General features: G+C 47.5%; 96 protein-coding genes, 1 tRNA gene, 1 pseudogene and 1 riboswitch (2 of these 99 cut by a window edge). Of the genes and pseudogenes, 79 read left to right on the top strand and 19 right to left on the bottom strand.

Annotated features, from left to right (window positions below):
* The 5 genes from DW743_RS08910 to DW743_RS08890 form a co-directional block, all read left to right on the top strand.
* Nucleotides 1–1,730, top strand: partial view of an FtsX-like permease family protein gene (locus tag DW743_RS08910; RefSeq protein ID WP_117761380.1) — the 3' portion only. The gene continues 751 nt to the left of window position 1, outside the view; 1,730 of the gene's 2,481 nt are visible here — the last part of the coding sequence; the start codon falls outside the window, past its left edge; it ends in the stop codon at nucleotides 1,728–1,730.
* A gap of 475 nt (nucleotides 1,731–2,205) precedes the next feature.
* A complete protein-coding gene (locus tag DW743_RS08905) occupies nucleotides 2,206–2,640 on the top strand; it encodes a sigma-70 family RNA polymerase sigma factor (RefSeq protein ID WP_117761379.1) in 435 nt (144 codons plus the stop codon).
* A 7-nt stretch (nucleotides 2,641–2,647) separates the two neighbouring features.
* The gene (locus DW743_RS08900; protein ID WP_117761378.1) at nucleotides 2,648–2,881 is read left to right on the top strand and encodes a helix-turn-helix domain-containing protein; all 234 of its coding nucleotides are present in this window, start codon (nucleotides 2,648–2,650) and stop codon (nucleotides 2,879–2,881) included.
* 528 nt (nucleotides 2,882–3,409) lie between these two features.
* Nucleotides 3,410–3,616 (top strand): helix-turn-helix domain-containing protein, encoded by a 207-nt coding sequence (locus DW743_RS08895; RefSeq protein WP_005541444.1) that lies wholly within the window; start codon nucleotides 3,410–3,412, stop codon nucleotides 3,614–3,616.
* Between the two features lie 20 nt (nucleotides 3,617–3,636).
* Nucleotides 3,637–5,031, top strand: coding sequence for a site-specific integrase (locus DW743_RS08890; protein ID WP_172680789.1), 1,395 nt, complete (start codon nucleotides 3,637–3,639; stop codon nucleotides 5,029–5,031).
* A 187-nt stretch (nucleotides 5,032–5,218) separates the two neighbouring features.
* Here DW743_RS08890 and DW743_RS08885 read toward each other — a convergent pair.
* A tRNA-Arg gene (locus DW743_RS08885) sits at nucleotides 5,219–5,295 on the bottom strand.
* 1,008 nt (nucleotides 5,296–6,303) lie between these two features.
* Here DW743_RS08885 and DW743_RS08880 point away from each other — a divergent pair.
* The 5 genes from DW743_RS08880 (at nucleotide 6,304) to DW743_RS08860 (ending at nucleotide 9,558) form a co-directional block, all read left to right on the top strand.
* Nucleotides 6,304–7,023 carry a transporter substrate-binding domain-containing protein gene (locus DW743_RS08880; RefSeq protein WP_117761377.1) on the top strand — a complete coding sequence of 240 codons (720 nt, stop codon included), beginning with the start codon at nucleotides 6,304–6,306 and terminating at the stop codon, nucleotides 7,021–7,023.
* Nucleotides 6,977–7,417, top strand: a complete 441-nt coding sequence (locus DW743_RS08875; RefSeq protein WP_147398267.1) for a hypothetical protein — start codon at nucleotides 6,977–6,979, stop codon at nucleotides 7,415–7,417. Before DW743_RS08880 ends, DW743_RS08875 begins: the two co-directional genes overlap by 47 nt.
* A complete protein-coding gene (locus DW743_RS08870) occupies nucleotides 7,393–7,635 on the top strand; it encodes a response regulator (protein WP_226906357.1) in 243 nt (80 codons plus the stop codon). The genes DW743_RS08875 and DW743_RS08870 overlap by 25 nt, the downstream gene beginning before the upstream one ends.
* A 239-nt stretch (nucleotides 7,636–7,874) precedes the next feature.
* On the top strand, nucleotides 7,875–8,855 hold the full coding sequence (locus DW743_RS08865) for a DUF3878 family protein (RefSeq protein WP_117761375.1): 981 nt from the start codon (nucleotides 7,875–7,877) through the stop codon (nucleotides 8,853–8,855).
* 154 nt (nucleotides 8,856–9,009) lie between these two features.
* Nucleotides 9,010–9,558, top strand: a complete 549-nt coding sequence (locus DW743_RS08860) for a histidine phosphatase family protein (RefSeq protein WP_022461431.1) — start codon at nucleotides 9,010–9,012, stop codon at nucleotides 9,556–9,558.
* Nucleotides 9,559–9,589: 31 nt separating this feature from the next.
* Here DW743_RS08860 and DW743_RS08855 read toward each other — a convergent pair whose 3' ends face one another.
* Nucleotides 9,590–10,504, bottom strand: a complete 915-nt coding sequence (locus DW743_RS08855) for a LysR family transcriptional regulator (RefSeq protein WP_117761374.1) — start codon at nucleotides 10,502–10,504, stop codon at nucleotides 9,590–9,592.
* Nucleotides 10,505–10,787: 283 nt separating this feature from the next.
* On the opposite strand from DW743_RS08855, the gene DW743_RS08850 reads away from it, so the two are divergent.
* The 4 genes from DW743_RS08850 (at nucleotide 10,788) to DW743_RS08835 (ending at nucleotide 14,412) form a co-directional block, all read left to right on the top strand.
* On the top strand, nucleotides 10,788–12,053 hold the full coding sequence (locus DW743_RS08850; protein WP_117761398.1) for an SLC13 family permease: 1,266 nt from the start codon (nucleotides 10,788–10,790) through the stop codon (nucleotides 12,051–12,053).
* 105 nt (nucleotides 12,054–12,158) lie between these two features.
* Nucleotides 12,159–13,064, top strand: a complete 906-nt coding sequence (ttdA, locus tag DW743_RS08845) for a L(+)-tartrate dehydratase subunit alpha (protein WP_022461434.1) — start codon at nucleotides 12,159–12,161, stop codon at nucleotides 13,062–13,064.
* A 15-nt stretch (nucleotides 13,065–13,079) separates the two neighbouring features.
* A complete protein-coding gene (gene ttdB / locus DW743_RS08840) occupies nucleotides 13,080–13,712 on the top strand; it encodes a L(+)-tartrate dehydratase subunit beta (protein ID WP_022461435.1) in 633 nt (210 codons plus the stop codon).
* 25 nt (nucleotides 13,713–13,737) lie between these two features.
* Nucleotides 13,738–14,412, top strand: coding sequence for an FUSC family protein (locus DW743_RS08835; protein WP_022461591.1), 675 nt, complete (start codon nucleotides 13,738–13,740; stop codon nucleotides 14,410–14,412).
* A gap of 65 nt (nucleotides 14,413–14,477) precedes the next feature.
* Here the strand turns inward: DW743_RS08835 and DW743_RS08830 are convergent, their stop codons facing one another.
* Both DW743_RS08830 and DW743_RS08825 read right to left on the bottom strand, forming a co-directional pair.
* Entirely contained in the window at nucleotides 14,478–15,803 is a 1,326-nt protein-coding gene (locus DW743_RS08830) for an MATE family efflux transporter (RefSeq protein WP_226906866.1), read from the bottom strand.
* A gap of 164 nt (nucleotides 15,804–15,967) precedes the next feature.
* Entirely contained in the window at nucleotides 15,968–16,804 is an 837-nt protein-coding gene (locus DW743_RS08825) for an AIM24 family protein (protein ID WP_117761372.1), read from the bottom strand.
* Nucleotides 16,805–16,999: 195 nt separating this feature from the next.
* Here DW743_RS08825 and DW743_RS08820 point away from each other — a divergent pair, with 195 nt between their 5' ends.
* The 17 genes from DW743_RS08820 (at nucleotide 17,000) to DW743_RS08745 (ending at nucleotide 35,165) form a co-directional block, all read left to right on the top strand.
* Entirely contained in the window at nucleotides 17,000–17,569 is a 570-nt protein-coding gene (locus DW743_RS08820) for a GNAT family N-acetyltransferase (protein ID WP_055225861.1), read from the top strand.
* On the top strand, nucleotides 17,566–18,117 hold the full coding sequence (locus tag DW743_RS08815) for a hypothetical protein (RefSeq protein ID WP_022461824.1): 552 nt from the start codon (nucleotides 17,566–17,568) through the stop codon (nucleotides 18,115–18,117). The genes DW743_RS08820 and DW743_RS08815 overlap by 4 nt, the downstream gene beginning before the upstream one ends.
* Nucleotides 18,104–18,709, top strand: a complete 606-nt coding sequence (locus tag DW743_RS08810) for a class I SAM-dependent methyltransferase (protein ID WP_022461823.1) — start codon at nucleotides 18,104–18,106, stop codon at nucleotides 18,707–18,709. Before DW743_RS08815 ends, DW743_RS08810 begins: the two co-directional genes overlap by 14 nt.
* A 72-nt stretch (nucleotides 18,710–18,781) precedes the next feature.
* A complete protein-coding gene (locus tag DW743_RS18115; RefSeq protein WP_070100856.1) occupies nucleotides 18,782–19,198 on the top strand; it encodes a hypothetical protein in 417 nt (138 codons plus the stop codon).
* 41 nt (nucleotides 19,199–19,239) lie between these two features.
* A complete protein-coding gene (locus DW743_RS08800) occupies nucleotides 19,240–19,650 on the top strand; it encodes a peptide deformylase (protein WP_117761371.1) in 411 nt (136 codons plus the stop codon).
* Between the two features lie 43 nt (nucleotides 19,651–19,693).
* Entirely contained in the window at nucleotides 19,694–19,840 is a 147-nt protein-coding gene (locus tag DW743_RS17945) for a hypothetical protein (protein ID WP_156327518.1), read from the top strand.
* Between the two features lie 104 nt (nucleotides 19,841–19,944).
* Nucleotides 19,945–20,119: riboswitch (Lysine riboswitch) on the top strand.
* 185 nt (nucleotides 20,120–20,304) lie between these two features.
* Complete coding sequence (locus DW743_RS08795; RefSeq protein WP_117510525.1) at nucleotides 20,305–21,783, top strand: alanine/glycine:cation symporter family protein; 1,479 nt, start codon at nucleotides 20,305–20,307, stop codon at nucleotides 21,781–21,783.
* A gap of 117 nt (nucleotides 21,784–21,900) precedes the next feature.
* A complete protein-coding gene (locus DW743_RS08790) occupies nucleotides 21,901–23,517 on the top strand; it encodes an amidohydrolase (RefSeq protein ID WP_117761370.1) in 1,617 nt (538 codons plus the stop codon).
* Nucleotides 23,518–23,777: 260 nt separating this feature from the next.
* Nucleotides 23,778–24,416 carry a metal-dependent hydrolase gene (locus DW743_RS08785; protein WP_070103710.1) on the top strand — a complete coding sequence of 213 codons (639 nt, stop codon included), beginning with the start codon at nucleotides 23,778–23,780 and terminating at the stop codon, nucleotides 24,414–24,416.
* A 255-nt stretch (nucleotides 24,417–24,671) separates the two neighbouring features.
* Nucleotides 24,672–25,931 carry an AfsR/SARP family transcriptional regulator gene (locus tag DW743_RS08780; RefSeq protein WP_055266837.1) on the top strand — a complete coding sequence of 420 codons (1,260 nt, stop codon included), beginning with the start codon at nucleotides 24,672–24,674 and terminating at the stop codon, nucleotides 25,929–25,931.
* Nucleotides 25,928–26,278, top strand: a complete 351-nt coding sequence (locus tag DW743_RS08775; protein ID WP_055266839.1) for a helix-turn-helix domain-containing protein — start codon at nucleotides 25,928–25,930, stop codon at nucleotides 26,276–26,278. The genes DW743_RS08780 and DW743_RS08775 overlap by 4 nt, the downstream gene beginning before the upstream one ends.
* Before the next feature lie 167 nt (nucleotides 26,279–26,445).
* Complete coding sequence (locus DW743_RS08770) at nucleotides 26,446–28,164, top strand: phospho-sugar mutase (protein ID WP_055225852.1); 1,719 nt, start codon at nucleotides 26,446–26,448, stop codon at nucleotides 28,162–28,164.
* Between the two features lie 107 nt (nucleotides 28,165–28,271).
* Complete coding sequence (locus tag DW743_RS08765; RefSeq protein WP_117761369.1) at nucleotides 28,272–30,461, top strand: alpha-galactosidase; 2,190 nt, start codon at nucleotides 28,272–28,274, stop codon at nucleotides 30,459–30,461.
* A 12-nt stretch (nucleotides 30,462–30,473) separates the two neighbouring features.
* Entirely contained in the window at nucleotides 30,474–31,475 is a 1,002-nt protein-coding gene (locus tag DW743_RS08760) for a substrate-binding domain-containing protein (RefSeq protein WP_055266843.1), read from the top strand.
* A gap of 305 nt (nucleotides 31,476–31,780) precedes the next feature.
* Complete coding sequence (locus DW743_RS08755) at nucleotides 31,781–32,803, top strand: glycoside hydrolase family 130 protein (protein WP_117510535.1); 1,023 nt, start codon at nucleotides 31,781–31,783, stop codon at nucleotides 32,801–32,803.
* A gap of 18 nt (nucleotides 32,804–32,821) precedes the next feature.
* Nucleotides 32,822–34,000, top strand: a complete 1,179-nt coding sequence (locus DW743_RS08750) for an AGE family epimerase/isomerase (protein ID WP_055221154.1) — start codon at nucleotides 32,822–32,824, stop codon at nucleotides 33,998–34,000.
* Nucleotides 33,990–35,165, top strand: a complete 1,176-nt coding sequence (locus tag DW743_RS08745) for a glycoside hydrolase family 130 protein (RefSeq protein ID WP_022461807.1) — start codon at nucleotides 33,990–33,992, stop codon at nucleotides 35,163–35,165. The genes DW743_RS08750 and DW743_RS08745 overlap by 11 nt, the downstream gene beginning before the upstream one ends.
* A 149-nt stretch (nucleotides 35,166–35,314) precedes the next feature.
* Here DW743_RS08745 and DW743_RS08740 read toward each other — a convergent pair whose 3' ends face one another.
* Nucleotides 35,315–37,372: an ATP-binding protein gene (locus DW743_RS08740; RefSeq protein WP_117761368.1), complete on the bottom strand. Its 2,058-nt coding sequence runs from the start codon at nucleotides 37,370–37,372 to the stop codon at nucleotides 35,315–35,317.
* Nucleotides 37,373–37,655: 283 nt separating this feature from the next.
* Between DW743_RS08740 and DW743_RS08735 the strand changes: the two genes are divergently transcribed.
* The 16 genes and pseudogenes from DW743_RS08735 (at nucleotide 37,656) to DW743_RS08650 (ending at nucleotide 54,939) form a co-directional block, all read left to right on the top strand.
* Entirely contained in the window at nucleotides 37,656–38,606 is a 951-nt protein-coding gene (locus DW743_RS08735; protein ID WP_117761367.1) for a 3'-5' exonuclease, read from the top strand.
* 122 nt (nucleotides 38,607–38,728) lie between these two features.
* The gene (locus tag DW743_RS08730) at nucleotides 38,729–40,354 is read left to right on the top strand and encodes an AAA family ATPase (protein WP_117761366.1); all 1,626 of its coding nucleotides are present in this window, start codon (nucleotides 38,729–38,731) and stop codon (nucleotides 40,352–40,354) included.
* 82 nt (nucleotides 40,355–40,436) lie between these two features.
* Nucleotides 40,437–40,667: a hypothetical protein gene (locus DW743_RS08725; RefSeq protein WP_117510543.1), complete on the top strand. Its 231-nt coding sequence runs from the start codon at nucleotides 40,437–40,439 to the stop codon at nucleotides 40,665–40,667.
* Nucleotides 40,668–40,759: 92 nt separating this feature from the next.
* On the top strand, nucleotides 40,760–41,365 hold the full coding sequence (locus tag DW743_RS08720; protein WP_117761365.1) for a thymidine kinase: 606 nt from the start codon (nucleotides 40,760–40,762) through the stop codon (nucleotides 41,363–41,365).
* Nucleotides 41,366–41,695: 330 nt separating this feature from the next.
* Nucleotides 41,696–42,805 (top strand): bifunctional histidine phosphatase family protein/GNAT family N-acetyltransferase, encoded by a 1,110-nt coding sequence (locus DW743_RS08710; protein WP_117761364.1) that lies wholly within the window; start codon nucleotides 41,696–41,698, stop codon nucleotides 42,803–42,805.
* A gap of 5 nt (nucleotides 42,806–42,810) precedes the next feature.
* The gene (locus DW743_RS08705) at nucleotides 42,811–43,404 is read left to right on the top strand and encodes a GNAT family N-acetyltransferase (RefSeq protein ID WP_243004571.1); all 594 of its coding nucleotides are present in this window, start codon (nucleotides 42,811–42,813) and stop codon (nucleotides 43,402–43,404) included.
* Between the two features lie 658 nt (nucleotides 43,405–44,062).
* Nucleotides 44,063–46,027, top strand: a complete 1,965-nt coding sequence (locus tag DW743_RS08700; RefSeq protein WP_117761362.1) for an ABC-F family ATP-binding cassette domain-containing protein — start codon at nucleotides 44,063–44,065, stop codon at nucleotides 46,025–46,027.
* Nucleotides 46,028–46,487: 460 nt separating this feature from the next.
* Nucleotides 46,488–47,489 carry a calcium/sodium antiporter gene (locus tag DW743_RS08695; protein ID WP_117510557.1) on the top strand — a complete coding sequence of 334 codons (1,002 nt, stop codon included), beginning with the start codon at nucleotides 46,488–46,490 and terminating at the stop codon, nucleotides 47,487–47,489.
* A gap of 12 nt (nucleotides 47,490–47,501) precedes the next feature.
* Nucleotides 47,502–48,191 (top strand): TMEM165/GDT1 family protein, encoded by a 690-nt coding sequence (locus tag DW743_RS08690; RefSeq protein WP_117761361.1) that lies wholly within the window; start codon nucleotides 47,502–47,504, stop codon nucleotides 48,189–48,191.
* A 463-nt stretch (nucleotides 48,192–48,654) separates the two neighbouring features.
* The gene (locus DW743_RS08685) at nucleotides 48,655–50,241 is read left to right on the top strand and encodes an AAA family ATPase (protein WP_117761360.1); all 1,587 of its coding nucleotides are present in this window, start codon (nucleotides 48,655–48,657) and stop codon (nucleotides 50,239–50,241) included.
* Nucleotides 50,242–50,279: 38 nt separating this feature from the next.
* Nucleotides 50,280–50,762 (top strand): prolyl-tRNA synthetase associated domain-containing protein, encoded by a 483-nt coding sequence (locus tag DW743_RS08680; protein ID WP_055268132.1) that lies wholly within the window; start codon nucleotides 50,280–50,282, stop codon nucleotides 50,760–50,762.
* Nucleotides 50,763–50,808: 46 nt separating this feature from the next.
* Nucleotides 50,809–51,162, top strand: a pseudogene (locus DW743_RS08675) (AAA family ATPase); the annotation flags it as partial.
* 145 nt (nucleotides 51,163–51,307) lie between these two features.
* Entirely contained in the window at nucleotides 51,308–52,057 is a 750-nt protein-coding gene (locus DW743_RS08670) for a nucleoside phosphorylase (RefSeq protein ID WP_055225800.1), read from the top strand.
* Nucleotides 52,058–52,137: 80 nt separating this feature from the next.
* On the top strand, nucleotides 52,138–52,677 hold the full coding sequence (locus tag DW743_RS08660) for a kinase (RefSeq protein WP_243004570.1): 540 nt from the start codon (nucleotides 52,138–52,140) through the stop codon (nucleotides 52,675–52,677).
* Between the two features lie 113 nt (nucleotides 52,678–52,790).
* Nucleotides 52,791–54,479, top strand: coding sequence for an AAA family ATPase (locus DW743_RS08655; RefSeq protein ID WP_055225796.1), 1,689 nt, complete (start codon nucleotides 52,791–52,793; stop codon nucleotides 54,477–54,479).
* Between the two features lie 13 nt (nucleotides 54,480–54,492).
* The gene (locus tag DW743_RS08650) at nucleotides 54,493–54,939 is read left to right on the top strand and encodes a GNAT family N-acetyltransferase (RefSeq protein ID WP_055225986.1); all 447 of its coding nucleotides are present in this window, start codon (nucleotides 54,493–54,495) and stop codon (nucleotides 54,937–54,939) included.
* A gap of 107 nt (nucleotides 54,940–55,046) precedes the next feature.
* Here DW743_RS08650 and DW743_RS08645 read toward each other — a convergent pair whose 3' ends face one another.
* Entirely contained in the window at nucleotides 55,047–56,183 is a 1,137-nt protein-coding gene (locus DW743_RS08645; protein ID WP_117761358.1) for a glycerate kinase family protein, read from the bottom strand.
* On the bottom strand, nucleotides 56,183–57,781 hold the full coding sequence (locus DW743_RS08640; RefSeq protein ID WP_117761357.1) for an AAA family ATPase: 1,599 nt from the start codon (nucleotides 57,779–57,781) through the stop codon (nucleotides 56,183–56,185). Before DW743_RS08640 ends, DW743_RS08645 begins: the two co-directional genes overlap by 1 nt.
* A gap of 490 nt (nucleotides 57,782–58,271) precedes the next feature.
* On the opposite strand from DW743_RS08640, the gene ileS reads away from it, so the two are divergent.
* The 4 genes from ileS (at nucleotide 58,272) to rsmA (ending at nucleotide 67,952) form a co-directional block, all read left to right on the top strand.
* The gene (ileS, locus tag DW743_RS08635) at nucleotides 58,272–61,391 is read left to right on the top strand and encodes an isoleucine--tRNA ligase (protein WP_117761356.1); all 3,120 of its coding nucleotides are present in this window, start codon (nucleotides 58,272–58,274) and stop codon (nucleotides 61,389–61,391) included.
* Between the two features lie 108 nt (nucleotides 61,392–61,499).
* Entirely contained in the window at nucleotides 61,500–63,962 is a 2,463-nt protein-coding gene (locus DW743_RS08630) for a glycogen/starch/alpha-glucan phosphorylase (protein WP_055222024.1), read from the top strand.
* Nucleotides 63,963–64,169: 207 nt separating this feature from the next.
* On the top strand, nucleotides 64,170–67,064 hold the full coding sequence (locus DW743_RS08625; protein WP_117761355.1) for a hypothetical protein: 2,895 nt from the start codon (nucleotides 64,170–64,172) through the stop codon (nucleotides 67,062–67,064).
* A gap of 15 nt (nucleotides 67,065–67,079) precedes the next feature.
* A complete protein-coding gene (rsmA, locus tag DW743_RS08620) occupies nucleotides 67,080–67,952 on the top strand; it encodes a 16S rRNA (adenine(1518)-N(6)/adenine(1519)-N(6))-dimethyltransferase RsmA (protein ID WP_022461748.1) in 873 nt (290 codons plus the stop codon).
* 726 nt (nucleotides 67,953–68,678) lie between these two features.
* Here rsmA and DW743_RS08615 read toward each other — a convergent pair.
* Complete coding sequence (locus DW743_RS08615; protein WP_022462912.1) at nucleotides 68,679–69,830, bottom strand: ROK family transcriptional regulator; 1,152 nt, start codon at nucleotides 69,828–69,830, stop codon at nucleotides 68,679–68,681.
* Between the two features lie 513 nt (nucleotides 69,831–70,343).
* Between DW743_RS08615 and DW743_RS08610 the strand changes: the two genes are divergently transcribed.
* The 3 genes from DW743_RS08610 (at nucleotide 70,344) to DW743_RS08600 (ending at nucleotide 72,132) form a co-directional block, all read left to right on the top strand.
* Nucleotides 70,344–70,742, top strand: a complete 399-nt coding sequence (locus DW743_RS08610; RefSeq protein ID WP_022462913.1) for a Fur family transcriptional regulator — start codon at nucleotides 70,344–70,346, stop codon at nucleotides 70,740–70,742.
* A 170-nt stretch (nucleotides 70,743–70,912) separates the two neighbouring features.
* Nucleotides 70,913–71,458, top strand: coding sequence for an NADH peroxidase (locus DW743_RS08605; protein ID WP_022462914.1), 546 nt, complete (start codon nucleotides 70,913–70,915; stop codon nucleotides 71,456–71,458).
* A gap of 140 nt (nucleotides 71,459–71,598) precedes the next feature.
* Nucleotides 71,599–72,132, top strand: coding sequence for a cob(I)yrinic acid a,c-diamide adenosyltransferase (locus DW743_RS08600; RefSeq protein WP_022462915.1), 534 nt, complete (start codon nucleotides 71,599–71,601; stop codon nucleotides 72,130–72,132).
* Between the two features lie 179 nt (nucleotides 72,133–72,311).
* Here the strand turns inward: DW743_RS08600 and DW743_RS08595 are convergent, their stop codons facing one another.
* The 4 genes from DW743_RS08595 to DW743_RS08580 are packed head-to-tail and all read right to left on the bottom strand — an operon-like array spanning nucleotide 72,312 to nucleotide 75,342.
* A complete protein-coding gene (locus DW743_RS08595) occupies nucleotides 72,312–73,664 on the bottom strand; it encodes an MATE family efflux transporter (protein WP_117761354.1) in 1,353 nt (450 codons plus the stop codon).
* An 18-nt stretch (nucleotides 73,665–73,682) separates the two neighbouring features.
* On the bottom strand, nucleotides 73,683–74,081 hold the full coding sequence (locus DW743_RS08590) for a DUF4234 domain-containing protein (protein ID WP_022462917.1): 399 nt from the start codon (nucleotides 74,079–74,081) through the stop codon (nucleotides 73,683–73,685).
* Nucleotides 74,082–74,096: 15 nt separating this feature from the next.
* Nucleotides 74,097–74,561: a DUF2752 domain-containing protein gene (locus DW743_RS08585; protein WP_117761353.1), complete on the bottom strand. Its 465-nt coding sequence runs from the start codon at nucleotides 74,559–74,561 to the stop codon at nucleotides 74,097–74,099.
* Nucleotides 74,527–75,342 (bottom strand): MurR/RpiR family transcriptional regulator, encoded by an 816-nt coding sequence (locus DW743_RS08580; protein WP_022462919.1) that lies wholly within the window; start codon nucleotides 75,340–75,342, stop codon nucleotides 74,527–74,529. The genes DW743_RS08585 and DW743_RS08580 overlap by 35 nt, the downstream gene beginning before the upstream one ends.
* 242 nt (nucleotides 75,343–75,584) lie before the next feature.
* Between DW743_RS08580 and nagA the strand changes: the two genes are divergently transcribed.
* From nagA to DW743_RS08525, 11 genes are all read left to right on the top strand, one after another.
* Nucleotides 75,585–76,694: an N-acetylglucosamine-6-phosphate deacetylase gene (gene nagA, locus DW743_RS08575; protein ID WP_055225779.1), complete on the top strand. Its 1,110-nt coding sequence runs from the start codon at nucleotides 75,585–75,587 to the stop codon at nucleotides 76,692–76,694.
* A gap of 34 nt (nucleotides 76,695–76,728) precedes the next feature.
* The gene (gene nagB / locus DW743_RS08570; protein ID WP_117761352.1) at nucleotides 76,729–77,469 is read left to right on the top strand and encodes a glucosamine-6-phosphate deaminase; all 741 of its coding nucleotides are present in this window, start codon (nucleotides 76,729–76,731) and stop codon (nucleotides 77,467–77,469) included.
* Between the two features lie 462 nt (nucleotides 77,470–77,931).
* The gene (metG, locus tag DW743_RS08565; RefSeq protein WP_117761350.1) at nucleotides 77,932–79,914 is read left to right on the top strand and encodes a methionine--tRNA ligase; all 1,983 of its coding nucleotides are present in this window, start codon (nucleotides 77,932–77,934) and stop codon (nucleotides 79,912–79,914) included.
* A 191-nt stretch (nucleotides 79,915–80,105) separates the two neighbouring features.
* Nucleotides 80,106–80,858 (top strand): hypothetical protein, encoded by a 753-nt coding sequence (locus DW743_RS08560; protein WP_022461185.1) that lies wholly within the window; start codon nucleotides 80,106–80,108, stop codon nucleotides 80,856–80,858.
* A 524-nt stretch (nucleotides 80,859–81,382) separates the two neighbouring features.
* Nucleotides 81,383–82,030 carry a helix-turn-helix domain-containing protein gene (locus tag DW743_RS08555; protein ID WP_022461187.1) on the top strand — a complete coding sequence of 216 codons (648 nt, stop codon included), beginning with the start codon at nucleotides 81,383–81,385 and terminating at the stop codon, nucleotides 82,028–82,030.
* 224 nt (nucleotides 82,031–82,254) lie between these two features.
* Nucleotides 82,255–83,160: a hypothetical protein gene (locus DW743_RS08550; protein WP_022461188.1), complete on the top strand. Its 906-nt coding sequence runs from the start codon at nucleotides 82,255–82,257 to the stop codon at nucleotides 83,158–83,160.
* A gap of 148 nt (nucleotides 83,161–83,308) precedes the next feature.
* Complete coding sequence (locus tag DW743_RS08545) at nucleotides 83,309–83,542, top strand: hypothetical protein (RefSeq protein WP_022461189.1); 234 nt, start codon at nucleotides 83,309–83,311, stop codon at nucleotides 83,540–83,542.
* Nucleotides 83,543–84,115: 573 nt separating this feature from the next.
* On the top strand, nucleotides 84,116–85,903 hold the full coding sequence (locus DW743_RS08540; RefSeq protein ID WP_158568553.1) for a helix-turn-helix domain-containing protein: 1,788 nt from the start codon (nucleotides 84,116–84,118) through the stop codon (nucleotides 85,901–85,903).
* Nucleotides 85,904–86,315: 412 nt separating this feature from the next.
* A complete protein-coding gene (locus DW743_RS08535) occupies nucleotides 86,316–87,056 on the top strand; it encodes a hypothetical protein (RefSeq protein ID WP_022461191.1) in 741 nt (246 codons plus the stop codon).
* A gap of 266 nt (nucleotides 87,057–87,322) precedes the next feature.
* Nucleotides 87,323–88,033 (top strand): hypothetical protein, encoded by a 711-nt coding sequence (locus DW743_RS08530; RefSeq protein ID WP_117761347.1) that lies wholly within the window; start codon nucleotides 87,323–87,325, stop codon nucleotides 88,031–88,033.
* 323 nt (nucleotides 88,034–88,356) lie between these two features.
* Nucleotides 88,357–88,965 (top strand): hypothetical protein, encoded by a 609-nt coding sequence (locus DW743_RS08525; protein ID WP_147326134.1) that lies wholly within the window; start codon nucleotides 88,357–88,359, stop codon nucleotides 88,963–88,965.
* Between the two features lie 90 nt (nucleotides 88,966–89,055).
* Here the strand turns inward: DW743_RS08525 and DW743_RS08520 are convergent, their stop codons facing one another.
* Nucleotides 89,056–89,841: a type III pantothenate kinase gene (locus DW743_RS08520; RefSeq protein WP_117761345.1), complete on the bottom strand. Its 786-nt coding sequence runs from the start codon at nucleotides 89,839–89,841 to the stop codon at nucleotides 89,056–89,058.
* A 166-nt stretch (nucleotides 89,842–90,007) separates the two neighbouring features.
* Between DW743_RS08520 and coaBC the strand changes: the two genes are divergently transcribed.
* The 3 genes from coaBC (at nucleotide 90,008) to DW743_RS08505 (ending at nucleotide 94,268) form a co-directional block, all read left to right on the top strand.
* Nucleotides 90,008–91,204, top strand: coding sequence for a bifunctional phosphopantothenoylcysteine decarboxylase/phosphopantothenate--cysteine ligase CoaBC (gene coaBC, locus DW743_RS08515; protein ID WP_117761343.1), 1,197 nt, complete (start codon nucleotides 90,008–90,010; stop codon nucleotides 91,202–91,204).
* 204 nt (nucleotides 91,205–91,408) lie between these two features.
* Nucleotides 91,409–92,179: a TatD family hydrolase gene (locus tag DW743_RS08510; protein ID WP_022461123.1), complete on the top strand. Its 771-nt coding sequence runs from the start codon at nucleotides 91,409–91,411 to the stop codon at nucleotides 92,177–92,179.
* An 85-nt stretch (nucleotides 92,180–92,264) separates the two neighbouring features.
* The gene (locus DW743_RS08505) at nucleotides 92,265–94,268 is read left to right on the top strand and encodes an NlpC/P60 family protein (protein ID WP_117761341.1); all 2,004 of its coding nucleotides are present in this window, start codon (nucleotides 92,265–92,267) and stop codon (nucleotides 94,266–94,268) included.
* Here the strand turns inward: DW743_RS08505 and DW743_RS08500 are convergent.
* Both DW743_RS08500 and DW743_RS08495 read right to left on the bottom strand, forming a co-directional pair.
* Nucleotides 94,250–95,098 carry an LD-carboxypeptidase gene (locus DW743_RS08500; protein ID WP_147345094.1) on the bottom strand — a complete coding sequence of 283 codons (849 nt, stop codon included), beginning with the start codon at nucleotides 95,096–95,098 and terminating at the stop codon, nucleotides 94,250–94,252. The two genes, DW743_RS08505 and DW743_RS08500, sit on opposite strands and share 19 nt — an antisense overlap.
* Before the next feature lie 132 nt (nucleotides 95,099–95,230).
* Nucleotides 95,231–96,265 (bottom strand): threonine aldolase family protein, encoded by a 1,035-nt coding sequence (locus DW743_RS08495; RefSeq protein ID WP_022461126.1) that lies wholly within the window; start codon nucleotides 96,263–96,265, stop codon nucleotides 95,231–95,233.
* 93 nt (nucleotides 96,266–96,358) lie between these two features.
* Between DW743_RS08495 and DW743_RS08490 the strand changes: the two genes are divergently transcribed.
* From DW743_RS08490 to DW743_RS08470, 5 genes are all read left to right on the top strand, one after another.
* Nucleotides 96,359–96,562, top strand: coding sequence for a hypothetical protein (locus tag DW743_RS08490; RefSeq protein ID WP_055220935.1), 204 nt, complete (start codon nucleotides 96,359–96,361; stop codon nucleotides 96,560–96,562).
* 466 nt (nucleotides 96,563–97,028) lie between these two features.
* A complete protein-coding gene (locus tag DW743_RS08485; RefSeq protein ID WP_117761337.1) occupies nucleotides 97,029–97,610 on the top strand; it encodes a TetR/AcrR family transcriptional regulator in 582 nt (193 codons plus the stop codon).
* A gap of 25 nt (nucleotides 97,611–97,635) precedes the next feature.
* Nucleotides 97,636–98,997 (top strand): alpha-amylase family glycosyl hydrolase, encoded by a 1,362-nt coding sequence (locus DW743_RS08480; RefSeq protein ID WP_117761335.1) that lies wholly within the window; start codon nucleotides 97,636–97,638, stop codon nucleotides 98,995–98,997.
* A 14-nt stretch (nucleotides 98,998–99,011) separates the two neighbouring features.
* A complete protein-coding gene (gene glgB, locus DW743_RS08475) occupies nucleotides 99,012–100,982 on the top strand; it encodes a 1,4-alpha-glucan branching protein GlgB (RefSeq protein ID WP_117761333.1) in 1,971 nt (656 codons plus the stop codon).
* A 113-nt stretch (nucleotides 100,983–101,095) separates the two neighbouring features.
* The gene (locus DW743_RS08470; protein ID WP_179973072.1) at nucleotides 101,096–101,761 is read left to right on the top strand and encodes an MBL fold metallo-hydrolase; all 666 of its coding nucleotides are present in this window, start codon (nucleotides 101,096–101,098) and stop codon (nucleotides 101,759–101,761) included.
* A 22-nt stretch (nucleotides 101,762–101,783) separates the two neighbouring features.
* Here the strand turns inward: DW743_RS08470 and DW743_RS08465 are convergent, their stop codons facing one another.
* Complete coding sequence (locus DW743_RS08465) at nucleotides 101,784–102,245, bottom strand: hypothetical protein (RefSeq protein ID WP_117761331.1); 462 nt, start codon at nucleotides 102,243–102,245, stop codon at nucleotides 101,784–101,786.
* A 374-nt stretch (nucleotides 102,246–102,619) separates the two neighbouring features.
* On the opposite strand from DW743_RS08465, the gene DW743_RS08460 reads away from it, so the two are divergent.
* Nucleotides 102,620–103,123: a GNAT family N-acetyltransferase gene (locus tag DW743_RS08460; protein ID WP_117761329.1), complete on the top strand. Its 504-nt coding sequence runs from the start codon at nucleotides 102,620–102,622 to the stop codon at nucleotides 103,121–103,123.
* Nucleotides 103,124–103,254: 131 nt separating this feature from the next.
* On the opposite strand, the gene DW743_RS08455 is transcribed toward DW743_RS08460, so the two are convergent.
* The 3 genes from DW743_RS08455 to nhaC all read right to left on the bottom strand — a co-directional run bounded on the left by DW743_RS08455 (nucleotide 103,255) and on the right by nhaC (nucleotide 106,829).
* Nucleotides 103,255–104,094: a TraX family protein gene (locus DW743_RS08455; protein WP_055267451.1), complete on the bottom strand. Its 840-nt coding sequence runs from the start codon at nucleotides 104,092–104,094 to the stop codon at nucleotides 103,255–103,257.
* 370 nt (nucleotides 104,095–104,464) lie between these two features.
* Nucleotides 104,465–105,340 carry an MBL fold metallo-hydrolase gene (locus tag DW743_RS08445; protein ID WP_022462625.1) on the bottom strand — a complete coding sequence of 292 codons (876 nt, stop codon included), beginning with the start codon at nucleotides 105,338–105,340 and terminating at the stop codon, nucleotides 104,465–104,467.
* A gap of 73 nt (nucleotides 105,341–105,413) precedes the next feature.
* Nucleotides 105,414–106,829 (bottom strand): Na+/H+ antiporter NhaC, encoded by a 1,416-nt coding sequence (gene nhaC, locus DW743_RS08440; protein ID WP_117761327.1) that lies wholly within the window; start codon nucleotides 106,827–106,829, stop codon nucleotides 105,414–105,416.
* Nucleotides 106,830–107,055: 226 nt separating this feature from the next.
* Between nhaC and DW743_RS08435 the strand changes: the two genes are divergently transcribed.
* From DW743_RS08435 to DW743_RS08415, 5 genes are all read left to right on the top strand, one after another.
* Complete coding sequence (locus tag DW743_RS08435) at nucleotides 107,056–108,243, top strand: GTP-binding protein (protein ID WP_117761325.1); 1,188 nt, start codon at nucleotides 107,056–107,058, stop codon at nucleotides 108,241–108,243.
* 198 nt (nucleotides 108,244–108,441) lie between these two features.
* A complete protein-coding gene (locus DW743_RS08430) occupies nucleotides 108,442–109,401 on the top strand; it encodes a TIGR03943 family putative permease subunit (protein ID WP_117761323.1) in 960 nt (319 codons plus the stop codon).
* A 220-nt stretch (nucleotides 109,402–109,621) separates the two neighbouring features.
* Nucleotides 109,622–110,206, top strand: a complete 585-nt coding sequence (pth, locus tag DW743_RS08425) for an aminoacyl-tRNA hydrolase (protein WP_022462621.1) — start codon at nucleotides 109,622–109,624, stop codon at nucleotides 110,204–110,206.
* Between the two features lie 6 nt (nucleotides 110,207–110,212).
* Entirely contained in the window at nucleotides 110,213–113,737 is a 3,525-nt protein-coding gene (gene mfd, locus DW743_RS08420) for a transcription-repair coupling factor (protein ID WP_117761321.1), read from the top strand.
* 187 nt (nucleotides 113,738–113,924) lie between these two features.
* Nucleotides 113,925–115,343: the 5' portion of a SurA N-terminal domain-containing protein gene (locus DW743_RS08415; protein WP_117761319.1), read on the top strand. It continues 6 nt past the right edge of the window; only the first 1,419 of its 1,425 coding nucleotides appear in the window; it begins with the start codon at nucleotides 113,925–113,927; its stop codon lies beyond the right edge, outside the window.

The raw sequence follows: 115,343 nt of genomic DNA, 5'->3' as shown, positions 1-115,343 counted from the left end.
TCGGTATTTCTTATGATGAGACATCCAACAGTGATGCTGGTGCAGGTTTTTCCTTTATGACGGTGGCGTGTGTTTTGGTAGGCTTGTTGGTTTTGTTTGCAGCCGGACTGGTAATTTATAATATTCTAAAAATTTCCATTACAAAACGAATTAAAGAATATGGAACACTTCGTGCAATCGGCGGAGAGCGTGGACAAATCTATCGTCTTGTTTCCTTGCAGCTCCTGATCCTTTGCGGAATCGGTATTCCGATTGGGCTGGTACTTGGCACATTAGCAGCAAAGGCTACGCTAATTGCTGCTACGGGTGCTCTCAATCCTGATATATTCATGGCAAATAGTGTTTCCGAATTAAACGAAGCAATCAGCGCTGCCAGTACGGTAAAATTCCCCATGCTCCTTGCAAGTATTGCGGTCACACTTTTATTTGCGCTAATGGCTGCCTTTCCAGCTGCTCGGTACGCATCGCGTGTATCCCCGACAGTTGCTATGTCTGGCCAGTCTGTTAAGATCAAACGCCGCAGGAAAAGAAATCACAAAATCTACAATTTTGAAGCCTACTATGCAAGACTCAATTTGAAACGCGGGCGTGGCAGGACGCTTCTTACAATACTGTCTCTTGTTATGAGCATTACCGTCTTTGTTGCTCTGCAGAGCTTTACTGGGCTGCTTGATGCCAGCAGTTCGATTCAGGATATGTATTTCAGCGATTATGCTGTTACAAATGAAACATCAGGTATTCCGGCAGAAGCTATAAGCACATTGGAGGCAAACGACACTGTAAAAGACATTTCCACTGTCAGGCTTTCTGTATTTACGCCGGGTGCTGGTGACGAACTTCCCTTTGAAACAGATTTGTCCGTGCAGAGCCACGAAACTTTTCAGCTTGTCAATATTGACGATGGGCTATTAGAAATCTACGCTCCCAATCTTTCTGATCAGGATAAGCAGGCGCTAAATAATGGAACAGGCTGCCTTGTCAAAAATCCTATTCCCTTTTCTTACGGGGATATGCCTGTGGAGCATACGGAGCTTTCTATTGGTGATACGATCCAGTTGGGCAGCAGGGCGCTTCGTGTGATAGGGATAATTGATACTCCTATTACAATCAACAATGAAGGTTTCACCAACGGTGTGCAACTTATCGTGAACGAAGAAATATATTGCTCGCTGATGCAGGATGATACCTATTCTGAAATCTATTTGACATTGCAGGATGGCGTAGATACGAATTCTTTTGAAAGTATATTGGATGATTGGTGCAGCAAATATCCGGGTGCTCACTGGCTTTCTTACCTTGAAAGCAGCAATGAAATGGCAGAGAGTTTTGAACAAATCAAAATGCTTTGCTGGGTACTGATTATCTTTATTGGCATCATTGGCATATTGAATATCATAAACACCGTTTACAGCAACATCCATACACGTGTCAATGAAATTGGTATGCAGCGGGCTATTGGCATGAGTGCCGCAAGCCTTTATAAAACATTCTTGTGGGAAGGTGCCTATTACGCTATCTTTGCCTCTGTGATTGGCGCAGTGCTGGGCTATGTCTGCTGTATCTTTGTCGGGGCTGCAAAGACGGATGCCTTACAACTGGTTGCCGTTCCCGTTATTGCGATTATAGAGGCTGCTGTGGTTTCTGTTGCTGCCTGTCTGCTGGCAACGGCGATCCCGCTGCACTCTATTGCAAAAATGAACATTGTTGAAACAATTGAGAATATCGAATAACACCTGAGCAAAAGCCGTCCGGCTTTGCAAAGATGACGGCGGCTTGAAAATATTGCATTTCAGGCCGCCGTTTTCCTTTTGAAAAAATGGATTTACGGAGGGTGTGATAAAGTCGCCCTTTTTTAAGGATACGGCGGTGTCCGAGGAGGTATCGCCGTGTCATTTTTGCCTTTTTGCAGTGCCCATGATCTGCACCAGCTAAAAAAAGCGTAGCCCCTCCGTCGGAGTCGTCCGGCTTTGGATATGAACTATACCATGCAAGTAATCTTCTTTATAAAACATTTCTGCGTCCAGCAGGTCCGTTGCGACTTGCTGGGCGCTTTTTGCTGTTTTCCGAGGACAAGCCCGCCTCGAAAAAAATTTTTGATAAATTTTCAAAAAGGAGGCTTTTAGCGGGTAGCGAGCGGCTTTGCGTTCGCCTTGTTAGCGGAAAGGGAGAAACCCACCTCATTCCCCCAGGAAAGGGGGTGAAAAGATGGATATGATCCCCCGCAATGACTATGGCGAGCGGTGCCAGTTCGATGCTTACTGCAAGCTGGTACTGTACCATGAGGCAATCGACTACCTCCGGGAAATGCAGAGGCGCCGTGACAGGGAACTGTCATTCAGCGACCTTCCGCAAATGGAGATAGACAAGCTCTGCGTTGTAGATCATTACCCCAGTGACAGATTTACATTCTCGTCCCACGGGTATGACCTACATATTGAAAACGAGCTTGTGGCTGATGCCTTCGCCGGTTTGTCTGTTCAGGAGCAGAGTATTTTGGTTCTGCATTTTGTTTTGGACCTGCCGGATCAGGAGGTTGGCCGCCTTGTGGGAATGTCCCGCAGCGCCGTGCAGCGGCGACGGGCAAAATCACTCAATGAGCTGCGGATCAAATTGGCTGCACTCATGCCGAAGGGAGGTTAAAGAAACGATGAAGCCTACATACAAGAGCAAGGAGCTTCTTCCTCTTTCGGTGATCGACGCCGCCCGTGATGGGGATTCCCAGGCTGTGGATCAGGTGCTTCGGTACTATGAGGGCTATATCAACAAGCTCTGCACCCGGACACTTTACGATCCTGACGGCCAGCCCCATGTTCGGGTGGACGAATACATGAAGCGCCGATTGGAGATCAAGCTCATTCATTCCATTGTCAGCATGAGTTGACAAGCCCGGTCTGAAAGCGAAAACAGCTTACCCTTTCCCTGTTTCCTCTCTTTCGTGGCCGGAGGCAGCACCTTGACAAAGAAAGCCCGTTGGGAGGCCAACGCCGCAGTATAAGGCAAACGGATACATTCCTGTTTGTGCCGAGCCATACGGCCGGTGCGCCATGACCTCGTTTCAAGTCCGCAGGACGGGACCACTGTAACGGGCGAGCGAACAGCGCCAGACCGCAAAGCAAGCGTGGCAGCTTGTGGGCGATGACACACGGGCAGGGTTAAAGATACTCGCGCATTGAACGCCCACAAAGCATTGTGCGCCGCACCCATCAGCATGGGCCGGGGTGAAACTCCCGTGGAGCTGTGCCAACAGCCGTCCGTAAGCCTACTTTTCTTTTTTGAAAGTTTATGGATAGATCGTAAACTTTTCAATTAGCAGCAGACAAACACGGAGCAGCACGGTAAAATGATGGTGGAAGTTATATTACCCACACATATTCGTGCTGTTCCTTTTCATAACTGAAAGGGGGTTCTCATGTCTCAAACATGGAACGGCACGAAGAAAGAAACCCCTGAAAGAAGGACATATACGGTTGACGATATTGCTCAAATCCTGGGCATTGGAAGAACTTCCGCATATATCCTTGTAAAAGAAGGGCACTTCAAAATCGTGCGAATTGGTAACGCCATACGCATTTCCAAGCGGTCATTTGACGAGTGGCTTGACTCCCTCGACCTGTGATCCAAGAAAGGAAGAACGATATGGCATCTATAATCAAGCGAAAGAAAAACTATTCCGTTGTTTACAACTATGTGGACGAAAACGGAGAAACCAAACAGAAGTGGGAAACCTGGCATACCCACAAAGAGGCCTTGAAGCGCAAGGCGGAAATCGAAAATCAGCAGCACACGGGAACTTTTCTCCCACCAAGCAATCAGACGATCACCGAATTCCTTTATGACTTCGTATCTCTTTACGGAGAAAAGAAATGGGGCGTGTCTATGTATGACAGCCAAACGGCGCTGATTGCGAACTATATCAATCCGATCATCGGTGATATGGAGGTACAGGCGGTTACTCCCCGTGCGGTTGACGGTTATATCCAGACCTTGCAGAAAACCAAGTCGGTGTCTACCAAGACCCGAAAGGCTGTTACCACCTATGTCAGCGACAAGACCATTGAAAAGATCATCAAGCTCCTGCGGTGTGCGTTTAAGCAGGCGGTACGATGGGAAATCATTGCAAGAAATCCCTTTGACAATGTGATCCTCCCGAAAACGGAGTATGCGAAACGAGATATCTGGACGGCGGATATGATCCGCCTTGCCCTGGACAAATGCACGGACAGCAAGCTCTATGTGGCAATGAACCTTTCCTTTGCCTGCTCTCTGCGTATGGGTGAAATCCTGGGGCTGACCTGGGAAAACGTCCATATTTCCGATGAAGATATTGCGGCGGATAATGCCTATGTCTACATCGACAAGGAGCTGACACGGGCTTCCAAACGGGCGATTGAAACGCTGGGTGAGAAGGATATCTATTACATCTTCACTCCGCTCATGCCGAACACCAGCACAAGAATTATCCTGAAAAAGCCGAAAACCGATTCCAGTATCCGTAAGGTGTGGCTGCCGAAAACGCTGGCTTACATCCTGCGGGAATGGAAGAAGTCCCAAGACGAGTTGAAAGGCTTCCTGGGCGACGAGTATCAGGACTTCGATCTGGTGGTGGCACTTCCCAATGGACGGCCCTGCGAGGATCGGATCATCCTCAAAGAGTTTGCAAAGCTCCGTGAGGACGCAGGGCTGCCGAAGGTGGTCTTTCATTCTCTCCGTCATTCCAGTACCACCTACAAGCTGAAACTGAACCACGGTGATCTGAAAGCTACCCAGGGCGATACAGGCCATGCCGAGATCGACATGATAACCAGTATCTATGCTCACATTCTGGACGAGGATAGAAAGGTCAATGCTCAGAAATTCGAGACAGCTTTCTATGCCAAGCCTGATCTTCGCAATGTCCGTCCGCCGGAGGAACCGGCAAAATCGGAGCCTGCGACCCTGGACCTTGAAAGCCTTGTGGAGCAGCTTCAAAAGTCGCCGGAGCTGGCAAGTGCGCTCGCAGCCCTGATAGCGGCGCAAGCCCCGGCAAAGTGATCCGAAAAATCGAATTAGCAAAACGCAGAATTTTCTTAGCAAATTTCTGAAAAGCGTTCGAGTCCAATTAGCAAATATACATCATGCGGCGTATAAAAATCTCCCGGTAACGGAAGTGAAATTACCTGGAGAAGGAGGAACAAAAAAACGCTGCAAACCCCGAAAAAAGGCTTGCAGCGGTGCTTTCTGGCGTCCCAGAGAGGATTTGAACCTCCGACCCCACGCTTAGGAGGCGTGTGCTCTATCCAGCTGAGCTACTGAGACATTTTTAAGATTTATGCAATTTTCATTGCTCGAAGGAATCGAACAATCTGCCGCTTAGGAGGCGAGTGCTCTATCCAGCTGAGCTATGACGACACATGCCGCAAACCCTTGATTTTACTGGGTTTCTGGGATTTTTCCCTTCGGCCATATATAAGATTATCAACTCTTTTTCGAGTTGTCAATCTACAGATTTTTTTGATTTGGTAACATTAGAACGTTCCCCAATTTTGGGAATGCTTTGTTGTCACCATTAGCATTTTTCAGAATAGATTCGAACTGAAAGTTGTTTTTCATTTTTTCCCTTTGGGGAATGCCTCGGCTTTCTCTTAGGAGGCGAGTGCTCTATCCAGCTGAGCTATGACGACACATGCCGCAAACCCTTGATTTTACTGGGTTTCTGGGATTTTTCCCTTCGGCCATATATAAGATTATCAACTCTTTTTCGAGTTGTCAATCTACAGATTTTTTTGATTTGGTAACATTAGAACGTTCCCCAATTTTGGGAATGCTTTGTTGTCACCATTAGCATTTTTCAGAATAGATTCGAACTGAAAGTTGTTTTTCATTTTTTCCCTTTGGGGAATGCCTCGGCTTTCTCTTAGGAGGCGAGTGCTCTATCCAGCTGAGCTATGACGACACATGCCGCAAACCCTTGATTTTACTGGGTTTCTGGGATTTTTCCCTTCGGCCATATATAAGATTATCAACTCTTTTTCGAGTTGTCAATCTACAGATTTTTTTTGATTTGGTAACATTAGAACGTTCCCCAATTTGGGGAATGCCTCGGCTTTCTCTTAGGAGGCGAGTGCTCTATCCAGCTGAGCTATGACGACACATGCCGCAAACCCTTGATTTTACTGGGTTTCTGGGATTTTTCCCTTCGGCCATATATAAGATTATCAACTCTTTTTCGAGTTGTCAATCTACAGATTTTTTTTGATTTGGTAACATTAGAACGTTCCCCAATTTGGGGAATGCCTCGGCTTTCTCTTAGGAGGCGGACGCTATATCCTACTGAGCTACAGAAACAAGAATTATAAATGTTTCAGCCGGGTCAGCAACAAAAATATTATACTATATTTTTGCTGCTTTTTCAAGACGAAACACATACTTGCGATTCCGCAGTTTACTTCAGGAATTTTCCATTGTGAGTACCTGATAAATTCTCTTATAGGCTTTTTCATAGGTCCAGCAGCAGCCTTCGACAGCTATCACATGCAGGACGAAAACGGACTGTGGAGCGGATATGGATATGAGATGATGCAGGGCATTGCCAAATATATGCAGTGTACGTTTTCCTACGTCGGATACGATAAGACGGCGAAGGAATGTGAGGAGATGCTGCAAAATGGAGAAGCAGACATTTATACGGCTGCCAAAAAGATACCGGAGCGCGAGGAGGAGTTTGCATTTTCCCGCCATCCGGCGATCACCGCATTTACGAGCATGAACGTGGAGACACCGAACTGGCGGTCTGATCTGTACAATAAATATTACGGTTCCGTGGAAGTGAATACTGATTACACGGCAGAGGAAAAAGCGCTTCTTTCCCAGCTGAAAGAGAGCGGCGCCGTGATCCGCGGCGTGATGAATCCGGACGGAAATCAATACTCGTGGTATGAAAACGGGGAGGCAAAAGGAATTGCGGCGGCGCGGTGCGTCGGGAAAACTGCAGAGAATAGTGGTAATCGACGATGGTGTGACGGTCAAAGAAATCCTGAACAATGAATGGCCGAATGCAGAAATTGTGTCGGTGAAAGATACGGACGAATGTGTGCAGAGACTGGTCAATGAGAATGTGGACGGTGCACTGCTGATGACCTACACAGCGCAGAAGCTGGCAAGAGATGATACGCAGAACCGCCTCCGCGTGGAAGTTGTGCCAGGTGCATCGATGTCCCTGCGGATGGGCGTACTCTCAGAGGTTGACCGGAGTTTCTACGGTCTGTGGGAAAAAACGCTTTACAACGTATCACGAAAGAGCAGAGCGGAAATTGTGCAGAGCTATGTGGAAGATGTGGGGACACCGACCATCATGGCGTATCTGTTTGACCACCCGCTGTATCTGGTGGCACTGATTGCAGGTGTGCTGCTGTTCTGCTTGCGGAGGATAATGCACTGAATGCAGAGGTTGCGACGGAGCTGCTCGGAAGCCTCGGCCTTGTCGTGGACTGGGCGGAGAATGGTTCCGAGGCCGTGGATCAGTTTGAAGCGTCGGATCCGGGAAGCTATTTTGCGATCTTCATGGATATGCAGATGCCGGTGATGGAGGGCATCGAGGCGACGAAAAAATTCGAAACAGTGTGCGTGAGGACAATGATGTTCCGATTTTTGCGATGACAGCAAATACCTTTGCAACGGATCGCAAGCGGTGCGCGGACGCGGGCATATTCTGAAACCGGTGAACTTAAAAGAAATTCAGACGACGCTGGACGAGAAAGTGCGGACGGCATGCGCCGGATAACGGGACGGATTAATAACAGAAAAATTTGGAGAAGGGGCTCTACTGCTTTGGATTGCAGTGGAGCCTTTTTATAGTGTATCATAGGAAGTAAAAGAAAACAGGGGAGAATCACGGAATGGAAATTGCAGAAAATATCACATGGACCGAGGAACTGGAAAGGCTGGATGTGCTTCTTTCGCAGGGGCAGTTCGAGCTGCTGCTTCCGGGTGAGCGGTACGGGGGAGGAGAAAAGGAGATCTGGCTTGTCTATCTGATGAACGATGCGGCAGAGAGCTTTCTCGTTTTTCATGACGCGGAGCTGACGGGAACGTATCAGAAGGAATACGAGGGAGAAATAGATGCTGCACTGGAAAAAGACGGGGAGCAGTACGTTCTGATCGTGCGGCAGGGAGAGACGGTGTGCACGCTGTTTTTCAGCCGCCTTTCATTGGAAGTGCATCTGTTTGATTACGGAAAAACGGGTCATTTCTGGGTGGACGGATACGAGTATCTGCGGCAGATTGAGTTCCGTATTGCGATCCTGCGGGACAAGCTGGAATACCTCGGCGAGGCGTTCTGCACCGAGGAAGAAATGCGTCTGGCATCGCTGGCCAATTTCCCGCCGCTCAATTTCTGCTGCTACCCGGCCGTGCCGGATCAGTATCTCGTACCGTCATGCCCGTGGTGGGAAGCGACGGAAGAGGCAATTACGGAGATGAAAAAACTGGCATCGGAGGCAGGCGATAAAGTGCTGCTGAGGTATCTTGCACTTTATGAAAAATGGCAGGGAAAACTCCTCGCAAAACAGATCGCAAAACTGCTGCATACGAGCCGCCACGCGAAAGTCGTGGATTTACTGGAAAAAAAACTGGCCCGCGAAGCACAGAATTACCCGAAACGACGCTTCACTGGCGAAGAAGGAACCCAGATCCGAAAAATCCAGGAGCAGGCAATGAAACGGAAAAAGATACTGGAAGCCGAAGGAAAACGCGCATCATTGCTGCGCGAGGAGCCATTCTTTTATGCACGGGATTCGGTGGAATATAAGGCCCATCTGATGATCTGGGGAACGAAAGGGAAAGACCGGGTTGTGGAGGTTGAGACGTTTAAAAATTGAAAATGAATTAAAGAAAAGGTACAAAAAGTGAATAAAATAAGATTCATCTGGTGGAAATGGAGTTTTTAAAAACAGTTCATTGCGGCAGATGCGGGCTTGTGATATTCTGAAAAGAAAGAAACATTTGACGAGGATAAGCAGGAGGAATCATTTCATGGGACATTTTTATTTTGTGCGTCACGGGCAGACGATCTGGAATGTGGAGAATAAGATCTGTGGGGCGACGGATATTGCATTGACGGAATTTGGGCATCAGCAGGCGGTTGAGACCGGGGAGAAAATCCTGAAAGAGGGGATTCAGGCGGATGAGATTCTGTATTCCCCGCTGGTTCGTGCGGCAGACACCGCGAAACATATTTCCGAGATGACCGGCATCCCGGCGCGGCCGGAGCCGCGGCTGACGGAGCAGAATTTTGGAAAATGGGAGTCCACAGCACGCGATGGAGCGGACTTCAAAAAGGCGAAGGAATGCTTCGCAATGAGCCACGAGGGCGGCGAATCGACTCTGCGGCTGGCGCAGAGAATCTATAATCTGCTGGATGAAATTCGGGAAGAATCCGATGAAAAAACGTATATTCTCGTCGCACACAACGGCATTGCGCGTGTCGTGCAGTCGTATTTTCACGATATGACGAATGAAGAATATGCGGCATTTGGTGTGAAAAACTGTGAGATTGTACGATACGATTTTCCAGAGAAATAAAAAAAGATTACAGAAAACGGCGGGGATATATTCAATCCCCGTTCGTTTTTTTGTCCGATGGAATCAACGAATGCATCTGATAATACTTTTTTGTAAAAGAGATCAGCGTCTGCATATCGCTGCTGATGTATCTGCTTTTCTTCCATATCATGCCGATTTTCACTCGAATTGGTGTCTGCATCGGAATGCCGATGATTTCCGGAAATTTATCAGTCATGCTGGAATACAGAAAACAGGCATAGCGGCCCGTCTTTAAAAACTGCAGTGTCGTGTAAATCTGGCTGCTCCGCATGATGATATTCGGTGTATACCCCTCAAGTTCGAACCGCAGCTTCAGGAGCTGATTCTGCACCGAGTCAGCATTAAAGAAAATTAAGGGCTGTTTTGCCATATCCTGAATGGAAACCACTTCTCTGCCTGCCAGGGGGTGGTTTTTTGCTACACAAAATACGACCTGGTCATCCGCAAGAACGGCATGGTGAAATTTATCAATATTATACTGTTCCATATTGACAAGCGCCAGATCCAGTGTGTCATCCTGCACCAGATTACAGGCACGGACCGAACCATACTCCTCAAGAGATACCGCAATTTCGGGATGCTCTTCTGAAAAAGCGAGAAGAAGCTCGGGAAAAAAGACGGTGCTCAGCATCGGCGGAATACCAATGCGGATCGGCGGGCGCACACGGGAGAGATTGGAATAATCCGCCTGCAGCTCATTGCAGTACTGGAGAATATAATTTGCTTTCTGATAAAATTCCTCCCCTTCACGCGTCAGAATTAACTGATTTCCCTTTCTGGAAAAGAGACTGACGCCGAATTCAATTTCAAGATCACGGATAGCAACCGATACGGTCGGCTGCGTCACGTACAATTCCTCGGCTGCTTTTGTAATACTGTGGCACCGGCTTGCCATACAGAAGTAACGAAGCTGATTTAAAGTCATTTTTCCCCTCCAAATGTTCGTTGAGACAACGTTATATTACCATTAAGATACCATAGAGACGTAAATGTTTCTATATTTTTTTTCGGTTTCCCGCAAAACCAGGTAAAAATGCACAAAAAAAGAGCCCCTGTTTTGCGAATATAAAAATTTTTTATGGGGTCATGTATTCCACCAATTTGTTTTTTAACCAGTACACGCCGTATAATACAAGTAACAAAAGAAACGTGTTCGGCCGATGCTTTTCAAGAAAAAGAAAACTGAAAAAACGAAAGGAGATTTGGGAATGTCTCAAACCACAATCACATTGCTGTTTCTGGTATTTGCGATTGTCAGCTTCATTCTGGAGAAAATTCCGCTGGGTCTGACAGCTTCGATCTGTGCGCTTGGATTGACTCTCACCGGAATTCTGGATGTATCAACGACTTTCTCTCAATACGTAAACAGCAACGTTATCCTCTGCATCGGCATGTTTGTTGTCGGCCAGGCACTTTTCGAGACGGGAATGGCAAACAAAATCGGAGGACTTGTAACCCGCTTTGCCAAAACCGAAAAAACACTGATCATCGCCATTATGGTAATTGCCGGCGTGATGTCCGGATTCTTATCCAACACCGGAACCGCTGCCGTACTGATCCCGGTTGTCTGTGGAATCGCAGATGAGTCCGGTTATTCCAGAAGCCACCTGCTGATGCCGCTTGTATTCGCGGCAGCCCTCGGCGGAAACCTCTCTATCATCGGAGCGCCGGGAAATTTGATGGGCGTCAATGCACTGCAGGAGATGGGAATCAAAACCAGCTTTTTCATGTACGCGCCAATCGGAATTCCGATGCTGCTGATAGGAATCCTCTACTTCGTCTGTTTTGGATATAAACTTCTTACGCAGAATCAGAACGAAGCAGCCCAGAACCTGGAAGAGCAGAAAGATTTCAGCAATGTTCCGAAATGGAAACAGATCATTTCACTTGTTGTTCTGATCGTTGTAATTTTCGCTATGATTTTCGAAGAATTAATTGGAATCAGCATTCAGCTTTCCGCCTGTCTTGGCGCACTCTTTTTGGTGCTGACCGGGGTTCTGACAGAAAAAGAAGCGTTGAATTCCATTGACTTAAAAGTAGTTCTCCTCTTTGGAGGCTCTCTTTCCCTGGCAAAAGCACTGGATGTCACAGGGGCAGGAAGTATGATCGCCGATAAAATCGTCGGTCTGCTCGGATCCAATCCAAATCCGATTCTGCTTCTCCTGGTAATTTTCCTGGTAACCTGTGTACTGACCAACTTTATGTCAAATACAGCCACTACGGCACTTATGATTCCGATCGCTGTTTCTCTTGCAAACAGCCTTGGAGCAGACCCGCGGTCCGTTGTGATTGCAACTGTTATCGCCGGTTCCTGCGCGTATGCAACACCAATTGGTATGCCTGCAAACACGATGGTAGTCGGACTCGGAGGCTATAAATTCAAGGATTATGTAAAATCCGGCCTGCCTCTGATCCTCGTATCCTTTGCAATCTGCATGATACTGCTGCCCATCCTGTTTCCTTTTTATCCATGATAAGCATTCCTTCGCATAAACAGGTATCACACACCACAAGGGGCAGAAAATTCCTGCCCCGCACCACAAAGTTCACTCATGAAAATCATTCATAGGAGGTATATTATGACAAACGAAAATGGAGTAAAAGTTTTAACAGACATGGTAGCTGATTTTGTTGCCCACATCGGCAAAAAGCTGCCGGACGATGTAGTTGCAAAGCTGGAGGAGCTGGGCTCCCAGGAAACAGCAGCGCTTCCGAAAGCACTGTATGAGACGATGACCAAAAACCAGAAACTGGCGGTGGAATTAAACCGTCCGAGCTGCCAGGACACCGGCGTGCTTCAGTTCTGGCTGAAATGCGGAACGAATTTTCCGTACATCAATGAACTGGAAGGCCTGCTGAAAGAGGCTGTTGTACAGGCTACCTTTGCAGCACCGCTCCGCCACAACTCGGTAGAGACTTTTGATGAGTACAATACCAAGAAAAACGTAGGAAAAGGAACCCCGACCGTATGGTGGGATATCGTTCCGAACAGTGACAAATGCGAAATCTACGCTTACATGGCAGGCGGCGGATGTACGCTTCCTGGAAAAGCGATGGTTCTGATGCCAGGTGCAGGATATGAAGGAATCACCGATTTCGTACTGGATCAGATGACAAGCTACGGCTTAAATGCGTGTCCTCCGCTTCTTGTCGGCGTTGGAGTTGGAACATCCATCGAAACCGCAGCATTAAATTCAAAGAAAGCGCTGATGCGCCCGATCGGTTCCCACAATGAAAATGCAAATGCAGCAAAAATGGAGCGTCTGCTGGAAGACGGCATCAATGCCATCGGCCTTGGACCGCAGGGAATGGGCGGAAAATATTCCGTTATGGGTGTAAACATTGAAAACACCGCCCGCCATCCATCCACGATCGGCGTTGCCGTAAATGTGGGATGCTGGTCCCACCGCCGCGGCCATATCGTGGTAAATCCTGATCTGACAGTAACTTGTGATACACATTCCACCTGGAAATTTAATGCATAAACGGAGGTACGAATTATGATCGAAATTAGAGGAGATAAAAAAGTTCTGATTACACCGGTAAGCGCAGAAGACCTGAAAGATATCCACATCGGAGATATTGTTTGGCTGGACGGCGATCTCATGACCTGCCGTGACGTTGCACACCGCAGACTCGTTGAGTACGGAAGAGAGCTTCCATATAATATCAAAGACAAGGCAATTTTCCATGCCGGCCCGATCGTACGGAAAATTGAGGGAACAGAAGATGATTACGAGATGGTTTCTGTCGGACCGACTACTTCCATGCGTATGGAGAAATTCGAGTATGAATTTACAAAACTGACCGGCGTACGTGTCATTGTCGGAAAAGGCGGCATGGGTCCGAATACCGAGCGTGCATGTAAAGAATTCGGTGCCATTCACTGTGTCTTCCCGGCAGGCTGCGCGGTTGTTGCCGCGACTGAGGTGGAAAGAATTGCAGAGCATCACTGGGATGAACTGGGAATGCCGGAGACGTTATGGTGCAATAAAGTAAAAGAGTTCGGTCCGCTGATCGTTTCTATTGATGCAGAAGGACGCAACCTGTTTGAAGAGAACAAAGTTGTTTTCAACGAGCGCAAAGAGGCTGCAAAACAGGCAATTTATCCGGAAGTGAAGTTTATCAAATAATAAGAGTTTTTGACAGGAGCAGCCTATGGGACCACAGGAAATGCTGGACCGGGCGGAGGTGAAAAATAAGTGGCAGCTCACGCCGCTGAAGGATTTCAAATCACCCCGTCTGACGGAACGCATGTGGCGGACAGCGGTGGTTGTTCTGCTGACTTCCCTGATTTATGAATATCTGATTCCTGGCGGCCGCAACCCCTGCTTTGCGCTGATCGGCGCAGTGTACGGGGTTGGGAGCCGGTTTGAAGAGGGATTCCACAATGGAATCAATCGCCTGATCGGAACGTTTGTGGGAGGAATCCTGGTCATTCCATTCTACATGCTGTATCAGAAACAGCCGTTTGGAATTCCGGCTTTTCTGTGGCTGGCGGCAGGGCTCTGCCTGGTATTGTGGTGCAATCTGGCACTGCAGGCGGACTCTGCGATCCAGCCGGGAATCGTGGTCTACTTTGTGGTACTTTACACAGTTGGTGAGGAACGAGTTGTTTTCTATACGCTTGCCCGGATTCTGGATACCGGCATCGGCGTACTGATTTCCCTTCTCTGCTATCTTTTACTGCCATCGAAATATGATAAAGAACAGGGGCTCTCGTTCCGGACCATGTGGAAGGCGACAAAACATGCGTTTCAGTCTTATAAGGATAAAAACCGTCTGTTCCGCGAGGATGAACAGAAAAACTTTGGAATGAAAAACAAAAAATAAGCAGGATGCAAAAAAAAGAGATGATCTGCTCTGTGCCGGCAGATCACCTCTTTTTTGTATGGCGTTTATGATATTTTATAATATTTCGATGTATGCTGGCGGTAAAGCAGCAGCAGTCCGCGGATGCAGAGCTCGATAGCCATGGCGATCCACATGCCGCGCAGGCCGAGCGGGGTGATGAGAAGTACCGCGAGACCGAGGCGGATGACCCAGATGCTGCCAAGGTTCAGAAGGCTTGGCACAAACGTATCGCCTGTTCCGCGGAGGGCTCCGGCGGCAACGATGGAAGCGCCGAAAAACGGCTCGGCGAGCAGTTCGATGCGGAGTACCTCGGCGGCAAACGAGCGAACCTGCGGGTCAGGAGTCAGAATGCTAAAGACGAACGGACAGAAGATCATCATCAGACCTCCGGTGATGGCCATCAGGACTGCGCCCATGGCAATACAGATATTTCCGTAGCGTTTCGCCAGCTTGTAATTTCCGGCGCCGTAGCTTCTGCCGACGAGCGTTGTCGCGGCGGAACCGATGCCGTAGCCTGGCATGTAGCAGAGGCCTTCGGCGGTGACGGCGAACGAATTGGCCGCAATCGCAATGGAGCCGAGCGGGGCAATCAGCATGGTGGCAGCAACCATGGCGCTGTTCATCGCGATTTCCTGTACGGCAACCGGCACACCGATTTTGAATGCAGTTTTCAGAATTTTCGCATCGAAAACCGTTTTTTCCTTCCGGCGGAGACGCAGCCGCGGATTGCGGACACAACAGAACCAGGCACCCGTGAGGCTGATGACGGCGCAGGCCAGCATCGTTCCCATACCGGCACCCATGACACCGAAAACCGGAATCAAAAGAGCATTGAAAATGACATCGAGCACGCACATAACGGCATTTAAAATACTGGGTGTCACCATATCACCGCTGCACTGCAGGAAGGACGACATCAGCGAGTTGAGCTGGGAAAACGGAAGCATGATGGCAAACATCATAAAATAGAGCGTGGCATTCTGTCGGATCTCCTGCGCACCGCCGAGCCACCCCGGCAGCGGATGACTGATCAGAAGCCCGATCAGGCACAAAACAGCCGACACAACAAGCGCGGACGCGATGCCATGCCGCACAACATCCCTTGCCTTCTTGTCATGATTTCCCCCGATCTGATGCGCTACCTGAACAGAAAAACCGGCTGAAACCGCATAAATCGTACCGCTGAGGAGCCACGTCGTCGACGAAACCAGTCCGATCGCCGCCGAAGCATTCGCCCCAAGCGCGCCGACCATCGCGGAATCAATGTATTGCATCGCAATCGTAGTAATCTGTGTAAGAATCGCAGGCAGACTTAATCGCCCGACCTGCTGAATCTGCGGTTTCAGTTCAGTCCAGTTTATTCTATTCATCATTTTCTCCAGAACATGTATTTTATCGTATGGTTTTTCTTAAGAATGTAAAGATAAATGCGTATTTTACGCTAACATGTTTTGAAGAAAGTGTCAATCAAAAACGAGGTTTAATTTGACTTTTTTCTATGCGTATTAGGCATAGGGGCGGAGAGGATTCGAATTTAATTTTCCGGCGGAAGGTTGTTCTTCGCAGCGGGGTTCGCCTGGGTCGTGTTGGTTGCAGTCAGCAGGGAATCTGTCGGGGCGACCGGGCTCATGAGGACGCGGCCGGTTCCGCGGTAGACGTTGACGAGGCCTTCGCCGCTGACGGCGGAGCCGACGAGGGTTTTGGTGGAGCGCTCTACGGTGAAATCAAGGTTGGAGGACCAGCAGACGGCGAGGTTTCCATCGATTTTCAGTTCGTCGTTTTCGAGTTCGACTTCGATCAGCTCGCCCTCAGGTACGTTGCTTTCGAGGGCAACGGCGCCTCTGCCGACGAGGCTCAGATTGAAGAAGCCTTCACCGCCGAGGACAGCGGAGGAAATACTCTTGCGGGCGGTCAGTTTGTTTTTGACTCTGCCGTCGCAGGCGAGGAATATGCCGTCCTCAATCGTCATTCCGGAGGAGCCCCATTTCTCGACATCCACAAGAATGATGTATTTGTAGGTCGGTTCCAGCACGAGATATCCGTCGCCAACGTACTCCGGTTTTACGGCAGATTCCTTTGTCATGGCGCCTTTGATGGCCTTTCCGAACAGGTCGCCGATCCCTTTGATTCCGGCGGTCGCCTGTACATGGCCGCCCATCCACTGCATCGCACCGGACTGGATAATCGCGGAGTGCTCCTTGTCCAGTTCAATGACAACCTGGCGGCGGCGCACATTCATTTTGCTCATGTAATACTCCTCCATGGCAGTCATCGGCGAGACGCTGGAATCCTGGAGATATTCCATGACGTGGAAATTTTCGATGGATTTGGTGAATTTCCGGTTTTCGTTTTCGAGATTTAAAATTTTCATAGGCACGTTCCTTTCTTTCATTAAGAAGAAAAATAGTGATCCGTCTTGTTTCTTTTATTATACAGGAAAGAAAGCAAAGAGCACAGAAAAATTTAGAAAAAAAGGAAATCTGGAAATCATGTTGTCCATTTTTCAGCGGAGTGATAAGATAAAGTTCAGAAAACGCAAGCAGTACGGTCAGAGGAGGAGTTTATTATGAGTACAATTACTGTCAGAGATGCAAAAATAGAGGATGCTGCACGGATTCTGGAGATTTATGCGTATTACGTAGAGCACACCGTGATTTCTTTCGAGTGGGATGTGCCGTCGCTGGAAGAATTCGAAAACCGTATGCGGGATATCATGAAGAAATACCCGTATCTCGTGATCGAAAGAGATGGAAAAATCGAGGGTTACGCATATGCCCATCCGTTCGTTGGCCGCGCCGCATACGATTGGTCGAGCGAGCTGACGATTTATCTCGACCACGATGCGCGGAAAGGCGGACTGGGACGGAGATTGTATGAAGAACTGGCCGATCGTCTGAAAAAAATGGGCATTCTGAACCTCTACGCCTGCATCGGCTATCCGCAGGTCGAGGATGAATATCTGACGAAAAACAGCGCCGAGTTCCATGCGCATCTCGGATTCGAACTCGTGGGAACCTTCCACAACTGCGGCTACAAATTCGACCGCTGGTACGATATGGTCTGGATGGAAAAAATCATCGGCGAGCCGCACGCGGGACAGCCGGCAGTAAAGCCGTACAGCGAGGTTAAAGAATGAGTACGATAACGACGTATACAAGAAAACATTTCGATCCCGTACATCCTGATCCGGGGCTGCTCTGTGTGGAGGATTTTGCGCATGCGCTGCCGATGATCTGCCGCGGAAACGGTCATGTGACGACGTTCTGGTCAGTGGGAGAGCACTGCATCTGCTGTGCGAAAGAGGCTGCCGCGCGCGGCTATTCCCGGCGGCTGGTGCTGGCGTGCCTTCTGCATGACGCGAGCGAGTGTTACATGTCGGACGTGCCGCGGCCATTAAAGCAGGAGATGCCGCGGTACCGCGAGATCGAGGACCATCTGCTTTCGGTGATTTATGAGAAATATCTTGGCAGTGATCTGACGGCGGAGGAGCAGCGGATGATGAAACAGATCGACAATGATCTGCTGTGGTACGATCTGACAAATCTGCTGGAGGAACCGCAGGCGGGGGATGCGCCGAAACTTCACATCACGCTGGACTACACGGTGCGGCCGTTTGCTGCGGTGGAACAGGAGTATCTGGAATTATTCGAACAGTATCGGGAGACGGGCGATGAGAGAGGATAAAAACGAAAACCGCTGGGACAAGCTGCTGCAGATCCACACAATGGGGCGGGATGACAGCCGGTCGGATCTGTACCGGTATCCGTATGAGCCGACCCCGTACTGCGTGCTGGAGCGGATGGCAAACACAGGGATGATCCGAAAGGGAAATACGCTGCTCGATTACGGATGCGGAAAGGGCCGCGTAGATTTCTTCTTATCGGCGCAGACCCGGTGCCAGTCCATCGGTGTGGAGTATGATGACCGGATTTATGCGAAGGCAATGGAAAACAAAAAGGCGGCGGCCTCTGGTGCGCGGACGGAGTTTGTGCTGGAGAGCGCCGAAAATTTTCCCGTTCCTGTGGAAGTGGACCGGGTGTATTTTTTTAACCCGTTTTCGCTTGAAATCTTAAGAAAAGCGATGGCAAGACTGCTGGAATCGTACTACGAAAATCCGCGGGAGATCCAGCTGTTTTTCTATTACCCGTCGGATGCTTATATCTCGTATCTGATGACCGTGCCGGAACTGGAATTTCTCGATGAGATCGACTGTATGGATCTGTTTCCGGGCGGGGACAGCCGGGAGCGGGTTGTGATTTTTACGATTCAGGAATAAAAAGTTTTGTAACAGCAAAAACCGTGTGGAATACAAAAAAGCATGAATTATATTTGAAGAAAGGGCGTTTTTATGAAATATCAGGTAATGCGAATTGAGGAAGACCTTGATTTCGGTTGTGAGGAGCGCGGTGCCGACGAGCCTGTCATGGCAGTTGTTGTTTTGAAAGATGAAAACGGAACAGAATCGCGCATCCGCCAGGAGGATCAGATGCTGTATGACTGGAACATCGAGGAGGGCGACACCGTTATTCTGAATGAAAACGGCGAATTGCGAAAAGTACTCTCCGGTGATTGGACGCAGAATTGCAATTCGAAAAATGTAGATACGACAAAATTCGTCAACATGATGCAGGCCGTCAAAGCCGGAAAACAGATTGACTGGATCTGTCCGTTCTGCAGCGGAACAGTAGAACGATTGGAACAGAAAGGCGGAAAAACCGTAATCGGATGCACATCGTGCGATATGCGGATTCAAATAGAAAATTAAACGATTTCGGCCTTTAAGGCCGAAAGAGAAAGGAAACACAAATGGTAAAACCAATTATGAGAGACGTTCTCTTCCTCGGACAGAAATCCATCCCGGCGACAGAGGAAGATCTGCAGGTGGGAAGAGATCTGCAGGACACACTGGCAGCAAACCGCGAGGCATGCGTCGGCATGGCGGCAAATATGATCGGCGTGAAAAAACGCATCATCATCGTAAACGCCGGATTCCGCGACATCATCATGTTCAACCCGGTGATCGTCCGCAAAAGCGGCCCCTACGAAACAGAAGAAGGTTGCCTCTCCCTGCCAGGCGTGCGGAAAACAAAGCGGTACCAGAACATCGAAATCGAATACTACGACTGGGACTGGAAAAAACAACGCCAAAAATTCATCGGCTGGCCAGCCCAGATCTGCCAGCATGAGATGGATCATCTGGAAGGGATACTTATTTAGATCCTACAGCAGACAGGAGGACGGTATGACAGACAGAGAATGAATGGTAAAAGGAATCATTTACAACCCGAATGTGGAAGATCTGGCCAAAGAGCCAGAAGTCACCATCGTTCCAGGCGTCACAATCGGCGAACACGACCGCGAGTATTTTTACCGGGACGAAAAAATCGACTGGGAGAATCTCAAATAAATCGGGACAAATTTCGAAAATATAAAATTTTTGTAAAATAATGTCGAAAAAACGATTGACAAGTGGCGAAAAGAAACATATGATAATACCTGTCAATATACATATTCGGCAATAGAGGCGCGAAGGCTAAGAGTACCTGTCCTGAGACAACGGGGTCTGGGACGGGCAGGGAAAGGAGCATTCGCCGAAACGGGGCAGTTCCCGAAAAACTGTTTGCGTTGGGGTACAGTCGAACAGGCTGTGCACTCTCACCGTACTGGTGGAGGAGCTATTGCTTCATGAACGTAGATTTAATGGAGCAGTGGTGAAGACCGCTGTTCTTTTTATTGTACTGCAGTTGGAACCGTGACAAAAGGTTCCGGGGGTGGAAATCTGTTTGGTTGGAGAACGAAAGACGAAACGGGTGTTACAGGATACGTCTGAAGAAAACTGTTGCCGGAAAAGAAAAAAGGGAGGATTTTGACATGATAGCATTTCTTAACTGGCTGGACGGTGTCCTTTGGGGCGTGCCGCTGATCGCGCTGATGATTCTGACCGGTCTGTACTTTACCGTTCGTTCTGGATTTTTCCAGTTCCGTCACTTTGGCTGGATTATGAAGAGAACCGGCGGAAAACTGTTCCAGAAAGAAGACAAAGCAAGTGAAGGAAAGGGTATGCTTTCCTCGTTTGAGGCGATTTCGACCGCTATCGGCGGTACCGTAGGATTCGGTAATATCGCCGGTGTTGCAACTGCAGTTGCAGCAGGTGGCCCGGGAGCCATTATGTGGATGTGGCTTTCGTCTCTGCTTGGTATGATATTAAAACAGGTTGAGGTTACCCTCGGCTGCTACTACCGTCACACCAACGAAAAAGGTGAGTACTACGGCGGTCCGACTTACTACATGGAGTGTGGACTTGGCGAGGAGCGCCACTGGGGCAAGCTGTGGCTGATCCCAGCGCTCATCTTCGGCATCGGTATTTTCTCCACCTTCTTCGTAACCTCTTCCAACCTGACCGCATCTCAGGTCGTAGCCGGTGCGTTCGGTATTGAGAATATCAATCTTGGAAGCTTCAAAGTAGAAGGCGTTATCGTGATGGGCGTTCTGCTCTGCATTCTGACCTATGTCGTTACAAGCGGCGGTACGAAGAAAATCGCAAGTCTGTTCAGCAAGCTCGTTCCATTTATGAGCGTTCTTTATATCTTGATGGGAATTGGCATGATCATCATCAACATCAACCGCGTTCCTGGCGTATTTGCAGCCATCGTAACAAACGCATTTACCGGAACAGCAGCGATCGGCGGTTTTGCCGGCTGCGCAGTCAGCGAGATTATCCGTGTGGGTATGGCGCGTTCCGTATACTCCAATGAGGCTGGATGGGGTACTTCTCCAATGATCCATGCTTCCGCAAAAACACCGCATCCGGTAGAGCAGGGTCTGTGGGGATCTTTCGAGGTATTCTTTGATACCATGGTTATCTGTACGATCACCGCACTTTCCGTTATCTTAAGCGGAAACTGGACCGACGGAACGAACGGCGGAACACTTGCTTTAAGTGCATTTGCAAGCGGATTCGGCAAATTTGGAAGCATCCTTCTGGCAGTCATCATGGTCATTTTCACTGTAACGACTTCCGGCGGATGGTTCACCTACTATCTGGCAATTCTGGAGCATCTGTATAAAAAAGAAGGCAAGATGAAAGATATCGTCATGAAAATCTTCTACGCAGTCCGCGCTCTGCCGGGCGTACTGTGGACGATCTATCTGGTAAAGACCAACAACCAGGGCTTTATCTGGACTGTCGTTGATATCACATCTGCGATCCCGACCTTCGTCAACGTAGCAGTGATCCTGATTCTCTCGAACCAGTATTTCAAACTGCTGAAAGACTACAAAGCAAGAAACTTCGGCCAGGGCACGGTAGACAAGAACGCCTGCCTGTTCTACGAAGAGAAAACGAAATAAAAAATATTCAAAAGCGAATCCAGACACGCAAGAGAATAGCGTGTCTGAATTTGTATATTGCGCAAATGGGCAGAAAAGAATAGAATCAAATTTAGATGACAGTAGGAGGATAATGATATGAAAACAATTTACAAAAACGGAGCTGTCTACACCGGAAAACTGCCGCTTGTCGAAGCGTTTGCAGTAGAAGACGGCAAATTTGTTTTCGCCGGAAGCAGCGCAGAGGCAGATGCCCTTGCAGCAGCCGGCGACAAAGTTGTAGACCTCGGCGGAAAATTCGTCTGCAGCGGTTTTAACGACAGCCATATGCACCTTTTAAATTACGGAAGCTCCCTGCTGAAAGCGCAGCTTGCCGCACATACCGAAAGCCTGGAAGATATGCTCGCCTGCCTCGACACCTTCCAGAAAGAGCATCCGCGAAAAGACGGCGCATGGCTGATGGGCCGCGGCTGGAATCAGGATTACTTCACGGACGTGGACCGCATGCCGAACCGCTACGATCTTGACCGCGTATCAACTGAAGTTCCGATCTGCGCGACGAGAGCGTGCGGCCACTGCCTCGTAGTCAACAGCAAAGCACTGGAACTCCTCGGCGTCACCGCAGATACCCCGCAGCCGGAGGGCGGAGAGATCGGTATGGAAAACGGTGAGCCGGACGGAAGATTCTTCGACAATGCAATGGAACCGGTTTACGACAGCATTCCGGTGCCGAGCAAAGAGGAAATCAAAGATATGATCCGCAGCGCCTGCAAAGCCCTGAACAGCTACGGCGTCACCAGCAGCCAGAGTGATGATTACTGCGTTTACCGCGCCGTTCCGTGGCAGACCGTCAACGAAGCATACAAAGAACTCGAGGATTCCGGCGAGCTGACCGTCCGCGTTTACGAGCAGAGCAACTTTACCGATCTGGAATCCTTAAAAGGTTTCGTTGAGGCTGGAAATGTGACCGGCATCGGCACAGACCGCTTTAAAATCGGACCGCTGAAAATGCTCGGCGACGGCGCACTCGGTGCGAGAACAGCATTCCTCAGTCGCCCATACGCAGACGACCCGTCCACCTGCGGAATCCCGGTATTCACCCAGGAAACCATGGATGAGATGATCGGCTACGCCAATGCACACGGCATGCAGGCTGCAGTTCACACGATCGGTGATGCGTGCCTCGACCGCGTGTTAAGTGCCTATGAAAAAGCCCTTGCTGAAAACCCGAGAGAAGATCACCGCCACGGCATCGTGCACTGCCAGATCACAAGAGCCGATCAGCTTGAAAAAATCGCGAAAATGCATCTTCACGTTTACACACAGAGCATCTTCCTCGATTACGATAACCATATCGTAGAGGAGCGCGTCGGCAAAGAGCTTGCGAGCACAAGCTACAGCTGGAAGACGCTGATGAATAACGGCGTCTCCGTCAGCAACGGAACTGACTGCCCGGTAGAGCTGCCGGATGCCCTCGCCTGCATGCAGTGCGCTGTCACAAGAACAACGCTGCGCGACCATGTCGGCCCGTACCTGCCGGATCAGAAATTCACCGTACAGGAAGCACTCGACAGTTACACGATCCGCAGTGCCGAGGCAAGTTTCGAGGAGAACGTGAAAGGCCAGATCGCAGAAGGCATGATGGCAGACTTCGTCGTACTGGGTCAGAATCCGTTTGAGGTGGATGAGAGCACGATCAAAGACATTCCGGTGTGCCGGACGTATCTTGCTGGTGAACTGGTATATGAAGCATAAAGATATAACTCAAATGAGCGATAAATGTCAAATGAAAATTCATACAATGAAGGGAAAAACGTGAAATAAGATAACCTGGAAATAGTATGGAATAAAGGCAGAAACAGAGGAGAACCTCCTGCGGCGATAAACGGTCGCAGGAGGTTCTTTTTTGATCCTGATAGGACCATACGGTCGTAAAAGAATCGAACAAATGGTTGCATAAAAGGGCGGGAATGTGCTATGATAAAGGAAATTTTACGAAAGGAAAAAACAGACAAATGCTTGGAAGAACACATTTTTTTATTGGAACAGCAGCGGCACTTGCTGTTTTACAGCCGCAGACGGTTCCCGCGCTTGTGGCCGGTGCCGGGGCTGCCGCGATCGGCGGTTTGATCAGTGACATTGATGTCGGCACTTCACAGGCGCACCGCGATGCCGATAAGATTATTACGGCAACAGTTGCAGTTGCGGTGCTCACAATTCTTGCGGAGTATAAACTGAATCTTGGAATTTACCGCCGCCTCACAAGCGACAGCAGCGTGCTGCGTCTCCTCACCGGAACGGCAGCATTTTTGCTGATCTGCGCCTATGGGAAACAGCAGCCGCACCGCTCCTTCATGCATTCATTTGCGGCGCTGGCATTGCTGACGGCGTGCGTGGACATCATCTACCCGGATGCGTCCGCTTATTTTGCCGTGGGCTTTCTGTCCCATCTGGTGCTCGATTTTTTCAACCGGAAACCGGAAAAGCTGTTCTGGCCCTGGAAGAAGGGATTCTGCCTCGGATTCTGCTCAGCACGGGGACTTGTGAACCGCGCACTGCTCGGGTGCGGCATGGTATCTCTTGCTGTAGTACTGGTGCTCTCGGCGCCTGCAGGGCGGCTGATGGCTAAAATCATGCGGGCAATTTACGGATGAGATGGGATTGACAAAAAGATAACAAGACAAAAGAAGAAAAAGCAGGAATTTTTCGGTGTTAAAGTTAATATTTTATACATTTTATAGTAGGATTTTTGATTAAAATGATGTAAAATAGAAAACAGAAATCCGGCGTCCGTAATTGTTTTTGAAATGAACGAACAGGGAACCGCCGGCCCGTTACCGCAGCCGATTGCGGAGCGCAGCGCAACCGACCACAGAGATTAGAGCACAACAGGCAATACAGGAGTTAGTATGAACGAAGAAATGAAAAACCAAACAGAACAGTTACCGCTTTTAAAAGTACACATGATGGGAAGTTTTTTCCTGGAGTACGGCGACCAGCCGATTTCCTTCCGGAAAACAATGGCAACAAAATCGATGAGACTTCTGCAGATTTTCCTCTATAACAAGGACAATGGAATTTCCAGAGGAAGACTGTTGGAGAGCACATACGGAAGAGAAGATGTGGCGGACGCGGCAAACAGCCTGCGTGTCGGCGTACATCGCCTGAAAAGAAGCCTTGTCGAGGCAGGACTTCCGCAGTTTGAGTACATTTATACACAGAAAGGCGTTTACCACTGGACCAGCCCGATGCCGGTCGAGGTAGATGCGATTGATATCAAAAATAAGATCCTGGAAGCAGGAAAAGAGACGGACGAGAAAGCGCGCATGGATCAGATGATCGAAGCACTGGAGCTGTACACCGGAGAGTTCCTTGCAGATTTCGGCGAGGAAGAGTGGGTACAGGCGGAGCGCGCGCAGCTGAAAAAAGTATATTCCGATGCACTGAAAGAAGTAAGTGAGTATCTTCTGAAAAACGAGGAGTTCGATGAGCTGCAGAAACTGACTTCTGTTGCTTCCGAACTGTATCCGTTCGACGAGTGGCAGGCAGTCCAGATGCAGGCGCTGATCGGCCTGGAGAGATACAAAGAGGCCATGAAACTGTACGAGCAGACCTCGAAACATTACTTTGAAGAGCTTGGCGTTACACCGAGCGAGAAACTGGTGGAGCAGTACCGCTATCTGGGAAGCCGCATGGGCAGCAGACACCGCGTGATCGAAGAGGTACAGGCAGATCTTCAGGAGAGCCCGGGAGAAAAGGGCGGAGCATTCTTCTGTTCCCTCGCCGGATTCCGTGACTGCTACCGACTTGTTTACCGTATGTCCGAGCTGAACGGACAGATGCCGTGGCTGATGCTGTGCACCATTACAGACGGAAAAGGTTACCCGGCAAAAGGCGGTCCGCGCCTTGACCGTATGTCCGAAAAGCTGCTTGAGGTAATGAAACGCAGCCTGCGTCATTCCGATTTCTTTGCAAAATACAGCCCGTCCCAGTATGTGATTCTGCTGCAGGGCGGCAGCCAGAGAGGATGCGAACTCGTCTACAAGAGAATCAGCGAGCGCTTCTCCGAGGAGAAAAAAGGCTGGGCAAAGAATCTGAAATACAGTGCACTGCCGGCAATTCAGACCGAAAAAGAGCTTGAGTTCTTAGAAGGAGACGATGTTTTATGATTCGCGTACAGCTGCCTGGAAGATTCCGCATGTACGATGAAACACGCTGCCTCAACGAGGAAGCGATTCATTCCCCGATGATCACAAAGCTGCTGGTTTATATGATCTGCAACAAAAACCATATCGTAACACTGGAACAGTTAACCGAAGCACTCTGGACGGATGAGAAGAGTGAAAATCCGTACGGAGCACTGAAAAATATGATGTACCGTCTGCGCGGAACGCTGCGGAAGGTATGGCCGGTTAAGAGAGGATCATGCCTGCTATATGAAGGCTGTCATGGAACTGACGAAAAGCCTGGAGCACCGCAGACCGCAAAGGAAAAGTACAGGTTCTCAGTGATCTAAAAGAGCTTTATCAGGAACCAAGAGAATTAGAAAAAATAAATTAATTTTTAAGTTGACAGCAGACTAAACAAATAGTAACTTTAAGCTGTGATGAAACGAGCTTAAATCCAGAAAAAGTCTGCTGTCTTAAGTTAAATAAAGTACAACAGACAGGGAGGATAACAAACATGAGTTACAGAGAAGTATATGAAAAATGGTGCAATGATCCATATTTTGATGAGGCATCCAGAGAAGAGCTGAAAGCACTCGAAGGAAATGAGGCAGAAATCGAAGACCGTTTCTACCGTCAGCTTGAGTTCGGTACCGGCGGACTCCGCGGTGTCATCGGAGCGGGTACCAACCGCATGAACATCTACACCGTACGCCAGGCAACCCAGGGCCTTGCCAACTACATTATTTCCCAGAACGGACAGGAAAAAGGCGTAGCCATCGCACACGATTCCAGAAGAATGTCTCCGGAATTCGCACGCGAAGCAGCACTCTGCCTGAATGCAAACGGAATCAAAACGTATCTGTTCGAGTCCCTGCGTCCGACACCGGAGCTTTCTTTTGCTGTCCGTGAATTCGGCTGTATTTCCGGTATCGTCATTACCGCAAGCCACAACCCGAGAGAGTACAACGGATACAAAGTATACTGGGAGGACGGCGCACAGATTACACCGCCGCACGACAAAAACATTCTCGCAGAGGTAGCAAAAGTAACCGAGTTTTCTGCCGTTAAAACGATGGAAGAAGATGATGCAAGAGCAGAAGGCCTGTTCCAGGTCATCGGAACCGATTTTGATGACCGTTACGTTGCAAAATTAAAAGAGCAGAGCATTCATCCGGAAATCATCAAAGATGCGGCAAAAGATATGAAGATCGTCTACACACCGCTTCACGGAACCGGAAATGTGCCGGTACGCCGCGTTCTGCGCGAGCTTGGCTTTAATCAGGTTTACGTTGTAAAAGAGCAGAAAGTGCCGGACGGAAACTTCCCGACGGTGGCTTACCCGAACCCGGAAGACGAGAAAGCATGGACACTGGCGCTGAAACTGGCAAAAGAAGTAGACGCTGACATCATCCTTGCAACCGACCCTGATGCAGATCGTCTCGGCGTTTATGCAAAAGACAGCAAGACCGGCGAGTACGTAAGCTTCACCGGAAACATGTCCGGTATGCTGATCGCAGAGTATATTCTGCGTGAGCGCACCAAGAACGGAACCATGCCGGAGAACCCGGCACTCGTTGAGACGATTGTTACGACCGATATGGCAAAAGCAATCGCAAAAGCTTATAACGTGGCACTGATCGAGGTTCTGACCGGATTCAAATACATCGGCGAGCAGATCAAATTTTTTGAGCAGAGCGGTGCACACAATTATGTATTTGGTCTGGAAGAGAGCTATGGCTGCCTGGCCGGAACATATGCAAGAGATAAAGATGCCTGCGTGGCAGTTATGATGCTCTGCGAGGTTGCTGCATACTACAAACAGCAGGGCAAAACACTGTGGGATGCCATGGTGGATATGTACGAGGAGTACGGCTACTACAAAGAGGGTCTTGCAACGATGACCTTAAAAGGTATCGACGGTGCAAAAGAGATCCAGACCATGATGACCAACTTCCGTGAGAACCCGCCAAAAGAGCTGGGCGGTTTCCAGGTTCTTGCCGTACGCGATTACAAAGCAGATGTACGCCAGGATCTCGTAAGCGGAGAGAAGAGCGCGACCGGACTTCCGTCCTCCAACGTTCTTTACTATGAGCTGGAAAACAACGCATGGTGCTGTGTGCGCCCATCCGGTACTGAGCCGAAGATCAAATTCTATTTCGGCGTAAAAGGCACATCCCTTGAAGATGCAGCCGAGAAACTGGAAAAATTAAAAAATGCAATGGTAACTGCTTAAACGCTGTGTGATATAGAAACAAAAAAAGGCCTCAGCCCGGCGGGTGAGGTCTTTTTGTACAAAAATCGGCCCGGCGGATCAAGCTTACCTGAAATAAGGAGAAGAAAATGGCGATTTTATATTATGATGAGAAAAAGCTTTTTCAGTTAAATACAGAGAATACGACGTATGTGATCGGCCTGAGCCCGGAAGGCTACGTCGGACATGTTTACTATGGACCCCTTCTGCACGGAGAGCCGGATCTGTATCCGCTCCGCATGGATGAGCCGCCGTTCACCCCGTCCGTCAATAAGAGAGAGAAATCTTCGTTCCTCGACCGTTTTCCAATGGAATACCCGACCGGAGGAGTCGGCGATTACCGTGAGAGCTGTCTGAATATAAGAAATGCACAGGGCCGTATGGGATGTGAGATTTTCTTTGATTCCTATGAAATTTTCAAAGGAAAACGCCCGCTGACCGGTCTTCCAGCTTCTTTTGGAACCGAGGACGAAGTAGAAACTCTGGAAATCACCTGCAAAGATCCTGTTCTTGATCTTGTTGTTGTCCTTTCCTACTCTGTTTTTACAAAAGAAAACGTTATCACCCGAAGTGTCCGCGTGAAAAATGAAGGCAGTGAAGCGCTGAAGGTAGAGAAAATCTACAGTGCCTGCCTCGATATGGACAACGAAGACTTTGAGATGCTTTCTCTTCATGGATCCTGGGGAAGAGAACGCCACATCCAGCAGGGTGCGCTCCGTTACGGAAAACAGCTCGTTTCCTCCGGAAAAGGAGAGTCCAGCCATCAGGAGCACCCGTTTGTGGCCCTGGTGACACCGGGAACGGATCAGGAGCGCGGCGAGGTTTACGCAATGCACTTCGTATATTCCGGCAACTTTATCGGACAGGTGGAAAGATGCCAGTTTGATACCGTTCGTATGGTCATGGGTATCAACCAGGAGGAGTTCTGCTGGAATTTAAAAGCCGGCGATGAATTCCAGGCGCCGGAGGTTGTTATGGTCTACTCTGCCGAGGGACTTGGCAAAATGACGCGTTCCTACCATGCATTTTATCGCAGACATATGATCCGCAGCCCGTACAACCACAAAAAACGCCCGATTCTGATTAACAACTGGGAAGCAACTTACTTTGATTTTGATACCGATAAACTCCTCGATATCGCAAGAGAGGCAAAAAAAGACGGCATCGAGATGCTTGTTATGGATGACGGCTGGTTCGGAAAACGAAATAAAGACGATTCTTCCCTCGGTGACTGGGTTGTCAACGAAGAGAAGATCAAAGGCGGCCTGAAAAATCTGGTTGACAAAGTGAATGAAATCGGTCTTGAATTCGGTATCTGGTTCGAGCCGGAGATGATCTCCCCGGACTCTGATCTCTACAGAGAGCACCCGGAATGGGCGATTCAGATTCCGGGAAGAGAAGCGACTGAGATCCGCTGCCAGTACGTGCTGGATCTCTCCCGCCCGGAAGTGCAGGATTATGCGTATGAATGTGTGGCAAAAATCCTGCGCAGTGCAAACATCAAATACGTGAAATGGGATATGAACCGTCAGTTAAGCGACCTGGGAAGCACCTACCTGGACAAAGATTCCCAGCAGGAGCTGTTCCACCGCTACGTGCTCGGTATGTATGCGATGCAGGAGCGTCTGATACAGGAGTTCCCGGATCTGCTTCTGGAGAACTGCTCCGGCGGCGGTGCACGTTTCGATCCTGGAATGCTTTACTACAGTCCGCAGATCTGGTGCTCCGACGACACCGATGCGATTGAGCGTCTGGAAATCCAGGAGGGAACAGCCCTCATTTACCCGCTCTGCTCAATGGGTGCACACGTCAGCGTATGCCCGAACCACACGGTTGGCCGTGTAACTCCGTTTACAACGAGAGGCCATGTGGCACTGGCCGGAACGTTCGGCTATGAGCTTGATATCACAAAACTGCCGGAAGAAGAGAGAAAGCTGATTCCGGAGCAGACCGCAATGTATCACAAATATCATGAACTGATCCGCGAGGGAGAGTATTACCGTATTCTTTCCAGCCGTGAAAACCACAGATCCGACTGCTGGGCAGTAGCATCGGAGGATAAAAGCGAAGTGCTTGTGACCTACGTACAGGTGCTGGCACAGGCAAATATGCCGTCCCGCAAGGTTCGCCTGCGCGGCTTTGATCCGGCGAAAAAATATCGTCTGGAGGGAACCGATGAGGTTTACAGCGGCGAGATGCTGATGAATGCCGGTTTCCGGATGAAAGATTTCTGGGGTGATTTCGTCAGCAGACTGTATCACTTTGTTGCAGTAGACTAAGGAGCAACGGATATGGCAAAAGTAAGATTGGCAGATATTGCAAAGGTGGCGGGCGTCAGCGCCGTCACCGTGCATAACGCGATTACAGGACAGAAAGGGGTCAGCGATGAGATGCGCGCCCGGATTCTGGAAATTGCAAAGGAAATGGGGTACCGCCAGCCGGGAAGCGGAGCGAGAAATACACAGGGAAAAAGCCTGCGCTGCATCGGAGTGGTGATTCCGGAACGGTATCTGGCAGAGTATACGACATTTTACTGGAAAATGTATCAGGAGATGGCACTGGCGGCGACGGAAAAGAGCTGTATGGTGACCGTGGAGATCCTGAAACAGGAGATGGAAGATGAGATGATCGTGCCGTGCATCGCCAAGGAGCAGACCGTCGATGCACTGATCCTTATGGGAGACACGAGCCGCGATTACATCCACTATCTGAAGAAAAACGTGGATCTTCCGATCGTATTTCTGGATTTCTACGACAATGAGCTGGCAAAAGATGCCGTGATCGCAGATAACTTTCACGGAATGTATCTGATGACGGAATACCTGTATGAGCATGGCCTTACCAAGCTGGCTTTTGTCGGTTCGATTCATTTTTCCAGCAGTATCATGGATCGGTACTGCGGTTTTTCTAAGGCTGTTCTGGAACACCGCGATGTGACACCGGCGGAATGGATTCTGGAGGACCGTGATGAGCGGGGCCAGATCGAAATTCATCTCCCGGAACAGATGCCGGAAGCGTTCGTCTGCAACTGCGACCTGACCGCCGGCCTTCTGATGCTCGAGCTGGAAAAACGCGGCATCTCCGTGCCGGAGGACGTTTCCGTTGTCGGCTTCGATAATTACCTGTATCCGGGTTTCCCGGATCTCAAGATCACTTCGTATGAGATCAATACGAAGGCGATGGTAAAAGTAGCGCTCGAAAAAGCGCTGAAGCAGATCCGCGGCGCGGCATCCGGCAAAAATATGGAAATTGTCTCCGGACAGCTGGTGCCGAAAGAGAGCGTAAAGCTTTGATTTTTATAACTGAATTATAAATTAAGAAACGGGGCATTTTGAAATGCCCCGTTTTTGTACATATTACACAACAAAGTCACTTAAAAATTGACAGTATCTAACGGAACTTATTTTTTAAGTAATTTCCAGTTGAAAAATTAATCATCTATGTTAAAATTAAGCTAAAGGACTGGGCGTGAGGGTGATAAAACACGGCGGTTCGGAGAAAAAAGAATGAAAAAACAAGATTCTGTCCACTAACAGAAACTTAAAAAAACAAAGTACAACTCATAAACAAACAATATTTTTCATGGAGGTTTCAAAAAATGAGCGAAGTTAAAATTATTGGAGATGCTGTCAAAAATATGCCATGGCAGGAAGGCCCGGCTGAGTTTTCCGGTGCACCGGTATGGAGATACAGCGAGAATCCGATCATCGGAAGAAATCCGGTGAAGGAAGTAGCAAGAATCTTCAACAGCGCCGTTATGCCGTACGGCGACGAGTTCATCGGAGTATTCCGTGGTGAGCAGACAAACGGAATCCCGTACATCTACCTTGGAAGAAGCAAAGATGCGATCCACTGGAATTTCGATGAGAACAAAATCCAGTTCGTTGACGAAGAAGGCAAACCGTTCATGCCGGTTTACGCATATGACCCGCGTCTTGTAAAAGTAGAAGATACCTACTACATCATCTGGTGCCAGGACTTCTACGGTGCAGCCATCGGAATGGCAAAAACAAAAGATTTTGAAACCTTCGTACGTGTGGAGAATCCATTCCTTCCATTCAACAGAAATGCCGTTCTCTTCCCGAGAAAAATCAACGGCAACTTCGTGATGCTGTCCCGTCCAAGCGACAGCGGCCACACACCGTTCGGTGACATCTTCCTGTCCGAGAGCCCGGATATGCTGTACTGGGGCAAACACCGCCACGTCATGAGCAAGAGCCCGGAGTGGTGGGAGTCCTTAAAGATCGGCGGCGGCGCAGCTCCGATTGAGACCAACGAAGGATGGCTGCTGTTCTACCACGGTGTAAGCGGCACCTGCAATGGCTATGTATACAGCATCGGCGGCGCAATCCTCGACAAAGAGAATCCGTCCATCGTAAAATACCGCTGCCAGAACTTCCTTCTGACACCGGAAGAGTGGTATGAGGAGAGAGGCTTCGTTCCGAACGTAACCTTCCCGTGCGCAACCATTCACGATGCAGAGACCGGAAAGATCGCGATCTACTACGGCGCAGCCGATACGTATGTAGGACTGGCATTCACAACCGTAGATCTGATTGTAGATTATATCAAGAAAAACAGTGTCGTACGCGAGTCTGACACCGAAATTGGAAGAAGATAAGAAAGAAGGAAAGAAAAGATGCAGTCTTTGGCAAAGGAAGTAAAGCAGGAGCTTACTGGACGGATCGTTCCGTTCTGGGAGGGCTTAAGAGATGAGGAATACGGCGGATTTTACGGCTATCAGGACTTTGATCTGAACGTGCAGAAAACGTATGAGAAGGGCTGCATCTTAAACAGCAGAATTCTCTGGTTTTTCTCGAATGCGTACCTGACCTTAAAGGACGAGAAGCTGCGCGCCGATGCGGAGCATGCGTACCGCTTTATGAAACAGGCGTGTGTGGACCGCGAGTACGGTGGCGTGTTCTGGTCTGTCACCTACGACGGAAAACCGCTCGATACGACAAAGCATACGTACAATCAGGCATTTGCAATTTATGCGCTGTCTACGTATTTTGATGCGACGGGCGACACCGAGGCGCTGGAGCTGGCAAAATCGCTGCAGCAGATCATCGAGACACACTGCACCGACGAGTACGGTTATCTCGAGGCATTTACCCGCGATTTCAAGCCGGAGAGCAATGAAAAGCTCTCGGAGAACGGCGTCATGGCAGAGAAGACCATGAATACGCTGCTGCATGTTTTCGAAGCATATACCGAGCTGTACCGCGTGACAAAGGATCCGTTTACCGGTGACCGTCTCCGCTTTATGATGGATCTCTTCGCGGATAAAGTATATAACAAAGAAAAAGGCCGTCAGGAAGTATTCTTCGACCGGACATGGAATACGCTGATTGATCTGTATTCTTATGGCCATGATATCGAGACTTCCTGGCTGATCGACCGGGGTACAGAAGTGCTCGGCGATCCGGCTTACCGGGAAAAACTGCTGCCGATCACCGGAGAGATTGCGGAAAATATCTACAACACGGCATACAAAAATCATTCGCTGATGAATGAGTGCGAGCGCGGTGTGGATGATACCACAAGAGTCTGGTGGGTACAGGCAGAAGCAGTCGTTGGATTTTTAAATGCATGGCAGAAAAAACCGGAGGAAACAAAGTATCTCGATGCGGCAAAAGACATCTGGGGCTACATCAAGGAATATGTGATCGACAAACGAGAGGGGTCTGAGTGGTTCTGGTGCGTGAATGCAGACGGAAGCCCGATTCATGAGCCGATTGTAGAACCGTGGAAATGCCCGTATCACAATGGACGTATGTGTATGGAAGTAATTGGGAGGTTAAAAGATGCTGAATAAACAGTATTATGTGGAAAAAGCCAAGGTAGACCGCCTTGTGGCAAGAAAGAACACAAAAGCAGATTTTTACAACGGTATTTATGACCGCTATGAGTATCCGGTGCTGACAAGAGAGTTCGCTCCGGTTCACTGGAGATATGATCTGGATGAGGAGACGAATCCGTACTTTATGGAGCGTCTCGGCATCAACGCTGTGATGAACTCCGGCGCGATTTATCTGAATGGAAAGTATTATCTCGTTGTCCGCGTGGAGGGCAATGACAGAAAATCTTTCTTTGCTGTTGCAGAGAGTGATACTGGTATCGACGGATTCCATTTCTGGGATTACCCGGTTGTGCTGCCGGATACCTGCGCAGAGGAAACCAACGTTTATGACATGCGTCTGACCCAGCACGAGGACGGCTGGATTTACGGAGTGTTCTGCTCTGAGAGCAAGGACAAAAACGATCCGGATCTGTCCGCGGCTGTTGCTGAGGCTGGTATCGTAAGAACGAAAGACCTGAAGACCTGGGAGCGTCTGGACAACCTGAAAACCTTACGTTCTCCGCAGCAGAGAAACGTTGTTCTGCATCCGGAGTTCGTAGACGGAAAATATGCCTTCTACACCCGTCCGATGGATGGTTTCATTGAGACCGGAAGCGGCGGAGGAATCGGCTTCGGACTCTGCGATGATATCACACACGCTGTCATCGACGAGGAGAAGATCATCAGCAAACGTATTTATCATACCCTGACCGAGTCCAAAAACGGTGCTGGAGCAGTGCCGATCCGAGGTAAGAAATGCTGGATCAACATTGCACACGGTGTAAGAAATACAGCAGCAGGCCTTCGCTACGTTCTGTATGTCTTCGGTACCGATCTGAACGATCCGTCCAAAGTCATTGCAGAGCCGTCCGGTGTATTCCTGGTTCCGCTTGGAAAAGAGAGAGTCGGAGACGTTTCCAACGTTGTATTTACAAACGGCGCGATTGCGCGTGAGAACGGAGAGGTTTACATCTACTATGCATCCTGCGATACAAGAATGCATGTAGCAACTACCACAATCGACAAACTCGAGGACTATCTGTTCAACACACCGCAGGATCCGCACAGATCCCCGGACTGCGTAAAACAGAGATGCGAGCTGATCTCCAAAAACCTGGAGCTGCTGAAAAACGAGAAATAAAAGCGTCCGCTGCGGCGCATGAAAAAAGGAGCTGTTCTCTTTACGGAAACGCTCCTTTTTTCATGCATATTATTTGTTTTTGGGTTTCTGATCGTCGATGGAAGTTAAAATTCCATAGAAGAAGCGCGGTGCATCGGGATCTGTAAAGGTCATGAAAACCTGGAAAGTGTTTCGAGAAGAACCGAAACGTCAACGGGTTTCGCGATATGGGCGTTCATGCCGGATTCCAGTGCTTTTCGGCGGTCCTCTTCAAACGCGTTTGCCGTCATGGCGACAATCGGGATTTCCCCGCGTTTTCCCGGGAGTGCACGGATCGCTTCTGCGGCCTGATAGCCGTTCATGTTCGGCATCTGAATATCCATCAGAATAACATTGTAATAATCTTCTGGTGCGTTCTGGACTGCTTTTAAGCAGAGGGCGCCGTCTTTTACGTGCTCGGCGTGAATGCCGTTTTCTTCCAGAACGGTGAGTACAATTTCTGCATTCAGGTCATTATCCTCGGCAAGCAGCACGCGTTTTTCGGAAAGCGTCTGCAGGGACTGCTCGAGAATCTCGTCTTTATGCTGGTGAGCCGCAAGCTGTTCTTCGGTCGGAAGTCCAAACGTGAGGCAGACCGTAGTTATTGTTCCGGCACCGAGTTCGCTTTCCACATCGATCGTTCCGCCCATCAGATTCACGAGGGATTTGACGATCGGAAGGCCGAGGCCGGTTCCGGTGATGTGGCTTTCGGTGGAGGAATGTTCTCTTGTAAATTCTTCAAAAATATGCGGCAGATACTCTTTGCTCATGCCGATGCCGTTGTCCTTCACGGTGATGCGGTAGGAGGCAAAGCCCTTCCTTGGTGCCGGTGTCTCTTCGATTTTTACGGAAATTTTTCCGCCCTCCGGCGTATACTTGATGGAGTTGCTGATGATATTCAGCAGAATCTCCCGTATTTTTGTCCGGTCGCAGAGGATGGCATCGTGTTCCACCGTGTTGTAACAGAGATAGGAAAGATTTTTGCTTTTTAACGAAGGCTCAAACACTGCATTCAGGGAATTGATCAGCTCGCTGTAGCTGCCGAGCTCGATTTTCAGCGAGGCCTTACCGCTCTCAATGCGCGCCATCTCAAGCACGTAGTTGATCAGGGAGAGCAGAAAACTGCTGGAGGACTTGATTTTTGCAATGTAGTCGACCGCGCGGTCCTTCTCGTCGATGTGCTTTTCCAGCAGATCCGAGAAACCGATGATGGCATTCATCGGGGTTCGGATGTCGTGGCTCATGTTGAACAGAAAACGTGTTTTTGCTTCGTTGGCAGACTGTGCTTCCTGTACGGCTTTTTCCAGTTCTGCTGCGTGAATCTCGTCTTTATAGCGGCGCATCTGGAACTGCAGAAAACCAATAGAGGCAAGCAGGGAAAGGATGAGTCCGAGTGCAAAGGAAACAAAAACCTGCAGCGGACTGAGCCAGCCGTTTTTCGGTACAATTTCAAAATGCCAGGTGTCGTTCGGCACGGTGCAGAGAACTTCGATGGCATCGGAACGCCGGGAATTGCCGGAGTGTGCGATGGAAACGTGTTCGCCGGTGGCCGGAGAAATTTTCCAGAGTTCGTAGGTGTAGCCGGCTTCTTCCAGTGTATCCAGTTCAATTTCGTTCAGAAACGATTCCCAGTCGAGAACGAGAATCGAAAAGCCCCAGAAGGTCTGGTCACCGTTGGCATCGGTGGTATAAATCGGGTCAAAGAGCAGTGCTCCGATGTCGCCCTGCTGCAGCTCAAACGGTCCTGCAATCGTGTATTCGCCGCTCTCTTTGGCAAGGCGTGCCTCCTGTTTCCGGGCAGGATGCTCGAGCATGTTAAGTCCGAGTGCGGCTTCGTTTCCGCTCATCGGATAAATCAGTGTGACAATGCCGTCCTTTGCAAGCTCATGTGCTTTGATGACATTCTGGTCGTCCTGCATCAGCGAGGAGAGGACGGAAAACTCTTCGTCATTGACGGTATAACCGGCTTCAATCATGTGTTTCATCAGATTGGATTCGGCAAGATAATGGTTTAACTGCGATTTCACGCGGCCGATGGTCGTCTGTGCGGTATAGTCAGCTTTCAGCTTTGCTTCCTTTAACTGATTCTGATACAGAAAAACGGCGCAGAGCTCGACAAGAAAAAATGTAATAAAAAACAGCAGAAGCGCCTGAAATCGAATCTGTTTTTGCGTTAATTTTGTTTTCATATCGGATGCTCATCTAAATTCGTAATATTTCCGGCTTTTTCAGGTGATTTTTTTGAGTAAAAACGAAGGCCGGAGTTAAAAATATTATATCGGATTTACCCTGGGATTTCAATAAAAGAAGCGTTAAGTTTGAAAGAGAACGGGATGAAATGAATGGGAAATGTAATGCATAAGAAGAAAATTGCCAGAATGGGCGGAGAATGGAATTGCCAGATAGTTGCTCATTATATCAAAATCATTTATAATAGGGACAGACGACACAGAATGAAGGATTGACAATACAATGGACTATGTGATTTTTGACCTGGAATGGAACCAGTGTCCCTATGGAAAAGGAAAAGAGAACCCGAAGCTGCCATTTGAGATTATTGAGATCGGCGCGGTGAAGATGGATGGTGAGCGGAATGTGCTGGGAACGTTTCACCGGATTGTAAAACCGGTGGTCTACCAGCATCTCCATCACCGGACGCGCGAGGTCGTCGGACTGACAGAAGAGGATCTGCAGAACGGAATCCCATTTGCGCAGGCCGTGCAGGAATTTTTTGCATTCTCCGGCGGTGCGTGCATGTTCGGCACCTGGGGACCGGGAGACCTGACGGAGCTCCAGCGGAACATGAAATTTTATAACCTCCTGTCGCTGATCCGCGGGCCGATTCATTTTTACGATGTACAGAAACTGTTCGCGATCCAGTACGAAACGATGAAGAGCCGCCGGGCGCTCGAGTACGCCGCCGACTTCCTCCATCTCCCGAAGGACGAGCATTTTCATCAGGCGCTTTCGGATGCAAAATATACGGCCGACATTTTTGCGCGCATCGATATGGATGTTGTGCTGGCGTACGACTCGATCGACGTATATCAGAACCCGAAATCGAAAAAAGAGGAGATCCACGCCGTCTATAATGGCTACACGAAATTCATCTCCCGCGAATTCGACACAAAAGAAGAAGCCATGCACGACCGCGAGGTCTGCAGCACGCACTGCTGCATCTGCGGGAAAACGGCAAGAAAACGCTTACGCTGGTTTTCGGCCGGCGGGAAAAACTACTACTGCGTAGCCTGGTGCCCGGAGCACGGATATTTGAAAGGCAAAGCCCGCATGAAACATTCGGATGAAGGAAAACTCTTCGTCGTGAAAACCATCCGCATCAGCAGCGAACAGGAGGCGGGGGAAATCCGGCAGAAGAAAGAGAACCTGCGGAAGAAGAGGAATCAGAAGAGGAAAGAAATGTAAGAAAGGCAGAGGAAATGGAAACGGGATAAAAGGTTTCATTTCTTCTGCCTTTTTAATTGGAAAACAGAGCGGGATCGGTTATAATAAAAAATAATGGAACGTATGAAAAGAGGAGGCGCAGAATGGGAGCTTATTTAAACAGTCAGACACCGTATACCCTGTATCAGAGTGAGAGCCGCAGCCCGTATTTTGTGGATAAAACAATGCTGCTGCAGGAACTGTTTCCCTATGTGGCTGCAGGGAATCGCCATCTTTGCGTCACAAGGCCGCGCAGATTTGGAAAAACAATTGCGGCCAATATGATCAGCTCGTTTTTTCAGAAGGGTATTGATTCAGGTGAACTTTTTGACCGGCTTAAAATTTCAGAAGCGGATGACTGCCAGAAATACAAAAACAAGTATAACGTCATTCGGATTGATTTCAGTAAAATGCCGAGAAACTGTGAATCTTACCGACAGTATATCGAGCGTGTGGAAGAACTTCTGATCAGTGATCTGCGGGAAGCGTATCCGGATGCAAAAACCAGTGAAACAGATGCGATTGGAGATATTCTGGAAGAGATCTTTCAACAGTATCATGGCGAAAAATTTATTTTTGTTCTGGACGAATGGGATTTTATTTTTCACAGGGGATTTATAACAGAAGCGGATAAAGCAAAGTATGTGGCATTTTTAAGTAATCTGCTGAAGGACCGTCCCTATGTGATTTTATCGTATATGACGGGAATTTTGCCGATTGCGAAATATTCCAGCGGATCGGAACTGAATATGTTTGCGGAGTTCACGATGGTAAATTCACCAATGTTCGGAACATACTTTGGATTTACAGATGACGAAGTGGATGATTTGTATGAAAGGTACTGTAGAGAATGCGAAAAACAGAGAAAAATAAAAAATGTGACGCGAAAAGGTCTGCGAGACTGGTATAACGGTTATTATACAAAATCGGGAGAGCGGGTATACAATCCACGCTCCGTTGTTTTTGCACTACAGTTTAACAATCTGGCAAATTACTGGACCAGCTCAGGTCCATATGATGAAATTTATTATTACATTCGAAATAATGTATCCGACGTCAGGGATGACCTTGCACTGATGGCAGCAGGAGAGTCAGTTTCGGCAAAAATACAGGAATATGCGGCCACTTCCATGAACCTGTCTACGAGAGATGAAATTTACTCTGCGATGGTGGTGTATGGATTTTTAAGCTATTTGAATGGAAAAGTGTCTATTCCGAACAGGGAATTGATGGAGAAGTTTGATGAGCTGCTGATGAAGAATGAATCTCTGGGATATGTATATCGTCTGGCGAAAGAGTCCGAGAAAATGCTGAAAGCGACTCTGGCGGGAGATACGCATACGATGGAAAAAATTCTGGAACTGGTGCACGATACGGAAGTTCCGCTGCTGTCGTACAACCATGAGACAGAATTGTCAGCCATTGTCAATCTGGTATACCTGGCTGCGCGTGACAGTTACCGGGTAGAGCGTGAGGATAAGGCGGGAGTTGGGTATGTGGATTTTATTTTCTATCCATATGATCTGACCGCAGATGGAATTATTCTTGAACTAAAAGTAGACCACACTCCGGAAGAAGCAATTCAGCAGATCAAAGACAGGAAGTATGCATTAAAATTTGTGCCGCGGCTTGCAGAACAGAAAAAGTATACAGGAAAAATACTGGCTGTGGGAATTGGGTATGAAAAGACGGAGAAAAAGCACAGGTGTAGAGTGGAAAGCTTAAATTGAGTGCTTGAGAGGTAAGAGAACTATCGATAAAAGCAGGTTTGTCGGTAGTTTTCTGTTATAGAGAAGAAATGGGGGCAGAGCAATGAAAACAATCCATAAAATTTCCGGAATTTTTCTGTGGTGTGTCGTTGGCGTGTTTCTTGGAAAGAGCGTTTATACGTATTATGACTACACAGCACACCCCGGTTTGTATGAGACGTGGTCTGCACCGTGGTATACAGGGATTCTGCGGGATGGCGTAATTGCGGCGGTTCTGATTGCGGTGACGCTGGCGGTTCGGTGGGTGATTCAAAGAAAAATGAGGAAGGAATAGAAGGCGATGATTTTTAAGAGACTTGGCTTGATGAGGAGTCGTTTTTACGGAAAGAACTGAAAGAATAAGAAAAGACAAAAGGACGAAAAACAATGGCAAAATTATATTTCCGCTACGGCGCGATGGGCAGTTCGAAATCTGCTAATATTTTGATGGTTCGCTATAATTATGAGGAGCGCGGGCAGTATGCTGTCCTGTTGAAGCCGCGGACGGACAACCGCGACGGAGAACATGAAATCAAGTCCCGCATCGGGCTGGAGGCACCGGCGGAATATGTGGATGAATTTTTAAAAGAAATTTCAGAGACCTGGAGTGCAGACAGCGGGGAATACCGGTATCACGGAAAGAAAGTGGATGCGGTTCTTATCGACGAGGCGCAGTTTCTTTCTCCGGAGGAAGTTGATACGCTTTCGGACATCGTGGATTTTTATGGGATTCCGGTTCTCTGCTACGGTCTGCGTGCGGACTTCCAGACACATCTGTTTCCGGGTTCGAGAAGATTGATGGAAATCGCTGACATCATCGAGGAAGTCCCAACGGTCTGCTGGTGCGGAAGACGGGCGCAGTGCAATACGAGATACGCAGACGGAAAAATCGTTCGGGAAGGCGCGCAGATTTTCCTTGGATCGAACGAGAGTTATGTGGCGCTTTGCAGGAAACATTATAAAGAAGGAAAGCTGTGGAAGGAAGATGAGTAAGATAACAATATATGAAGTACAGGAGAGAATGCCGCGGATGGAAACGCTGGTGGAACTGTGGGAAGCTTCCGTCCGTGCGACACATCATTTTCATCGTTAATAGGAGCTTCTTTTGCAACAACATCCATTCGTATCAGTTTATCAAGAATATCCACAAGAGCAGGTCCGCTGGAAACATTTGATTGCTGCAATATAATCTTTTCTGGGATAATACTCCGTTTTGCACCATGCTTTTTATCGCTGGGGAACATCAGAAAAAGGATATGGAAAAAAGCCGATGGAGATGTTTTTGATTAAAAAACTTTAGGAATAACAGCAGGGGAGAGTGAAATGAAAAAAATATTTTTAATGAGGCATTCCATCCCGGAAAAAGGGGATATGCCGAATGAGCAGATTCCTCTATCGGAAGAGGGAAAAGCGCTTGCTGTATCAAAAAGAAATATATTTTCAAATGTGGACAGATGCTTTTCTTCACCTTATCGGAGAGCAATGGAAACGGCTGAATTCATCGCAGATCACCCGGTCATTGTGAAGGAGCTGCATGAAAGAACGATCGGGGATGCCAGGGAGGATTTCTGGCTGAAACAGTATGAAGATCACGATTTTCGCAATCCGGGCGGGGAATCGTTAAATCAAGTGAAGGTGCGGATGAAAACCGCGATCGATTCTATCGTCGGACAGATGGAAGAAGGAGAAACAGCACTCGTGGTTTCTCATGCGACGGCGATCTGTGCATATTTGCTTTCTTACTGTGAAATTGAAGTGAAAGATGCGGAAAACAAAGTAAGAAAAATATCCTTCCATGGAAAAGAAATCCTGAATGGCAGATTTCAGCCGGCAGATGGATTTGAAATCCTTTTTGAAAACGATATTTTTTCGGATATTCGTGTTATGGGGAAAAAAGAAATGAACATAAAATACAATCATCTATGCATCAGAAATGCCGAAAAGAAAGACTGTGAACAGTTAGCCGCCTGGTGGAACGATGGAACCGTCATGGCTCATGCCGGATTCCCCAATGGACTTGGTACAAGCGCAGCGGAAATAGAAAAACAGATTGCCGACGACAGCGATGAAACCAGACGAAGACTGATCATAGAATATAATGATGTGCGAATCGGGGAAATGAGTTTCTATGTATTCGAAAATCATCGATACGAGATTGGAATTAAAATCTGTGAATCCGATTATCAGGAAAAAGGCATTGGAAGAGTTGTATTGAGCATGCTCATCGAAGAACTGTTCCGCATGGGAGCAAATGCCATTTTTCTCGATACCAACCTCAAAAACACAAGAGCACAGCACGTCTATGAAAAACTTGGATTCCGCAAAACGGCAGTTCATCACGATTCGTGGAAAAACCAGATAGGTGAGTTGGAATCATCCGTTGACTATGAATTGACAGCGGATGCATTTTGCAATCTGAAAGAAAGGCTGTGAAAGAAATGCAGGACAAGCAGAAAGAAAGCATGGCTAAAATCCAAGATTCTAATCTTTTATCAGAGGTGCCTGAAATGACAACAGACTGTCGTGATTTTATGCTGACAACAGAAAGGCTTATCATTCAGCCATATCGTGACAGTTTTTTAGAAGCATACTATACAGAATTTACAGATGAAATCACAAAATATCAATATCCAGACAGTTTTTCTGATATCAATGCGGCAGATGAAATCCTTTCTGGCTTTGTGAAAGCGATGGAACAGGGAGACATGCTGGAGCTGGTGATTCTTACACGGGACGGCGAATTTGTTGGAAGCATGGAAGTGTTCGATATAAAAGAAAAAACGCCGGAAGTTGGAATTTGGCTGAAAGAGTCCGCCCATGGAAAAGGATATGGCTATGAGGCTTTGCGGGGATTAATTGATGATTTAAATTCTACAGGGAAATATCAGTATTATATTTACGAAGTGGATATCAGGAATGCGCCAAGCACACATTTGGTTGAGAAATTTTGCTTTGAAAAGGTTGCGTGCGAAGAAATTACAACGAAGACGGGAAAGACACTCCATTCGCAGACATATCATATTTTTCGTTAGCAGGAAAGAATGAATTTTTCAATGCACTTACAAAGCCAGTAGCAGTATTGAAAATAGGAGAAGAATATTATATACTACTCATGAGTATACTACTCGTGAGTAGTATTTTTTAACAAAAGGTTTTCAGAGTAAGTGGGAGGAAGGATGCTTATGATTGGAAGACTGGAAGAATTAAAGCAGTTAGAAAAATTTTACAACAGTTCCAAGTTTGAATTTTTAACATTATGTTTTTCAGTAAGTCAGGATTTACAGAACCCGTAAAAGAACGGGCGGAAAGAGAAAATGCGGTTCTGTTGACAGTGGAAGATTTGTATTTGTGATAGGAAGTTAAATATCTCTGTTTTACTGGAACAAATCAGTAAAACAGAGATATTTTTATGCCGCAGGCGTACCAAATTTGATTCGAAAAATTTTTGGCATTGAGAACGAAGGACGGAGACGGTATAATGGAAGCAGAATTTTAACATCAGTAGACAAGAAGCCCCCCGCTTCTAAAGCGGTGGGATGAATTGTTAAAAGAAACATAACAGCAGTGGCGGGCGGAGAGAAATCGGTATCCTCCATTGACATGAGGTAAGTCACAGTCGAACTATTTTCGACATGTCAGACTCCGTGAAAATACCGACTGTGAGTTGAAACAACAGAAAAGGTATAAAACATGAGATATCAGATCAGAAATGCCAGAGTCCAGTTTGGCGCAGACACGATTTTAAACAGTGTGAATTTCGAAATTCACGACATAGAAAAAATTGCAATTGTCGGCAGAAACGGATGCGGAAAAACGACGCTTCTGCGGCTGATTGCCGGGGATATTGAGATGAGTAATCTGGACAGCGACGAGAGCTGCGGAATTACGATGAGCGGAAAACAGAACATCGGTTTTTTGCGCCAGATTAATTTTACCGATGGAGATGTGCCGGTAAGAGTGGAGTTGGAGAAGGCTTTCGCGGAAGTCTTTGCGTGTGAAGCGCGAAAAAAGGAAATCGAAAAGCTGCTCGCCGAGGCAGAAGATCACAAAAAACTGCTGGGAGAATACGACTATTTGGAGCGGAGAATGGAGAGTCTCCACGGATACAGCTGGAAACGGGATATGGAAACGATGTTTCAGAAATTTGGTTTTGCGCTCGAAGATCTGGAAAAACCGATCGGTGAATTTTCGGGCGGACAGCAGACAAAAATTGCCCTAATTCAGCTCCTCTTACAGCGCCCGGACATCCTGCTTCTGGACGAGCCGACCAACCACCTCGACATCGCTGCAGTGGAGTGGTTGGAAAATTATCTGAAAAGCTACGAAAATGCCGTTATCATTGTATCACATGACCGCATGTTTCTGGACCGCGTGATTGATGTGACGTATGAAATCGAATACGGTGACATCAAACGGTATCCGGGAAATTATTCGGCATTTGTGAAACAAAAAGAAGAAGCACAGATCAAACAGGAAAAAGACTATGAAGCGCAGCAGAAGGAAATCGAGCGTCTGACGGCGTGGATTGAAAAATGGAAAAACACACCGACAAAAGTTGCGGCCACCCGTTCGAAACGAATGGCGATCGAGCACATGGTAAAAATTGAGAAACCGCGGCGGTTTGACACGAGGACATTCCACGCCTTATTCCATCCGGTACGCGAAAGCTATACGGATGTGCTCACGATGAAGAAACTGAAAATCGGATACGATACCGTCCTGAGCGAGGTTTCGGCCGTCATCAAAAAAGCAGAACGGATTGTGATCATCGGAGAAAACGGAAAAGGAAAGTCGACGCTTCTGAAAACCGTTGTGGGCGAAATCAAGGCATTAGGCGGAAGCTATCAGTTTGGAAACCGCGTGGATTTTGCCTACTTCGATCAGCACCAAGCAGTCAACCAGAAATTCGACCCGGAGCAGACGGTGCTCGACTATTTCTGGAGTCTTTATCCGAACCTGCTTCGCAACGATGTCCGAAGCGCACTGGGAGCCTTTCTGTTTTCCGGTGAGGATGTCGAAAAGAAAATGGGGCAGCTCTCCGGCGGTGAAAAAGTGCGGCTGGAGCTCTGCCGGATTTTCTATACGAAACCGAATTTCCTGATCCTGGACGAGCCGACGAATCACATGGATCTGGCGGGAAAAGAAGCGCTGGAAAAAATGCTGACCAGCTACGAGGGAACCGTTCTGTTCGTATCGCACGACCGTTATTTCATCAACCAGGTGGCAACCGGCATTCTGGAGTTCGGCGAGAGCGACGTACAATTTTACGGAATGAATTATGCACAGTATCTCGAAGAAATCAAACGGCAGACACCGGGCAGAGAAACGGGAAATGCGGGAGGAATTGTACGGAAATCAGCCGACGTTCCGACACTGGATGATGTGTTTGACAAAAAGAAATATTATAATCCGGGAAAAATTCTGTCCCGCTTAAAACGGCAGCTCGAAAAATACGAGGAGCAGCTTGCGGAGAGTGAGAGCAGAATGTCAGAACTTCAACTGGAAATGATGGACCCGGAACTTTCCGCAGATTACGAACGGCTGATGGAGCTTCAGACGAAAATAGACGAAGAAAATCAGACACAGGAATCCCTGCTGGAACGCATGATGGAAACGGAACTGGAACTCGAAGAGATGGAAACACAGGACGAATAGAGAGGTGAGTACCATAGAAAAGATAGATCAGTCTAAAAATGGACTATCATGAAAATGAAGTTTTTCTCGTTTTAGGATATTCGGTTTGTTATATTTTGTAAAGTATTCTGCACCCATGACTGGTATGCATTCGTAAGCGGGGCTGAAATCTTTCGGATAAAAAAGTCAAATTTTGTTGACAACCCCGAAGACATTTGATAGTATTTATCAAGTAATGTAATATTCCATGAGGGAGTAGTTAGCACGAATGTGTGATTTGTCAACATTCTGATTATAAGAAAAGAGTATAATCTGGCAAATCTTAAATAATGAGACTCATGTATATCGATGAATCACCGGTGTATCGCATATCGGATGTTCCTTGATATACATGAGTCTTTTTTTGCGGATAATGAGTAAAACCTGCTTCTGTTAACGATACTATTTTGGAATATATGCTTGGAAAACAAAGGAGGAAAACATGGAAAATTTCATCAACAACGCCCCGTTTGCTCTTGTGCTTGTCTGTCTCGTCATCGGTTTTGTCCTGCTGATCAAAGGTGCGGACTTTTTCGTAGAAGGAAGCTCAAGCGCAGCAAAGAGACTGCACGTTCCGTCGATCATCATCGGACTGACCATTGTTGCCATGGGAACATCACTTCCGGAGACCGCGGTCAGTGTATCGGCTTCACTTACCGGCAACAACGAGCTCGCAGTCAGTAATGTCATCGGTTCCAATATCTTTAACCTGATGGTTGTCATCGGTGTCTGTGCCGTACTGACTACCGTAGAAGTCGCAAAGGAAACCATCAAAAGAGACATCCCGCTGTCCCTGATCTGCGCCGGACTTTTAATGGTTTTAGGAATCAGCGGACTCGGCGATAAATCCGGTATGATGCTCGGTCACCTGGACGGCGTGATCTTAATTGGATTCTTTGCAGGTTACATTGTCTACATGGTTCAGATTGCATTAAAGGCAAACCGCGAAGGAAAAAAAGTCGAAATTGAAGGCGGTTCCGACGAGGACATCAAGCTGCTTTCCGTTCCGAAGAGTATCGTGTTCATCGTCGGCGGAGCAGTCGCCATTGCAGTCGGCGGAGATGTGACCGTAGATGCCGCAGCGAGAATTGCGGGCGATCTCGGAATGAGCCAGACTCTGATCGGACTGACCATTGTTTCCATCGGAACTTCCCTTCCGGAACTCGTAACTTCTATCGTTGCTGCGAGAAAGAATGAAGTTGATATGGCACTTGGCAATGCGATCGGTTCTAATATCTTCAACATTCTTATGGTACTTGGCATTGCATCCGCAATCAGCCCGATGGCCATCATTACGGAAAATATAATTGATTTGTGTGTATTGATCGTATTCACGGTATGTGTATGGATTTTTGCAGGAACCAAAAAGAAAATCGGAAGAGTCGAAGGTTTCTGTATGGTCGCATTTTATGCCGCATATGCCATTTATATCATTATAAGATAAGGGGAATGGAAAATGGTGTTATTTCTAAAGGTGTTTCTTACCGAGTTCATCGCAGAGATGGGCGATAAGACGCAGCTCATGCTGATTGCGCTTACTTCGAAGTACAAGCTGAAAGACATTATCCTGGGAACCGCAGCCGCGATTCTGGTACTGAATGGAATGGCGGTTCTCGCAGGCGGCCTCGTCAGCGAATTCATTCCGGACTGGCTGATTAAGACGATTGCAGCACTCGCATTTCTTTACTTCGCAGCATCCACCATTTCCGGTGATGATGACGAGGAAGAGGAAGAAGGCGGCAAATCCAAAATTCGGTTCGCACCGCTCGCCGTTTTCTGTACGTTCTTCGTAGCAGAGCTCGGAGACAAAACACAGCTTACCGCAATCACCTTTGGTGCAAATGAAGGTATGGGATCCGCATTCGTTGTATGGATCGGATGTTCTCTCGGACTGTTCGCAGCGGATATTCTCGGAATGCTGGTCGGCTACCTCTTAAAGAGCAAGACACCGGATGGGCTGCTGAATACACTGGCGTTTGTCATCTTTTCAATTTTCGGTGTATACACACTTTACCAGGGACTGAAACTGATCAGCGCAAGCGTCTGTCCACTGCCGGTATGGCCGGTACTGATCGCAGCAACGGCTGTTTTTGTTGTTGTATGTGTCTGTCTTTTTGTGAAAAGAGAGAAGAAAAAAGCAAAATAAAAACTGCGTGCCGCATACTCATGATTTTGATGAGAAATGCGGCGCGTATTTTTTATGCGGCAAAATGAAAGTTTACCATTGAAGCATTTATAGGGTATAATATTTTGTAACTATTCAGAGCCCCATCTCGCCATATGAAATTCCAGAAAAATAGCTCATTCATGTAAACATGATTCGCGATTTTTCTTCCATTTCGCATGGCTCTGAATAGTTACAATATTTTCAAATCATTATTTACGAGGATGAAGGATAATAACATGTCTGATTTTAGTATCAACGAAATGCAGGAAATGCAGAAAGCGGGAAAAATGCGGACTGAAAAACAGAAGACCGGAATTGTATGGGATTCTCACAGGAGGACGAAAGTGAAAAACCGGAAGCTGCGTGGGAAAATCCTGTCCTTGTGATAGTCAGAGGGATCAAGTATAATGAGTCATATAAAATGTTGACGGGAGGGATTTGCATGGGAAGTTATCTGAATCCGGGAAATGAAGCATTTGCGGTTGCATTAAATTCTGAGATTTATGTTGATAAAACAGGACTGCTGACTTATACGAATAAAGTCATGAACACTCTGCAGGGATATATCTGCAACAGCCGCCCGCGGCGGTTTGGAAAATCAATTACGGCAAACATGCTCACCGCGTATTACAGCAAGGGCTGCAGTTCGAAAGAAATGTTTTCCGGGCTGGAAATCAGCAGGGCAAAGGATTTTGAAAAACATCTGAATCAGTATGATGTGCTCCACTGGGATATCCAATGGTGTATGGAACCGGCAGGCGGACCGGAGCGGATTGTTTCTTATATCTCAGAAAAAACGATTTCGGAGTTAAAAGAATATTATCCCCATATACTTCCAGAAGAAATCCGGTCACTGCCGGAGGCGCTGTCACGGATCAACGCGGCATCCGGGACAAAATTTATTGTGATTATAGACGAATGGGATGTTCTGATTCGTGACGAGGCGGCGGATCTCAAAACACAGGAAGAATATATCAATTTTCTGCGGGCGATGTTCAAAGGGACGGAGCCGACAAAATATATTCAACTGGCATATCTGACAGGTATTTTGCCTGTAAAAAAAGAAAAGACACAGTCGGCGCTGAACAATTTCAAAGATTATTCGATGCTGCATGCCGGGCCGATTGCACCATATGTAGGTTTTACAGAAACAGAAGTTCAAAAACTATGTGAAGTATATGGTCAGAAGTTTGAAGAAGTCAAACGATGGTACGACGGTTATCAGATTGGGAAATATCATGTATACAATCCAAATGCCGTTGTGAACCTGATGCTCGAAGGCGAATTCCAGAGCTACTGGTCCGGAACCGCATCCTATGAGGCGATTGTTCCGCTGATCAATATGGATTTTGATGGCCTGAAAAGTGCCGTAATCGAAATGCTTTCAGGAGATCATGTTCCGGTTGATGTTACCTCTTTTCAGAACGATACCGTTAGCTTCGCCAATAAAGACGATGTGCTGACGTATCTGATTCACCTTGGATATCTGGCCTATGACCGGACATTTAGAACTGCTTTTATTCCGAATGAGGAAATCCGTCAGGAATTGATTCTGGCAACGAAAAGGAAAAAATGGAATGAGTTGATTGTATTTCAAAAAGAATCAGAGCAGCTTCTGAAAGATACAATTCAGATGAATGGAAACGCAGTAGCAAAAGAAATTGAAAAAATTCACAGGGAATATACTTCTGTGATTCAGTATAACAATGAAAACTCACTCAGCAGTGTTCTGTCCATTGCCTATTTGAGTTCCATGCAATACTATTTCAAACCAATCCGCGAATTTCCCGCGGGTCGTGGATTTGCAGACTTTGTGTTTATTCCAAAGCCGGAGTTTCAGAATTATTACCCGGCGCTTGTTGTGGAACTGAAATGGGACAAAAGCGTCAGAGCAGCATTAGATCAGATCAGAGACAGAAAATATCCGGAGTCTGTTGCATGCTATGCAGGGGAGCTTTTGCTGGTGGGAATTAACTACAATGAAAAAACAAAAGAACATGAATGCCGGATTGAAAAGTATGAAAAATAAGGGCATATTTCAATTTCAGTTTACAGAGATAAGAGAGTATGGATAAGATAGAGATATATCATTATTTAAAAAGGCAAAATATAGCGTATGAAATTACGGAACATAAGGCAGTTTTCAATATGGAAGAAGCAGATGCTGTTGATTTGCCGTATCCAGAGTGGGGCGCTAAAAATTTATTTGTTCGCGACGATAAAAAACGTAATTATTATTTGATAACGATGAAAGGGAACAAGCGAGTAGATTTGAAAGCGTTTCGCAGGCAACGTGGTCTGCGTGCACTTTCTTTTGCAGCTGCGGAGGAATTATTTGATATTATGAAACTGATACCCGGTGCCGTTACGCCGCTTGGTATTCTAAACGATGCCGAACACAGAGTTCAAGTCTTCATGGACGTGGAATTTGTCGGAAATAAAATTGGTGTTCATCCAAATGATAATACAGCAACCGTTTGGATGCAGGCTGATGATTTAATGAAAATAATTCAGAAGCATGGAAATACTGTGGAATACGCATGTATATAATCGAAAGGTATTGCTAAAAAGTCTGAAAAAAGAAAAATTCACAAACAAAAATGGTTCTCATTCTGCACTAAATATATTTACCGAGTATTCCATGACAGATCCCGGTGATCTGGCGGAATATTTTGGCTTCACAGAGCAGGAGATATCTGCCCTCTGTGAAAAATATGAGATGAGTTTTGAAGAAGCAAAAACGTGGTACGATGGTTATCAGTTGATTGCGCATCGGCAGACTGGAGATGAAATTTATTCCATGTATAGCCCGAAATCTGTGGTAGAAGCCATGCTGCGCCACAAATTCGGAACCTATTGGAACCAGACGGAAACGTATGAGGCCTTAAAAATTTATATTCAAATGGATATGGATGGCCTGAAAGATTCTGTGGTTCGAATGCTTGCCGGTATCAATTATAATAAAAAAACGAAGAAACATGAATGTGTTATTGAAGTAATGCAAAAATAAAAACGGAAGTCTCATGTCTGCGCAGTAAGGGTGGTGGATATGGGACTTTTTGGTAAAGATAAATAAAATTTATGGAGGAAACAGAATGATTATTGATTCTTATGATATCAACAGCGAGCCGATTGTAAAGCTGGAGAATTTTTATGGGGAGAAGCAGCATCTGGTAAAAAAATGTATGGTAATTTTTTCAAAAGTAATATATGAATACATGCTTGAAAAATTCCCATGCCGACAGATTGCAGAAGTAAGAGCATGCAATGGAAATATACCGGTTTGGACTCTGCCATATGAGGAAGAAACGATTGCTTTCTACCTGACACCAATTGGTTCCGCTCTTGCAGCAGGAACGATTGCCGAAGTCAATCATTTAACAGGAGCATCCGTCTTTATCATGTTTGGCTCGTGCGGCAGTCTGGACAAAGAAGCAACCGATGGAAAGTTTATTCTCCCAACGGAGGCATACCGGGGAGAAGGACTGTCCTATTATTTTGCAGAACCGCAGGACTACATAAAAATAAAAAACACGGACAAACTGGCGGAATTTTTCAAAGAAAGGAAACTGCCATACGTTCAGGGGCGCGTATGGACGACAGACAGTATGCTTCGGGAAACGGTAAATCTTGTAAGAAAACGAAAAGAAGAAGGATGCATTGCCGTGGAAATGGAACTCGCAGGCGTTCAGGCGATCAGTGATTTTTATGGATTTGAACTGTATGATTTTCTTGTTGCGGGAGATGTGCTGATCGAAGGAAACTATGAAACGGATGGATTATCTGCCGCTAACCACGATCTGGACAAGCTGTTTCTGGCGCTGCAGATAGCGAAAAGTGTATAAAATTACAATGTTTGAGGAAAAAGAAATATTTCAGAGCCGTTTGCAGAAACTTTTAGATAATACGAAAGCGGGAATTATGTATGGAGAATGGAATGACAATGGGCGATTGCTTACGGACGAATAAATTAATCATTTTAAGAGGAAATTCCGGCAGTGGAAAAACAACTATTGCAAAGGAATTACAGCAAGTGTTCGGAAAGAATACAATGCTGATCTCGCAGGATGTTATCCGAAGAGATATGCTCAAAGTCAAAGACGGAGAAAATACAAAGGCGCTGCCTCTTCTGGAAGAACTTCTGCGATATGGAAGAAAACACAGCGAGATTGTTATTCTGGAAGGAATACTGAATGCGGAATGGTATCGTGCATTATTTGAGCTGGCAGTAGCTTTATATGGAAAAAATATATACGCATATTACTTCGACATCCCCTTCGAGGAGACCGTGAAGCGCCACAAAACAAAGCCGAACTGCAATGATTTCAGTGCAGAAGATATGCAGAGATGGTGGAACGAAAAAGATTATACATCCGTTCTGTATGAAACCAGAATAACGGCGGATCAGGACAGAGAAAGCATAGTTCGTGACATCTGTCAAAACATAATATCCAATGGAAAATAATTGCTTCGGACAGGGAATGATCTTTGTTCTGCCAGAGAAATATGATAAAATAGAAACAGAAATAAATTTTTGCAAGCCTGTCGGTGGTAAAGGATTTAGGAAGGAGCAGACCCATGAAATCAGTAATTTCCATTGGAAATCAGGATTTTATATCCATTAGAAAGAATAACTGTTTTTATATCGATAAGACGGATTTTATCAGGGAATGGTGGGACAATCAGGACAGTGTTACTCTGATCACACGCCCAAGAAGATTCGGCAAGACCCTGAATATGAGTATGGTCGAATATTTCTTTTCCGTAAATCATTCCGAATGCAGCAAATATTTTGAAGACCTTGTCATCTGGAAAGAGGAAAGATTTCGTAAGCTGCAGGGAACGTATCCGGTGATTTCCCTCAGCTTTGCAGATATCAAGGCAACCACATATGAGACTGCAAGAAGAGCGGTAATTCGTAAGCTGGTAAAATTATATAGTACTTTTGAATTTGTCAAATCCAGCAAAGTATTAAATGAAAAAGACCGCGCCTATTTTGATTCCGTTGAAGAAAATATGTCGGATGATGCGGCAGCAGTAGCTGTCAATTATCTGTCCGATTATCTGAGCCGCTATTACGGAAAAAAGGTGATTATTCTTCTGGATGAGTATGATACTCCTTTGCAGGAATCGTATATTCATGGGTATTGGGAGAATCTTACTGCGTTTATCAGAAGCCTGTTCAATTCCACATTCAAAACGAATCCCTATATGGAACGGGGACTGCTGACAGGAATAACAAGAGTCAGTAAAGAATCTATCTTTTCCGATCTGAATAATCTTGAAGTTGTAACAACAACATCGGAAAAGTACAGCGGCTCGTTTGGCTTTACAGAAGAAGAAGTCTTTCATGCGCTGGAGGAAAATGGGCTGTCCGATGAAAAAGGAACCGTCCGCTATTGGTATGATGGATTTTCCTTTGGAAAACGGAAGGATATTTACAATCCGTGGTCCATTACAAAATATCTGGACACGGGAGAATATGGAACGTACTGGGCAGACACCAGCGGAAATATGCTGATCTCCAATCTGATCCGTCGAAGTCCTGCAAAGATCAAGACGGAAATGGAAGATTTATTAAACGGCAGAGTGATCTGCACAGAATTGGATGAGCAGGTTATTTTTGAACAGCTTGGCAGAAAGCGGGGAGCCATCTGGAGTCTTATGCTTGCGAGCGGATATCTGAAAGTGGATCGGTACGAAATGGATAACCGAACAGGAAAGCGCCAGTATGATTTGAAAGTGACAAATCATGAGACAATGCTGATGTTTGAACAAATGATAGAGGACTGGTTTACAGAAGAAGATTCTGCATATGGCAATTTTAAAGATGCTCTGCTTGCCGGAGATCTGGATTATATGAACCAGTTTATGAATCAGGTAGCACTTCAGACATTCAGCAGTTTCGACACGGGCGGAAAACCATCAGAGGAACTCGAACCAGAAAGATTTTACCATGGATTTGTCCTTGGGCTGATTGTTGATCTGGCCGGAAAATACAGAATCACTTCCAACAGAGAAAGTGGATTCGGAAGGTATGACGTAGTAATGGAGCCATTGAAAGAAAACCTGGATGCGATCGTAATGGAATTTAAGGTTCAGAACACATCAAAAGAAAAGTCGCTGGAAGAGACGGTGGAGCATGCACTTCGTCAGATTCAGGAAAAACAGTATGACACAGAATTGCTTGCCAGAGGAATCGCAAAGGAGCGGATCAGGTATTATGGATTTGCGTTTCGGGGGAAGAAAGTGTTGATTGGAAATTAAAATGAGAGAAAATATGAAAATCAGAAAAGCAGAACTGAAAGACCTGTCCAGAATTGCGGAAATTTTCGTGTTCAACAACCGAATCAATTATTTCCCGATTTTTCACGAGGAGGCCTATTCCTTCGGTGAAATGCAGGTAGTCCCGATGATCGACCAGTACTTTAAGAAAGAAGAAATCTTAAACCGCATCTATGTCTACGATGATGGAATTATAAGAGGTTTTACAGAAATCAACGGAACCGAAATCTGTAAACTATACGTAGATCCATGTCTGCAGAACAACGGAGTCGGCCACGGGCTGATTACCTTTGCAATTGAAAAGTTTGACGCAGACCATCTATGGGCATTGGAGAAAAATACGCGTGCCATTGCGTTTTACAACCGCCACGGATTTCGGTGGACAGGAACGAAACAGCTGGAAGCAGGAACGACAGAATATCTGCTGGAATTAAGACGATGAGAGCACGACGTGTTTTCTGTCCTTCCTGCAAAAATTAAAGCAGGAGAAAACGGTCTTGTATTTTAACCGACTCAAGCAAGTAGCGAAGCGGATTGCGAATATCCGCTTTACTGAAGCAAAAATAGCCGAAAAGCCTGTTCTACCGTATCGGTCATATTTTCTGCCGCATTTTTCACATCCATAGCTTCTTCGAGTGAAACGACGCTCCGCAGAATCGGGAAAAAGGCATCAATTCCGGCGGCGTTGCATGCAGATGCATCTTTTGTAACACAGCCTGAGAACGCAAGGACAGGTTTGCCGTATTCTTTTGACAGTTTTGCAACTCCAATCGGCGCTTTTCCCATCACGGTTTGCCCATCGAGCTGTCCCTCACCGGTGATGACAAGATCAGCGTCTCTCACATCATCACGAAGTCGGGTTTCATCCAGTATGATCTGAATGCCGGGTTCCAGTGAAGCAGAAAGAAACGTCTGAAAAGCAAATCCAAGTCCGCCCGCAGCACCCGTTCCGGGAAATTCCGCGTCAACGTTCGGGAATGTTTTCCGGCAGAGTGCGGCGTAGGAGGCAAGCGATGTGTCCATACGTTTGATCATGACAGCATCCGCGCCCTTCTGCGGTCCGAAAACGGCGCTGCAGCCGTTGGAACCGCAGAGCGGATTCGTTACATCGCAGGCAATATGGAAGGTGCATTCCGAAAGTTCCGGCAGAACGTGATCTGCCGTAATCGCGGTAAGAGATTCCAGTCCGACAGCACCAAAAGGAACCTGTTTTCCTTCTGCATCGAGCAGTCCGAAACCGAGTGCCTGTAGCATACCAATACCGCCGTCATTTGTGGCACTTCCGCCGATTCCAATGATAAAGCGGTGGCAGCCATTGCGGATGGCATCGCAGATAACCTCACCGACACCGTACGTTGTGGCGTACAGCGGATTTTTCTCATCGCCGTGTACCTGTGTAATACCGGCAGCCCCCGACATCTCGATAATGGCGGTCTGCGTTCGGTCGATGATGCCATACGGGCAGATAACCTGCTTTCCGGCAGGACCGGTCACCGAAACGGAGACAAGCCGTCCGCCAAGACCTTCGGTCAGTGCCTGAACGGTACCTTCACCGCCATCGGCAAGCGGGCGCACAACCGTCTCCACCTTCGGATCGACACGATAAATCCCGGTGGCGGCCGCTGTTCCAGCCTGCAGAGAGGAAAGGCTTCCTTTAAAAGAATCAATTGCAATCACAACTTTCATCATTTTTCTCCTGATTTCAAATATTTTTCAATCCGACACTCATGCACCTTCGTCTTCTTATCATAATTAACACCAACCAGCAGAATATCCCCTGTATAAGATGCAATGGAAGCCGGGTAATGCTGTCTTTTAATCTGATCCAGTGCCGTTTTCGCATTCTTGTTCCATTTCAGTTCTACTACAAGCGCCGGAAAATCGTATCGGTATTCCGGCTTTGGCAGAAAGACAAAATCGGAAAAACCGCGCCCGGTCGGAAGTTCACGAATGGGTTTGAAGTAATATTGCATCGTACTTAAATAAGCAATCGTGAGGACACAACTGAGCGAATTTTCATTATGATACTGAATCACGGAAGTATATTCCTCATGGACCTTTTCAATTCCGGCAGCGACAGCATTTTCATCCATATCGAGCGTAGCATCTAAAAGATCCGCAGATTCCTGCTGGAAAGCGAAAAGTTCATTCCAATGATTGGAAGTCACCGCAGTCAGAAACTCCCTGCGGATTTCTTCGTTGGGAATATATGCCATCTGTGTCTGCTGATTGTAGGCAAGATAGCCCAAATGAATCAGCAGCGTCAGAACATCATCTTTATTTACAAAGCTGACCATGTCATTTTTAAAAGAGGTAACCATGACAGGAACTGCGGCGCCGGAAAGCATCTCCAGAATTGCTGTTTTCAATCCGTCAAAATCCATATTGATAAAAGGAACCATCGAATCGTATGTGCTCGTCTCCGACCAATAGCTTTGGAATGTCCCATCCAGAAGCAGACTTGTCACCGCGTTTGGATTGTATACATGGTAATTTCCAAGCAGATAGCCGTCGTACCATCGTCTGACTTCCTCAAAATTTTGTCCGTATTTCTGACAGAGAGCGGAAACTTCATCTTCTGTGAATCCAATATAGGAAGCCAGCGGGCCTGGATTCAGCATGGAATACTGATGAAAATTATTTAAGGCAGACTGCGTTTTCAATTTTTTGATCGGAAGAATACCCGTGAGAAACGCAAGCTGGATATATTTCGTCGGTTCCGTCCCTTTGAACATTCCACGAAGAAAATTAATGTAATCATCCTGAATTTTCTGGTTGGAGGCCTCATCACGAATCAGGACATCCCATTCATCAATAATAATCACAAATTTCTGTCCGGTCGCCTCTTTGATCCGGGACAGAGCGTCGGGAACGGTGGAAACTTCCGGCGGAAGCTGATCTGCATAGATGGTACGCAGCTCGGCCAGTGTACATTCTGTAATGTAGGCCACAATCTGTTCCGGATCGCTGACATTCGAAAGAAACCACTGGATATCCAGATGAATCACATCGTACTGGTTCAGATGCTTCTCAAAGTCTGCCGTCTGGCTGATCGCAAGGCCAGAAAACATCTTTCTGGAATCACAGCCTTTGCTGTAATAGGCCGCCAGCATATTTGCAGCAAATGATTTTCCAAACCGCCGCGGGCGGCTGTTGCAGATATAGCCCTGTATGGTGTCCAGAACTTTGTTGGTATACGATAAAAGTCCTGTTTTGTCCACATAGATTTCAGAATTGAGAGCAACCTGAAATGCACTGTTGTCCGGATTCACAAATCTTCCCATGATTTCACTTCCTTTCCGTTTTTTGATTATACCCCGATTTTACCATTCCCCCATCCAAATAGCAACGCACACCCCCGAAAATCCCGTAAAATCGCGGAAAAGAACCGATAAAATATGCTTTCCACTCTTGACAACGCTTACAGCCCCTAGTTATAATAAGGCATGAAAAACGATGACGAAGACAGTAGTCTGCGCGTGAACGGTCTGTGGAAAGCGAGCCGGGGATGGTGGGAGTCCGGTACAAGTAGCGGCAGGTGAACATCACTTCCAAGTTGCAGTTCTGAATCTGCGTACCCGGCGCATAAAATATAGAAAACCGGAGAGCAGTGGTAAGAAGTTGCCGGTTGTTCCCCGTTACAGGAAATGCATATGATAGTATGTAACAGGTGGTTACGATAAGTACAGCTTTCGTCCTATTACAGGGCGGGAGCTTTTTCTTATTTTACGCGAGCAAATCAAACGAGAAACTTAAGTTTCAGGAGGTACAAGCATGTACAAGAAAGTTTCAACCGACATGAACTTTGTCGAGAGAGAAAAACAGGTTGAGAAGTTCTGGGAAGACAATCAGATCTTCGAAAAAAGTATGAAAGTGCGTGAAGGAAATCCGTCCTACGTGTTCTATGACGGACCGCCGACCGCAAACGGAAAACCGCACATCGGCCACGTAGAGACCCGTGTTATCAAGGATATGATCCCGAGATACCGTACCATGAAGGGTTATCAGGTGCCGAGAAAAGCAGGCTGGGATACCCACGGACTGCCGGTAGAGCTGGAAGTTGAGAAAAAACTCGGTCTGGACGGAAAAGATCAGATCGAAAAATACGGCGTAGAGCCATTCATCGAGCAGTGTAAAGAGAGCGTATGGAAATACGAGGGAATGTGGGAAGACTTCTCCCATACCGTTGGCTTCTGGGCTGATATGAAAAACCCATACGTTACGTATCATAACGATTACATCGAGTCCGAGTGGTGGGCATTAAAAGAGATCTGGAAGAAAGGTCTTCTGTACGAAGGACACAAAATCGTTCCTTACTGCCCGCGCTGCGGTACCCCGCTTTCTTCCCATGAAGTAGCGCAGGGATACAAAGATGTCAAAGAACGTTCAGCCGTTGTCCGCTTTAAAGTAAAAGGCGAGGACGCTTACATCCTGGCATGGACCACCACACCGTGGACCCTTCCGTCCAACGTTGCACTCTGCGTCAACCCGGATGAGGATTATGTAAAAGTAACAAGCAAAGGATATACCTATTATATGGCAGCTGCTCTGGTAGACACCGTTCTCGGTGAGGGCGCTGAAATCCTGGAGCATTATCAGGGTAAAGATCTCGAGTTCAAAGAGTACGAGCCGCTGTTCCCGTACGCTGAGAAGAGAATCGGAAACAAAAAAGCATACTATGTAGTCTGCGATACCTACGTAACACTGACCGATGGTACCGGTGTTGTTCATATCGCCCCTGCATTTGGTGAGGACGACTCCAAGGTCGGTCACAGATACGATCTTCCATTCGTACAGTTAGTAAACGAAAAAGGTGAGATGACCGAGGAAACTCCGTGGGCAGGCACTTTCTGCAAGAAAGCAGATATGGCCGTTCTGCAGGCACTCGAGGACAAGGATCTTCTGTTTGATGCGCCGCTGTTCGAGCACAGCTACCCGCACTGCTGGAGATGCGATACTCCGCTGATCTACTATGCACGTGAGACCTGGTTCATCCGCATGACTGCAGTAAAAGAGGATCTGATCCGCAACAACAACACCATCAACTGGATTCCGGAGAGCATCGGAAAAGGACGCTTCGGCGACTGGCTGGAGAATGTTCAGGACTGGGGACTTTCCAGAAACCGTTACTGGGGAACTCCGCTTCCGGTATGGCAGTGTGAATGTGGCCATCAGGACTGCATCGGCAGTATCGAAGAACTGAAAGAAAAAGCCGACAACTGCCCGGATGACATCGAGCTTCACCGCCCATACATCGACGCAGTGACCATTAAGTGCCCGAAATGCGGTAAAGAGATGCACCGTGTACCGGAGGTTATCGACTGCTGGTTCGATTCCGGATCCATGCCGTTCGCACAGCATCACTATCCATTCGAGAACAAAGAAATCTTCGAGAAACAGTTCCCGGCACAGTTTATTTCCGAGGCTGTAGACCAGACACGTGGATGGTTCTACTCCCTGCTTGCAATTTCCACTCTGCTGTTCAACAAAGCACCGTACGAGAACGTTATCGTTCTTGGTCTGGTACAGGATGAGAACGGACAGAAGATGAGTAAATCCAAAGGAAATGCGGTAGATCCGTTTGACGCACTGCAGACCTACGGTGCCGATGCGATCCGCTGGTACTTCTACACCAGCAGTGCTCCGTGGCTGCCGAGCCGTTTCGCAGGCAAGACGGTCGTGGAAGGACAGAGAAAGTTCATGGGAACCCTGTGGAACACCTACGCGTTCTTTGTCCTGTATGCAAACATCGACAACTTCGATGCAACAAAATACAGTCTGGAATATGACAAACTGGCTGTTATGGATAAATGGCTGCTGTCCCGTCTGGAATCCACTGTAAAAGCAGTAGACGACAACCTGGCAAATTACCGTATCCCGGAGGCAGCAAAAGCACTGCAGTCCTTCGTGGATGATATGAGTAACTGGTATGTACGCCGCTCCCGTGAGCGTTTCTGGGCAAAAGGCATGGAGCAGGATAAGATCAATGCTTACATGACTCTGTACACCGCACTGGTGACCGTTGCAAAAGCAGCAGCTCCGATGATTCCGTTCATGACAGAGGATATTTATCAGAACCTCGTAAAGAGCATCGATGCAAGTGCACCGGAAAGTATCCATCTGTGCGACTTCCCGGAGGTACATGAGAACTGGATCGATCCGAAGATGGAAGAGGATATGGCAGACCTGCTGGAGATCGTCGTTATGGGACGTGCCGCAAGAAATACTGCCAATATCAAAAACCGTCAGCCGATCGGAACCATGTACGTGAAGAGCGAGTTCCAGCTTTCCGAATTCTACAAAGAGATCATCGAGGACGAGCTGAATGTCAAAGAAGTTGTATTTAAAGATGACATCGCAGATTTCATCAGCTACAGCTTCAAACCGCAGATGCGTACCGTAGGACCAAAATACGGAAAACTCCTGAACAAGATCAAAACAACCCTGTCTGAGCTGGATGGAAACAAGGCTATGGCAGAGCTCAAGAGCACCGGCGAACTTAAACTTGACATCGATGGACAGGAAATTGTATTATTAGAGGAGGATTTGTTAATTGACATGGCACAGATGGAAGGCTATGTATCCGAATCCGACCATACAATCACCGTTGTTCTGGATACCAATCTGACTCCGGAACTGATCGAGGAAGGTTTTGTTCGTGAGCTGGTAAGTAAAATCCAGACCATGCGTAAAGAGGCCGGCTTTGAGGTTATGGACAAGATCAGAGTATATGCAAAAGACAACGACAAGATTGTAAGCATCATGAAAAACCATGGTGATGAAATTAAATCTGAAGTTCTGGCAGAAGAAATCGTGACTGGAGAGACAAAGGGCTATGAGAAGGAGTGGAATATCAACTCCGAAAAGGTTACCATGGCAGTAGAGCGTATCTAAGAATACTTCTGGATGCGTTTCCACGACGATCGTTAATATAAAAATCAGCCTGCGAGCGGGGATGCAGACAAGCTCTCCGCTCGCAGACTGCTATTGAGGAGGACGCAGATGTTAAACGCCGAGTTCAACAAAGAAACTTTTAAGAACAGTGTCAAAGAAAACGTAAAAATGCTGTACAGAAAAAATCTGGAAGAGGCTTCCCAGCAGGAAATTTATCAGGCAGTCTGCTACGCAGTAAAAGACGTTATTATTGACAACTGGCTGAAAACCCAGAAAGCAATGGATGAGCAGGATCCGAAGATTCTGTACTATATGTCCATGGAGTTCCTGATGGGACGTGCGCTGGGAAATAACCTGATTAACCTGACTGCATACAAACAGGTACAGGAAGCTCTTGATGAGATGGGACTGAACCTGAACCTTCTGGAGGACCAGGAGAGAGATCCTGCGCTTGGAAACGGCGGTCTTGGCCGTCTGGCAGCATGCTTCCTGGATTCCCTGGCTACACTGGGATATCCGGCATACGGCTGCGGTATCCGTTATAAATACGGTATGTTCAAACAGCAGATCCGCGACGGTTATCAGGTAGAAGTACCGGACAACTGGCTGAAACACGGCTATCCATTCGAGCTGAAACGCCCGGAATACGCAAAAGAAGTAAAATTTGGCGGATACGTAGCACAGGAGTATGATGAGGCTACCGGACGCGTAAACTTCGTACAGAAAGATTACCAGTCTGTAAACGCAATTCCTTACGATATGCCAATCGTAGGATACGACAACGATGTTGTAAACACGCTGACCATCTGGGATGCAGAGGCTATTCAGGACTTCTCCCTGGATTCCTTCGACAAAGGTGATTACCACAAAGCGGTTGAGCAGGAAAACCTTGCAAAAACCATCGTAGAGGTTCTGTATCCGAACGACAACCATTACGAAGGAAAAGAGCTGCGTCTGAAACAGCAGTATTTCTTTATTTCTGCAAGCGTACAGAGAGCAGTTGCAAAATATAAAAAACATCACGATGATATCACAAAGCTGTATGAGAAGGTTACCTTCCAGCTGAACGATACTCACCCGACCGTAGCCGTTCCGGAGCTGATGCGAATCCTCATGGACGTGGAAGGCCTTGGCTGGGATGAGGCATGGGAGATCACCACAAAGACCTGCGCATACACCAACCACACCATCATGGCAGAGGCACTCGAGAAATGGCCGGTTGACCTGTTCTCCAGACTTCTTCCGCGTATCTATCAGATCGTAGAGGAGATCAACCGCCGCTTCCTGATCCAGGTAAGAGAGCAGTACCCGGGTGATGAAGAGAAAGTCCGCCAGATGGCAGTGATCTACGACGGACAGGTTCATATGGCCCGTCTGGCTATCGTAGGCGGCTATTCTGTCAACGGTGTTGCACAGCTTCATACCGAGATTCTGAAAAAACAGACCTTAAAAGACTTCTACGAGATGACTCCGGAGAAGTTCAACAATAAGACGAATGGTATCACACAGCGTCGTTTCCTGCTTCACGGAAACCCGCTCCTGGCTGACTGGGTAACCGAGTACGCCGGAGACGGCTGGATCACCGATCTGCCGAAGATCGAAAAGATCGCTAAGCTGGCAGATGACACCCAGGCACAGAAGGAATTTATGGAAATCAAATATAAAAATAAAGTCCGCCTGGCAAAATACATCAAAGAGCATAACGGTATCGATGTAGACCCGAACTCCATTTTCGATGTTCAGGTAAAACGTCTGCATGAGTACAAACGTCAGTTTATGAACATTCTGCACATCATGTATCTGTATGACCGCCTGAAAAAGAACCCGGATATGCCGTTCTACCCGAGAACCTTCATCTTCGGAGCAAAAGCATCCGCAGGTTATGAGCGTGCAAAAGCGATCATCAAACTGATCAATTCCGTTGGTGATGTGGTAAACAACGATCCGACCATCAAAGGAAAGATCAAAGTCGTATTTATCGAGGATTATCGTGTCAGCAACGCAGAGCTGATCTTTGCCGCTGCTGATGTTTCCGAGCAGATTTCCACCGCAAGTAAAGAGGCTTCCGGTACCGGTAACATGAAGTTCATGCTGAACGGTGCCCTGACTCTTGGAACCATGGACGGTGCAAACGTAGAGATCGTTGAGGAAGTTGGAAAAGAGAACGCCTTCATCTTCGGACTTTCCGCAGATCAGGTTATCGAATATGAGAACAACTACACCTACGATCCGATGAGCTACTTCATCCACGATCAGGACATCCACAACGTAGTGATGGATCTGATCAGCGGAAGATACTCAAACGGCGACACCATGATGTTCCGTGATCTGTATGACTCCCTGCTCACACCGAAGAATGCTCCGCGCCCGGATATGTACTTTACCCTGGCAGACTTCAAGTCCTATGCGGCAGCACAGGAGCGTGTTGAGGATAAATACAGAAATACTTCTGCATGGGCAAGAAGCGCGATCCTGAATACCGCACACAGCGGCAAATTCACATCCGACCGTACTATCCAGCAGTATGTAGATGATATCTGGCATCTGGACAAGATTACTGTCAGAAAGTAATCGGAATCAAATATAAGTAGTTAGGGGACACCTGCTTTTCCGGGAAAAACCGGAGGGGCGGGTGTTCTTTTTTTGATGACCGCTGGAAGGATCTGCATCCCGAAAAATGCCTGCAAAACAGGCATTCTTTTGACATTCTACGGGGAGTGTGGTACACTGTTCGTGTCTATGAACTAAAACAATCTGAAATGTATTGAGGTGAAAAGATTGGATAAAGCTGAATATCAAAGCCGGCTGGAAGAGCTGAACAGTCTGGTAAAAAAAGAGGACTATGAGGGGGCACTTGCAGTTGTAGAAGCCGTTGACTGGCGGCGTGTCAAGAGTCTGCGTACGCTCGGCATGGTAGCGGATGTCTATGAGGCGAACAAACGATATCCGGAGGCGAAGAAGATTCTGCTGATGGCGTATGACCGTTCCTCCATCGGAAAGGGCATTCTGTACCGCCTGGTAGAGGTCTCCGTAAAAATGAAAGACTTTGATGAGGCGATTGACTTTTACAACGAGTTTGAAGCAGTCGCACGTCACGATAATTCCCGGTATCTGCTGAAATACAAGATTTTAAGAGGACAGAAAGCGCCGCTTGAGGAGCAGATTTCCCTTCTGGAGGAATACAAAGAGCGGGAATTTACCGAGAGATGGGCATATGAACTGGCAAACCTTTACAGCAAAGCCGGAGAGACGCAGAAATGCATCGATGCCTGTGATGAGCTGATCCTGTGGTTCAGCGAGGGCAAATATGTGACAAAGGCAATGGATCTGAAAATGAAGTACGAGCCGCTGTCACCGTCCCAGCAGATCAAATACGAGCATCGTTTTGACTACAAAAAGAATGAAGAGCCGTCCGAGGATCCGGAAGCACTTGAAGTGCGGTTAGCCGGAGAGAGCGGAGCCGGTGAAATGGCTGCGACGAAAGAGCCGGCAGAGACGCCGGAAGTAAAACCGGTAAACGGCGGTGTGATGAGCCAGTATGTGGCCGGTGAAGAAGAAAAAGAAGCCGGTTCGCCGTACGAAGCATATGAGAAAACACAGCAGGCCGAGGCAGATGCAGAGCAGGTGCAGGAGTACGAAGCACTGCAGCAGACAGAGGAGCCGATCGAGGAGATTCCGGAAGAGCAGGCGTATGCAGACAGCACGCCGACGTACCTTGGAAATACGATCGATCTTCACGCAGAGCTTGCAAAGAGCATCCGCGATGTCTTCTCCTTCCGCGGAAAGAAACAGGAAGAGACGGCAGTCGAGGAAGAGACAAGCGAAGAGCCGGTACAGTACGAAGTAAAAGATCTGGAGCCGGAGCAGCTTGATGTAAACGTAGAGGTATCCCCGGATGCCAACACGACAATCAAGACAAGACCGCAGCCAAAACCGAAGGAAAAAGCCGAGCCGGTAATGCCGAAAGCACCGAAGCCGGAGAAGAAATACGAAGAGCCGGACCTCGAAGCACTGTTCCAGGAGACCGCAGCAAACCTGTCGGAGGAAGTTGCGGAGGAAGAAGCAGAAGAGCCAGTGGAACCGGCAGCAGAAGCCGAAACCGCAGAGCAGCCGATGGATCCGGAGTCCGAGACAGAGGCACGGGAAACGGCAGAGGAGCCGCAGGCGGAAGCTGAGCCGGAAGAAGATGCAGAACCGGCAGATGAAGCGGAAACCGAAGAGATCACAGAACCGGCGGATGAGGCTGAAACCGAAGAAGCTACAGAGCCGATGGATGAAGCTGAGATCGAAGAGATTATAGAACCGGCAGCCGAGGCTGAAATCGAAGAAGCAGAAGTTACAGAACCAGCAGTGGAAGCTGAAACAGAAGCAGCCGAGAAGGCTCAGGCGGAAGCCGAAATTGAGGAAACCGTAGAACCGGCGGAGACACCGTCCATGGATGCAACGGTTGTCATCGCGGATCTGAAACCGGCAGAGGAGACACGGCCGACCATCGATTTTAGTGAGCTTCAGGCAGCGCTGAACGCAGAAGTGCAGGAAGCTGAAAAAGCATCGGAAATCGAACTGCCGGATGAGCCGGAAACTGCGGAAGCAGAACCTGCTGACGAGCCGGAAAGCGAAACAGAGCCGGAAACTCCGGCCGAGACTGAGCCAGCCGATCCGTTTGAGCCGGCAGGAACCCAGCCGATCGAGATTACCCCGGAGGAAATCGAAATCGAAGTTCCGACCGAGCCAAAGCGTGAGCGCGTATCCGATGCGACGATCAACATGAGCATCGAAAAAACAACGGATGCCACCGTTCAGCTGATCCGCGACAACATTCCGGAAGGAACTGTTGCGAAATCGATTGAAGAGGTGCTCCGCGAGGAGACGCCGGAGGAGGCAAGACTCCGCATCCTGAACGACACCCAGCCGGATAAGCTGAGTGACGAGCAGAAAGCGCTGTTTACTTACTTTGCGAAAGTTCCAGGCATGGATATCCAGATTCTGGATGCAATGCATGGTGTTTATCATTACGCAGGCGACCGTACTTCCCGTCATGGAAACATTGCCATTATGGGCGGATACGGTACTGGAAAAACGAAGCTGTCGGAGGATCTCGTCCGTGCAATCTGTGCTGACTTAAAACTTCCGGCAACGAAGATGGCCCGTCTGGATGCATCTGTTCTGAACAAAAAGGACTGTGCGCAGATTGTTTCAAAGCTGGCGGGAGGTTTCCTCCTGATCGAGCGTGCCGGTCTGATGTACCCGGAGACGATCGAGAAGCTGTCGCAGGCAATGGATTTCCGTACCGACAGTCTGGTTCTGATCATCGAGGATGAGAAGGTCAGCATGAGAGGTCTTCTGCGGAATTACCCTGATTTTGCGAAGAAGTTTGAGACGGTCATTTCGATTCCTGTTTTCACGAACGACGAGCTGGTTACGTTTGCCCGCACGTATGCGCGTGAGAATGGATACAAGATGGACGAGATGGGTGTGCTTGCTCTGTATACACAGATTGGCAACAATCAGAAGGAGGGCGAGCCGATGACGATTTCACAGGTCAAAGATATGGTGGATCGTGCCATCGCCCATGCAGAAAAGGGAACCCGTAAATTCGGAAGACGCATGTCCAGAAAGCATACCGATGCGGACGACCGCGTGATTCTTTACGAGAAAGACTTTGAGTTCTAAATACATGGAGAATTTATGGAGAAAGTAAAACCGTGGCTCGGGGAGCCGCAGAATACAATAGCCGTACTGCAGAAGTACGGCTTTGTATTTCAGAAAAAGTATGGTCAGAATTTTCTGATCGATCCACATGTGCTGGATAAGATTGTAGCCGCTGCAGGTATCGGACCGGACGATTTTGTTGTGGAAATCGGACCTGGTATCGGTACGCTGACGCAGTATCTTGCGTATGCTGCGCGGAGTGTGTGTGCGGTGGAAATTGACAAGAATCTGATCCCGATTCTGGAGGATACGCTGTCGGATTATGATAATGTTGAGGTTATCAACAATGATGTTTTGAAGGTGGATCTGGCGGCGCTGGCGAAGGAGAAGAACAACGGACGGCCGATCAAGGTTGTGGCGAATCTTCCGTATTATATTACGACGCCGATTATTATGGGATTATTTGAGAATCATGTGCCGGTGGATTCGATTACGGTTATGGTTCAGAAGGAGGTTGCGGACCGGATGCAGACGGGGCCGGGATCGAAGGATTACGGGGCGCTGTCGCTGGCGGTGCAGTATTATGCGGAGCCGTATATTGTGGCGAATGTGCCGCCGAACTGTTTTATGCCGCGGCCGAAGGTTGGAAGTGCGGTGATCCGGCTGACGCGTCATGAGGTGATGCCGGTGGAGACGAAGGATGAGAAGTTGATGTTCTCCATTATTCGGGCGTCGTTTAATCAGAGACGGAAGACTCTGGCGAACGGACTGAAAAATTCGGAGCTGCTGCATTTTTCGAAAGAGGAGATTGAGGCTGCAATCACAGCCTGCGGCTGGCCGCTTACGATTCGTGGGGAGGCATTGAATTTACAGGAGTTTGCGCGGTTGACGGATGAATTGTGTAAATAGAGGGGACGCCTCGCCGTCGCCCGTCCGCCCTTGCGTGATGCGCATGGCAGCGGTGGAAAAGCGGGGGAAAAACGTAGAAAAAATGGAGGTCTTTCGACAGACACCGGCATTATTCGCCAGGAAAGCCTGATGCTTTCCCAGCTCAGAATGCCTTGAAATCTGGTGTTGAGCACCAGATTTCAGTCTCTCGAAAGGCCTCCATTTTTTCTGGTTTTTCCTGCCCGCTTTTCCAATGCTGCCATGCCGCATCACGCAAGGACGGACGGGCGGCGGCGAGGCTGGTAGTGGGGGCGGGAGGGGAGGTCTGGATCCGCCCGGATGGGCGGATCGGCGTGAGATTGTTGTGAGGAAGATGGGAGAAAATGAGAAAAAGGCATGAAAAAAAGCACCGTTGGCGAAACAGTGCTTTCTTTCATTTTTATTTTTAAAGGAAGGAGAGCCGATTTTCTAATCGGCAATATGAAAAAGAAAATTGTGTAAATAATGTTGGCATTCATTATTTATGCTTTTAGTATACGGGTAAATTATGTTGAAAGCGTGTTCATGTTGTAAAAAAATCATGAACAAATTGTGACTATTCAGAGCCATGCGAAATTTCAGAACAAATTGCGAATCATGCTTGCATGAATGAGCACTTTTTTCTGAAATTTCATATGGCGAGAAGCCACATCAAGATGCAGCGCAGCGGAATCGAGATGGGGCTCTGAACAGGGACTTATTTCTGAGTTACAGGTCCAGCAGCTTAAAGGTGGAAATTCCGAGGAAGTTCCGGGAGCAGAGGCTGATTCCGCCCATGAGGACGGAGACATCCTGCAGGTGAGCCGGGAGGACGTGGAGGTACCAGCGGAGGCGGTTCTGGATTCCGGAGGTGATTTCGTCGATCAGACCTGGGATGTAGTTGGTGAAGGAGCTGTTGATGACGATGACGTCCGGGTTGAAGGTGTGGAGAACCGTGTTCAGGCTGATTCCGATGTAGTGGGTGAAATCCTGCATTACTTTGCGGGCGTTGGGGTTGCCTTCCTGGTAATACTGGATGAAGCGTTCGACGGAGACGTTTTCTAAGCCTTCGGCGGCGGCAAAATCGTTCAGGACGGCGGCTTCGGAGATGTACTGTTCGAGGCAGCCGTGGTTGCCGCAGGGGCAGGGCCGGCCATCGGGGAAGAGGATGGTGTGGCCGAATTCGCCGGCGTAGCCGTTCTGGCCGGTGTAGAGTTCGCCGTCAATGAGGATTCCCATGCCGACGCCTTCGTGGATGTTCAGGAAGATCATATTTTTAAAGTGCTCTGCGCAGGCGGCTTCGCCGATGACGGAGAGGTTGGCTTCATTTTCTACGATGACAGGGACCTGAAATTCTTCTTCGAGGTAGTTTTTCAGGTTGGAGTGTTTTAGATCGTAGTAGGGTGTGAATAAAACGAGGTCGTCGCAGACGACGCCGTAGATTCCGATGGAGATTCCGACGAGGCCGCACGGGGTCTTGGGGAGGTCGGATTTGGTTTTGTGGAGGAGGGAAATCAGGTATTCCTCCAGGGAGAGGGATGGATCAATCGGGTATTCTTTTACAGTACATGATTTTCCCTTCAGATCTCCGGTGAGAATGGTGATCTTTTTTACGCCGAGATCGACGGCGATGATGGAACCGCAGCGATTATTAAAAGTAAGCAGAATCGGTTTTCGACCCATGGAAGTTTTTTCGGCGCTGCCGAGTTCTATGACGAGCTGGCGGTCGAGCAGTTCCTGGACGATGGTGGATACGGTTGCTTTTGTCAGATGCAGCATTTTCGCCAGATCTGCGCGGGAAAGCGGCGGATGGTTGGCGATTGCCTCGAGAACCAGGGCGCGGTTCATGTCTCGTATATATTCCTGATTTCCGGTACTCATAAAAAATCCTCCATTCTGCCGCATTGGCTGTACATCAATCTTAACATAAATGAGAGAGAAATGACAGGGAAAATCGGGGATGGGCAATACGAATAGAAAAATTAACGGAGAAAAACGATTTCTAGACAGAGTAGAGAGTAAGGGACAGAATTAGAAATAAAATATGTGATAAATACACAAATAAAATATAAAATAATTCTAAAAAATGTACAGATTCACAGAAGATTCACTGCACGTTCATAATCTGTTCATAATTAATTGGTATAGTTATCTCAGTTCCAAAAGAACAGCGTGTATGCAATCACTACACAATTAAGATTTTTTCATAATAATAGCCCAGGCGCCGAGAGGTTCCTGGGCACTCCTCGTTTTTGGGGAATTTTTGATCTTGGGACAGACGGAAATCTGTGTAGACAGGGTAGTGATCTTTTTCTTGACTTTTGCGAGAAGCAGCCTTATAGTATAAATATAATAACAATTACTGTTATCGAAAGACACGAAAGGAAAAGAACTATGTCAACACTCAAGTATAGCAGACAAAGAGAAAGCATCAAAGTCTGCCTTCAGGGACGAAAGGATCACCCGACCGCAGATATGCTCTATACCGATGTACGGAAAGAATTTCCCAATATCAGTCTTGGCACAGTATACCGGAACCTGTCTCTTCTTTCTGAATTAGGAGAGATCAAGCGTCTTACAACAGGAGATGGCCCGGACCGGTTCGATGGAGATACTTCCACGCATCACCATTTCATTTGCAGAAAATGTCACTGCGTGACAGACCTTACAATGCGTGACATCAGCGAAATCAAGAACGTAGCAGCGGAAAATTTCAGAGGTACGATCGAAGATTACTCTGTGAATTTTTACGGCATCTGCGAGAACTGCAAAAATCACCCGGGGAACGTATAGCATCCCCAGGAAGAAAGAAAAAATTAAAAATAGGCATTGACAAAAAGGGAAGCTTATGTTAAAGTAATATCAGTAACAGTTACTAATATCAAAAATAAAAAACTGTTATAAACCACAAAATTGGAAATGATAAAATTAAATACACAACAAAAAGAAAGGAAAGAAAGACTATGAAAAAATTTGTATGCAGCGTATGTGGATATGTTTATGAAGGAGCAGAAGCACCGGAAGTCTGTCCGATCTGTAAAGCACCGAAAGAGAAATTTATCGAGCAGGGCGAGGATCTGACCTGGGCAGCAGAGCATGTAGTTGGCGTAGCATCCGATGTTCCGGAAGATATCAAAAAAGACCTGAGAGCCAATTTCGAGGGCGAGTGCTCCGAGGTTGGTATGTACCTGGCAATGTCCAGAGTAGCATTCCGCGAGGGATATCCGGAAGTAGGTCTGTACTATGAAAAAGCAGCTTACGAAGAAGCAGAGCACGCAGCAAAATTCGCAGAGCTTCTCGGCGAAGTCGTAACCGACAGCACCAAGAAAAATCTGCAGATGCGTGTAGAGGCAGAGAACGGAGCAACCGCTGGCAAAACAGATCTTGCAAAACGTGCCAAAGCCCTGAATCTCGATGCAATCCATGACACCGTGCATGAGATGGCAAGAGACGAAGCTAGACACGGAAAAGCATTCGCTGGTCTGCTGGCTAGATATTTTGGTAAATAATCAGGAAACCTTTTTGGGGGGCGGAATAAAATCTGCCCTCCTTTTTCCGTTGTTTACAATTTTTACTTGGGATTGCGAACTTGTTTCGAATTACCTGTTGTTTACAAATGAACATAGAAAGAAAAAGCGAGGTTTTCACCATGGAAAAACAGACAGGCTGTGTCCACATCTACTGTGGGGATGGAAAAGGAAAGACGACTTGTGGTATGGGACTCTGCACGCGTGCGGCAGGGTATGGATACCGTGTTTTGATTTATCAGTTTATGAAAGATAACAGCACGAGCGAGCGGAAGGTGCTCTTGCTGTCGCCGAATGTGACGTTTGTGCCGGGGCAGGACAAGATAAAGTTTTCGTTTCTGATGACACCGGAGGAGAAGGCAGAGCAGAAACGGTATTATGAAGAGCAGTTTCAGAAAGTGACAGAAAAAGCAGTTCAGGAAGAATACGATGTACTGTTTCTGGACGAGCTGGTTTATACGATTGGAAGCAAACTGTTTGATGAGCAGCTCCTTCTGGATTTTCTGGATCACAAGCCGGAGAAGCTGGAAGTGATTCTGACAGGGCAGGGACCATCGGAGGCGCTGATTGAGCGGGCGGACTATGTTTCGGAGCTGAAAAAAATCAAGCATCCGTTTGACAAGGGTCTTGCGGCAAGAGATGGAATCGAGCGGTAACGCTGAAAAAACAAGAAAAAAGATACTGTTTTGCGGGGAAGATGATTCCATGCAGAACAGTATCTTTTTCTTGATTTTGCGGGCAATGAACCAAAATCTGTGATGGAACAAGTTTCTGGTGATTGCCGCGATAACCTGAGAAGTATCTGGAAGCCGCTGTAAGACAGAAAATAACGTTATTATTTCGCACCGCGATCCGCAATCATTTTCGTGGATTTCTTCACGCAGTACAGACATGTCGGTGCGATATAGCAGCAGGCGGCGAGCCACGCAGCCTGATCCGCAAAGCAGATTGCGGTGAAGCCAAACGCACCGACAAATCCCAGGCAGACAATCGTTCGTGCCAGCATCTCCATTACGCCGGAGAAAACGGCTCTTCCCGAGTAGCCAAGTCCCTGCGTTACCATACGGCAGACATTCAAAATACCAAGCATCCAGTAGAAAAATCCGAGGCAGCGCAGATATTTTGCCGAAGCGTTGATTGCTTCAAAAGCAGAGCTGACAATAAAGAGCTTTGTCAGCGGCCGTCCGAACAGAATCATGATGACACCCGCAAACGCACCATAGCCGACACCGACAAGCACACCCTGGCGGAGTCCCTGATGGATTCGCTTTGACTGGCCGGCTCCGAGATTCTGACTGCAGAAGACGGAAGCCGCGGTACTGATCGCATCAAACGGGCACATCATAAACTGTTTGATTTTCATAGCAGCTGTGAACGCCGAAACATAAACACTGCCAAGTCCATTATTCGCTGACTGCATTACCATACTGCCGATTGCCGTGATCGAAAACTGCAGTCCCGTCGGAATGCCCATTGCGAGGAGTTCCTGCGCGGCATCCTTTCGCAGAGTGCGGTTTTCCTTTGTCGGAAGCAGGAGCTTTACCTTACGGGAAATAAAAAACAGACATAAAAGTCCGCTGATCGCCTGGGCGGAAATCGTCGCAATCGCCGCGCCTGCGCACCCCAGATGCAGAATGATAATACAGAACAGGTCGAGGAAAATATTCAGAATTGCCGAAAATGCCAGAAACAGAAACGGTGTGCGGCTGTCCCCGACGGCGCGCAGGATGCTGGAAAGATAATTGTACAGAATCGAAAACGGAATTCCGAGGAAAATCACAAGCTGATATGCGTAAGCATCCGCGAAAATATCGGACGGAACCGACAGCAGGTGCAGAATCGGTGCACAGAGTAAACTGCAGAGTGTGGTCAGAATGGCCGCAATCAGGACAGCAAGTGCAGCACCATTAAAAATATAATCGCGCATTTTATCAAGCTTTCCGGCGCCGAAATACTTGGCAACCGGGACACTGAATCCCGTGCAGCTTCCCATACAGAAGCCGAGCACCAGAAACTGTACACTGCTGCTTGCACCGACGCTGGCGAGTGCCTCCGGGCCAAGTGCCTGGCCGACAATCGCCGCATCAATGATGTTATACGTCTGCTGCAGCAGATTTCCGATGAGAAGCGGAAAGGCAAACGAGAGCATCAGCTTTACCGGATTTCCCTTTACCATAGATGTTGCCATAAAAAACGCCTCCCCTGCTTAATATGCACGTGAATTATAAACGAGCGCCGTCTTATTCAGGTTCTGGATCATGAAATAGTCGGCAACGAGCTGGCCAATTCCGCCGGTCAGGTAGCCGAGCAGCGTCCACAGAAGAATGGCGGAACCGTTTTCCTCAATCATCACACCGTAGCGGTCGTAGGATTCGCGGTACATGCGGTTCGCTTGTTTGTAACGCCAGTAAACGCCGTAAATTCCACAGGTAACCCAGGACAGAAGCAGCACGATAATGTAGTTTGGGCTGTCTTCGCCGTCACCGTAAAAGATGGTGTTCAGGTCTTCCACATAAACATACCAGAAGTAGATCGAGTAGAGTCCGCACGTCAGAAATGTGAGCAGAAGATAGAACCAGAAACTGCGGTTGTCTTTTACATTCATTTGTAAATACCCCCTTTAATTAAGATAGAACCATTGTAGCACGCGCCCGAGAGAAGGGTCAATAGAAAGGAGCGGGTCGTGGTAATAAATGCGCCAGGCATAAACGGCGAGAAGCAGCACGACAAGCACCGTAATGATCCCCTTTTTAAAACGCCGAAGTCCCGCCGTCTGTTCCGGCCCGAAGAAGAGCCATATCCCTGCGGGCAGTACGGCATAGACGAGCGGATGCATCCGAAATGCCGCCCGAAAATGACCGGAGAGCATTAACAGTACCGCGCGGCTCATTCCGCAGCCCGGGCAGGAAATGCCGGTGGAAAACCGGATCGGACAGCCGATGCCTGTGAGGGTGATGAAGGCGACGTAAACGCCGAGGAGCAGGCAGAAGAAAAAGAAATCGCGGCAGCGTTTCTTCAGAAAAGAAAGATACGCGCTGCCGCGGCCGGGATCACGTTTCATGGAGTTTGGTGACGGCGTATTCATATAAAGCCTCCTTGCGCTCGCTGTCGGTCGTGAGAAAATGCGAGTACAGAACGTCGATCATAACGAGAATCGGGAACTGCGGAGAGATTGCGCCGCCGTTTTTCAGATGCTCTTTGACCGCAAGCAGCAGGACTTCATCGCAGAAGGCATCGTAATCGCTGGAGCTGCGGGAAGTAAAGAGAATGGTAGAGGCTCCCTTTTCCTTTGCGGCTCCGAGCGCACGCAGCACCTCCGGTGTCTGTCCGCTGACGGTAATGCCGATTGCAGCGCAGCTCTCATTGAGCAGAACGGCATTCATTTTCATGATGTGAATGTCGGTAATTGCTTCAATATCCACGCCTGCAAGCATAAAACGCAGCTTCATTTCCTGGGCGGAAAGTCCGGAGCTTCCAAGACCGTAGACATACACCCGACGCTTCGAAGTGAGAATATGGCAGATGCGGTCAATCTGCGCGCGGTCGGCGAGCGAGTAGCTTTTATTCAGCAGCTCCTGATACGTATTCAGCACCTGTTTGATGTGATCGTCCGTGCCAGGCAGTGCGGCGTTCAGGCCTTCCTGGTAACGGTAGACAAATTCGCGGTAGCCCGTGTAGCCGCATTTTTTCGCAAAGCGGGAGAGCGAAGCCTCCGAAACATAGAGCAGTTCCGAAACGTGGCGCGCGGACAGATCCGACTCGTCGGTATTATGAATAAAAAAATCTGCTACCGTCCGTTCCAGGGGAGTGAACGAGGGATAGACAGACTCAATGACAGGAATAATCGATTTTTCAAAGTGTTCCATGGAACGTAAGTCCTCCTGGTATCTGTAAATATCTGAAAAAAATTCAGATCAGTTCTTGCTTTATTGTATCACAGGCAGAGTGGTGAATCAACTTTCAATTGTGTGTGAATTGCACGGGAAAGCGGGCGGAAAAATGGAAAGAACTTTAATGACGTGAAAGTAATTTCTAAAATATAAAAATAGTTGAAAATAAAATCAACATAAATTATAATCAGAACAGATCAAAGAAAGAAGGCAAGACAATGATTATCAAAAACGGACGCGTATTTCAGGAAGACGGAACGTTTGCGGAAAAAGATCTTTATATAGAAGGAAAACGTTTCGTTTCCACAAAAGAAGAAGTGATCGATCAGGAAGTGATCGATGCGAAAGGCATGATGGTTCTGCCGGGACTGGTTGACGTACACAGCCACGGCGCTGCCGGACATGATTTTTCAGACGGAGACGTGGAAGGTTTAAAAGAGATCCTGCGCTACGAGAAAGCGCACGGCATCACCTCTTACTGCCCGACATCCATGACACTGCCAAAAGACGATCTGCTGAAAATCTTCGGAACCATCGAAGCAATCAAAGATGAGCCGGAAGCAGAAGTGATCGCCGGCGTCAACATGGAAGGACCGTTCATCGATCCGATCAAAAAAGGCGCACAGGCAGAGGAGAACATCGTGGCTCCGAACGCTGAGTTCTTCCGCGCATGCAATGCGGCGAGCGGCGGAAAAATCCGTCTCGTGACACTGGCCCCGAACATGCCAGGTTCTCTGGAATTTATCAAAGAAGTTTCCGATGAAGTCATGGTTTCCATCGGCCACACCACAGCAGATTATGACACGGCGCTGGCAGCCATGAAAGCAGGTGCACACCATGTCACCCATCTGTACAACGCAATGCCGCCGTTCGCACACCGCAACCCAGGTGTCATCGGCGCAGCATTTGACGATTCGGAGTGCCGCATGGAGCTGATCTGCGACGGCTATCACATTCACGGTGCTGTTGTCCGCGCGACCTTCTCCATGATGGGAAGTGAGCGCATGGTTCTCATCAGCGATTCCATGATGGCAACAGGAATGCCAAACGGAACGTATTCCCTCGGGGGACAGGCTGTCTGGATGAAAGACGGAAAAGCAACCCTGACCGACGGTGAGACCATCGCGGGTTCCGCTACGAACCTGTACGACTGCATGAGAAAAGCAGTTTCGTTTGATATTCCGCTGGCAGATGCCATTTTTGCGGCAACAAGAAATCCGGCACAGAGCATCGGTATCTACGATGAAGTAGGATCCATTGCACCGGGCAAAAAAGCGCATGTACTTCTGGTGGACGACGAACTGAACCTGAAACAGGTTATTATGTAATTTATTATATAGAAGAAATTTGGAGGAAAAACAAATGTTATTAATTGAAGCAAAAGATTACAATGATATGAGCAGAAAAGCAGCAAACATCATCTCCGCGCAGGTGATCATGAAACCACACGCAGTGCTCGGCCTTGCAACCGGATCTACCCCGGTCGGCGCTTACAAACAGCTCGTTGAGTGGTACAACAAAGGCGACCTTGATTTCGCAAATGTCACCAGCGTAAACCTGGACGAGTACAAAGGACTCTCTCCGGAGAATGATCAGAGCTATCGTTACTTCATGAACACCAACCTGTTCAATCATGTCAACATCAACAAAGAGCGTACCTTCGTTCCGAACGGACTGGAGCCGGACAGCGAAAAAGCATGTGCAGCATACAACGAAATCATCCGCAGCGTCGGCGGCATTGACCTGCAGCTTCTTGGACTTGGAAACAACGGCCACATCGGATTCAACGAGCCGGGCGCAGCATTCGAGAAAGAGACACACTGCGTTGACCTGACCGAGAGCACCATTCAGGCAAATAAACGTTTCTTTGAAAAAGTAGAGGATGTTCCGACCCAGGCATACACCATGGGAATCAAGAACATCATGCAGGCGAGAAAAGTTCTGCTGATCGTCAGCGGCGAAGGAAAAGCAGAGATCCTCGACAAAGTTCTGTACGGACCGGTTACTCCGCAGGTTCCGGCTTCCATCCTGCAGCTTCACAACGATCTGACAGTTGTAGCAGATGAAGCAGCAATGTCTGTGATCAAAGCAAACCACAGATAATTGTTACGATGAATGAAAGGTCCGCCGAATGGGGAGAATATGAAAAAATCCCCGTACGGCGGGCTTTTTTGCGGTTTACAAATTGATGTAAATGTGTTAGCATAAAACCAGTGCATAAAAACAAAACACAGTGACGAAGAGAGTACATCTGCATGTGCGAATTTACAGAGAACACCCCCGAAAACTATTCCGGTTTTGCAGGCTGAGAGGGGAGGAGGAGCGGCAGATCGAACATGGCTTCCGAGAGGCGCACCGAACCGTGAGAACAACAATCTGAAACGGTAAGGCTGCGACAGGTTCCGCCTGTTACAGCGGAGAGGTATAGCACATGTACCTGCAGAGGTTTCTGCCGTGAGGCAGGGACGAAAAGAAGTGGTATCACGGGTAAACAAACCTGTCTTCTTCCGACTACAAGAGAGCGGAATAAGGCAGTTTTTTTATTTGAAAGGAGAAATGAAAGCAATGGAAAAAATCAGACCAAAATATTATATCACCACGGCGATTGCCTACACATCCGGCAAGCCGCACATCGGAAACACCTACGAGATCGTACTCGCGGACAGCATCGCCCGCTTCAAACGTCAGCAGGGCTACGATGTATTCTTCCAGACCGGAACCGATGAGCATGGCCAGAAGATCGAGCTGAAAGCAGAAGAGGCAGGTATCACGCCAAAAGAATTCGTAGACAACGTATCCACCGAGATCAAGAGAATCTGGGATCTGATGAATACGTCCTACGACAAATTCATCCGTACCACCGACGCCGATCACGAGGCACAGGTACAGAAAATCTTCAAAAAACTGTACGATCAGGGAGATATCTACAAAGGATATTACGAAGGTCTTTACTGTACACCGTGTGAATCCTTCTTCACCGAGTCCCAGCTCGTAGACGGAAAATGCCCGGATTGCGGACGCCCGGTTACGCCGGCAAAAGAAGAAGCATATTTCTTCAAGATGAGCAAATATGCACCGAGACTGATCGATTATATCAACACTCATCCGGAATTCATCCAGCCGGTTTCCAGAAAGAACGAGATGATGAACAACTTCCTTCTTCCGGGACTGCAGGATCTCTGTGTATCCAGAACCTCCTTCACCTGGGGAATCCCGGTATCCTTCGACCCGAAGCACGTTACCTATGTATGGCTGGATGCACTGACCAACTACATCACTGGAATCGGTTATGACTGTGACGGAAACAGTTCCGAGCAGTTCAACAAGCTGTGGCCGGCAGACCTGCATCTGATCGGAAAAGACATCATCCGTTTCCATACCATTTACTGGCCGATCTTCCTGATGGCACTTGATCTGCCGCTGCCGAAACAGGTATTTGGTCATCCGTGGCTGCTGCAGGGCGACGGCAAGATGAGTAAATCCAAAGGAAACGTGATTTACGCAGACGATCTGGTAGACCTGTTCGGCGTAGACGCTGTCCGCTACTTCGTTCTGCACGAGATGCCGTTTGAGAACGACGGTGTCATTACCTGGGAGCTGCTGGTTGAGCGTATGAATTCCGACCTTGCCAATACTCTTGGAAACCTGGTAAACCGTACCATCTCCATGAGCAACAAATACTTCGGCGGCGTTGTGACAAAGACCGGCGCAGCAGAAGAGGTGGATGATGATCTGAAAGCAGTCGTTACCGCAACAAAAGCAAAAGTTGCTGCAAAGATGGAAGAGCTGCGTGTGGCAGATGCAATGACTGAGATCTTTGGTCTGTTCAAACGCTGCAACAAATACATCGACGAGACGATGCCGTGGGCACTGGCAAAGGATGAGGCAAAGAAAGACCGTCTGGAAGAAGTTCTGTACAACCTGGTAGAGAGCATCACCATCGGCGCATGCCTGCTCGAGTCCTTCATGCCGGAGACTACTGAGAAGATCCTGGCTCAGCTGAACGCAGAGAAACGCAGCTACGAAGAGCTCGATCAGTTCGGACTGTACGTATCGGGCAATAAAGTAACCGATCAGCCGCAGATCCTGTTCCAGAGACTCGATGTCAAAGAGGTAATGGAAAAAGTAGAAGTGATCCAGGCAAAACAGAAAGCTGCTATGGCTGCTGCATCCCAGGAAGAGGAAAAAGAAGAGGAAGCAGTGATTGACCTTGAGCCGAAGGAAGAAATCACTTTCGAAGACTTCGGAAAAATGCAGTTCCAGGTAGGTGAAATCATCTCCTGCGAGCCAGTCAAGAAATCCAAAAAACTCCTCTGCTTCCAGGTCAAAGTAGGAAGCCAGGTAAGACAGATCGTCTCCGGAATCAAAGCATATTACAAACCGGAAGACACCATCGGAATGAAGGTTATGGTTCTCACCAACCTGAAACCGGCCAAACTGGCAGGAATGATGTCCGAAGGAATGCTGCTCTGTGCAGAAGACGCCGAAGGCAACGTATGCCTCATGACCCCGGAAAAAGCAATGCCGGCGGGTGCGGAGATCTGCTGATGGATTAAAAGAAAAATAGAGTAAATAGAGAAATCCCTTTCCATGCGTGATGTGTGGGGAGGGATTTTTTGCGTTTTAAAAAGTTAAGGAAAACGTCATATAAAGATTCTGAATCTTATGATAATATAATGATAAAGAGAGAATATTTGAACGGGTTTATCGAATATGACAACAGGAAGGAGGAGCGTTGTATGAGAAAAATGCGGACGTTATTTCTGGTTTTACTTTGCTGCGGACTGTCATTGTATGCGGGGGTATCTTATGTGAAGGCAGAGGAAAAGGTTCCTTCTGATTACGATGCTTATTTGCAGGAAACAGGGATGCCAGAGAATGAGATACAAAAGCTGGATGAGCATGTGAAGCAGTTTATCGTCGATGATTTAAAAAATGGGGATGGAAAATTTGAGTATATGAAAATCGATGTAGGAAAACAGGCGATGAATGGAAGAGAGGAAGATTTCGAAGGGATTGAATTTTCTGCATCAGCCTTCAAAAATGGTTCGACGATTTATGTTTATCCAACGTATGAATTCACAGAGGATAAAAAGCCATGTGGAAACGACAGCTTTTCGTTTTTGCTGGGAGAGGCGATAAGACCGTATAAATTTGGCGGAACCTTATGGTACAAAAACAGCAAAATGAACGACTGGGAAGTCAGTGGAAATCTTGTCGCAAATAATCAACAGCTAAACGGCGCCAGCTATTCCGGAAGCCAGTTGGGAACATCAAATTCTGCAATGAAATTTATGGGAACCACATATTGCCATGCTACAGTGGGGACGGGGGATGATAACAGAATTTTGATGGGGTATTCGTATCAGCCGAAGAAAGCAAGGGTTGAGTTATTTGGATGGGAGCTTTCAGGAAGGCAGATGATTTTTGTGCTGGCGGGAGGAATTGTTGTGGGGATCGTATGGTGGTGGAAAGAGAAAGTTTTAAAATAAGTGTCGAACGTAAAATACAACCAAAAAGAAACACTATAATATAACCGAAGAGAGTAAATTTGTTGTTGAAAGCTGATTGTGAAGAGGATATAATAAAAATATGGGTGCTATCAAAACGGTAGGCGGTTAGTCCTTCGACAGAGGGTTGCTGAGTGCCGGTGGCACTCGTTTAGCAACGACCGAAACGAAGTGTAGACCTGTGACCCTCTGATTACATAGAAACTCGAAAGAGAATCTTTTGAAAGGAGGGCTAAGCCAATGAGTATTATGGACTTTCTTGCAGTAATGAGCTTCGGCTTAACCTGCTTTAGTATCGGATATACGCTTGGCAAGGATAACAATAAGACACAAAAATAACCGCCATACAGTCTGACAAACGTTGCGGTTATTTTTGCAAACTATATCGGACTAACCGTCTACCGGTAGCACTCTTTTTCAATATCATAGTATCACGCTTTTGTGAAAATGTCAAAAGTTCTTTTTGCTTTGTTTTGAAAAAAGTTTGGATGAGGAGATGAAACCAGATGATCTATGCTTACGATAAATTATATCTTTCTGTTGCTCAAAAAAATCTTGCCTGCATGCTGGATTATATGGTGAATAATTTAAAATATCCATTGGAAACGGCATGGCAGTGGTTTTGCATGAGTAATACAGCATCGCGGTTTGAAAGAGGTGACTGCTCTATAGTGGCTGGAAGATCGGGAGTTGAGATTGCATATGAAGTATTAAGGGAAACTGGAAAACCACATCCGAAACAAACACCTTCATATTCCTACAATCGAAGCCCTGAATACTGGATCGGCTGGGCACTGGCCTATTATCAGTGGAGTACTAGTTTATCCTTTGCGGAAATAAATCAGGCCATCCCTGTAACTGAAGTACGAATGCTTTACACACCATACCATGAAATGGATATACGCCAGTTTGTGGACAAAATGAATGAATTATATCGTGAAGCAAAACCGGAGACGAACCTGAAAGAATTGCGTACCTTTGCAAATTTAAGTCAGAGTGAACTGGCACAGCAATCAGGTGTTTCAGTTCGTACTATTCAGCAGTACGAACAGCGAAGAAAAGACATTAACAAGGCGCAGACAGAAACGTTGTTGAAGATTGCACGGGTGTTAGTATGCAAGGTAGAAGATCTGGTGGAAAAAGTTCCGATGTAAGAAGAAAAATGAAAAAAAGCAGAGGCCATTTCCAATGAGGAGGTGAGCCTCTGTTTTTGCGTGTTGGAACTGGTAATCATTTGAAGAAGATAACAAGTTGCAATTAAAATAGTAACAAAAAAGAAAAGGAAAATATAGGAAAAGTGCTGCATTGTCTGGGAAAAGCGGGATCAGATATAATAAAGAAAAAAGGGAAGAGATGAAAAGGGAAAGGAGGGCGTTGCATGAAAAGAAAATTGGGAATATTTTGGGGACTGGTTGGTGCTGTTGCAGTATCAGCAATGAGTGTTTCTGCATCAACATTCGAAACATTGCCGGATTCCGGAGACTATGAAAAAATTGTGGCGCTTGCAGATGAAATTGTGTCTTCTACGAATGGCGGGCCTGTTTACGACCCGTTTTCAGAAGGGGTGACGGTCGATGATATTGATTTCGACAATGCGCTGAAAGAGTATATTGACACGCCGCTTTTTACTTCCGAGCTGCTTTCTGTTTCGGAAGTCGAAACGGCACTGGAAGAGAGTGATTATATCTGGATTGTTCCGATCAAAGCTTATGGTCATTTGTATGAGGCGTGCGCAGTGAGAGCTGATGGAGAGGATGGAAAGCCGGGCGATGCGTGGCACATCAGCGGCACTCGAGGGTATGAAAATGACAATACACCTACCTATATCGAGCAGTTAAAGACTTCGCTTGCTGCAAATCCAGACGTTGCGTGGGAAGATTATCAGTTTCATCTGGTCGGTGGAGCAGATCCCATCCGTTTTCCGATCTGGATTGCAATGAATGAAAAAAGTGTAGAATATCTGATCCCGGGACGCGAAGATGCGGCAGGCTGTCTTACCGATAGTTCACGGGCGGAAAATAATACGAATGATATGTTTGTGAAGCAGACGGCATTTCCGGCATACAGCTATCCGTCGGTTGTAGCCGCTGTTGCAGATTCCACTTACATAGAGCTGGAAAATTCCCTCGGAGGAACTAGCTCGGTTCTTGATGTAGCGGCACAGCCGGGGAAATATCAGCATAAAATGATGTATCGTATGTTGATGACGGAGGGGGGAGTTTTAGCAGCGATCATAGTATTGGGAGTGGTAGTTAGAAGAAAAAGTAAGAGAGAAGATGCATGAAAATCCAACCTGCCTTGGCGTATGGAAAGAAGTCTTTTATATAAAGAAAAATGTAAGAAGAATTTTAAATAAAATCATAGATTTTCAGATAATTTAGGCGTAATATGAACTTACTAAAAGGTACGTGAACACAACAACAAGAGATAAATTGCCAGAAGAAACACAGAAGCAGAAAGAGGACGGCGATCTTTCCTATTTTGGAACAGGAGATACCTACACGGTAGACGATGACAACACAGAGGCTGGAATTTACATTTCCGCAGATGATAAGGCAGCGAAGGTAGACATCAACGTGCGGCAGTACATTTACCGTCCTATGATGGGAAATCATTCCGGTACGGTGGAAGTGTATGAGGAATCTGAGAGCCGAGAAGGGTATTAAAAGCAAAGGTTTTGCTAGAACATAGAAAAGTCTCAGTGAAAGTGAGGACAAAAAAACATAGAAGAGATGAAAAAATAAATGGGAAAAGGGAAATTATGAAATTGGTGTGATGATTCGGAAAAAAAGAGGGCATAGTTGCAGAGCAAAGGAAGGCTTCGGTTTACGCTGGGGCCTTTTTTACGCCTAAGATAATCTTATACGTTTAAAAGAATGAAAAATTACACTTTTATTGAAAAAAAATGAAATACGTTGTTTTGTACAAAGAAAAGCACACAAATATGTATATAATTTCTCTTGTTGTTGCAAGAAATGAGAATTTATAATAGAAGGAATGATAATATTTGTAGTTTTGTCAAAATAAATCAAAATGTAACCAAAAGTATTACGAGAAAATTATGAAATAGACAAAAAAATCGGGCAGTTGTTGTGGACGTTAAGAGAGAAGGAGTACGTACGCCAGATTTAGTTCAAGTTAGCAAAGAATTGATTAGTAAATATGTAGAAGAACGAGATATAATAAAAGTCAAAAAATATAACATATAAAAGAGGACTTATTGAGAAAAAATGAAACAAATGCAAGGAATTGGACAGCTACTGTGGAAACTACGAGAAAAAGAAGGAATACGCCAAAAACAATTATGCATGGGAATTTCTTCTTTGTCGAAATATGCAAGAATTGAAGCGGATCAGCAGGAAATAGATTTTTTCCTGATTGATCGAATTATGGGGCGATTAGGAAAATCAGTAGAGCGACTTACTTATATATTGCCGATGGATGTTTATAAAATTTATGAATTACGACAGGAAGTTCAACAAAAAATATGTCAAAGAAAATGGGAAGAAGCAGAACAATATCTGGATGAATATGAAAAGAACAAACGGGCAAAAGAACCATTGCATCGACAATTCATAGAACAGGAACGTGCGCAGATTGCGTGGCTGCGCGGAGAATCGGTAGAACTGGTTTGTGAGCATCTGGAAACGGCAATTCTACAAACAATGCCGGAGGCAGAAAACCAAAGAAAGACGGGAGTTTTAAGTGCTGAGGAATATAAATTACTTCTTTTTAGGTGGGAAGTCTGTCAAGAAACAGAACAAAAACGAGCCAAAGATGAAATTAAAGCGTTAGTAGAAGAAATTTTCCGAAAAAATTTTGAAAAGACAGAACGAGTAAAAATAATTCCGTACGCAGCACTTTTAATAAGTAAAGTGATAGAAGAGGGTGAAAATACTACATATATAAAAATGAGAACAGAAGAAGCGCTGGAAGCGTTAAGAGACGAAGGAAAGCTACTTTATATGCCGGAAATTTTAAGTCAGTATATACGAATTTTAGAGAAAGAACAGTCAAATGCGGATTTTATTGAAATATTACGTCAGGAACAAAAATGCATATTAGAGGTAGAACATGATTATAATGTGTCGTTTGAGAATTATCGTTTGTTTGAACATGTAATTCGGAATTTTGAGGTGGATGCCGAATTAATTCGAAGAACGAGAAGAGCATCCAAACTCACACAAGAATCGTTAAGTGAGGATATTTGCACACAGGAGACACTGGCGCGGATAGAAAACGGAAATCAGCAGCCGCGAAGTGAAAAGCTTTGGCAAATTATGGAAAAAATGGATAGAAATGGAAAAAGAATTGAGACAGGAATTCAGGTAGAAGAATATGAAATATTAGAATTAAAAATAGAATTTTCAAAATATATGCATCGTAAAGAATATGAGAAAGCGGAAAAAATACTTTTTGAGATTGAAAGTAAGATAGATCGTAGTGAGCCAGAAAACAAACAGTATGTAGAAGTTGGAAAAATACAATTAAAATATCATAAACATCTAGGCAATTCAGAAGAACTTGTACAGCAACTAAAAGCATTGTTAGAGATAACATTGAAATTTGAAGATGTATATAGAACAGAATATGTATTGAATCGCCAGGAAATCAGTGTTTTGACAGAAATAGCACTTATTTATTGGGGGAAAAAAGATTATCAAATGGCGTTGGAAATCTATCACTTTATAGACGACAGATATAGTGATAGCTGTATAAAGCCAGTATTTCATATGTTAGATTGGAATATGAATATAGCGAATTATGCAAGAGCACTGGATGAATTAAAATATTTTAAGGAGGCTATGTGCACATGTCAAAAAGCTGTTCAGCAGATGCTGTATGCAGGCAAGGGTGCATCTTTAGGATATTGCTTGATGATTCAGGCGTGCATTATGGAAGAAGAAGGAAAAGAAGTATGTAAAAAATATTTTAAACAAAACTTGAATCTGCTCAAGCTGTATAAAATGGATGCAGATTACAAGGTAATGAAAAATTATGTAGAGGAAAGAAATTTGTTAAATTAATGATCATTATCATTTGGAGGGAGTGGAGCTGAAGTTGTTGAAAATGGTGGAAATTTGGGTGCAGGAATAGTAATAGTTATATGAGAAAATATTAGGAAGATAAGTAATAATTTTTTGAATGTTTTTTTCATAGAAGATCTCGCTTTCGTTAAGTAAAATAATATATCTATAAAATATATGAAAAAAAATAAAAAGTTTATGATGTTAGATGGTTTTTTTTATTTTCATTTAACATCATAAACTTTTTGGGCTTTTAAGTGTAATATAAGACTATAAAGAAATGTGAAAAACTGAATCCAGGCTTTAAATGAGCCTAGGCTAACAGGCAAAATGAAGGAAGGAGAAAAGTCCAATGCAGAAGAGAATTAATAGCAGTGATTAATTTTGCAAATCGAAAGAGAGGGAGTTATTTATGCAAGAAAGATTGAAAAATGCGTTAACAGCAATCGGCTTCTGTATGTTAGCTTTGGTGATGACTAGTGTATTTGCTACAACAGTAAAAGCAGAAACAAATGCAGAATTAAAAAACAGAGTGTATGAAGAGGTTTTAAACAATCACATCACGAATGAAAGTGACGTAATTAAGGTTGCAATTGAACAATATCAGGAAAAACAGATGAAGACCCGCGCCATTGATGCAAAGCCGGATGATTATTTGTCAATCACACAGGTAGTGGATGAAAATGGCAGCGAGCAGGATATTATTTCAACGGGTTTGTTGATTGTAGACGAGCATCAGCAAAGAGTAGCAATCACTGATATTGTAAGCAATACGGGGCAGCTTAGCCAGTACAGCATTTATGCAACCATGAAAGTATCCGTGACAAATGACCGTCAGGCATTAAAGGTACGAATTAATTGGTTTGAAACAACACTGAACTACGGAACCTCTATGAAAGCAAGTAGTTTAATGCAGACATCCAAATATTCACCAGAGGTGGGATTCCAGTATGATGATATTACAAAAACAATTTCAAATCCTGCTGGAGGAACCCCATATCACTATACTCCAAATAATACGCAGATGATTACATATTCGACTTTAGAGTGTGGACGGTCCTGTCGTTCGTATATTAAAGCTGGAACCTCAAGTTTGAATATTGCTTATTGTGTTATATCTTCAGCCCCGGGAGGCCGCTGGGAGAGAGCTTAAGCAAAACTCGATTATCAGAACAAGCGAACTAATTGAAAATAGACGCTCCCCTTGCGTTATAGATACTAGGGGAGCGTTTTTAAATAGCGGTAGAGAATTTCTATAAGGGATGTTGTTGCTTTTTCTTTGATTTAAATCGAATGCATAAGAAAAATGTAAGAAAATTTTCACCAAACGTCATAGATTTTCAGAAGAATATATGGTAGTATAGGGCTAACAAAAAAGTATGTGAAAAAAATAACAAAGCGGAAAGGAGATGCAGGTGTATGAATAAAAAATTAGCAGGTATTTTTGCAATGTGTGCTCTGTTGCTGACTGGATGTCAGGGAGCGAAAGAGAGCAGCAAGGAAATTACGCCGCCGGATACCGGATGGGGGAAAACGGTGGATGAAGTGCTTGCCGACTGGAATCTGGATCGGGACCAGGTGGAAATTTTCTCCGAAACTAACAGTGCAGCCGCGATCGCAGTAGATACAGAAGCCACTGTTTTCGGCGAGCAAACTTCCAGAGTCATGTTTCAGTTTATCAACCTCGATCAGACCGGAGCGACGGGAAAACCGGTATTGTGCGAAGTAGACATCACCTATCCGGATGATGCCGATATGGATACCGTGAAAAAAGAAATGGAAAAATCCTACGGAAGTTCCAAAGACTCCATTACCCGCTATGAGCTGTACCAGTCGCTGGGCGACGATCAGCTCCCGGAATACACTTACAAAAAAGCAGATCAGCTTGCCGTCTGGTCCGGCGAGAGCCTGAAAGATGCGATTCCTTCCGATAAGAGCACCGAATACGAAACCGCCTGGGAAGCATACCAGCCTGGCCTTACTGCCGACAACTGGGAGAACTACACCGAACAAGCAAGCATGGCAACCGCCGTATGCGCATCCGGCGCAGAAGCATTTCCAATGTTTGAAAAAAACGGTGTCAGCCTCGAAGCTTATCCGGGACTGGTATATGAGCAGGTGAAAAAGTAATATGAAATGTAACTATTCAGAGCCATGCGAAATGGAAGAAAATCGTGAATCATGCTTGCATGAATGAACGGTTTTCTGGAATTTCATATGGCGAGAAGCAACATCGAGATGCAGCGCAAGCGGAATCGAGATGGGGTTCTGAATAGTTACTATGAAATAAGAAAGTCATAAACTCCCGGCAGTGCCGGGAGTTTTTCCGTGCATAGGGAGAAGGAAAAGAGTGTGTCCCGGAAAAATTCATGATATACTGAAAAGAGAAAATTCAACTTTTGGAAGGTTCCCGGAATGTCTGTTTTGGAAGAGAGGTGATTTCCTTGAAACGTATGAAAAAGAGAAAAATCACTGTGTTAGCTGGAGTGATCCTTTGCGTGATTGCAGGATGTCTGGTAAAAAGAATGACGGCGGTGTATACACAGAAAGAAAATCCCATTGGTCCTGAGCGGGGTACGACAGATGTTTTCCTGACGGCAGCAGATTTCATCTCAGAAAAATCGGATCAGGAACTGCTGCAGGAAATCGAAACCTTTGATACGGACAAAGCCGAGATGATTTATCTTTATATCCCGGAAGACACCGGAGCCGGAATGTCCTTTGCGATCACGCGCGAGGATCATCCGGAGGAGATGGACGAAATTCTCTCGACCATTTACGGAGAAAAAATTTCCTGCCAGAAGCCAAAACAGGTATTCAACATGACAGAGAGGATTTTGTATGATTATAACTGGTATGTTCTGATCTACGATCATGAGATGAATCAGATGGCGCTTGTATTTCTGTATTCCGATGATGTGATTGTATACAATGGTCATGTACTTCAGACAACAGAAACGTATGATGAAAGCATTCGCCCGTGTATTTTAAAACTGAAAGAGGAGAATCAGGAAAAACTGAAAAGCGGAGAGGCAACACAAAGAAGGGTTGCGATTCCATAGAAAAATAGAGAAAAGCGTGCCTGGAGAACAGACACGCTTTTTAACGTCATGCAGAATGAAAAAGTCTGATGAATATTTGGAAGTACGATTTTAATTTGCACAATTCCGCTCACACAGGAACGCCAGCCCTTTCAGCAGAAGGTTCGGGTCATAGATATGAGGATGTAAAACGAGCGGTTCGACGAAGCGTGCCGCGCCGCCGGTGAGGATGAGGGTGGCGGGGGAGCCGAGTTCGGCTTCGATGCGCTGGACCATTCCGTCGAGCATCGCGGCCATGCCGACGATGGTGCCGGAGAGAATGCATTCTTCGGTGTTTCTGCCAATGATGCGTTTCGGGATCTGGAGGTCGAGCCGCGGGAGCTGGGCGGTCCGCTCGGAGAGGGCGCCAAGTCCCATATCGAGTCCCGGTGCGATGGCGCCGCCGCAGAAGACGCTGTTTTCCCGGATGACATTGAAGGTCGTCGCTGTTCCAAGATCCACGGTGATGACCGGCAGCGGATAATGTGCGGCGGCCCAGGCTGCATCAACGAGGCGGTCGCGGCCTACTTTTTCCGGTTCCGGGATGGAAAATGTCATGCCGAGATCACTTTCGGATGTGACGAGCAGCGGTTCTGTGCCGAACAGATTACGGACACATTCCTGCAGAAGCGTCAGAACCGACGGAACAACGCTGGAAATGATGACGCCCCGAAAGTCGGACGGGGAAAGATTCTTGTCTTCAAAAAGCTGCTCGATCGCAGATTCATACTGGCTGACAGACCAGGTGTGGTTGATGTCAATCCGGGCTGTGAATTCGAGGGAATACGCTTGCTGCGGTGCGATCCGGACGCCGCCGAGCGTAACGGTTGTGTTCCCGATATCAATGGCTAAAATCATAAAAATACCTCGCGATTATTTTAAAAGTAGAGCTCTTTTGTCCTTTTATTATAAAGCCTTTTTGCGTCAATGGCAAACAGGATTGGTTGTAATCTGTTTTTCTGTCTGCTATACTTAAAACTATCATAGGAAAAAAGTTGCTTCGAGGCAGCAGAACGGAGTTACAATGGAAAATCTTGACGGAAAATGTGTTGTACTTGGTGTGACGGGCGGAATTGCCGCCTATAAAATGGCAAACGTGGCGAGCGCTCTTCGGAAAGCCGGAGCGGATGTGCATGTCATCATGACCGAAAATGCGACGCAGTTCATCACCCCGCTGACGTTTGAAACGCTGACGAACAATCGCTGCGTGGTCGATACGTTTGCGCGTGATTTTAAATATGAGGTGGCGCATATTTCACTGGCAAAAGCAGCAGATCTGATTCTGATTGCTCCGGCTACCGCCAATGTGATTGCGAAAATGGCGCATGGTATTGCAGATGATATGCTGACCACGACGGTGCTCGCATCACGGTGTAAAAAGCTGGTTGCACCGGCGATGAATACGGCGATGCTGGAAAATCCGATTACGCAGGATAATCTGGCGACGCTGAAAAAATACGGCTTCGGCATCATTGAGCCGAGCGTGGGAATGCTGGCGTGCAAGGATGTCGGGAAAGGAAAACTGCCGGACCCGGAGGTGCTGCTGGATTACATTGCGATGGAACTGGCGCGCGAAAAAACGCTTGCCGGTGTGCGCGTTACCGTGACCGCAGGCCCGACGCAGGAATCCCTCGATCCGGTGCGGTATCTGACGAACCACAGCAGCGGCCGCATGGGATACGCGATTGCGCGGGAGGCGATGCTCCGCGGCGCGCAGGTGACGCTGATTTCCGGCCCGGTTTCATTAGCCCCGGTTCCGGGCGTTGCGATGCGACCGGTGACGACGGCGAAGGATATGCTGGAGGCGGTGCAGGAGACATTGCCGGAGACAGACATTCTGATCAAGGCGGCCGCAGTTGCCGATTACCGGCCTGCGACAGTGGCGGATCAGAAGATCAAAAAGCAAGACGGCGACATGAGTATTCCGCTGGAGCGCACCGATGATATTCTGGGATGGGTGGAAAAGAACCGTCATCCGGGTCTGTTTGTGTGCGGATTTTCGATGGAAACGGAGAATATGGTGGAAAACTCGCGCGCGAAGCTGGAGAAGAAGCATCTCGACATGATCGCGGCGAACAATCTGAAGACGGAGGGCGCCGGCTTCGGTGTGGCGACGAATGTGGTGACGCTGATCACGAAGGACGGCATCAAGGAGCTTCCGCTGATGGGAAAAGACGAAGTGGCTGGCTGCCTGCTGGACGAGATTGCGGCACGGCGGTGATCTTATCGGAATCCGGCATATTTTTTCGTTTCCTGGTTGACGCGGGAAAAATGAATGCGTTATAATAAGCACAGGCGCAGCGGCGCACTTTACTTTTACGAAAACAACGAACGATAGGATAGATAAACGTGGAAACGGAAACAGGGGAAGGCTATGCAGAGCTTTCTTCCGTTTCTGTTTCGTTTTTTTAGGAGAAATTCGGATATGATATTTGAAACACATGCACATTATGACGATGAGAAATTTGATGAAGACCGCGCAGAGCTGCTTTCCTCGATGCAGGAAAACGGAATCGGGCGTATCATCAATGTCTCGGCAAATCTGGAATCACTGGAAAATACAAGAAAACTGATGGAAGCGTATCCGTTCATCTACGGCGCGTTCGGCCTTCACCCGGATGAGGTGGGCGATCTGAACGAGGACGTGATGGCGCGGATGCGGGAACTCTGCCGCATGGAAAAGGCGGTCGCGGTCGGTGAGATTGGCCTTGACTATTACTGGGACAAGGAGAATCATGAGAAGCAGGAATACTGGTTCCGCCGTCAGATTGCGCTTGCTCGGGAAGAAAAACTTCCGATGATTATTCACAGCAGGGAGGCGGCGGCCGATACGCTCCGCGTCATGAAAGAAGAAAAATCGGAGGAGATCGGCGGCGTCATTCATTGTTTTTCCTACTCTGTGGAGATGGCAGAGGAATACCTGAAAATGGGATTTTATCTTGGCATTGGCGGCGTGGTGACGTTCAAAAATGCAAAGAAGATCAAAGAAGTGGTTCAGATGGCTCCGATGGAGCGCATTCTGCTGGAAACAGACAGTCCGTATCTGGCACCGGTTCCGTACCGGGGAAAACGAAATTCATCTCTGTATCTGCCGTACGTTGTGCAGGAGATCGCAGAACTCAAGGGAATTTCGGAAGAAGAAGTCATTGAGACGACAGAAAAAAATGCGGTCAGACTGTTTCGAGCAGAGGAATAGGAAGCGATACCAGAGGTGTTTCTTCTGTTTTATTTGTTCGGATCAATTCCGTCTGGCCGGACAAATTGAATAGGAGAAAGCGAAAATGGTTGATAAAACAATGATGGGCGACAAATGCGCCGAGCTGGTGCGCGCCGCGATGATCGGTGCGCTCGCAGTGACACTGGGAAACCCGACAGCCGTTTATGCAGCAGAAGAGGAAACGGCCGATCCGGGACAGATTGGAATTGAGATTGCAGGGGAAGCAGCCGTTGGGGCTGCTTCTTTTTGCGTGGAGGAAGATGCGGCGGAGGAGGCACCTGCGGAAGCGGAAGAGGTGACAGAACCGGAAGGTACGCAGAATGATGAGATGGAAGAGGAAAGTGGATCCGAGGGAAAAGAAGATGAGACAGTCCCGGAGGAACCGGAACCGCAGGAGCCTGACGGCGGAGAGAATGCAGGAATGACGGAACCGGGAAAAACGGGCGAGACAGAACCAGAGGGGCCGGAAAATGCAGAACCGGGAGAGGCAGGCGAGACAGAGCCAGAGGAGCCGGAAAATCCAGAACCGGGAGATCAGGGAGACATGCCGGAAACACCGGGAAACAGTGAAATGGATGGATCGTGGCCGGGCGAAGGGGAAGATATTTCCAACGATCCATGGCCGGGGCAGGAAGAAATCGGCGGCGGAGATGGGGAGCAGATGGAACCGCCGGAGGAAGAAAACGGATCTGCAGGAAGTGATGATGCAACTGGTGGGGACAAGACGGCAGAAGTCTCTTCGGATTCTGATTTATCACAGTCTGCGGAACCGCCAGCCGCCGAGGCTGAACCCGTCTTTTCGGCAGAGCAGGAAGCTGAGCGCACGCGGGAAAGCTACAGTGAGTGGCAGGCGGCAGAAGCTGAAAAAGTCACGATTTCCCGTATGCCGTGGCTGTTTCATACGGTTGAAAAAACATATGCTATCGCCGATGTGAATTCCTGGCTTCACGTCCGCGAAGGAAAAGGCACAAATCAGAAAATCGTCGGAATCCTGCCGAAGGGAAGCCTCTGTTATATTTTAGCGGATGCGGATTCTGACTGGGTTTATGTGGAATCCGGCGATGTCCGTGGATTTGTCTGCGCGCGGTATCTCCTGCGCGGAGAAGAGGCTGAAAAAGAGGTAAACCGTTGGCAGGAGGAAAGTTTTCCCATGGCGGAAATGTGGGTGAAGCCATGGAATAATAAGGCGTACACCTATACATATGCAACGACGAGAACACTTCTTTCTTCTGACGAAGCGCGCGGCGAGGTCCTGCAGTACGCGAAAAAATTCCTGGGAAATCCGTACGTCTGGGGCGGGACGAGTCTTACAAACGGCTGCGACTGTTCCGGCTTTGCCCAGCAGATTTTTGCTAATTTCGGGTATACCCTTCCGAGAACCTCACGCCAGCAGGCGAAAGCTGGAACACGCATTCCGGTGCAGGAGGCAAAGCCTGGTGATCTGCTGTTTTACCAGCGGGAGAGCGGGTTTATTTACCATGTCATGATTTATCTCGGTGATGGAAAAGTAATCCACGCTGGAAGCGAGGCGACGGGGATTCTGATTTCAGATTTTAACTATGAGAAATCGACAGAATTTGCTGTGCGGGTGATTTCGAAGGAAATGCGTGAGAGCAAAATAGAAACGGGAGATGTGGATAATGGGAGAAAAGAAGGAGACTCTGTGGATAACCAGACAACAGAAAACGGGAATGGTGGAAAACAGAAGGCGGGAGCAGAAAATGTGCAGAATACAAGTGCAGAAAACAGTACCGCAGGTGATCGGTTGGAAAGCGCTTCGGGAAAATATCTCGGCAATTTTAAACTGACCGCTTACTGCAACTGCGCCGTCTGCTGTGGCCGCTGGGCGGGCGGCCCGACCGCATCCGGAAAAATGCCGGTGCAGGGCCGGACCATTGCAACCGGCGTTCTGCCGTTTGGAACGAAGCTGAATATCGGCGGAAAAATTTATACGGTCGAGGACCGCGGCACGCCGTACGGCCACATTGATATCTATATGGAACGCCATGCAGACGCAGAGGAGTTCGGCGTGCGCTACGCGGATGTATATCAGTCAGAAGAAATCTGATAAAATTTGCCGATCACGGCGGCATGTGCATCCGTGCCGTGGCCGATATACGGAGTCCTTGCAATCGGGAGATCCGGTCCGGCCGCCTGGCGGACAAGCTGCGGCATATCCGGCGTCAGCTGGTCGCGTTCCATCTGGGAAAATGTTCCGAGGAGAATACCATTGATCTGTTCAAAGGCATGCATCATTTTCAGCTGGGACAGAAACGTAACCATCTGCGGAACGCCGCCGCCCATGGCTTCGAGGAGCAGGATTTTTCCGCGGAAATCCGGCTGAAAATCCGTTCCGGCGAGCTTCAGAAAACAGCGGATATTTCCGCCGATCATCACACCTTCCATGTGATCGCCCTGCAGAAATGTGCAAGGGAGGTCGAAGAGGCTGGGAGACTGCCCGGAAAAAGCGTTTTGGAACAGAGTGATCTGTTCGGCGCTGTGGTCGTACAGCAGATTTCGAACCTGATACAGCATCGACTCATTTCCAGTCGCAGTCGTGACAGCATTGACAATCGTTGTGAGATCACTGTATCCCCAGAAGCGCTTGCCGGAGGCGGCGATGACAGAAAAATCCAGATACGGCAGAATTTCATTCGCCATATCGCCGCCGGAAACATCAAAAATATCCGTGATTTCTGGGTCACAGTAAAGGTTCATCAACGCATCCGCCCGCTCCGCGCCCGTGCCGGAAAAGCTGGAACCGTTGTCGTAGAGGCAGGGGCTTAAAACAGGATCGAAGCTCAGCTCCCGCAGAATCTGACAGAGACGCGCCAGATCGGCGGAAAAGGAAGGATGCATGGGGTTGGAGCAGGCGGTAATACCAATTTTATGAGACATAAAGATTCCTTTCTCGGAGTAAAACAAGGCAAAATCTGCATTTTCGTGGCACACCGGTACAGCTTTTTCTTTGAATTTGCAAAGCAGATTTAGAGATCGCCGGTGTTTGTAGAATGCCGTTTTGGACAAAAATTATAAAGCTTTGAGGTCATCAATCAGTGTCTGCACTTCCTCTTCCGTCGTTGCCCAGCTGGTGCAGAACCGCGCAATATTTCCGCCGTCCGCGGATTTCCCCATTGGCTCGAAAATATAGCGTTTTTCCAGAGTTTCCTTCTGCGCATCGGTGAGAATCACAAACTGCTGATTCGTAAAACTCTCCACCCAGAATGGAATCCCCTGCGCCGCAAATGCTTTGCGGAGTTTCATGGCAAGTTCATCGGCGCGGCGTGTCGCAGTGAAATAAAGATCATGCCCCAGCAGGCAGTGGAACTGCAGTCCGAGCAGCCATCCCTTTGCGAGGACAGCGCCGTTCTGTTTCATGTAGGCTTTGAACCGCTTTTTCAGCGAGTCAGCTGTAAGCACAACGGCCTCACCAAACAGCGCACCGCATTTCGTTCCGCCGAAATAGAAAACATCTGTGAGAGCAGCGAGATCCTCGAGAGAAACATCATTCTTCTCTGATCCAAGCCCGTATCCAAGCCGTGCCCCGTCCACAAACAGATACATATCATACTTCCGGCAGACCTCGTGAATCTTCGTCAGCTCCTGCAGCGAATACAGCGTTCCCTGCTCAGTCGGAAATGAAAGATATACCATCTTCGGCTCCGTCAGATACTCCGGCTCACCGCCTTCATAATAAGCCGCCGCACACGCCGCAATCTGTTCCGCCGAAATTTTACCATCCGTATTCGGCAGCTCCAGAATCTTATGCCCGGTATTTTCAATCGAAGCCGCCTCATGGCAGTTAATATGTCCGGTATCCGCCGCAATCACACTCTGCACCGGCGAAAGCGCTGCCGCCGTCACAATAAAATTCGCCTGCGTCGCCCCCGGAAAAAAATGAACCGCCGCATCCGCACAACGAATCTTCTCCCGAATCAGCTCCGCAGCCTTCTCACACCATTCATCCTCCCCATATCCACCATAACTGTTCCCATTAATAGCCCCCAGCGCCTCCAGAATCTCCGGGTGCGCACCGTGATTGTAGTCATTATTAAATCGTATCATCAGTTTATGTTCTCCTTAATTTGAATTTGAAAAATGCTGTTTCCATTATACGGCATCTGAAGGAAAACAGCAATTGGAGAACAAAAAGAGAAAATGCAAAAAAATGCAGAAGGAGGATTATCTGCATCGTACAATATTGGAGCAAGATATTTTATCCGTGAAATTTTAAAACCCTTACCGGCAACGGAAAGGTCTTTGCTGGAGGCAAAAGTTCCTGCAGTAAAGAGTAGAACCTCATGTGTTTATGCGGATTTGAGAGACTTAATTTCAGAAATGGAACTGCGAAAAGCAGCATAAACACAGGCGGATATACCGTGGACTACCTGTTATGTGGAGACCTGCCGTATCTGGCATGGAAGAAGCGCGTATCCGCGCAAGATCTAAGAAACAGGCGTATCCGCCGATATTTTGTCTGCCGCCTAAAGCGGTCTGAAGCACGTGACTTTAGTCATGTGAGGTTCAGTTCGTATAAAAACAGTATCGGAAAATAAGAAAAGAACCGACAGAGAAATCTGAGAACTAAACTAAAGATTTCCCCGCCGGTTCTTTTTCTATGCATCTATTTTCATCCATTATATATTTCGCATTGACTTTTTATATACCGATTGGTATAATGATAACAGAAACACACATAAGAAACCTGCAAAATCCAACAAAATTCGTCAAAATTGCCAAAAACTCACACGTAACAAACAACCACCCAAACACACCGCGGCCAGGCGAACTCCAGAGAGCGTCCCTTCCGCAACAAAGAGGATTCAAAATGGACAATCGTCAGCTAATCATGAACTCAGCTCTGACCCTCTTCTACGAAAGTGGGTACGACGCCGTCGGTGTTCAGCAGATCGTAGACTCCGCCGGAGTATCCAAACCAACCCTGTACTATTACTTCGGCAGCAAACAAGGCCTCCTCGAAGCCCTGCTAAACGAGCACTTTCAGCCCATGGAACAAAAACTCATCGAAGCCTCCGAAACCGGGAAAAACATCCCCGAAAAACTGTACTGCATCGCGCGTGCCTTCTTCAACGGAGCCTCCGAAGACCCGAAATTCCATATGCTGATGATGGCACTGTTCTATTCCGGAAGAAAAAGCGAAGGCTTCCGCACCGTATACCCCATGATTGACCGGTTCTATCACCTGTGTGTCGACGTCTTCGACAACGCCAGCGCCGAACTCGGCAACATGAACGGCCGTCAGGAACAATTCGCCGTAGGCTTCTCCGGAATCCTGATGCACTACCTGATGATGACAGCAGGAGATCAATCCGATCTTTCCAACCTCGTCGTCCGGGACGAAGAAGTCTACCGTCTGGTACACCAGTTCATGTATGGAATTTACTCATAACCCAAAAACAAGGAGGACAAACAAAATGGCACCATGGTATGAAGAGGCAGAATTTTATCACATCTATCCGATCGGACTGACCGGTGCGCCGAGGAAAAATGAATCGGAAGAAACCGTACACCGCTTTTCCACACTGGAACAGTGGCTTCCGCACATCGCAGATCTCGGTTGTACCGCAATCTATATCGGCCCCTTGTTTGAATCAACCACACATGGATACGACACAAAAGATTACAAACAGGTAGACCGCCGCTTAGGCGACAACGCGGACTTTGCCGCATACGTAAAAAAAGCCCACGAACTCGGCATCAAAGTCGTCGTAGACGGTGTCTTCAACCACACCGGCCGCGAATTCTTTGCCTTCCGCGACATTCAGGAAAAAAGAGAACAGTCCCCGTACTGCGGATGGTACAAAGGAATCTGGTTCGGCGGAAACACCTGCTATAACGACGGATTCTCCTACGAAGCATGGAGAAACTGCTTCGAACTCGTCAACCTGAATCTCCAGAACCAGCAGGTCCGCGACTATCTCCTTGATGTCATCGACTTCTGGATCGACGAATTCGATATCGACGGCATCCGTCTCGACTGCGCCGACTGCCTGGATTTCGGCTTCATGGAGCAGATGCGCGCACGCACATCCGCCAAAAAACAGGACTTCTGGCTGATGGGCGAAGTCATCCACGGCGACTATGCGCGCTACATCGGAGACGGCCAGCATCTGCTGCACAGTGTCACAAACTACGAGCTTCACAAAGGACTTTATTCGGGACATAACGATCATAACTACTTCGAAATTGCACATACGATCCGCCGCGAATTTGACGAAAACGGCGGCATTTACAAAGGAAAGAAACTGTACAGCTTCGTTGACAACCACGACGTAGACCGTCTGGCCAGCAAGCTGAACGTAAAAGAAAACATGATTCCAATTTATGCGCTGCTGTACTTCCTGCCGGGCATCCCGTCCATCTATTACGGATCGGAATTCGGCATCGAGGGAAGAAAAGAAGGCGGAAACGACGATCCGCTGCGTCCGGCGCTGAATCTGGAAGAACTGGAGAAAAATCCGCCGGCAGAAAAACTTCCGGCATGGATCAAAACATTATCAGACGTCAGAAAAAAACATCCTGCAGCACGAACGGGAAGATACCGCGAACTCATGCTGACCAACCGCCAGTATGCCTTTGCACGCCTGGATGAGACAGACGCTCTGATCACAGCAGTAAATAATGATGAAAACCAGAGTGCGGGAGTCTGGTTTCCTGCACCTTGCGACGGAACATGGAAAAACGCGGTAACCGGAGAAGCCATTTCTCCGGAAAATGGAAAACTTTTTGTTGAAGTACCTCCGTGCGGCTGTGTTCTGATTGAAAAAGAAGCATAAAGGGGATTTTTTCTATGAAGGAAACTGCGAAAACAACGGCAAAAACAACAGCGAAAACCAGAAAAGCGCCAAAAAAACCGGCGGGCTATCAGCCAAGATTTTCTGAACTGGATCAGTACTTATTTGGCCAGGCAACCCATTACGATATTTTCCGGAAAATGGGTGCGCACCTGGACAAAAAAGACGGCAAAGTAGGAGCCTGGTTCACCGTATGGGCTCCGCATGCGGCGGAAGTATCTGTCATCGGCGAATTCAACGGCTGGGATGCCCATGCCAATGTGATGCGGAAAGTCGGCGAGGACGGCGTTTATGAAGTGTTCGTTCCGGGCGTGACCGAGGGAATGATGTATAAATATTACATCCGCACACCGGACGGAAGAGAACTGTACAAAGCAGATCCATACGCATTTGCATCCGAAAAACGGCCGGGTACCGCGTCAAAAGTAGCGGAAATCGAAGGCTACCGCTGGGGTGACAGCGAATGGCTGACGAACCGCAAAAAATTTGACGTTCAGAAATCCGCGCTCTCCATCTACGAAGTGCACCCGGGCTCCTGGATGAAACATCCGTGGTCCGAATCCAACCCGGACGGATTTTACAATTACGTTCAGTTCGCACATTCGCTTGCCGATTACGTAAAAAAAATGGGCTATACCCACGTAGAGCTGATGGGAATTGCAGAGCATCCGTTTGACGGTTCCTGGGGCTATCAGGTAACGGGCTATTACGCACCGACCTCCCGCTACGGAACACCGAAAGAGTTTAAATATCTTGTTGATTATCTGCATAAAAATAAAATCGGTGTTATTCTGGACTGGGTACCGGCACACTTCCCGAAAGATGCGCACGGCCTTGCTGATTTTGATGGTCAGCCGCTGTATGAGTACGCCGACCCGAGAAAGGGCGAGCACCCGGAGTGGGGAACGAAGATCTTTGATTACGGCAAAAATGAAGTGAAAAACTTTATGCTGGCAAATGCGCTTTACTGGGTAGAAGAGTACCACGTAGACGGTCTCCGTGTCGATGCTGTTGCTTCGATGCTGTATCTCGACTACGGAAAAGAGCCGGGCCAGTGGGTGCCGAACAAGAACGGCGGAAATGAAAATCTTGAAGCCGTCGAGTTCTTCAAACACCTGAATACCCTGGTGCGCGGACGAAACAAAGGTGTCATCATGATTGCCGAGGAGTCCACAACGTGGCCGAAGGTAACGGGAAGCGTAGAGGACGGCGGCCTGCATTTCTCCTACAAATGGAACATGGGATGGATGCATGACTTCCTCGATTACATGAAGCTCGATCCATACTTCCGCAAATACAACCATAACAAGATGACCTTCGGCATGACCTATGCATTTTCCGAGAACTACATTCTGGTGCTCTCGCACGATGAGGTTGTCCACTTGAAATGCTCGATGATCAACAAAATGCCGGGCGATCTGGAGGAAAAATTCCAGAACCTGATGGTAGGCTATGCTTTCATGTTCGGGCACCCGGGCAAAAAACTTCTGTTCATGGGACAGGATTTCGGACAGCTCCGCGAGTGGAGCGAGGAACGCGAGATCGACTGGTTCCTGCTGGCAGATGAGGGGCATCAGCATCTGCAGACCTTCTTCAGTGACCTGCTGAAAATGTACCGCAAGTACCCGGCACTCTACGCGAACGACTGCGGCTACGAAGGCTTCCAGTGGATCAATGCCAACGACGGCGACCGCAGCATTTACAGCTTCGTCCGCTGGTCACCGACAGGAAAAAACAACCTGTTGTTCGTCTGCAATTTCACACCGGTCGAGCGTCCGGATTATATGTGTGGCGTACCGCGCAAAAAACAGTACCGCCTGATACTCGACAGCTCCGATATGAAATACGGCGGCCCGACCGAAAAACGCCAGGTAGCCTACCGTGCCAAAGAGGGAGAATGCGATGGCCAGCCATATCGGATTGCATATGCACTTCCGGCGTATGGTGTGGCGGTGTTCAGCTTCTAAAATAAGATAGCTACTAATTTTCATTAATATCATGACCGGCAGAGAACGAAAGAGATTTCTTAAATCTGTCGGTCATTGTGTTTTGTGTTCGAAGGAAAAGAGGTGTTGATTTGATGAAAGAAGAAAGAAAAGAGCCGATACAGATTCCGCACATCCAGACAATCAACGATCACATTTCCTATCTTACACCGACAGAACATCCACTTTCGGCAAATGTTGTGATCATCGAGGGTGATGCATTTTTCTGGGTATATGACGTAGGAAATCATCCTGCGGTTTCAGAAATTCTGCAGAAAAAGTCAGAACAGACAGGAAAAGAAATTCGGGTGATTTTATCCCATTTTCATCCCGACCATATCGGGAATCTGTCGGAGATTTCGTGCGAAGCGGTTTACCAGGGGAAAAATACGTTTCGTTATACAAAAACAGGAACTGTGATAGAAGAAGATACGTGGTTTCAGGACGGTGACGTGCGGTTACATTTATTTCCGATTCCATCGAGTCATGCCAAAGGATCGCTTGCATTGGAAGTGGATGAGACGTGGTGCTTTCTCGGGGATGCGGCATATGCGACGCAGAAAAACGGACAGACCATTTATAATGCCGAGCGCCTGCTGGCAGAAATCCGAGTTCTGAAAAACGTGCGTGCGCCGTATTTTCTCCTGAGCCACAGTGAACCGTTTCAGCAGAACAAAGAGGATGTGCTGGAATGGATGGAAGCGATTTATGAGAAACGGAAACGAGATGAATCATATATAAAAACACCCCAGCGCGTATGACAGGGAGTCCTTCGAGGCTGAATCAGGTATGCCACTTCGGCAATTCACTTTCTTTCACTGGAACTGATTCAAGATCCATATTTGACCAATATGAGCCGATATCTGAACTTGTGAAGTATTCAAAATTGCCCGTGGAAGATTTCAGCTTTCCGTTCTTGACTCCATTGCAGACATAAACCAGTTCGTAGTTTGTCCCATCCGAAAGGTTAAATCGAAAACTGGTCACATCTGCGCCTGTGATTTCCTCGACTTGTTTGTCTGTCAATGATAAGTTTTCAAACATATGATACAAGTCTGTTATATCAGTTTTTGCAACGACTATTTTCTTTTCTGCTGATACCGGTGCTCCCGCATAGTGGTACATTTCGACATTTTCAACATCTCCAACTTCAAAAGGAAAGTCGATATGGACCGTTTCTTTGCTACAGCCGACCAGTACCATCATTAAAATCAGAAAGGATATCAAATTTGTCGCTTTTTTCATATCATTGCACTCCTCGTCATGTTTTTGACAGGTCAAGAGTTCAAAAATCCTCTTGCAAGCGAGCTTGCATTAGCTTTTTGAGCCTGGTATCATGATGATTTGAGTATATCATAGTTTAACCGAATCAAACAAGTCCCCTGCTTCCATTGCGAAAAGTAATAAGCAGTGGGTGGGGACTTGCTTGTATCAGGAGTGGTACAAGCCACTTCTGATAAGCTGCGAAGCAGCTATTCGGTTATGAGCAAGTAGCGAAGCGGATTGCGAATATCCGCTTTGACCCGAATCAAACAAGTCCCCTGCTTCCATTGCGCGAAGCAATGAGCAGGGGGTTGGGACTTACTTGATTCGGTTAAAAAAACAAGGGAGATGAAAAAATGAATGAAATTATAGCTTTACAGAAATATGAAAACGAAGCACAACTTGCAAAAGAGCTGATTCGAGGCTTTTGGCTGGCTCATGGTGATTATGTTATAACCGACGAAGAGGCCGCGGAGAATCTTGCTGCCTGGACAGACAAAGGGCATGTGTTTTATTTTATCTTAAAAGAAGAGATCCCCATTGGATTTGTGCATCTCGGAAGCCGCGGGGCGGAAGTTGACTGGATCGAAGATCTTTTCGTACTTCCGGAATACCAGGGAAACGGATACGGAAGTCATGCGATTGCGCTGGTTGAAGCCGAGATAAAAAAGTATTCTGAATCTGTCTATCTTGAGGTAGCTGCGCGAAATTTTGGAGCGATGAAACTCTATCATAGATTGGGATATCATTGCCTGAACACTGTGACGTTACGCAAAGATTTTCAACCGGAGAATTTTGAAGTGATTCGCAGCGAAGAGCTTTTGGGGTATCCGTTGGAAGTTAAGAAGTATATTAAGTAGAATCTCACGCCGATTTGCGCAGCAAATCCAGACCTCCCCACCGCCCGCCTCAATGTCAGCCCGGAAGTGCGTCTGTGTCGTCTGGGACTGTGTCCTGGGGCGGCGCAGGTGCACTTCCGGGTGTCCGTTTTTTAAACAACCGCAACCCCCGCCATCCCCAGTACCGCCGCGATCGCAAACAGCACCAGCAGATGCACCGGATAAAACGCATAAAACGGATACTTCAGATTCAATCCCCGTTTTCCGTTATAAAAATGCACCGGAATCATAGCCAGAAAACAGGTGATTTCATTCAGACTCAACAGCGTAAGCACCGCACACCCGATTCCGATACAGTACATTTTATTCTTTCTCATATTATACATCAGCACAATCGTCAGAATTCCCATTGCACTGTAATCTGTCTTCAACAGCGTGGCCACTGCACAGGCTGCCACAATCACCAGCAGCTTGCCAACCGAAACCTTCCAGTTCGCCCTCTGCCATGCACCGGCATCTTTTTGCGCTTTTGAATCGATTTTCTGCAGAAAAATCATCATCACAAGGCCGATAAATAAAGTGAAAAAGACATTCTGATAATCCAGATAAAACGGTTTTCCCGCAAATGCCAGATCGAACGGGATCTCCGAAACCAGTGCAAAAATCCCAAGATTCAGCGCATACTTTTTCACATCATGCGTATGCATGAACCCTTCAATCAACAGAAAACAGAAAATCGGAAAACTGATCCTTCCGATTGCGCGCATAATCATATCCGCATAATAAATCACAGCTGTGTTTCCGGTAGAGAGAAATGATGCGCCTCCGTCCGAAGCGTTCACCGCATTCAGAAGACCGCGGGAAATCAGGATTCGGTCGAAAAGTACAGCTGCAGTGTGGTCGATCAGCATACAGACCATCGCAATGATTTTCAAGGTACTGCCGGGAATTTTACCGGCGCTTTTTACGGGTTTCGCAGTAGTAGCTGCCATATAAAACATCCTTTCTGGAACGCAAACGAAAGGCAGACTGTGCAAGCCGTCTGCGGATCAGGTTCCTGTAACGACAAACAGCAGAAAATCCTGCTGTTTTGCCAGAGTTGTAATACTATGATTATACGTTCTGAGGAGGTTAATGTCAAAGAAATAAATGGTTTTCATCACTGGCTGTTTTTGCGTATTTTCTTCTGCGTCCTGTGGTAAATCACAGGCAGAGACAGAAAAAACAGTTCTGAAATAACGCAGAGTATGGTAGAATCTGCCAGTCGGGTAAATGAAAATAGAAAGCGTCTCCGGGCTCATCCCAAAACGAACGGGGCAGCGTACCAATTCGTAAACCAGAATTGGTACGCTGCCCCGTATTTTAAAATACATCCAGGTCTTTTCCGTTCACGACATATCCGTCATACCCTGCATCCCGGATTTCATCCAGAATCGCGGCATCGCGCCATGCCATCTCGGCGGCAAGGTTTTTGTGGTTATCCTGTACATTCATATGGTAAATCCGGTGATACGTAACGAGCAGTTTCGGATTTGCCTTTTTTGCAACACCGGCAAGATCCGTGCTTAACGTATGCACTTCCCGGTGGTATTTCTGCCATTTTGGTTCGCGGCAGGAGATTCCGGCGGCGTATTCCACTTCGTGCAGCAGGATATCACAGCCTTTCGATTTTTCTGCCACGAGATCCAGCGGAGCGGTATCGCCGGTGATGACGATTGTGCGGTCCGGTGTGGTGAATTTATAGCCGTAGCATTCCAGTGTTCCGTGGCTGACCGGAAAAGCCTCCACCGTAACCAGGTCATCCCGGTAGATAATGCCGGATTCAATTTCTGTTACCTCAACGCGGTAGCCGGATTCGTTTGCTTTTTCGAAACCGTGAATTCGGAAATCAATGTCGGTTTCATAGGCCTGTAAAATATGATCGGTCATGTGCTGTAAGCCCTTTGGCCCGAAAACTTTCAATGGAACCGGGCGCTCCAGCACCCACGGAGTAAAAATCAGATCCGGGTACCCTGCGGTATGGTCTGTGTGAAGGTGCGTACAGAAGGCAACGGTCAGAAGATCCGGCCGCAGGGCATCCACGCCGTTAAAATAGGCGGCTGAGGCCTGGCGGACAACGCCAGGGCCAAAATCTACCAGATAAGCACGGTCACCGACCACGACAGCGGAGGAAGGTCCGTTGGCATTCGGACACGCATTTGGTGTGCCGGTTCCGAGAAGAACAAGTTTTGTCTGCATTCTTTCTCTTTTCCTTTTCTTTTTTTGTTTCTGTTTCTGTTTATGATTTTCTGTTACGATTTCTGCTTTTGCCTTATTTCTCTTCTTTTGATTCATTGTTTTGGGTTTCCGGAAGATGCTTAATGGAAATTCCGGTAAATCCATAGAAAATACTGAAAACCGGGGTCAGGTAAAGCAGGAATAAGTACGGGAAAAATGCCGACCATGCAACACCAAGTGTGCCGGCCATGTATACGCCGTAGCCATGCCATGGAATCATAGGACCAGCCATAGTTCCGGAGTCTTCGAGGCAGCGGGAAAGAATTTCCGGTGCAACCTTGCGCTCTTGAAAGACAGGTGCCATCAGACGGCCGGTCAGAACGTGTGCCATCGGCTGGGAGCAGCTGATGAGGCTGGTCACGTAACCGACAATCATCGTTGCAAGGATCATACTTCCATCGCTGTTGATTCTCTTTACAATCGCTTGAAGAATGTGATCCAGTACACCGAGTTTTTCCAGCATGCCGCCCATGCCGACAGCAAAGCAGATAATGGCTACGTACTGGAGCATGCTTCCCATGCCGCCGCGGTTTAAGATGGATTGTAATACCGGTTCTTCAATTGTGGTTGTGTAACCGTTGTAAGCTGTGCGGATGATGCCCTGCAGAGTATCGTGCTGCACAAAATAGGAAACAAATCCGGCAGCGAAGCTGGAAAGACCAAGTGCAGAGATCGCATTTACTTTGCAGAGGAGCAATACAATAATCAGGATGGCAGGGATCATGGTAATCCATCCGAGCTGGAATTCACCGTTTAAAGCATCGATGTAAACGGTAATGCTTCCCTCGGTATAGCTTCCGCTGGTCTGCTGGAAACCGAGAATAGTAAAAAGAATTAAGGTAATCACATACGTTGGAAGGGTGGTCCAGAGCATCGAGCGGATATGATCGCCAAGTTTGGCATCTGCAACGGCCGGAGCAAGGTTTGTGGTATCGGAAAGAGGACTTAATTTGTCACCGAACATGGCACCGCAGATGACAGCACCGGCTACCATGCCAGGATGGATACCCATGGCGTTTCCGATCGCCATCATGGCAACACCTGCGCTTCCGACGGAACCATAGGAAGTACCGGTTACAATACTCAAAATGGAGCAGAACAGCAGCGTCAGAGGCAGCAGCCAGGATGGGTTAATCATTTTTAAGCCCCAGGAAATGATGGTGGCAATGGTACCACTCTGCAGCCAGGTGCCGATCATGACACCGATGGCCATCAGAAGGCAGAGCGTCGGGACGACCATACGGATGGCATCGTATGCGCCGGCAACAATTTTGGCGTAAGAAATACCGAAAATTTTACAAAACAGATAGATAAAAATCCAGCTTGCAAACAGGCCGATCATAGGACCGCCGGTTTTCAGGCGGATACAGACTGCGACGGATACGATGATCAGCAGCAGCAAAAGCAGTGACTGTGGCAGATTGAGTTTTTTTTCTTTCGTTCCACTCATAAAAAAATCCCCCATTCATAGGTAAAATGATTTGCCCATTCAACGCGTTAAAGTAGAAAAGACATGTAATATATTATAATGGTGAAATGCAGAAAAAGCAAGGGAAATTCTCTTGATTTTTTGTTCTATGGTTGCTATAATAAGCGTGAGTGTGGGGCGGAGGATAAACTTCGGCCCTTTTGCAGCTAACTATAAACGGAATCAACAAGATAAAGAGGTTAAATCAATGACAAGAATAGACATTATTTCAGGTTTCCTGGGCGCAGGAAAAACAACCCTGATCAAAAAACTCCTCGGAGACGCACTGAAAGGCCAGCAGGTTGTCCTGATCGAGAACGAATTCGGTGAAATCGGAATCGACGGAGGCTTCTTAAAAGATGCCGGTATCGAAATCCGTGAAATGAACTCCGGCTGCATCTGCTGCTCTCTTGTGGGAGACTTCGGCGCAGCATTAAAAGATGTTATCACCAAATACCACCCGGACCGCATCATCATCGAGCCGTCCGGCGTAGGTAAACTCTCCGACGTCATCAAGGCTGTAGACGGTGTAGAAAAAGAAGCAGGCGTAGCCCTGAATTCCGCAACAACCGTAGTCGATGTTATGAAATGCAAAATGTATCTCAGAAACTTCGGCGAATTCTTCGAGAATCAGGTAAAGAGCGCAGGAACCATCATCCTGAGCCGTACCGATAAAGCCGATACGGAAAAAGTAGAGGCAGCTGTAAAAATGCTCCGCGAACTGAATCCGGAAGCACACATTATTACCACACCGGTTGAAGTACTGGGCGGTAAGAAAGTACTCGATACGATGGAAGGTGCCATCATCAACCTTGCGCAGGTAGAAGAGGAAGAGCATCATCACCATCATCATGACCACGACGAGTGCTGCTGCGGCCATGACCACGATGAGGAGCATGAGCACCATCATCACGATCATGATGAGGACGAACATGAACATCATCACCACGACCATGACGGCGAGTGCTGCTGCGGCCACGATCACGACGAGGAGCATGAGCATCATCACCACGACCATGATGACGAGTGCTGCTGCGGCCATGATCACGAGCATGAGCATCATCATCACCACGATGGCGAGTGCGGCTGTGGTCATGATCATCATCACCATCATCACGCAGACGAAGTTTTCACAAGCTGGGGTCAGGAGACTGTGAAGACCTTCACCAAAGAGCAGATCGAAGGCATCTTAAAGAAACTTTCCGAGGATACCGCTTATGGTATGGTTCTTCGTGCCAAAGGTATGGTAGCAGGCGCCGATGGACAGTGGATCTATTTCGATATGGTTCCGGAAGAGTACGAAGTACGTGACGGAGCACCGGAATTCACCGGAAGAATCTGTGTCATCGGTTCCAAATTAGCAGAAGATAAGCTGGCAGAGCTGTTCGGACTGTAAAAATACAAAGTAGCTGCGAAAATTACGGTCCGCAGGGTACCTGTGAACTGTAGTGAAGCTGCCGCATCAGAAACAAAATCCGATGTGGCAGCTTTTTTCTTGATTTAGAGACAAAGCAAAAGGTACGCCCGGAATCTTAGCCGCAAAAGCAAGTGCAGAAAGATTCCGGGAGTACGTCAAAGACAACGGAGGTACAAAATGTACGAAGAAGACGAAGTAGAAATTCCGATTTATCTCATAACAGGATTTCTGGAGAGTGGAAAAACCTCTTTTATCAATTTTACCGTAGCACAGGACTATTTCCAGATCGACGGACCGACCCTTCTGATCACAACCGAAGAAGGTGAAGTAGAGTACGACGAAAAAGAACTGCTCAAACACAACACCGTCCTGGAAATCGTAGAAGGACCAGAGCAGTTTACCCTGGATTACCTGAAAAAACTGAACCGCAAATACCGCCCGGAGCGAATCATTCTCGAATACAACCCGCTCTGGAGCGTAAAAAAACTCGAAGAAATGGAACTGCCGCGCGGTTGGGGCATCGTACAGGAGATCGTGACCGTCGACGCAAGCTGCTTCCAGATCTATATGCAGAACATGAAATCCGTCTTCATGGAGATGGCAAAAAATGCCGATATGGTCATGTTCAACCGCTGCCGTCCGGAAGATCCGCTTCCATCCTTCCGCCGCAGCATCAAAGTAGTCAACCAGGCGTGCGACGTTCTGTTTGAGAATGAAGAAGGCGAAATTGACAACATTTTTGAGGATCAGATGCCGTTTGATACCGATGCCGATGTGATCGAGATTGATGACGCCGATTACGGAATCTGGTATGTCGATATGGGCGACAACCCGGAGCGCTACGAGGGCAAAACCGTTCATTTCCGAGGCATGGTATTAAAGAGCAAAGACATCGGAGCTGATTTCTTTGTCCCGGGTCGTATGGCAATGACCTGCTGTGCAGACGATACTTCCTTTATCGGTTACGTCTGCAAATGCGCAAGCGCCAAATCTCTCGTGATGGGTTCCTGGGTTGACGTGATTGCAACGGTAAAATGGGGCTATATGAAGGTTTACGATGGCGAAGGCCCGGTTCTGTATGCAAAAGAAATCAAACCGGCCAAGAAACCGGAGAGCGAACTGGTATACTTTAACTAAACATTGCCGAAGCATTTCAGCGAATAAAAGAGCAGGAAAAAGGCTGCTCTTTTGTTCGTGTTCTTTCTTTATGACAGATGGAAAAACAATATATCATTTTTCGGTGCGGCGAAGCAGCTATTCGGTTATGCGCAAGTAGCGAAGTGGATGGAGAATATCCGTTTTGACCGTGACGTGAACAAAAACTGCGCCGGAAAATGGTCTGATGACAGGAGAATTTATGTATATTATAGTAGGTCTGGGAAATCCAACGCGCCAGTACGAAGGGACGAAGCACAATGTCGGATTTGATACCATCGATTATCTGATCGATGAATATCAGATCCCTTCCTCCGGTACAGGCCACAAGGCTCTGTTCGGAAAAGGCATGATCGCAGGTCAGAAGGTTATCGTTGCAAAGCCGATGACATATATGAACCTGAGCGGTGAGTCCGTGCGGGAGCTGGTGAACTATTACAAAGTGGATCCGGAGAGCGAGCTGATCGTGGTTTACGATGATATCAGCCTGGCGCCGGGACAGATCCGTATCCGCAAAAAAGGAAGCGCGGGCGGCCACAATGGCATCAAAAACATCATCGCTAATCTTGGCACCGACCATTTTATGCGTGTGAAAGTCGGTGTCGGTGAGAAACCGAAAAACTGGGATCTGGCGGACTACGTGTTAAGTCCGTTTACGAAAGACGAACGTCCCCTTGTAAATCTGGCGATCGAGCATGCGGCAAAAGCAATCGAGCAGATGCTGAACGGGGATGTGGACGCAGCCATGAACGAGTATAACCGCAAATCTGCAAACCCGGCAGAGTAAGGAAGAATGAAAGCGTTATTAGAACCGATCAAAGAAATTGCACGTTTTGACGAGCTGTTCCGTGATCTGAAAAAAGGAACCGCAGGTGTGACTGTGATCTCGGGCTGTCTGGAAAGCCAGAAAGCCCACATGATCGCAGGCCTCTCCGAGGATGCCCCGGTGCGGCTTCTGATCGCGGAAAATGAATTAAAAGCAAAAGAATTATATGAGGATTACCGGCTGTACGATGCGGAGACGCTGTATTATCCGGCGAAGGACCTGATTTTCTATCAGGCAGACATTCACGGAAATCTGCTGATCCGGCAGCGGCTTCAGGTGATCCAGGCACTTCTTGAGCGGAAGGAAGTTACCATCATCACCAGTGTAGGGGGATGTATGGACTTTCTTCTGCCTCTTGGCGTGTTCGAAAAACATTGCATCCATCTGCGCAATGACAGCGAACTCGATCTGGATAAAATAAGAAAAGAGCTGGTGCGGCTCGGCTATGAGAGTACCTTTCAGGTGGAGTCGACCGGCCAGTTTTCCGTCCGCGGCGGCATTCTCGATATTTATCCGCTGACGGAACAGAACCCGATCCGGATTGAGCTCTGGGGCGATGAGATAGATTCCATCCGAAGCTTCGATGCGGAGAGCCAGCGGTCGATTGAAAACCTCGAGGAGATCACAATCTATCCGGCATCGGAGCTGATTTTAACAGAGGATACGATTGCGCGCGGCGTAAAAGCTATAAAAAAAGAGGCGAAAGCGCAAAGCACAAAATTCCGCGACAAAATGATGACAGAGGAAGCGGCAAGGATCCGCCGTGCAGCAGAGGAAATCTGCGATCAGATCGGCGAGGGCGAAATTCTGCAGGGAGCCGAACAGTATCTTCACTATTTTTATCCGGAGACCGTCTCGTTTCTTGAGTATCTGCCGGAGAACAGCCGCATTTTCCTCGATGAGCCGAACCGCATCATCGAGTGTGCCGATGCGCTGGAAGCAGAATTTCAGGAGAGCGTGAGCCACCGTCTCGAAAAGGGATACCTCCTGCCGGGACAGGCGAAGCTGATGTGCAGTACGGCGGAGCTTGTGGCAAAACTGAACCGCCGCGGCTGTGTTGCCGTATCGCTGATGGAGCCGCAGAAGGGCGAGTGGAATATCCGTGACGAATTCAGTGTGACGGTGAAATCGGTCAATTCGTATAACAATCAGTTCCCGCTTCTGGTAAAAGATCTGAAATCTTGGAAAAAAGCGGGTTACCGTATTGTACTGGCGAGTCCGTCGCGGACGAGGGCGCAGCATCTGGCGGAGGACCTGCAGAATGAGGAGATTCCGGCCTTCTACAGCGAGAATGAGGAGCGTGTTCTGAAACCGGGCGAGGTCATGCTGATCCACGGCGCGGCCCGCAGAGGCTTTGAATATCCGATGCAGAAATTTGTGCTGATCACAGAGACGGATATTTTTGGAAAAGAGAAGAAGAAAAACCGGAAGAAATCGGAGTATTCCGGTCAGAAAATCCAGAATTTTGCGGATCTATCGATCGGTGACTATGTCGTGCATGAGAGCCACGGTCTTGGTATTTACCGCGGTATCGAAAAAATTGAGATGGACCGCGTAACGCGTGATTACATGAAAATCGAGTATGCGGGCGGATCGAACCTCTATGTGCTGGCCACCCAGCTCGATACGCTGCAGAAGTATGCGTCCGGCGAAGCTGCAAAGGTGCCGAAGCTGAATAAAATCGGCGGTCAGGAATGGAATAAGACGAAAACACGGGTTCGCCATGCGGTAAAAAATATCGCACAGGATCTCGTGAAGCTGTATGCCGAGCGGCAGGCGTCATCCGGCTATCAGTTCGGAAAGGATACGATCTGGCAGAAGGAATTTGAGGAACTGTTTCCGTTTGAGGAGACGGACGATCAGCTTGCGGCGATCGAGGCGACAAAGGCGGACATGGAGAGCAAAAAGATCATGGACCGCCTGATCTGCGGCGATGTCGGATACGGCAAAACCGAGGTTGCAATCCGTGCAGCGTTCAAGGCAGTACAGGAGAGCAAACAGGTCGTCTACCTCGTTCCGACCACCATTCTGGCACAGCAGCATTACAATACGTTCGTTGAGCGCATGAAGGACTTTCCGGTGCGCGTTGATCTTCTGTGCCGGTTCCGCACGCCGGCAGAGCAGAAAAAAACGCTGGAGGATCTGAAAAAAGGACTCGTGGATATTGTCATTGGAACACACCGCGTTCTTTCAAAGGATGTGAAGTTCAAAGATCTTGGCCTTCTGATTGTCGATGAGGAGCAGCGGTTCGGCGTGACGCATAAAGAAAAAATCAAACAGCTGCAAAAAAATGTGGATGTTCTGACACTGACGGCGACACCGATTCCGCGTACCATGCATATGAGCCTGATTGGCATCCGGGATATGAGTGTGCTCGAGGAAGCACCGCAGGATCGCCAGCCGATCCAGACCTTTGTCTGTGAATACAATGAAGAAATGGTCCGCGAGGCGATTAACCGTGAACTTGCGCGGGGCGGGCAGGTTTACTATGTCTATAACCGTGTCCAGTCGATTGCGGATATGGCGAACACGATCCAGAAGCTCGTGCCGGATGCAAATGTGGGCTTTGCGCACGGGCAGATGAAGGAGCGCGAGCTCGAGAAGATCATGTACGGATTTATCAACGGAGAGATCGATGTGCTCGTGTCAACAACGATCATTGAGACAGGACTCGATATTTCGAATGTCAATACCATGATTATCCATGATTCCGACCAGATGGGACTGTCACAGCTCTATCAGCTCCGCGGCCGCGTCGGACGGTCGAATCGGACTTCCTACGCATTTCTGATGTACCGCAGAAACAAGATGTTGAAGGAAGTGGCGGAGAAGCGTCTCCATGCGATCCGTGAATTTACGGAGATGGGAAGCGGCTTTAAAATTGCAATGCGTGATCTTGAGATCCGAGGCGCCGGAAATCTGCTGGGCGCAGAGCAGTCGGGCCATATGGAATCGGTTGGATACGATCTCTATTGTAAAATGCTCGCAGAGGCTGTCCAGGAGGCGAAGGGCATCGCACCGGCAGAAGCGTTCGAGACAACGATTGATCTGAATGTCAGTGCCTATATTCCGGACAGCTACATCAGCAACGAGTCTCTGAAGCTTGACACCTATAAGCGAATTGCGGCGATTGAAAATAAGGAAGAGTATGAGGACATGACGGAGGAGCTGACCGACCGCTTCGGGGAACCGCCGAAAAATGTACAGAATCTTCTGGCTGTTGCAGAACTGAAAGCGCTGGCGCACTGTGCGTATGTGACGGAGCTGAAACAGATGGGCGATTCGGTACGAGTCACCTTACAGCAGCATGCAAAAATCGATGTGGCGCGGATTCCGGAGCTGCTGCAGAAATACCGAGACGAACTGAAATTCCAGATGGAGTCGCTGGCGTTTGTCTACACGCCGCGGCGGAGAAATTCAAAGGAAAAGATCGATCTGCTGGAGAAGAGCCATGCACTGGTGGAAGATCTGCTGCAGATCACACAGGAGTGAAATACTCGCATAACCACAAAATCGTGTGAAAAAGGCGTGAACAGGGAAGAAAAAAGTTGCCCTGTATCAACAAAAAGGGTATAATAGGAAAAGCGTTTATAAAAATCGATGCAGGACCGGAAATTCGAACGTGTAAAAAGAAAAACTCTTTTTGAGCATACATTTCGCCCTGCATGAGGAGGAAGTAATGAAAAATTTAAAAGCAAAAGCAGTCTGCGTTATGCTGAGTGCTTCGATGGCAGCGATGGGACTGACTGGCTGCGGTTCCGACAATGTGGACGGAACAAAAACGGCAGTTACTGTAAATGACGAGTCGATTACACTCGGACAGGCAAATTTCATGCTGAGATATCAGCAGGCAACCATGTACAATTATTATTCCAAGATGTACTCGATGTACGGAATGCAGATGCCGTCTGAGATGTACGACAAGGAAGGCGACGATGGAAAGACTACCGGGGAAACGTTCAAGGAGCAGTCTCTTGATACGATCGAAAAAGAGCTTCTGATGCGGCAGCACGCAGAGGAATACGGAATTTCCCTGACAGACGAGGAAAAACAGCAGGCGAAAGAGGCTGCACAGGCATTCGCAGATAAGAACGGTGACGATGTGATGAAAAAGCTGCACGCAACCGTTGAGGACATCCAGGATGCACTGGAGCTGTATGTTATTCAGACCAGAATTTATGATCCGATCATCGCAGATGTAGATACCGAGGTATCCGATGAAGAGGCAAAGCAGACCTCCATCAGCTACATCACGGTATCCACAGCAGGAACCGAGAAGGATGACGATGGAAAAACGATTGATTTGACGGACGAGGAAAAAGCGGCAAAGAAAGAAATCGCACAGAGATTCCTGGATCTCTTAAAAGAGTCTGAGGATCCGGCAGCCGCATCGTTTACCGATCTGCGCAAGGAGCTGAACGATCAGTTAAATGCGGAGAATACCCCAGATTCCACCGATTCTGCAGATGGCTCCGATGAGAGCAGTTCTTCTTCCGATGCTTCCGACACAAGCGCATCCGACGCTTCAAGCGCGAGCACATCGAGCAGTTCCGACAGCGATTCCTCCTCTGAGGTTTCTTATCTGACCTCTTCCGAGACATCCTTTGGAACCGGATCGGAGAAAGACGATGACGATACCTGTTCTCTTGGAGATAAAGTAGCGGAAGAAGCAGCAAAGCTGAAGGATGGCGAGTATTATGACGGTGTCATCGAAGGCGACGATGCATATTATGTGATCCGTGTAGATAAAGCATTCGACGAGGACAAAACCGAGTCCAGAAGACAGACTATCATTTCCAACCGCAAATCGGATAAGTACAACGATACACTGGATGGATGGGTAAAGGAGAGCGATATCAAGGTCGCATCCAACTGGAAAAAGCTTGAAGTAACGGACGCAGATCTGTATACGATGACAGTTGACAGCGCTTCTACAGATTCCACAGATGGAACCACAACTGACAGCACAACAACGGACAGTACCGCAACGGACAGTACCGCAACGGACAGTACAACGTCTGACAGCACGACATCAGGCAGTACCGAAACGACATCGACAAGCAGCACAGGCACTGCTTCAACGTCTTCAAGCACTGCA

The organism is Blautia sp. AM28-27 (assembly GCF_003480905.1).
GTDB lineage: Bacteria > Bacillota > Clostridia > Lachnospirales > Lachnospiraceae > Fusicatenibacter > Fusicatenibacter saccharivorans.
Note: the sequence above shows the minus strand (reverse complement) of the source record. Positions and strands in the feature narration are given on the sequence as shown.

Coding starts and splice junctions, on each gene's coding strand:
- DW743_RS08730 (WP_117761366.1), top strand. CDS start 38,729: ATGGGAGCTTATTTAAACAGTCAGACACCGTATACCCTGTATCAGAGT.
- DW743_RS08455 (WP_055267451.1), bottom strand. CDS start 104,094: ATGGCAGCTACTACTGCGAAACCCGTAAAAAGCGCCGGTAAAATTCCC.
- DW743_RS08790 (WP_117761370.1), top strand. CDS start 21,901: ATGAAAACAATTTACAAAAACGGAGCTGTCTACACCGGAAAACTGCCG.
- DW743_RS08835 (WP_022461591.1), top strand. CDS start 13,738: ATGGGACCACAGGAAATGCTGGACCGGGCGGAGGTGAAAAATAAGTGG.
- pth (WP_022462621.1), top strand. CDS start 109,622: ATGTATATTATAGTAGGTCTGGGAAATCCAACGCGCCAGTACGAAGGG.
- DW743_RS08695 (WP_117510557.1), top strand. CDS start 46,488: ATGGAAAATTTCATCAACAACGCCCCGTTTGCTCTTGTGCTTGTCTGT.
- DW743_RS08535 (WP_022461191.1), top strand. CDS start 86,316: ATGCAAGAAAGATTGAAAAATGCGTTAACAGCAATCGGCTTCTGTATG.
- DW743_RS08850 (WP_117761398.1), top strand. CDS start 10,788: ATGTCTCAAACCACAATCACATTGCTGTTTCTGGTATTTGCGATTGTC.
- DW743_RS08610 (WP_022462913.1), top strand. CDS start 70,344: ATGTCAACACTCAAGTATAGCAGACAAAGAGAAAGCATCAAAGTCTGC.
- DW743_RS08710 (WP_117761364.1), top strand. CDS start 41,696: ATGAAAAAAATATTTTTAATGAGGCATTCCATCCCGGAAAAAGGGGAT.
- ileS (WP_117761356.1), top strand. CDS start 58,272: ATGTACAAGAAAGTTTCAACCGACATGAACTTTGTCGAGAGAGAAAAA.
- DW743_RS08650 (WP_055225986.1), top strand. CDS start 54,493: ATGAAAATCAGAAAAGCAGAACTGAAAGACCTGTCCAGAATTGCGGAA.
- mfd (WP_117761321.1), top strand. CDS start 110,213: ATGAAAGCGTTATTAGAACCGATCAAAGAAATTGCACGTTTTGACGAG.
- DW743_RS08900 (WP_117761378.1), top strand. CDS start 2,648: ATGAAGCCTACATACAAGAGCAAGGAGCTTCTTCCTCTTTCGGTGATC.
- DW743_RS08645 (WP_117761358.1), bottom strand. CDS start 56,183: ATGAAAGTTGTGATTGCAATTGATTCTTTTAAAGGAAGCCTTTCCTCT.
- DW743_RS08460 (WP_117761329.1), top strand. CDS start 102,620: ATGAATGAAATTATAGCTTTACAGAAATATGAAAACGAAGCACAACTT.
- DW743_RS08780 (WP_055266837.1), top strand. CDS start 24,672: ATGAACGAAGAAATGAAAAACCAAACAGAACAGTTACCGCTTTTAAAA.
- DW743_RS08745 (WP_022461807.1), top strand. CDS start 33,990: ATGCTGAATAAACAGTATTATGTGGAAAAAGCCAAGGTAGACCGCCTT.
- DW743_RS08580 (WP_022462919.1), bottom strand. CDS start 75,342: ATGGAACACTTTGAAAAATCGATTATTCCTGTCATTGAGTCTGTCTAT.
- DW743_RS08815 (WP_022461824.1), top strand. CDS start 17,566: ATGAGTACGATAACGACGTATACAAGAAAACATTTCGATCCCGTACAT.
- DW743_RS18115 (WP_070100856.1), top strand. CDS start 18,782: ATGAAATATCAGGTAATGCGAATTGAGGAAGACCTTGATTTCGGTTGT.
- DW743_RS08700 (WP_117761362.1), top strand. CDS start 44,063: ATGAGATATCAGATCAGAAATGCCAGAGTCCAGTTTGGCGCAGACACG.
- DW743_RS08500 (WP_147345094.1), bottom strand. CDS start 95,098: ATGTCTCATAAAATTGGTATTACCGCCTGCTCCAACCCCATGCATCCT.
- DW743_RS08775 (WP_055266839.1), top strand. CDS start 25,928: ATGATTCGCGTACAGCTGCCTGGAAGATTCCGCATGTACGATGAAACA.
- DW743_RS08765 (WP_117761369.1), top strand. CDS start 28,272: ATGGCGATTTTATATTATGATGAGAAAAAGCTTTTTCAGTTAAATACA.
- ttdA (WP_022461434.1), top strand. CDS start 12,159: ATGACAAACGAAAATGGAGTAAAAGTTTTAACAGACATGGTAGCTGAT.
- DW743_RS08430 (WP_117761323.1), top strand. CDS start 108,442: ATGTACGAAGAAGACGAAGTAGAAATTCCGATTTATCTCATAACAGGA.
- DW743_RS08785 (WP_070103710.1), top strand. CDS start 23,778: ATGCTTGGAAGAACACATTTTTTTATTGGAACAGCAGCGGCACTTGCT.
- DW743_RS08595 (WP_117761354.1), bottom strand. CDS start 73,664: ATGGCAACATCTATGGTAAAGGGAAATCCGGTAAAGCTGATGCTCTCG.
- DW743_RS08865 (WP_117761375.1), top strand. CDS start 7,875: ATGGAAATTGCAGAAAATATCACATGGACCGAGGAACTGGAAAGGCTG.
- ttdB (WP_022461435.1), top strand. CDS start 13,080: ATGATCGAAATTAGAGGAGATAAAAAAGTTCTGATTACACCGGTAAGC.
- DW743_RS08755 (WP_117510535.1), top strand. CDS start 31,781: ATGAGCGAAGTTAAAATTATTGGAGATGCTGTCAAAAATATGCCATGG.
- DW743_RS08830 (WP_226906866.1), bottom strand. CDS start 15,803: ATGAATAGAATAAACTGGACTGAACTGAAACCGCAGATTCAGCAGGTC.
- DW743_RS08555 (WP_022461187.1), top strand. CDS start 81,383: ATGATCTATGCTTACGATAAATTATATCTTTCTGTTGCTCAAAAAAAT.
- DW743_RS08895 (WP_005541444.1), top strand. CDS start 3,410: ATGTCTCAAACATGGAACGGCACGAAGAAAGAAACCCCTGAAAGAAGG.
- DW743_RS08735 (WP_117761367.1), top strand. CDS start 37,656: ATGGACTATGTGATTTTTGACCTGGAATGGAACCAGTGTCCCTATGGA.
- nhaC (WP_117761327.1), bottom strand. CDS start 106,829: ATGAGTGGAACGAAAGAAAAAAAACTCAATCTGCCACAGTCACTGCTT.
- DW743_RS08550 (WP_022461188.1), top strand. CDS start 82,255: ATGAAAAGAAAATTGGGAATATTTTGGGGACTGGTTGGTGCTGTTGCA.
- DW743_RS08480 (WP_117761335.1), top strand. CDS start 97,636: ATGGCACCATGGTATGAAGAGGCAGAATTTTATCACATCTATCCGATC.
- DW743_RS08685 (WP_117761360.1), top strand. CDS start 48,655: ATGGGAAGTTATCTGAATCCGGGAAATGAAGCATTTGCGGTTGCATTA.
- DW743_RS08810 (WP_022461823.1), top strand. CDS start 18,104: ATGAGAGAGGATAAAAACGAAAACCGCTGGGACAAGCTGCTGCAGATC.
- DW743_RS08680 (WP_055268132.1), top strand. CDS start 50,280: ATGGATAAGATAGAGATATATCATTATTTAAAAAGGCAAAATATAGCG.
- DW743_RS08530 (WP_117761347.1), top strand. CDS start 87,323: ATGAATAAAAAATTAGCAGGTATTTTTGCAATGTGTGCTCTGTTGCTG.
- DW743_RS08615 (WP_022462912.1), bottom strand. CDS start 69,830: ATGAGTACCGGAAATCAGGAATATATACGAGACATGAACCGCGCCCTG.
- DW743_RS08605 (WP_022462914.1), top strand. CDS start 70,913: ATGAAAAAATTTGTATGCAGCGTATGTGGATATGTTTATGAAGGAGCA.
- DW743_RS08465 (WP_117761331.1), bottom strand. CDS start 102,245: ATGAAAAAAGCGACAAATTTGATATCCTTTCTGATTTTAATGATGGTA.
- DW743_RS08705 (WP_243004571.1), top strand. CDS start 42,811: ATGCAGGACAAGCAGAAAGAAAGCATGGCTAAAATCCAAGATTCTAAT.
- DW743_RS08670 (WP_055225800.1), top strand. CDS start 51,308: ATGATTATTGATTCTTATGATATCAACAGCGAGCCGATTGTAAAGCTG.
- DW743_RS08490 (WP_055220935.1), top strand. CDS start 96,359: ATGCAAAAAAATGCAGAAGGAGGATTATCTGCATCGTACAATATTGGA.
- coaBC (WP_117761343.1), top strand. CDS start 90,008: ATGGAAAATCTTGACGGAAAATGTGTTGTACTTGGTGTGACGGGCGGA.
- DW743_RS08495 (WP_022461126.1), bottom strand. CDS start 96,265: ATGATACGATTTAATAATGACTACAATCACGGTGCGCACCCGGAGATT.
- DW743_RS08890 (WP_172680789.1), top strand. CDS start 3,637: ATGGCATCTATAATCAAGCGAAAGAAAAACTATTCCGTTGTTTACAAC.
- DW743_RS08560 (WP_022461185.1), top strand. CDS start 80,106: ATGAGAAAAATGCGGACGTTATTTCTGGTTTTACTTTGCTGCGGACTG.
- DW743_RS08660 (WP_243004570.1), top strand. CDS start 52,138: ATGGAGAATGGAATGACAATGGGCGATTGCTTACGGACGAATAAATTA.
- DW743_RS08860 (WP_022461431.1), top strand. CDS start 9,010: ATGGGACATTTTTATTTTGTGCGTCACGGGCAGACGATCTGGAATGTG.
- nagA (WP_055225779.1), top strand. CDS start 75,585: ATGATTATCAAAAACGGACGCGTATTTCAGGAAGACGGAACGTTTGCG.
- DW743_RS08470 (WP_179973072.1), top strand. CDS start 101,096: ATGAAAGAAGAAAGAAAAGAGCCGATACAGATTCCGCACATCCAGACA.
- DW743_RS08820 (WP_055225861.1), top strand. CDS start 17,000: ATGAGTACAATTACTGTCAGAGATGCAAAAATAGAGGATGCTGCACGG.
- DW743_RS08510 (WP_022461123.1), top strand. CDS start 91,409: ATGATATTTGAAACACATGCACATTATGACGATGAGAAATTTGATGAA.
- DW743_RS08655 (WP_055225796.1), top strand. CDS start 52,791: ATGAAATCAGTAATTTCCATTGGAAATCAGGATTTTATATCCATTAGA.
- DW743_RS08740 (WP_117761368.1), bottom strand. CDS start 37,372: ATGAAAACAAAATTAACGCAAAAACAGATTCGATTTCAGGCGCTTCTG.
- DW743_RS08600 (WP_022462915.1), top strand. CDS start 71,599: ATGGAAAAACAGACAGGCTGTGTCCACATCTACTGTGGGGATGGAAAA.
- DW743_RS08505 (WP_117761341.1), top strand. CDS start 92,265: ATGGTTGATAAAACAATGATGGGCGACAAATGCGCCGAGCTGGTGCGC.
- DW743_RS08585 (WP_117761353.1), bottom strand. CDS start 74,561: ATGAATACGCCGTCACCAAACTCCATGAAACGTGATCCCGGCCGCGGC.
- DW743_RS08800 (WP_117761371.1), top strand. CDS start 19,240: ATGGTAAAACCAATTATGAGAGACGTTCTCTTCCTCGGACAGAAATCC.
- metG (WP_117761350.1), top strand. CDS start 77,932: ATGGAAAAAATCAGACCAAAATATTATATCACCACGGCGATTGCCTAC.
- DW743_RS08630 (WP_055222024.1), top strand. CDS start 61,500: ATGTTAAACGCCGAGTTCAACAAAGAAACTTTTAAGAACAGTGTCAAA.
- DW743_RS08485 (WP_117761337.1), top strand. CDS start 97,029: ATGGACAATCGTCAGCTAATCATGAACTCAGCTCTGACCCTCTTCTAC.
- DW743_RS08855 (WP_117761374.1), bottom strand. CDS start 10,504: ATGACTTTAAATCAGCTTCGTTACTTCTGTATGGCAAGCCGGTGCCAC.
- DW743_RS08435 (WP_117761325.1), top strand. CDS start 107,056: ATGACAAGAATAGACATTATTTCAGGTTTCCTGGGCGCAGGAAAAACA.
- glgB (WP_117761333.1), top strand. CDS start 99,012: ATGAAGGAAACTGCGAAAACAACGGCAAAAACAACAGCGAAAACCAGA.
- DW743_RS08445 (WP_022462625.1), bottom strand. CDS start 105,340: ATGCAGACAAAACTTGTTCTTCTCGGAACCGGCACACCAAATGCGTGT.
- DW743_RS08825 (WP_117761372.1), bottom strand. CDS start 16,804: ATGAAAATTTTAAATCTCGAAAACGAAAACCGGAAATTCACCAAATCC.
- DW743_RS08690 (WP_117761361.1), top strand. CDS start 47,502: ATGGTGTTATTTCTAAAGGTGTTTCTTACCGAGTTCATCGCAGAGATG.
- nagB (WP_117761352.1), top strand. CDS start 76,729: ATGTTATTAATTGAAGCAAAAGATTACAATGATATGAGCAGAAAAGCA.
- DW743_RS08520 (WP_117761345.1), bottom strand. CDS start 89,841: ATGATTTTAGCCATTGATATCGGGAACACAACCGTTACGCTCGGCGGC.
- DW743_RS08720 (WP_117761365.1), top strand. CDS start 40,760: ATGGCAAAATTATATTTCCGCTACGGCGCGATGGGCAGTTCGAAATCT.
- DW743_RS08540 (WP_158568553.1), top strand. CDS start 84,116: ATGCAAGGAATTGGACAGCTACTGTGGAAACTACGAGAAAAAGAAGGA.
- DW743_RS08760 (WP_055266843.1), top strand. CDS start 30,474: ATGGCAAAAGTAAGATTGGCAGATATTGCAAAGGTGGCGGGCGTCAGC.
- DW743_RS08725 (WP_117510543.1), top strand. CDS start 40,437: ATGAAAACAATCCATAAAATTTCCGGAATTTTTCTGTGGTGTGTCGTT.
- DW743_RS08750 (WP_055221154.1), top strand. CDS start 32,822: ATGCAGTCTTTGGCAAAGGAAGTAAAGCAGGAGCTTACTGGACGGATC.
- DW743_RS08590 (WP_022462917.1), bottom strand. CDS start 74,081: ATGAATGTAAAAGACAACCGCAGTTTCTGGTTCTATCTTCTGCTCACA.
- DW743_RS08795 (WP_117510525.1), top strand. CDS start 20,305: ATGATAGCATTTCTTAACTGGCTGGACGGTGTCCTTTGGGGCGTGCCG.
- DW743_RS08905 (WP_117761379.1), top strand. CDS start 2,206: ATGGATATGATCCCCCGCAATGACTATGGCGAGCGGTGCCAGTTCGAT.
- DW743_RS08525 (WP_147326134.1), top strand. CDS start 88,357: ATGAAAAAGAGAAAAATCACTGTGTTAGCTGGAGTGATCCTTTGCGTG.
- DW743_RS17945 (WP_156327518.1), top strand. CDS start 19,694: ATGGTAAAAGGAATCATTTACAACCCGAATGTGGAAGATCTGGCCAAA.
- rsmA (WP_022461748.1), top strand. CDS start 67,080: ATGGAGAAAGTAAAACCGTGGCTCGGGGAGCCGCAGAATACAATAGCC.
- DW743_RS08640 (WP_117761357.1), bottom strand. CDS start 57,781: ATGGGAAGATTTGTGAATCCGGACAACAGTGCATTTCAGGTTGCTCTC.
- DW743_RS08770 (WP_055225852.1), top strand. CDS start 26,446: ATGAGTTACAGAGAAGTATATGAAAAATGGTGCAATGATCCATATTTT.